Below are 110910 nucleotides of genomic sequence, written 5' to 3'. Positions count from 1 at the left end.
CCCCCGCCCCCCCCCCCCCCCCCCCCCCCCCCCCCCTGCAGCAGCGAGCAACGGGCGAACAGCAGCTCGATGCCTTCCGGCGAGCGTTCGGTGCGCAGGTTGCGTACATAGTCTTCCGCCCCCAGCGCGATGCCGATAAGACGCGGCGAAGCGTGCGCGATCGCCACCGCGTTGGTGATGCCCTGCGCCGATTCGATCGCCGCCAGCAGCCCGGTGCTGCCGACCGGCCGGCCGCAGGCCGCTTCGATGGCGGCAATCTCGCGCTCCATGTCGATAACGTCCTGCGCGCTGTCGGTCTTAGGCAGGCGCACGATATCCGCGCCGCCGCGCACCACCGCCTGCAAATCCGCCAGGCCGTAGGCGGAGTCGAGCGCATTGACGCGCACGATGGTTTCCACCTCCTGGTACAGCGGGTGCTGCAGCGCGTGGTACACCAGCCGGCGTGCCGCGTCTTTTTCACGCAGGATCACCGAGTCTTCCAGATCGAACATCAGCGCATCGGCCTGATAGATAAAGGCGTTGCTGACCATCGCCGCGTTGGCGCCGGGGACGAACAACATGCTGCGGCGCAGCCGGGTTTTATTCAGCATTTTCATCTTTCGCCTCCCACGGCAGTTGGCCACCCTCGCAGGCGCGCATCAGCGCGGTTTCCAGCCGGGCGCGCAGCACGCAGTCCAGCGCCCCTTTGTCGTCGACGATCACCTGCACCGGTTCCACCTCATAACGCTGCAGCACCTCCAGCAGGGTGCGACGGATCGCCGCGCCGAACTGTTTTTCCACGCTGCTGGCGATCAGCAGATCGTGCTGCGGCCCCTCGGCGGGCGCGATGCGCACCATGACATCGCTGGATTCCAGCGTGCCGGCCATTGCTTCTCGGATAATTTTCATCATTCACCTGATTGTGCGGACTCAAAAGGATGCGGGGCCGCCTTGGCCCGGCGCTGCGTTTGCAGATCCTGCAGGTAGTACAGGGTGTCCGGCGGCACCAGCGGCGCGGCGGCGTGGAAGTCCCCCGCCGCCAGCAGCTTGCGCACCCAGGAGGCGGAGATCGCCGTGCCCTGATATTGCAAACGCTCGATTTCCACCAGCGCGATCGGCGGGCTGGGCAGCGCCGGCGTTTCCAGCCAGTAGCGCATGTCGCGGTTGTATTTCGCGGTCACCGCGCAGAACGGCTCGTTGCCGACGAAGCGGTGCGTAATGCCCAGCGCGGGCGCCAGATACTGGCGGAAGATCTTCAGATCGATTTCGGTGTAACAGTCGTCGGCCACGCCCTGGTCCTTGATGAAGTAACAGGGGAAGGTGGCGCGCGAGATCACGTACTGCGAGCCTTCGTGTACCGTGAGGTTGGGGATGTCGGCGGTGCCGGCCAGCACCAGCCGGCGCCGGTCTTCATAGCTGAAGCGCGAGGTGTTTTCCTTCACCAGAAACAGGTGCAGCCAGTCGCAGCGTTTGGCCGCCTGACGCACCAGATACTGATGCCCGCGAGTGAAGGGGTTGGCGTTCATCACGATGCTGCCGATGGTGTCGCCCGGCCGGCGCTGGCTCGCCAGCTGTGCGGCGTAGCGCTTCAGGCGGCACGGGCTGTTTTCCATCAACACCACGATGCCCGGCACGGTGGCGATCGGGTAGAAACCGCACTGGCGGAACAGCGGCTCGTTCTGCACCTTGGTGTAGATAAACAGCTGGGTGTGATGGCGCTCATAGGCCAGGTTCACCAGCTCGGTCGCCAGCGCCAGCGCCAAGCCTTCGCCGCGCATCAGCGGGCTGATGGCGACGCATTTGATAATATTGTCGGCGATGCCGCCGCAGGCGACCAATTTGTCGTGTTGGGTAACGGTAATAAATATTTCAACCGTGGTGTCGATATTCAGATCGTTACTGCGCAAGAAGGCGCTTATTTCTGAAATCGCTTTATGATCCGATCGCTTTACCCGGTTAAATACGGCATCGCCTAACATAACACGCTCTCTGGGTTAACTGGCAAACAACAAATGAAATACAAAAAGGCATTTTAATTAACATCGAAAATGGCAATTAAAACCTTAAAAACCATGAAGATAAAATCACCCTCTCGTTCAATAAACCCATGGTAAGCAGAAAAAAAACGCCGATTATTGACCTATTTCACAAACCGATCCCGGTTAATAAGTTATTTAATGTTCTTTATTTACTTAATTAATCTTATGGTGTTTATTATTGAGATAATCTTTATTTGGCGCCGCAATTCACTTACATTCACTTAGCATTTTTATTGCAATTACGGGTCGCACTATGGAATGGCTGAACATCCTGATCGTTGAAGACGAAACGCCGCTGGCGGAGATGCATGCGGAGTTTATCCGCCAGAACGGCGGCTGCCGCCAGATTTGGCTGGCCGGCACGCTGGCGCAGGCGCGCGCCATGACCGAACGCTTCAAGCCGGATCTGATCCTGCTGGACAACTTTCTGCCCGACGGCCAGGGCATCACCCTGCTGCGCGAACTGACGCTGAGCGGCTATCGCGGCGGTATCGTGTTCATCACCGCCGCCAGCGACATGGCTACCGTGGCCGAGGCGTTGCGCTACGGCGTGTTCGACTACCTGATCAAACCGCTGGCCTATGACCGGCTGAGCCAGACGCTGCAGCGCTTCAGCCAGCGCCGCGAAGCGCTGAAGGACAAAGCGCGCCTCAACCAGCGCCGCATCGACGAGATGTTCAACACCTACGCCCGCGGCGAACAGCAGGCGGCGCTGCCCGCCGGCATCGACGAGCTGACGCTCGGCAAGGTCCGCGCGCTGTTCGCCGAGCCCGCCGCGCGCCACACCGCTGAAAGCGTTGCGCAAAAAATGGGGCTCAGCCGCACCACCGCGCGCCGTTATCTGGAGTTTTGCACCGCCGCGCAGCAGCTGCGCGCCGAGATCATTTACGGCAAGGTGGGCCGCCCACAGCGGATCTACCGCGCCGGCGAGCCGCATTAGCGGTTATTTGATCGCCCTTGCAAGGTTGCGTGTAACCGCTTTACTTTTTATGCGCCGGTCAGCATCTTGGTGAGCATCACCTAGCCGACTGGACGATCGCCGATGCCCGCTGAACCCCTAGCTTCCCTGTCCGAGATCCTCGCCCGCCGTGACTGGCAAAACCCCGCCTGCACCCACTACCGCCGGCTGGACGCCCACCCGCCTTTCGCCAGCTGGCGCACGGTGGAAGACGCGCGCGACGATGCCCCCAGCGCCAGCCGCAAGTCGCTGAACGGCGAATGGCGTTTCAGCTACTTCCCGCGCCCAGAGGCGGCGCCGGAAGGCTGGCTGCAGCAGGATCTGCCGGACGCCGCCCCGCTGGCGGTGCCGGGCAACTGGCAGCTCGCCGGCTACGACGCGCCGATCTACACCAACGTGCGCTACCCGTTCCCGGTCGATCCGCCACGCGTGCCGGAAGACAACCCCACCGGCTGCTACTCGCGTACCTTCAGCGTCGATCCGGCCTGGCTGGCCGCCGGCCAGACGCGCGTCATCTTCGACGGCGTCAACTCGGCGTTCTATTTATGGTGCAACGGCCACTGGGTCGGCTACTCGCAGGACAGCCGCCTGCCGGCGGAGTTCGATCTCGGCCCGTGGCTGCGGCCGGGGGAAAACCGGCTGGCGGTAATGGTGCTGCGCTGGTGCGACGGCAGCTATCTGGAAGATCAGGACATGTGGCGCATGAGCGGCATCTTTCGCGACGTCAGCCTGTTGCACAAACCCGCCGCCCACCTGAGCGATGTGCGCATCAGCACCCCGCTGCATGACGGCTTTACCCGCGGCGAACTGGTGGTGACGGCGCGCGCCAGCCGGCCCGGCCCGCTGCAGGTGCAGGTGCAGGTTCAGCTGTGGCGCGATGGTGCACGGGTGGCCGAGCGCACCCAGCCCCTCGGCAGCGATATCGTGGACGAGCGCGGCGCCTATGACGATCGCGTCACGCTGCGCCTGCCGGTGGAACGCCCGGCGCTGTGGAGCGCCGAAACGCCCGCGCTGTATCGCGCCACCATCGCCCTGCTCTCCCCCGAGGGGGAGATTATCGAAGTGGAGGCCTATGACGTCGGCTTCCGCCAGGTGGAAATCAGCGGCGGGCTGTTGAAGCTCAACGGGCAGCCGCTGCTGATCCGCGGCGTTAACCGCCACGAGCATCACCCGCGCCACGGCCAGGTGATGGACGAGGCGACGATGCGCCACGACATCCTGCTGATGAAACAGCACAACTTCAACGCGGTGCGCTGCTCGCATTACCCCAACCACCCGCTGTGGTACCGGCTGTGCGATCGCTACGGGCTGTACGTGGTGGACGAAGCCAATATCGAGACCCACGGCATGCAGCCGATGAACCGCCTGGCTGACGATCCGCTGTGGTTGCCGGCGATGAGCGAGCGCGTCACCCGCATGGTGCAACGCGATCGCAACCACCCTTGCATCATTATCTGGTCGCTGGGCAACGAGTCCGGCCACGGCGTGAACCACGACGCGCTGTACCGCTGGGTGAAAAGCCAGGATCCGACCCGCCCGGTACAATATGAAGGCGGCGGCGCCGACACCGCCGCCACCGACATCATCTGCCCGATGTACGCGCGAGTGGATCAGGATCAGCCGTTCCCGGCGGTGCCCAAATGGGCGATCGGCAAGTGGATCGGTCTGCCGGAAGAACAGCGGCCGCTGATCCTGTGCGAATACGCCCACGCGATGGGCAACAGTTTCGGCGGCTTTGAGCGCTACTGGCGCGCGTTCCACGCACATCCGCGCCTGCAGGGCGGCTTTGTCTGGGACTGGGTCGATCAGGCGCTGATCAAGCGCGACGAGCGCGGCGAGGAATTTTGGGCCTACGGCGGCGACTTCGGCGACACCCCCAACGATCGCCAGTTCTGCCTGAACGGGCTGGTGTTCGCGGATCGCACCCCGCACCCGGCGCTGTTCGAAGCGCAGCGGGCGCAGCAGCTGTTCCGCTTCGCCTTCGACGCCGCCTCGCTGACGCTGACCGTCACCAGCGATTACCTGTTCCGCCACACCGACAACGAACAGCTCAACTGGCGGCTGGAGCTGGACGGCGTGGAGCGCGCCAGCGGCAGCTTCGATCTGGCGCTGCCGCCGCAGGGCAGCGCTAGCTTCATCTTGCTCGATCGGCTGCCGATGCTGCATCAGCCCGGCGAGCTGTGGCTGAACGTGGAGGTGGTGCAACCGCAGGCCACCGACTGGTCCGAAGCGCACCACCGCTGCGCCTGGGATCAGTGGCGGGTGCCACGCGCGCTGCATCCCGCGCCGCCGCCGGCGCAGGGCGTGCCGCCCACGCTGATTGAAGACGATCAGGGTCTGACGCTCACCCACGGCGACCAGCGCTGGCGCTTCGAGCGCAGCAGCGGCCACCTGACGCAGTGGTGGCAGAATGAGCAGCCGCAGCTGCTGACGCCGCTGCGCGACGGCTTTGCGCGCGCGCCGATCGACAACGACATCGGCGTCAGCGAGGCGGACCATATCGATCCCAACGCCTGGGTCGAACGCTGGAAGCTGGCGGGCCTGTACCGGCTGGATGAGCGCTGCACGCGGCTGCAGGCCGATGCGCTGCAAAACGGCGTGCGGGTGGTGAGCGAACACCAGTTCGGCGTGGACGGGCAGATTCTGCTGATTAGCCGCAAGCAGTGGCTGTTCGACGCGCTGGGCGCGGTGAGCGTGAACGTGGAGGTCGAGGTGGCCGACGCCCTGACGCCGCCGGCGCGCATCGGCCTGAACTGCCAACTGGCGACGGTGCAGCCGCAGGCGGAATGGCTGGGTCTGGGCCCGCACGAGAACTACCCTGATCGCCGCCTGGCCGCGCAGCATGGGCGCTGGCGCCTGCCGCTGGCGGATCTGCACACGCCGTATATTTTCCCCGGCGAGAACGGCATGCGCTGCGACACCCGCAGCCTGCGCTACGGCGGCTGGCGCATCGACGGCCGCTTCCATTTCTCGCTCAGCCGCTACGGCCTGCAACAGCTGATGGCCTGCAGCCACCAGCATCTGCTGCAGCCGGAAGCAGGCACCTGGCTGCATCTGGACGGCTTCCACATGGGGGTGGGCGGCGACGACTCCTGGAGCCCGAGCGTGCACCGGGATTACCTGCTCACCGCCGGCGTTTACCGCTATCAGCTGCGCCTGCAGCGGGCGCCAGAGGGCTAAATCTGCCAAAAAACTCAACGGGTTGCGCATTCTGTAAGCAAACAGTCACAGAATGTGTAATCCGCCTTTGACATGCCTGCGGCGCCTCGCTATTATTCGCCCCGTTCACACGATTCCTCTGTAGTTCAGTCGGTAGAACGGCGGACTGTTAATCCGTATGTCACTGGTTCGAGTCCAGTCAGAGGAGCCATATTTAGAGAAGCCCGCTTAAGGAAACTTAAGCGGGCTTTTTGCTGTTGGGGTTTTGCATGGGTTCTGTCGGCTATGAGCGAGGGGTAGAAGTTGGTAGGGTTCTGCTCCTTGCTGAACGCGCTGCGTCATATTTCCCGAAAGCCAACTTAGTGTTCTAAGTCACAGATATTCAACGCATCTCTCACTGATGCAACCTTTTGAGCATAAAAATGTATACTCTTATGAGTAGATTTTCGCTGGAAGAATTGAACGGATAAGGTCACCCGTTGCAGCCCCAAAAGGATACATGACATGCCCAGAACCAAAGCCCCCTCCCGCTGGCAGCATTCCGATCCCCGCTATCTCTATTCCTTGGTAGCCCGGCGTTACTTTGCGGAAATGAAAACCAAGATTGAAATCGCTGAAGAGCTGGGCGTTTCCCGTTTTAAAGTTGCCCGTCTGATCGATGAGGCCATTGAGCAAGAATACGTCAAATTCGTGTTCCCTAAACAGCAAGCGCTCGATGAAGAAATTGCCGGAAACCTCTGCGAAAAATACCGCCTTAAAGAAGCGGTCGTCCTTCCTGCTTCAGAAACCTGGTCCACCCAAGAGCAGCTGAACGTCAAACTCGGGGGGATCACGGCGAATTATCTCAGTGAAACCCTCCAGGAGGGAATGAAATTTGGCATGGCTTGGGGGCGGGTTTTGTCCAGCACCGTCAGTCAGTTGGTTTCTTTACCCTCTCTGGATGTTGTCCAGCTCTCTGGTGTACATCCAGGCATAGAATTCAGCCAAGGCCCCGTGGATCTCATTCATAAAATTGCAGCCATTTCGCACGGAAAGGCCCACCCGATGTACGTTCCGATGTGGGTCGATGACGAGAGTCTGGCGGAAAAACTAGCAGGCGATCAGGCCGTGCTGGACGCCCAGAAATTTTACCCGCAAATGGACGTGGTGATCACCGGCATTGGTGCCTGGAAAACGGGTTCATCTAGTCTGTGCGATATTTTCCCAAAATCCTGGCGTGATTCGCTGCTCGCTCAAGATATCGCTGCCGATGTCTGCGTGACACTGGTCAACAGCGAGGGAGAGATCCTGGACAGTCCCATGAGCCGGCTGGGCTTTGGCATTACAACCGAACAGCTGAGAACCACGAAGAAATTGATCGGTGTGGCGGGCGGTGAAGAGAAGTACGAAGGGATTGTTGCTTCGTTAAAATCCGGCCTTTTGAAAGTGTTAATCACAGACTTTGATACGGCCATCAAACTTCTGGAGTGATGGCCGCACAACGAACTCCGCGCCGGCATTACTCAATGTCGGCGTGACGTGCTTTCATCGTCTGGTTTGTTTCGTTAAGTTTTTCCATTAGCCCTAACACAATGCTGTCGTACATCAGCAGGCAGGCCTGCTCAAAAAGCGATCCCATTGGCTGCACACTGTCACCGGCCGGAATGGTCAACACATGATCAGCCAGCCCCGCCAGCGTTGAGCCCGGTGCCGCGGTGATCAGCGCGATCTGCACCCCGTTTTTCTTCGCAATGTTCACTTGATTAATCAGACGCGGAGTCTCCCCAGAACCGGATCCCACAATCAACAAATCGCCTGCATGTGAATGAGGAGAACTGATTTCACCCACCACGCTGACCGACATCCCCAGGTGCATCAGTCTGTTCGTCAATGCATTAATCATTTGCCCCGAACGACCGGCCCCGGCAAGGAAAATGTGGTTCGCGGTAACGATGGAATCAATCACGGCATTAAATTCCCGCTCATCGATTTTTCCAGCGAGCGATGCGAGTTCGTTTAAAACGAGAGAGTAGTTTTTCATCGTGCAATTCTTCTATGAAAAAGGCAGATACCTGCGTATCTGCCTCTTGTTTATCAGGATGCCGAAAGCATCTCTTCAACGTATTTTCCGACTTCGTGCGTTTTCAGGTTGCGGCAGGACTCAATGAACGACAGCTCCTGGAAAAGCGTGAAAAGGCGACGCAGTACCGCCATGTGCTGATCGCTTGTGGCGAACGCAAGGTTGAACATAATGCCGCATTCAACGGTCAGATCGGCATCTTCCATCTGGCCGAAAAGCACCCCCTTGTCAAAACGAACGATACTGATGCTGTTGGTCTTTACCAGCGTGTAGTCCGCATGGGGAATGGCAATCCCCTGCCCATTTGCCATCATCAAACCCGTCGGGTAGGTTTTTTCACGTACCAGACAGGCCTGGATGTACTCCGGTGTGATGTAGCCCTTCTCCAGCAGCTTCTGGCCGGCAAACTCAATAGCGGCGCGCCAGTCAGCGATGGTTCCCTCAACGTCGTTTACCAGAATTTCGAGTTTCATCATTCACCTACTTCAGCATTTCTTCTTTAACGGCATCGAAGATTTCATCTTCACCCAAACCGGTTAACAGGCCTGCGCCCACAATAACGCGCGTCGTGATCCCCGGGTTATCCAGTTTGGTGGAGGAGACGATCAGGTCATATCCGTTAAAAGTGTCCGTGGTGCACGCCATCAGAGAGGATTTATCAACCTGCGCTTCCATTTTCTGCTCTTTCAGAAAGTCTTGCAGGACAGAAACCATGATGGAGGAAGAAGCAATACCGTTACCGCACACGACTAAGATCTTTTTCATTTTCATTACCTTTTTAAATGGTTAAATCGTTTTTTCTGCTTCTGCTTTTAACTGGCGGCGTGACCTCTGTTTAAGCAAGTACCCCACAGACACCAGCAGCACGGCAGCAAGCGCGTAACCGACGATGCCCACATGGCTGAGTGCGGCAAAAAGACCGGTGAACGGGTTGGCCGACGGGTTCAGAGATGAATACATCACGCTCGCATCCGGGTTGGTGCCGAACTGCTGGAACACTTCGTTGGTGGCTGGCGCCATCCATGACGCAATGTACAGACCACCACCAAACAGGATGATGGAAGTCACCCAGGTGCGAATAATATTGCCGTTGAAAACAGGCACCATGCAGGCAATAAAGAACACGAACTGCGACAGGTCACCCAGCGGCATCACGCGATTGCCAGGCAGGATCACGGCAAGGATCACAATCACCGGGATCAACAACAGTGCGGGGGCGATAACCGACGGGTGGCCAACGATCAGCGCCGTATCCATGCCGACGGTGATCTCGCGATCGGGGAAACGTTTGACCAGTTTCTTACGCGCCACGTTGGACAGCGGTACCAGTCCTTCCATCATGATGGAGGTCATGCGCGGGAGAAGAAGCATGACGGCCGCGAGGTACATCCCCAGTTGAAGGCTCGCTATGATCGTATGATACGGAGACTCCCAGCCATAACCGCAGAAACCCAGCAGGATGCCGATGATGAAACCCACCATGGTCGGATCGCCGAGAATGCCAAAACGTTTCTGAATACTTTCTGCGGTCACGTTCAGATTACGGAAACCCGGGATGCGATCGTAAACCCAGTTAAATGGGTAGGCGAACAACAGGTAGGTATTCGCAACCGGATGCGATATAGCGACACCTTTCGGCAGATTGAAGAATTTTTCGTTCTTTTTCGCGCCCAGATCCGCCGCAATCAGCGCCCAGACGTGGAACAGCGCGGCAGTAAGAACACCGTACAGGAAGCTGCCGGAGTAGGCCCCCACGATCGCCCCCATGGAGGCATTCTGATGCAGGTTAAACACATCGACGTTCACGCAGTCAGTCAGGCGAGCGACCAGCATGGCAATGTTTACGGCCACGCACAGCGGGATGATAATCGCCCCCATACTTGAGCCAAAACCCATGACGGCCGTTGCCGCCCCTCCCACGTCAATGGCGCTGAGTGACGATCCTGTGGCTTTCGCGAGCCCAGTGACCGCCGGCTGCATTTTTTCCAGCATTAACATGATGGTCATGGTTAATGCGATGAAACCGATACCGACTTTGATCGCGGATGAAATGCATTCGGACAGCGGACGGCCCAGCAGCTTCATCAGGATAAGGAAGATGACGGGTATGAAAATAAAGTTACCCAGGTCATTGATAAACTGTGTGATCAGTTCCATTTTTTAGCCCTCGGAAATCTCATCATCGGGTCGGAACCCCATATTCCAGCGAACATCACCCGGTTTTGTCAGCAGCGAGTTATCGCTGCGTTCAGCTTCCAGCAGGTTCTTTTTGGAGTTTTCTCTTGCTGTGGCGAAGTCAAACGGATTGTCATACCACGCGTCCACGATCATTTTGGTGTATTCAAGATCATTAACCCGGCAGCCGAGTCCAATCACCTGCGCATTGTTGCTCAGCCGCGCGCGTTTCGCAGAATAAGGATTCGTTACGGCAACCGCGCGAATACCCCAGTGTTTATTCACCTGGCACGTAAACCCGATACCGGTGCCGCAGATATAAATGCCCATGCGGCATTCGTCACGCTGGATCACCCCCGCCATTTCGTCTGCCAGACGGGCAAAATTATTCACGCCGTCCTCCTTACGTTTGACGGGATCGTACACAATCTCCGCACCTTTCTCTTCTACAAGGTATTTTTTGATCTCCTCCTTGCGTTCAAACCCCACATCATCGCTTGCGATTGCAATTTTAGTTTTCATCTCAACCCACCTCATTAGTAACTTAAGCCAAGCATAGAGTTGGCAAATATTGGTTATCAACTGAGATCAAAATCACAAAACAAATAAACAATTGATATATAAAGGATTAAAAACCAACAAAAACAAATAAAAACTAATAAATAACAATATAGGTCAAATTTTAAACAAAAATTGACGTTACCATCATGGCAAGTCGACGCATGAGGAAATTACTAAAAATATGAATCAAATCAACAAATTAAATAAATTCAAGTTGAAGGGAAAGTTAGACGTTTCATTGAAAATGCACGACCTCGCATTCACCTGGGGTTTGCTTTTGTTTGCATCATTTGTGCTATGCTGTCCCCCAAACCACCCGCTAAACCGTTCAGGAGGAAGGATGTACCTGGTTGATGAAAGGAGAAAACTGATACTCGAAGAGATTATTTCGGCAGGTACCGTGTATGTCAGCGACCTTGCGAAAAAGTATGAGGTTACTTATGAGACGATACGCAAAGATCTGACTTACCTTGAACAAAAGGGGTTGTTGGTTAAAAGCCATGGCGGCGCAACCCTAAAACAAGGCGCCATCGAACATCCCTTCCAGGTCAGGGAAAAAGAGAACAGTTCCTTCAAGCAAGCCATTGCCAGGAAAGCCCTGGAATTCATCCCGCCAAACAGTTCCATGATAATCGGTACCGGCAGTTCCAACTTTGAGCTGGCCAATCTGTTGTGTCTGAAATCCGGCTTCAAAATCTTTACAGACTCTCTCCCCGTGGCAAGTGTTCTCATCGAATCTGATAATCAGGTCTTTCTTTTCGGTGGAGAACTAAGGAAAAAAAGCTCATCAGTGTTCGGCGGCTGGGCGGTCTCGATGATCAACGATATCAACGTTGACCTGTGTTTTATCGGTACGGATGGTTTCAGCAAGATGGGGGGACCTTCGACACCGTCGTCCTCTGATGCCTTTTTAGACAGAACCATCATCGCCCGATCCGAGAAAAAATACATCTTGGGTGACTACACAAAGTTTCAGCGCAGCAGCCTGTTCAAAATTTGCGATTGGTCAGAAATTACCGCCCTCATAACCAATGAGGTGGCGGATAAAGAAAGCATCGCGGAAGTATCAAGGTTCACGACTGTCATCACGTGTTGAACCGCTTATCACCGACGGTGTGGGTGTGGTTCTACACCGTCCGGCCTTTGTACACGCCTGGAAAGTGCTCATAAGAGCTCTATGGCGTTATTCAGTGAGTTCACCCCGCAAAAGCCAAAAATCAATAAATACCCATATAATTCAATTTATTGAGTCAAATCTCGCATATTCACACTCCAGCCAAATGCTCATTTGAGCAAAAATAAAAATGCACCAATGTGATTTATTGTGATCGACTTATAAATTTTGAAACCTCCTTAGATCCCTACAAAAACGATGTGCTATAAATGCTCATATGATAAACAAACAACTCATATGAGCATTCCATGTATCGTGAGGGGAGGATAAAGTGAGTGCGATTACCGTCAATGTTGCGGATGCCGCCGCGTTCAAGAATTACGATGAGGTGCTGCAGCATATCCATGCAACACAGACTGCTGCGGGCATAGTTAAAGAGACTTATCTAAGTGCCCTTCGTGAGCGTGAAGCGGATTACCCTACCGGTATCCAGTTGGATGGATATTCTGTCGCCATCCCACATTGCGACAGCCAGCACGCAATTAAGCCGGCTATTTATATTCTCCGTCTCGCGGAAGCTATTGAGGTTAATGCAGCTGATGGTGATGGGAAGTTATGGGTCAACTTGGTGATTAATTTAGTTGTGACTGACCCGGCCGATCAGTTGCAGTTGCTAAAAGCATTATTTAACCATCTTCAGATGGCTGATTTTTATCATCAAATGCTTGAGCTTCCTGCTGAGGAAGCAAAAGCAATGTTCGTTAACACAATAATTAAATAACAAACACCAGGAGCATTATTATGATTACTATCCTCGTAGCCTGCGGAAGCGGCGTAGCAACATCTACGTTAGCAGCTGATGAAGTTAAATCAGTTTGTGCGGAATACAACATTGCTAACGTTAAAATCAATAAATGCAGCATGTCAGAATTAGCTTCTGAGATGCAAAGCGCTGATATCGTTTTAACCACCAATAACTATAAAGGTGATATTGGGAAGCCCCATATGAGCGTTTCCGGCTTTATCACTGGTATCAATGAAGCAGCCCTGCGAAGAAAATTAGGCGAATTATTAATCGAGACAGCAAAAAAATAAATCCGCGTAAACCGGGGGATGGTAAAATGGAAACATTAAAAAGCATCATGTTTACAATCACAAGCATGGGCGCTACGGCAATATTACCGCTGGTTATTTTCCTTTTAGGTTTGGTTTTCCGTATGAAAATCGGTGCAGCCATTAAGTCGGGCATCACCGTCGGTATTGGCTTTATCGGCCTGGGCCTGGTTGTCGGCCTACTGAATACCGCCCTTCACCCGGCAATTGAATATTACTCCAAAATCGGCAGCGGTTTCACCGTTGCTGATATTGGATGGCCTGCGGTAGGCGCTGCGGCATGGGTAGCCCCGTTTGCGGCGATGGTCATTCCGATTGGTATTGTCCTGAATCTGATCCTGGTCCGCCTAAAGCTGACCAAAACCTTGAACGTCGATATCTGGAACTATATGCACTTCCTGGTACCGGGTGCACTGGCTTACTTCGTCTTCGATAGTTTCTTTCTGGGGCTGGGAGTGGCAGTTGTCCTCAGCGTGGTTGCGCTGTTTATCGGCGACCTGATTGCGCCAAGATGGCAAAAATACTATGGCCTCGAAGGAACAACCTGCACCACGATGATTCATATCGGCTGGACATTACCATTTGCCTGGCTTGTAAACAAAATTATCGATTTCATTCCAGGTTTGAACAAACTTGATGTGGACTTAGAGAGCGTTCAGAAACGGCTGGGTGTTTTTGGCGAACCGGCAATCATTGGCGTCATTGTCGGTGCCCTCCTGGGTCTTTTAACCAAGCAACCGATCACGACCATTGTGCCAATGGCAATGGGCATTGCCGGCGTCATGGTACTGCTGCCGAAAGTCGTTGGCGTTCTGATGGAAGGGCTTAACCCGATTGGTAAAAGTGCCAAAGAAATCATGCAGAAACAGATGGGTAAGGATGCGGAACTGAATATTGGGATGGACTGCGCCCTGGCTCTCGGCGATCCGGCAACGGTGACCGTTACCGTCATTACCATCCCTCTGACCATGCTTTGCGCGTTGGTTTTACCGGGCATCCAGATCTTTCCAATCGGCGTGCTGATGTCAATCATCTATATGACGACCATGACGGTTATGGTCAGCAACGGCAACGTTATTCGCTCAATTATCTCTACCCTACTGTTCTGTGTGGTGGTCATGTATTTGGGGGGCTATGTGGCGCCAGGTGCAACGCAATTCCTGAACGGTGCGGGCGTTGGCCTGCAGGGACAAGGAACAGATTTTGTTTTAACGGGTCCATGGGAAATCTTAACTTACTGGCTGAGTACAGTAACTCACTAATTAGCAGAGCAGGAGGCTAATTAAAATGGCAACGATTCTACCTTCTATTTTTGGCGCAGATATACTCCGCTTGCAGGAGGAGATTAAGTTTCTGGAAGCAGAGAACACAGAAATACTGCATGTGGATTTAATGGATGGCACCTATGTCAGCAATATTGCATTCGGGCCCAACCAAATCGCAGCGATGAAAAAAGCCAGTTCAATGATCTTTGATGTCCATATGATGCTGGCAAATCCGGAAAGACATATTGATGAAGTAATAAAAACTGGCGCAGAAATGATTTCGGTTCATTATGAATCAACGCCTCATGTGCACTATATTATTCAAAAAATCAAACAGGCTGGGCGCAAGGCCGGTGTGGTACTCAACCCGGGGACACCGGAAGGCGTGATTGAATATCTGCTGGATGACATTGATTACATTTTAATCATGACTATTAACCCCGGCCAACCAGGCCAGAAGTTTATTGAAAAGAGCCTGGAAAAAATAAAAAACACTAAGGAAATGATTGCAGGCCGTGCCATTCAAATTGAAGTCGATGGCGGTGTTAATGCTGAAGTTGCCAGAAAGGTAAAGGAAGTTGGCGCTGATTTAATTGTTGTCGGCGGCGCTCTGTTTAATGGTTCCCCGCAAGAAAACTATCAGGCACTAAGAATGGCGATCCAGTAATAGCTGAAAAACACCCCAGAGAAGTCACAGGTTATTATTTCCATCAATTAAACCACCAGTTACCAAAAAGGGGGCTCATCCCCCTTTGTCATGAGACTTAAGGAGTAAACTGAAATGAGCAATTTTGAAGGAAAGGTCGCGTTAGTCACGGGTGGGGCTCACGGGATTGGCAAAGGTATTGCAAAACAATTCGCTGAGCGCGGAGCACACACGGTTATCGTTGATTATAACGAAGAGAACGGCAAAAAAACGGCAGAGGAACTGACCTTTGGTGGCGTGAAGTCTTTATTTGTTAAGACTGATGTATCCGACCCTAAGGCGCTGGAAAACGTTCGTGACAAAGTATTTGAGGCCTTTGGCCGCATCGATATATTGGTCTTAAATGCCGGTGTGGCATTTGCCAATAAAGTCAACGACATCTCTTTTGAAGAGTGGAATAAAACCATTGCCATTAACCTTACCGGTTTATTCAACACCGTTAAGGCGTTCTATGCCGATTTCACCAAGAACCATGGCTCCATCGTATATATCTCTTCCGGATCTGCACTTTCCGGCACGGGGGGCGGTGTGAGCTATCCGGCCAGTAAAGCCGGCGGAGAAGGCCTGATTCGCGGTCTGGCTAAAGAACTGGGTCCCAAAGGCGTCAACGTTAATGCTATTGCTCCGCGCCTGATTGATACCGGAGAAATGATGCGTGTCAATTACCCCACACAGGCGGATCTTGATGCCGTTCTGGAGAAGATTCCAGTGCGCCGGCTCGGCACGATCGACGACGTGGCAAACCTGGCCATCTTTTTGGCTGACAAGGAGAACTCCTACATTCAGGGACAAACCATTCTGATGGATGGCGGGCGTACTATCGCTTAAGCGGGAGAGCATGATATGAGCGTTCAAAAAAACACATACGATATTTTGAGTGAGCTGCAAAAAAACGCCCGCAACATCGACGATGCGCAGGCAGAACAGTTTATTAATCAGATAAGGAAAGCCAATCACATCTTCCTGCAGGGTGCGGGGAGAAGTGGAATCGCAATCCGCGCTTTCGCCAATCGTCTGCTGCATCTTGGATTTTCAGTGAGCATCGTGGGTGAAATTTCATCGCCTCATACGCAGCCCGGCGATCTTGTCATTATTGGTTCCGGCAGCGGTGAAACAGGTAGCCTGGTAAGCCTGGCGCAAAAGGCCATCGCCTGCGGGGTTGACGTGGCGCTTGTCACGATGAAAGCCGAGTCTACCATCGGCAAACTGGCCAAAAGTATCCTTGTGCTGCCTGGTACCGTGAAAGAAGATAATGCACGAGAAGACGGGGCTTTTTCCCAACCTATGGGATCAGCTTTTGAACAGCTGTGCTTTATTACTTATGACGCTATCGTGCTTGAGCTGATGGCTCAACTCAGCGAAACCAGCGACACGATGTTTAAGAGACACGCGAACCTTGAGTAAACGCGAAGAAACGCTCCGAAAGGAGCGTTTTCTTACAATGCCAGACAACAAGGCCGGCCCCTCACCCCACCGTACCATCTCACCGGCAAGGTCCCTGCAATCTCCATCATAGATAACGCCAACGCTCGCCCCCCACCAGCGAAACCCACTCTTTTATCTAAGAAGATTCCTAACCCAGCTGACGGATATTCCTTCCTGACGCCAATACGCGGGTTAACCCGCCGATTTACAGCAATAATCCTGTAAAAACAATCGATAAGCGAATTGTTCGCGCTCGGCAAGTTGCGTCTATCCTTTCGCTATGGGTGCCTGCTGCCCATCGTTCGCTGCGGCTCGCGGCATGCGCGTTTCTGGCTGTTCGGGTTTCGGTTTATTCCATCGCGCGCTTCCATTCATCATGTTGAATTTCACAGCAATCTCTCAGCAACAAGGAGTGTTTATATGGCTTACGTCATTACCGACCGAGAAAAACTGCAAGCGATTTGGGAGGCCGCCAAAGCCGGCGACTGGCCGGCCGTGTATGCCGCATCCGTCGATGCGCTCACCGATCCCAACCATGCCAACCAACCCATTGAGGGCGTGGATATCGCGGTGTATACCTGGATCAAAGGCGCCTATGGCGTGAACTCGAATCAGGGGGCGTTTGCCCATTACATTCGCGACCAAACCAAGTTGCAGTATGAGCTGCGCACCGGGCATGTGCCCGATGACTGGGAGGCGCGCATTCAGAATGCCTCCGACAACATCGCCAAAAACTTCGCCAAAACGCTGTTTGGCGTCGATCTGAGCAGCGATCCTAACGCGCCGCTGCCGGATGCCCCGCCCACCAGCGCCAAAGTGCCGGATATTCACGAGGTTGGCCTGATCGACGCCGGTGCGGCGGCGTCCGAAGTGTTCACCGACGCCTCCTCGACCGGTGCTCCCAACTATTCCCCCTGGGCCGGCACCACGCTGTTCTCTTATTTAGGCGACACCTCGTTCTTTACCGAATGGGTGGCGACCAACGACACCTCGGCCTTTAAGGTGGAAGGCGGGACTTACGATCTGATTGCCGCGGCGCAGGTCTCCATGCAGATGAAAAACCTCAGTTACGTGGTTGAAACGCTGCTGGCGGGCGAAGTGCCCACCTATTTGACCACCCTCGGCATTGGCCACGAGACCATCCGCCTGGCCGCCGAGGCGGCGCGTGATTTCTACACTGAGTCCTACGGCAGCAGCGTGACCGGCGGCGGCAGCATTATCCCCGGCAAGCTGGATATCGGCTCGGCGATTTTCAACGACATTGCCGACGTGCTGTCCACGCCGAATCTGTACCGCGTCGGTACGCTGCATGACGACGATTTCACGCTGGCGTTCGGCAATATCGCCGTTAACACCGGCAGCGGCGACGACACCATCAGCGTGCCGCGCCGCTGGCAAAACAACGCCGGCAACTACGGCTGGACGGTGATCGACGGCGGCAGCGGCCACGATACGGTCGATTATTCCAGCCTGTCGCACGGGGTAAACCTGAAGTTTGACGCCCAGGGCAGCTACGGCGGACGCGGGGTGATCGAGAAAAACGGCATCGGGCTGTATGGCTTTAAGGACGGGCTGTACAACATCGAAGCGGTGAAACTGACCGACTTTAAGGATAACGTCACCTTTAACGATCGGGTGCTAACGCCGGCCAACGGCCTGGAGGTCAACCTGGGCAAAGGCTCCAGCGAGATTCGCTTCGAGCACGGCTATACCACCGCGCCGGGTGGAAGTGCGCCGCAGGATTATCTCGGCGTAAACCTGAGCATGCTGTCCAACGATGTGCCCTTCCCCAACAGCCTGCTGAACATTCCCGTGAAGCAGACCCACAATATCTACATCGACGACAGCTTCGAGCTGGGCTTTTTACAGGCCTCCTCCCTGTCTATCGATAGCCACCTGCTGGCCTTCGGCGCCGAAGGATCAAACAGCAGCTTCTCACTGAATTACAACGCGCAAACCCATACGCAGGATCTGTCGATATTCATGCAGGGCGAAAGCGCGCTCAATCAGCACGTCGTCAATATCTACAATTGGGATCAAGGATACTTTGGCATCAATCTGGAGCAGCCGGCCATTCAGCTTGTCGGTTTGCAAACCATTGCCCCGCAAGAGCTGGCGGCCGCCTAAGCGAAGCCCGCCGGGTTTACCGGCGGGCTGTTTTTACCTGCGGCGCGGCGGCTCACTCCCTGTCACGCTCCGCAATCCGCGCCATCAACGCCCCCAGCAAGGCCAGATCGACCAGCAGCGCCAGCGCGAAACAGACTCCCTTTATCCCCGGCGCGGCATAGGTTTGCACCAGCGAAGCGGCAACCACTACGGCCACGAGAGTCACCACCGTCGTCAGCCTGCACGCCACGGCGAAGGCTCCTTTCTCCCCCACTGCCGTGCGGTAGGCGACGCCCTGGCCCAGGCCGCCGAGGGCGAGGCCCGGCAGCAGGGCCGGCCAGCCGTGGCCGCCGAACAGCATCAGCAGCATCAATAGCCATCCCGCCGCCGCCAGTAAAAAGCCGTGGCGGAGAATAGCCAGCGCAGGCCGGTTCCGCAGCGTCCGCCAGCGGGCCAGCGCGGCGCCGCCGAGAAACGCCAGCGCCAATGCCGTCAGCAGCATCAGGGCCGCGCCGATGCCCAGCAGATTTTCGGTCTTCAGCAGCAAGGCGCCCGCCGCGACCGGCACGCTGAGCGCCAGGGCGCTCGCCGCCGTTCCCGTGTGTTCCATGGCGCCCAGGGCGCCGTTGTTGATATAGAGGCTCATCGTTCACTCCGACATGATGGAAATGATGAAATAAATTCATTTCCCTGTTCACATGTCAGTAGCCTATCTCTTGTATAATCGGTCAGACAAACTCATAGTTTTCAGCCTTGGATGAGAATAATTCAGCCATGAGAAAAACCCGTTTGCCGCCGCTGGGCGCGCTGCGCGCTTTCCACGCCGTGGCCGTCTGCCGCAGCTTCAAACTGGCTGCCGAGGAGCTGGGCGTCAGCGCAACGGCGATCAGCCATCAGATCAAGCTGCTGGAGTCGGTGCTGGCATGCCGGGTGTGCGAGCGCAGCGCGCAGGGCGTCAGCCTGACCGAAACCGGCGAGATCCTGTATGCCGGCACCCAGCGCGCCTTCGCCGCGCTGGAGCAGTCCGTCGCCCAAATCACCCGCGCCCGGCAGCCGCCGGCGCTGACCGTCACCACCACCTCCAACTTTCTCACCCACTGGCTGGTGCCGCGCCTGGCGGATTTCAAGGCGGAGTTTCCCGCCATCGATCTGCGCCTGCACACCAGCGTCGAGCGGGTGGATCTCAGCCAGCGCACCGTGGACGTCGCCATCCGCTACCGCGAAACGCCGGAAAGCGATCTGCACTGTACGCTGCTGCATGAGGATCGCTTTATCGTGGTGGCCAGCCCGGCGCTGGCGCTGGAGTGCATCGAAGATTTGCAGCGGGTGACGCTGTTTCACGTGGAGCATCGGCAGGTGCCCGCCGACTCGCCGACCTGGGAGAACTGGCGGCGGCGCTACGGGCCGGAAGGATTGAACGTGGAAGCCGGGCTGACCTTCAGTGACGAAACCCATGCGCTGCAGGCGGCGGTGGCGGGCCAGGGGGTGGTGATCGCCAGCCGGCTGCTGGCGCGCGATTTGTTGCAGCGCGGCGTGCTGGCCGCGCCGTTCGAGATGGCGTTGCCCGGCGCCAACTACTATCTGATGACCACCGAGGAGACCGCACAGCGTCCCGATATCATGGCGCTGCGCGCGTGGCTGCTGCGGCAAATGGCGGCGGGCTAACGGCTCTCGGGGGCGATTTCGCCCAGGCGGATCGCCACGCTGATAGCCTGCGCGGTGGTGGCGGCACCGAGACGCTGGCGAATGCGGCGCAGGTGGTTTTCCACCGTGCGTTCAGACAGGCCGAGCATCGCGGCGATATCCGCCTGCCGCCGGCCAATGGCGGTCCAGCTCAGCACCTCGCGCTCGCGCGCCGACAACCGGCCTTCTTCTTCGCCGGCTGCCGGTTCGAACAGCCGCCGCGCCGCCAGAAAAGCCGCCGCGCCCACCAGCGACAGCGCCAACCGCACCGGCGGCGAGGCGTCGATGCGCTCGCCTCCCAGGCTGACGGCGCCCTCCAGGCCGGCGGGGCCGAACACCGGGATCTGCACGCCGTGCAGGCCCGCGCCGCGCGGCGTGCGCACAATCCGGTAGCGCTCTCCCTGCTGCGCCCGGGTTTTGGTCCAGAAGAACGGTTCGGCGGCCCGCAGCATGTGCCGGGTCACCGGGCAGTGCCGCACGTAGGTCAGCGCATCGACCGCCTCCCCCTCGCCGAACCAGTCGCCCTCGACCCAGTAGATATGCTCGATCCCCGCCTCCGCCGCGGCGGAAGCGGAATACAGCACAAAGCGATCGAAACCGAACGGCGCGGCGAAGGCGCGAATCCGCCCCTGAATGGCGGACAGGGTTCGCTCGTGGTCCATCGCCAACGCCGTCTGGAAAGCGCGCTGTGCGATCTCGTCGCTCATCGCGCGGCGACGTCGGCCAGCAGCGTTTCTGCCGCCAGTTTGCCGAGGTTGTTGGAAGCCAGCGGGCTGTCGCCGGTCAGCAGGCGCCGATCTTTATGCACCTTGCCGGTGATGTCGGCATTGACGATCTTAACGCCCAGCTCGCGCAGGCGTTCGCCCACCAGCCAGGGCATCGGGCCGGGGATATAGCCGATATCGATATTGGCGCCGGTATCGAGCGAGTCCGGGAACACGCACATCTCATAGCCGCGATAGAGGAAATCGTCTTTGCCCTCGCCGATGCCCGCCGCCAGCAAACCGGCCGGCCCGTGACACAGCGAGATCACGTAGCGATCGTGGTCATGCGCCCAGTGCAGCGTCTTTTTCACCTCTTCGCTGAACGGGATATCGTTGAGCACGCCGTGGCCGCCGGGAATGAAAACGCCGAGGTAGTTGCCGCCATCCAGATCCTTCACCACTTCCGTCAGCTTTTTCGGCTGCTTGAGTTGGCTGCGGTACTTCTCGTAGGTGGCCTTGACCGCTTCATCTTCATGCGGGAACGCCCACATCTCCAGCTTCACCGGATCGCCGGACGGCGTAGCGACGTCGATCTCGAAACCGGCCAGATCCAGGTGATACATCGGCAGCAGCATCTCGACCGGGTGATTGCCGGTGGAGAAGAACTTGCCGTTTTGCATCAGCAGGTAGCGCTCCTGCGAGGCGATCATCAGCACCTTCCACTTGCCGCCGCGATAGGCGTTCGGGTAGCTGGCGCCCGTGAAGTCGGTTTTGGACGAGGTGTACTGGCTGAGGGAGTAAGGGGATGGGAAGAACGCGTTGTCTTCCGCCACATCCGGGGTGGGATTACGATCGTTGGACACTGAATCAGTCATGATTATCTCCATATTCATCGTTGCATTGCCCATTCAGCTTAAATAACCGCCGGCAGGGCCGCAATGAGGGATATCCCTCAAGCAGCGCCCAGGCGGCGGAGCGTCCCCCTGGGCGCTGTTCTTAGCTATTCACGAACGCCAGCAGATCGGCGTTGACCTGATCGGCGTGGGTGGTCGGGATGCCGTGCGGCGCGCCCTTGTAGGTATGCAGCGTGCCGTTTTGCACCAGTTTGGCCGACAGCACGCCGGCATCCTGATAAGGCACTACCTGATCGTCGTCGCCGTGGATCACCAGCACCGGAATGGCAATCTTCTTGAGATCTTCGGTGAAATCGGTCTGCGAGAAGGCGACGATGCCGTCATAGTGCGCCTTGGCGCCGCCCATCATGCCCTGCCGCCACCAGTTCCAGATAATGGCCTCCGACGGTTTGGCGCCCGGACGGTTATAGCCGTAGAACGGGCCGGCGGGCACGTCGTAATAGAATTGCGCCCGGTTGGCGGCCAGCTGCGCCTGGAAATCATCGAACACCGATTTTGGGGTACCCTGCGGGTTACTGTCCGTTTTCACCATCAGCGGCGGCACCGCGCTGATCAGCACCGCTTTGGACACCTTGTCCTCGCCGTGGCGCACGATATAGCGCACCACCTCGCCGCCGCCGGTCGAGTGGCCCACGTGCATGGCACCCTGTACGCCGAGGTGATTTACCACCGCGGCGACATCATCGGCGTAGTGATCCATGTCGTGCCCTTCCCACACCTGGCTGGAGCGGCCGTGGCCGCGGCGATCGTGCGCAACCACGCGGAACCCTTTGTTCACGAAGAACAGCATCTGGGCATCCCAGTCATCGCTGGACAGCGGCCAGCCGTGGTGGAAGTAGATAACCTTGCCGTTTTTGGGGCCCCAATCCTTGTAGAAAATCTCGACGCCATCGCTGGTCGTTACATAACCCATGTCGTTTCTCCCATTTACACTATGGTTAAAAAAGAAGGTTTATACTGCGCACGGCGCCGGGATCTCTGGCTCCCTCATCCCGGTTGGCCGACGATCTTGCGTTGATCGTTTAACGAGTATAGGTTTAAAGTTCACTTTAAGGTCAAACACAATTCGGCAAACCGCATTCCCGCTTTCACTCGGCATCAGGAGAATTCAAGTGCAGGGAGATGACATCCTCATGACGATGGAGCCGCGGCTTGCCGCCCAGCGCCACGCCTTCCTGCGCGACGGCGCGCCGACGATGCAACAGCGCAAGGCCGCCCTGCACCGCTTGCGGAGCGCCATTCTGGCCCAGCGCGCCGCGCTGGCGGCGGCCGTCAGCGCGGACTTCGGCCACCGTTCGCCTTACGAAACCGACATTCTGGAGATTCTGGTCACCGTTCAGGCGATCGATTACCTGCTGCGCAACCTGAAACGCTTCATGAAGCCGGAGCGCCGCCACGTCGCCCTGCCGTATCAGGCCGCACGCGCCTATGTGCAATATCAGCCCAAGGGGGTGATTGGCATCATGGCGCCGTGGAACTATCCCTTCTCGTTGACCTTCATCCCGCTGGCCACCGCCCTGGCCGCCGGCAACCGCGTGATGCTGAAACCTTCGGAGCTCACGCCGCATACCAGCCGCCTGATCGAAACGATGCTGGCGGCGCTGTTTCCCGCCGATGAGGTCGCCGTCGTGACCGGCGGGCCGGAGATCGGGGCCAGATTCAGCGAGCTGGCGTTCGACCACCTGGTGTTCACCGGCAGTACAGCGATCGGCCGTCAGGTCATGCAGGCGGCCGCTAAAAATCTGGTGCCGCTGACGCTCGAGTTGGGCGGCAAAAGCCCTGCCGTCGTGGCGCCCGGCGCGCTCACCGCCAGAGACGTCAAGAGCGTGGCGTTCGGCAAGCTGTCGAACGCGGGCCAAACCTGTATCGCGCCAGATTACCTGCTGGTTCATCAGGACGATCTGGCAAGCTTCATGGCGCTCTATGACGCGGCAGTTAAAAGCTTTTATCCCGACGGGCCAACCGACGACGACTACGGCGCCATCATCAGCGACAGGCACTATCGCCGTTTGCAAGACCTGCTGGCCGATGCCCAGGCGCGGGGCGCGCAAATCATTCCGGTCGGCCATCGCCCGGACTCGGCGTCTGAACGGCCGAAAACCCTGGCCCCCACGCTGGTCGTCGGCGCCCCCGACGACAGCCGGATCATGCAAGAAGAGATCTTCGGGCCGCTGCTGCCGGTGCGCACCTACGCCGCCTTTGATGAAACGATCGACGTTATCAACGCCGGGCCGCGCCCGCTGGCGCTGTATTACTTTGGCCCGGCAGGCGCGCAGCAGGATCGGCTGCTGACGCACACCACCTCAGGCAACGTCAGCGTCAACGCCACCCTGCTGCATTTCGCCCAGGACGATCTGCCGTTCGGCGGCATCGGCCCCAGCGGCATGGGGGCCTGTCACGGCATCGAGGGATTTCGGGCGCTGAGCCACGCCAAGGGCGTTTTCATCCAGAGCCGCTGGCACTTTACCGGCCTGCTGCGCGCGCCGTTCGGCAAACTGGCGGACGGGGTGCTCACGTTCATGTTGCGGCGCCGATAAAGCGGTGTGCTGACAATCAATAGCACAACCATGAATCGCCGCAAGCTATCACAATATTCACTCATTCCTATTTTATCTCTCCGCCGCCGCTGACTAAGCTTAGCCATGAGTTACCCTTTGTCCGTTGGCGACGGGGGTGACGTAAATCGATTGAGTTCAGTTATTTAGCGCAACACCCGACGCAAGCCTTACCCGCATGCCTTGTTAACCGCTCCACGCCCGGCGGCTGGAGCATCTTTACGGAAGCAGAGAGCGCATTATGACAACTGAAAGCAAATGCCCGTTTTCGGGCGGCAAGCAGCCCGCACCGCAGAACGGCCCCACCAATCAGGATTGGTGGCCTAATCAGCTCAGCCTGAAACCGCTGCATCAGCACTCCCCCCTGTCCGATCCGATGGATAAAGACTTCAACTACGCCGATGCCTTCAACAGCCTCGATCTGGCGGCGCTCAAACAGGATCTGCACGCCCTGATGACCGATTCGCAGGAATGGTGGCCGGCGGACTTCGGCCACTACGGCGGCCTGTTCATCCGCATGGCCTGGCACAGCGCCGGCACCTACCGCATCGGCGACGGCCGCGGCGGCGCGGGCGAAGGCCAGCAGCGCTTCGCCCCGCTCAACAGCTGGCCGGACAACGTCAGTCTCGACAAGGCGCGCCGCCTGCTGTGGCCAATCAAGCAGAAATACGGCCGCAACCTCTCCTGGGCCGATCTGATTATCCTGACCGGCAACGTGGCGCTGGAATCGATGGGCTTCAAAACCTTCGGCTACGCCGGCGGCCGCGCCGACACCTGGGAGCCGGACGACGTCTACTGGGGGTCTGAGAAGATCTGGCTGGAACTGAGCGGCGGGCCGAACAGCCGCTACTCGGGCGACCGCGATCTGGAAAACCCGCTGGCGGCGGTGCAGATGGGCCTGATCTACGTCAACCCGGAAGGCCCGGACGGCAACCCTGATCCGGTGGCCGCCGCGCGCGACATCCGTGAAACCTTCGCCCGCATGGCGATGAACGACGAAGAAACCGTGGCGCTGATCGCCGGCGGCCACACCTTCGGCAAGACCCACGGCGCCGGCCCGGCGTCTCACGTCGGCGCCGATCCGGAAGCGGCCGGACTGGAGTCGCAGGGCCTCGGCTGGCACAGCACCTTCGGCACCGGCGTCGGCAAAGACGCCATCACCAGCGGCCTGGAAGTGACCTGGACCACCACCCCGACCCGGTGGAACCACGACTTCTTCCGCCACCTGTTCGAATACGAATGGGAGCTGAGCCAAAGCCCGGCCGGCGCGCACCAGTGGGTGGCGAAAGACATCGGCGAAACCATCCCCGACGCCTTCGATCCCAACAAAAAACGCCGCCCAACCATGCTGACCACCGACCTGTCGCTGCGCTTCGATCCGGCCTACGAGAAGATTTCGCGCCGCTTCTATGAGCACCCGGAAGAGCTGGCCGACGCCTTCGCCCGCGCCTGGTTCAAGCTGACCCACCGCGACATGGGGCCGCGCGCGCGCTACCTCGGCCCGGAAGTGCCGCAGGAAGAGCTGATTTGGCAGGATCCGATCCCGGCGGTCGATCATCCGCTGATCGACGAGCAGGACATCGCCGCGCTGAAAAGCAAGGTGCTGGCTTCCGGCCTGTCGGTGTCGGCGCTGGTCTCCACCGCCTGGGCTTCTGCTTCCAGCTTCCGCGGCTCAGACAAGCGCGGCGGCGCCAACGGCGCGCGCATTCGCCTGGCGCCGCAGAAGGACTGGGCGGTCAACCAACCTGCGCAGCTCGCCTCGACGTTGGCCAAGCTGGAGAGCATCCAACGCGCCTTCAACGACGCTCAGACCGGCGGCAAGCGCGTCTCGCTGGCGGATCTGATCGTGCTGGCCGGCGCGGCGGGCGTGGAACAGGCGGCGAAGAACGCCGGTTTCGCCCTGACGGTGCCGTTCGCCCCGGGCCGCATGGACGCCTCGCAGGAACAGACCGACGTGGACTCCTTCGAGGCGATGGAGCCGCTCGCCGACGGTTTCCGCAACTTCCTGAAGGGCAAATACCGCGTGCCGGCCGAAACGCTGCTGGTCGACAAGGCGCAGCTGTTGACCCTGACCGCGCCGGAAATGACGGTGCTGGTCGGCGGGCTGCGCGTGCTCGGCGCCAACGTCGGCGGCACGCAGCACGGCGTGTTCACCCAGCGGCCGCAGGCGCTGACCAACGACTTCTTCGTCAACCTGCTCGACATGGGCACCACCTGGCACCCGGTGGGTGAGGATGGCCTGTTCGAAGGCCGCGATCGCCGCAGCGGCGCGGTCAAATGGACAGGCACCCGCGTCGATCTGGTGTTCGGTTCGCACGCGCAGCTGCGCGCGCTGGCCGAAGTCTACGGCAGCGCCGACGGGCAAGAGAAGTTCGCCCATGACTTCGTCGCCGCCTGGAACAAAGTGATGAACCTCGATCGCTTCGATCTGGCGTAAACTCCCCGCAACGGTCTGCTTCGGCAGGCCGTTTTTCCTCCCGAGATCCACACCGCCGCCCCTCAACGCCGGCCACGGCGTGCGCCGTTATACTTTATTTCCCCGCTTATTCGTATTTACTCAACAAGTCATATAAAAATTTGATGGGCGGCAATTCTTTTAATGCTGTATTTATATTTAGAGGGCAATGAAGAACGTAAATTCAGCGCGCTAATACGATATATCCCATCAAGGAGAACACCGTTATGGATTATCCTCAATTCACTTCAACACGCGGCGAGGCGGGCCGCATTATCAGCGCCGTCCCTTAGCGATAGCGGGCCTGCTGGCCCGGCGCCTCACCGTTTACGCCAATAAGAATAAATGTTCTGCCCCTGCGCCATATTCGCCGGGGCGTCAGAACTTCGCCCCTATTTAGCGTTTCATCACGCGCGTTGCGTTTTTAGCTTTTATTTTTCAGCCGACGGGAAAGCTCATAGAAAATTACGCTGCACTCAGGAAAATAACCGCTACCTGGAGGTCATCATGCAACACATTATCGGTATTTCTTCTCGTCGGCTGAGGATATCGGCCCTTGCGCTGCTGCTCCCTGCCGTATCATGGGCGGCCGATACGGCATCTCTCGCCGTGGGGCCGCAATATGACACCACCCATGTCTACGTCGAACGCGGCAAGATGGATGCCTTTGTCGACAGCATCCTGAAAACTTTCGGCGGCACCCGCACCGAACGCGTGCTGGTCAACGTCACGCCGACGCCGAGCGAAACCTACTCCCAGCTGATACTGACGCCGGCCGGCAGCTTCTCGGTGTTCGATTTCAAAACGCCGATCCCGTACCCGTTCGGCGTCGAACGCAACGGTTTTCTGGTCAGGGATATGGACGCCGCTATCCGGCAGGCCAGGGCCGCCGGCGCCGATGTGCTGGTCGCCCCCTTCGACGATCCGATTGGGCGCGACGCGGTGATCCAATGGCCCGGCGGCGTCAACATGCAGCTTTATTGGCACACCAAGGCGCCCAACTACAAGCCGCTGCTGAGCGTGCCGGAAAACCGCCTGTATCTCTCCGCCTATCGCGTCGACGACTTCCTGAAAAGCTATCAGACGTTCTCGCACGGCAAAGTCGTGCGCGACGAGCAGGTCAGCGATGCGGCGATCGGCCGCAACGATAACGGCAAGATCCGCCAGATCGAACTGGACTCGCTTTTTGGCAAAACGCGCATTTTCGTCACCGATGGGCATCTGCCTTATCCGTTCGGCCATGAGCGCACCGGCTATGGCGTCGAGGATCTGCAGGCCACGCTGGCCAAAGCGACGGCCAGCGGCGCGCAGGTGCTGTGGCGTTCGACGGCGGCGGAACGCCGCGCCTCGGCGCTGGTGCGTTTCCCCGGCGGCTACATCGCCGAAATTCACCAGACAGCCAAATAAACCCAAGGCGCGCTGCGGCGCGCTTTTTTCTTCGGATATTCATGATGAAACGCACGCTACCCGCACTGTTGCTGTTCTCCACGCTCCCCGCAATGGCGGCGGAGCCCGCCGCTTCCCCCTGGAAAAACATCCCGTTGGGCGATGCGGCCACCTTATCTTTCGACGGTTCACTGCGCGAGCGCTATGAATGGACGGATCAACGGGATCTGAGCGGCGGACGCGACGACACTTTCATGCAGCGCTTGCTGGTTGGCGCGCGCCTCGACTACGGCGACTATTTCGGCGCCTATGTGCAAGTGGGATCGTCGCTGGCCACGCCGCGCGATCGCGGGCGCAAGCCGACCGACGAAGATCATGCCTACCTCGGGCAGGGCTATGTGGATATGAAACTGCCCACTGCCTACGGCCTCGGCACCCTGCGGATCGGCCGCCAGGAGATTGCGCTGGGCTCGCTGCACCTGCTGGGCACCCGCGACGGCCCCAACGTGCGCCGTTCCTTCGATGCTATCCGCGCCAGCTGGGTCAAGGATAAAAACCGCCTCGACGCCTTTATCGGCCATCCCGTCACCCTTAAAACCGGCAGTTTCGACGACGATACCGACAACAGCCAAAAGGTGTGGGGACTGTACGGCACCACGCCGCTGACGCCGCTGGCTTCTTCGCTCGATCTCTACACCTTTGGCTTTGAGGATAACGACGCCCACTACGCGCAGCTTAGCGGGCAAGAGCGGCGCTATACCGTCGGCGCACGCATCTTCGGCGCAGCGCGGGGGTTCGACTGGGATAATGAAGCTGCCTGGCAGTTCGGCAGCGCAGAACAGCGCGATATCCGCGCCTGGTCGGCGTCGGCGCACGCCGGCTATACGGTGAGCGACTGGCGCTGGCAGCCGCGCTTTGGCGGCAAGATTGGCATCGCCAGCGGCGACAAAAACGGTCACGATGGGCAGCTCAACACCTTCAACGCCATGTACCCCAAGCTGCCCTACCTGACCGAAAACGGGCTGGTGGCGCCGGCTAACCTGATCGCCATCCATCCTTCGGTCACCATTACGCCGTGGCAAACCCTGGCCATCGATTTCAGCTGGGACGCATTATGGCGGCAACGCCGTGAGGACGCCTTCTATCTCGGGCCAATGCGCCCGGTGAAAGGCAGCGAACAGGGCTCGCGCTTTATCGGCAACCAGTACCAGGTCGAAACCACCTGGACGCCGAGAAGCGATCTCCAGTTCAAGGTAGCCTATGTCTACTTCGACGTCGGCCACAGCCTGCAGCACCATGCCGGGCTGAAAAACATGAACTTCGTCCTGGCGCAGGGCACCTACAGCTTCTGACGTCAATAAAAAGGGCGCCGAACCAGGCGCCCCGTCTGTCTTACACCGCTTCCAGCTCCGCCGCCAGGGTGGCGACCAGCTCCGCCGCCGGCATCGGCCGCGCCAGGCCCACGCCCTGCCCGGCCCACAGCGACATAAACTCCCCGCGCCCGGCCTTGGCCGCCGCCTGGCGAATATCGCCGGTGAGCGCGTTCTGCACCGGATAAGGCAGGATCTGCGCTTCTTCCGCGCGCATCTGCCGCATGAAATCATTGACGATGCCGCGCGCCGGGCGGCCGCTGAAGGCGCGCGTCAGGCGCGTGCTGTCATCGCCGGCGTTGCTCAGCGCCGCCCGCCAGGCTTCGGCGATGCCCGACTCCGGGCTGCACAGAAACGCGGTGCCGAGCTGCGCCGCCTGCGCGCCCAGCAATTGCGCCGCCGCGATGCCGCGCCCGTTCATGATGCCGCCTGCAGCGATCACCGGGATTTTCACCGCCGCCGCCACCTGCGGCAGCAGGGCCATCAGCCCGACGCAGGATTGTTCGATATCGCCGAGGAAGGTCGGGCGGTGGCCGCCCGCCTCCGAGCCCGAGACGCAAACGAAGTCGGCGCCCGCCTCTTCCCAGGCGCGGGCTTCCGCCACCGTGGTGGCGGTGCCGATCACCCGTGAACCGGCCTTCTTGAACTGCGTGACCGTGGCGCGCGGCAGCACACCGAAGGTGAAGCTGACCACCGGCGGCGCAGCCTCCAGCAAGGCTGCGATCTGGTCGCGGTTGTTTTCGGCGAATTGAGTGGGGAGCGGCGGCTCGCTCAGCCCCAGCGCTTCGCGGAACGGCCGCAGCAGGTGCTGGGCGCGCTTCAGTTCGGCGAGATCCGGGTGCTGCTCATTGAGCAGAAACAGATTGATGTTGAACGGCGCGGCGGTCTGCGCGCGGATCTGCTGCACACGTTCGAGGATCAGCGCCGGTGAAAACAGCGCCGCCGCGCACGATCCCAGCGCCCCGGCGTTGCTCACCGCCACCGCCAACGCCGGCGGTGACGCGCCGTTCATCGGCCCCTGAACGATCGGATAGCGCAGCCCAAGCTCGCGGGCAAAAGCAGAAGGTGCCGTCATCAATGTGTCTCCCTGTACTGACTACATTCGTCTTACGGCGGCCGCGCCGCCGAACCGACCAAAAGCATAGCACCTTCTCACCGCCTGGCCGTGCAGTTAATGCTTCACCTGCCGCCTGTCCAACGACAGGAAGTGATGCACCACCGGTTTCTCCGGGCCGATATGGAAGCGCAGCGCCTCCTGCTGCAGATCGGCGTCGGCGTGCGACACCCGCTGGTGCTGCCGCAGATGCTCCGCCCAGGACTCCACCAGGAACCACTCCATGATGCATTCCGGATCGCCGGTATGCTCGGTGATACCCCAGGCGTAAGCGCCATCGCGGCGGCGCGCCCGCTCCAGCATCAGCAGCGTGCGCAAGAACTGCGGCCGATCCTGTTCGCGGATGCGGTACTCCACCTGAATCATGACCGGGCCGCGATCGTTTTCGACCGGCGTGTTGACCAACGGTTCCGGCCAATGGTTCGACGGCTGCAGATCGGCCTCACCGGTCGGCAGACGCAGGCGGTGGAACAGCAGGCCCGCCGCCAACAGGCCGACGCCGCCGACCAGCAGCGTGGCAGCCACGCCCAGCTCCTGCGCCACCAGCCCCCACAGCAGGCTGCCCGCCGCCATCGCGCCGTTGAACACCATCAGGTAGATGGCCAGGCCGCGGCCGCGCACCCAGTTGGGCAGCACGCCCTGCGCCGCACCGTTGAGCGTGGTCAGCGCGATAATCCAGCCTGCGCCCAGCACCAACAGCAGCACCACCGCCAGCCACTGCGGCGGCGCCAGCGACAGGGCCGCCATCACCGCCGCCGTCAACACCGCCGCCAGCAACACCAGCCCGTCGGCATTCAGCCGCTGGCGCAGTCGCGGCAGCACAATAGCCCCGAGGATCGCCCCGGCGCCCACCGCCCCCAGCAGAACGCCGTAAAAGCCGGCGCTGCCGCCCAGCATGCGGCGCGCCACCAGCGGCAGCAGCGCCCAGACCGAGCTGGAGAAGGCGAAAAATACCGCCGCCCGCAGCAGCACCACGTGCAGCTCGCGGCTGGAGCGGGCATAGCGCAGGCCGGCGCGGAAGGCGCCGAAAAAGTGCTCAGACAGGCCGCTGTCTTCGACCTTGGGTCGCTTCCACCACAGCAGCGCCGCAATCACCAGCACATAGCTCATCACGTCCGCGCCGTAGGCCGCGCCGGCGCCGAAGCTGGCCAGCAGCAGCCCCCCGGCCGCCGGGCCGATGGAGCGAGCGATGTTGATGCCCAGCGAGTTCAGCGCCACGGCGTTTTTCAGCTCGGCGCGCGGCACCAGCTCCGGCACGATCGCTTGCCAGGTCGGCCCCATCAACGCCGCGCCGATGCCGCCGACGAACGTCAGCGCCAGCAAATACTCCACCGTCAGCGAGCCGGTCTGCGACAGCACCAGCAGGCTGCCACTCACGCAGGCCAGCAAGATTTGCACGAAGATCAGAAAGCGCCGCCGATCGAGAATGTCCGACAGCACCCCGGCCGGGATCGCCAGCAGGAACACCGGCAGCGTAGCGGCGGTTTGCATCAGCGCCACCGCCGAAGGGTTGCTCGACAGGTCAGTGATCAACCACGAGCTGGCGACGTCGCGCATAAAGCTGCCGACGTTGCCGAGCACCGTGGCGCCCCACAGCACCGCAAATAATGGGATTTTCAGCGGCGCGAAGCCGCCCGCCGCCGCCTTGTTTTCCGTCTGCTCAGCCATCCGTTCGCTCCTTCAAATCGTTAAATGCCACCAGCAACAGCGCGCCGGCCAGCCCAAGGTGTTCAAAAAATCCGTTCATCATCTGGCCGCGCTCCGCCCCGTCGAACTGCCAGAACGGATTGGCCATCAGCGTCGCCATCAGGGTAAAACCGGCCAGCGCCAACGCGCCGAGCCAGCGATAAAAGCCGCTCAGGATCAGCGCCGACGCCGTCAGTTCGAGCAGCGTCACCAGCACGGCGAACAGCGCCGCCGGCTGCAGGCCGAAGTGGCTCATCTCGGCGACCGCGCCTTCGACGTTCAGCGCTTTGACCAACCCGCCCTGAATATAGGCGGCGCAAATGGCGAGCAGCAGCAGCCAGCGCACCACAGGCGCATGCAGCCGCTGTGCGCAGCGGGCGGCGATAGCAGTCAGATTCATCGTGCCCCCTTAAAACGGCGAATTTTGGATGAAGGCCAGCAGATCGGCGTTGAAGCGATCGGGATCGACCTGCGCCAAACCGTGCGAACCGCCGGCGTAAACATTCAGCTCCGCCTGTTGCATAAGCTTAGCGGCTTTCAGCGCCGAGGCGCCGATCGGCACGATCTGATCGGCGTCGCCGTGCACCAGCAGCGTCGGCTTGTCGATCGCCAGCAGGTCGGCGGTGTAATCCACTTCGGAGAACGCGCGTACACACTCGTACTGCCCTTTCACGCCGCCCTGCATGCCCATCAGCCAGAAGTGGTCGATCAGCCCCGCATTGCTCTCCACCTCGTCGCAGTGAAGGCCATAGAACGGCACCGCCAAATCTTTGAAGAACTGCGAGCGGTTGCCCGCCACGCCGCTGCGAATGCCGTCGAAGGCCGCCATCGGCGTACCCTCAGGGTTGACCGGCGTTTGCAGCATCAGCGGCGGTACGGCGCCGACCAACACTACCTTCGCCACCCGATCGCTGCCGTGACGGCCGATGTAGCGCGCCACTTCGCCGCCGCCGGTGGAATGGCCGACCAGGATCAGATCGCGCAGATCCAGCGTTTCGATCAGCAGGGCCAGATCGTCAGCGTATTGGTTGATGTCGTTGCCGTGCCAGGTTTGCTCCGAACGGCCGTGGCCGCGGCGATCGTGGGCGATCACGCGGAATCCGCTCTGGCCGAAAAACAGCATCTGATTGTCCCAGGCGTCGGCGGACAGCGGCCAACCGTGGGAGAACAGGATCGGCTGGCCGCGGCCCCAATCCTTATAGAAAATGCGTGCGCCATCGGGCGCGGTAAGGGTGCTCATGACGTGTTCCCCGCTCGGTATCGAATTGGATTTTGTACGGGTTAACAGTACGGCAGGCGTAAAGGCAGTGATAACGGAATAATTTTCGCATGATCGCGAGTTTTTTTGCTGAAGAAGCCGGCGTCGCCGCCGGCGCAAAACGTCAGATGTTTTCCAGATCGATACCGCGCGTTTTTGGGCCGAACAGCCCGATCACCAGCATCACGATCAGCATGCTGGCGACGATAAACGCGATCACCCCCAGCGAACCGCCGTACTGCAAGATAATGCCGATGATGATGCTGCTGAACACCGTCGACAGCCGGCTGAAGGAGTAGCAGAAGCCGACGGCGCGGGCGCGGATATGGGTCGGGAAGATCTCGGACTGGTAAGAGTGGTAGCTGTAGGTCAGCCAGGCGTTGGACCAGGTGATGAAGAAACCGCACAGGATCAGCCACAGCGGGTTGTTCTGCAGTGCGAACAGCGAGCCGAAGATCACCGTCACCAGGCAGGACAACACGATCTGCCACTTGTTCTCCATCTTGTCGGCGTAGAAGCTGCACAGCAGCGAGCCCAGCGGGTAGGCCAGCGTGATAAAGAAAGCGTACAGCAGGCTGTGGGTGACCGACGCGCCCTTGCCCGACAGCAGCGCCGGCAGCCAGTTGCCGAAGCCGAAGAAGCCGATGGCCTGAAAGAAATTCATCACTACCAGCATCAGCGTGCGATCGCGATATTGCGGCGCCCAGATGTCGCGAAAGCGGCCGCGCAGCGGCGCTCCCTCGGCATCGTCAACCGGGCGCGACGGGAAGTCCGCGGCCGCCACGCCGCAGCGCCGTTCCATGTCCCGCATCACCTGCCGGGCCTGCGCATAACGCCGCTGTTGCACCAGCCAGCGCGGCGACTCCGGCAGCCCCTTGCGCACCAGCCAGATCACCAGCGAAGCCAGCGCGCCGGCAATCACCACATAGCGCCAGCCGCTCAGCCCCCAAATCGTCTGCGGCACCAGCCACCAGGACATCAGCGCCACCGCCGGCACCGACAGAAACTGCACGAAGAACGCGAAGGCGAAAGCCCGGGTGCGCAAATGCGCGGGCACCCACTCCGTCAGGTAGGTATCGATGGTCACCAACTCGATGCCGAGCCCGACGCCCACCAGAAAACGCAGAAAGATCACCCATTCCGCCTGCTGTTGAAACGCCAACAGCAGCGAGAAGGCGCCATACCAGATCAGGGCGAACATAAAGGTGGTGCGCCGGCCGAAGCGATCGGCGTACGGGCTCAGCAGGCTGGCACCGACGAACAGGCCGAGAAAGGTGGCGGAGGCAAAGGCCGCCTGATCCGACACGCCGAAAACGCCCTGCGCACCGGTGTGGAAGATGCCGTCGGCGATAAGGCCAGTGCTGATATAGCCGGTCTGGAACAGATCGTAGAGTTCGAAAAAGCCGCCCAGCGACAGCAGAATGATAAAGCGCCACAGGCCGGCCGACGCGGGCAAGGCGTCGATTCTGGCCGCCAAATCCCGCGCATGGATCGGCGACGCCGCTACAGATTCACTCACCATTAACCTCGCATTAACATTTTTGATGACTTTCTATGCTAGCGAAGCGGCGTCGGAGTTAAATTTTTAATTAGCAGACTATGAAAAAAAGTTAAGCATAAAACGCTGCAGCAGCCTGTTTTATAGCAGGAAAATGTAGCGCGGGATGCCGCAGCGGCATCCCGAATCGGCAGGTTAACGGCTGTGGTGCTGCTGCAGCCGTTCGCTGCGGTAGACGCTCAACAGGCACCAGCCGAGGGCGATCAGCGCCAGCGGCGCTGCGACGAAGCCGATGTTGCCCATGCCCAGATGCAGGCTCACCTGGTTGCCCAGCAACGCGCCGCTGCCGATGCCGAAGTTGTACAGGCCGGAGAAAATCGCCATCGCCACGTCGGTAGCGTCCGGCGCCAGGCTCAGCACTTTGGCCTGCATCGACAGGCCGATCGCCATGATCGCCATCCCCCAGAAGATGCACAGCACCGTCAGGTGGCTTTCACTGCCGGCCGCCGGCAACAGCAGCAGCAGGCTCAAGGCCAGCAACGTGATGGCACCGATGAAGAAGCCGGAAGGAAACCGCTCGCTGTAGCGGCTGAACAGCAGGCTGCCGACGATGCCGGCGGCGCCGAACAGCAGCAGCATCAGCGTGGTGAAGTTCTCCGACAGCCCGGCCACGGTCTGGATAAACGGCTCAATGTAGCTGTAGGCGGTGAAGTGCGCCGTCACCACAATGATGGTCAGCATGTAAAGCGCCACCAGCGCCGGGCGCTTGAACAGCAGCGGCACGCTGGCCAGCGAACCGGAATGCTCGCTTTTCAGCACCGGCAGCAGGCGCCACAGCAGCACCAGCGCCAGGGTGGCGCACACCGCGATGCCGATAAAGGTCATGCGCCAGCCGAGCAGCTGCCCGACCACCCGCCCGAGCGGCAGCCCGAGCACCATCGCCAGCGCGGTGCCGCCCGCCAGCAGGCTCAGCGCCTGGGCTTTCTTGCCCGGCGGCGCCACGCGGATCGCCAGCGAGGCGGTGATCGACCAAAACACCGAGTGCGCCAGCGCCACGCCGGCGCGCGAAATGACCAGCGTGGTGAAGTTCCAGGCCACGGCGGTCAACACGTGGCTGGCGATAAACAGCATGAATACGCCGATCAGCAACTTGCGGCGCTCAATCTTGCTGGTCAGCAGCATGCACGCCAACGAGGCGGCGGCGACGATCCAGGCGTAAATGGTAATGATCAAGCCGACCTGTTCGGTTTGCATCGAGAAGCTGGCGGCGATATCGCTCAGCAGACCGACCGGAATAAACTCGGTGGTGTTGAAGATAAAGGCCGAGACGGCGAGGATAACCACGCGCAACCAGGCGGTTGAGCGCGAAACGGGAGCGTGTTCCATGGTAAACAAAATCCGGACAGGTGCGGGCAAGTCGCGATATTTTAACCAACCGGCCCGCTAAATGCGATATACGTCACACTTTAATTGTGTGGTTTTTTTCACCGCCCATCGACACGCTCACCGACGCACGGTTGCCAAAATGCTGTGCTAATCTATTGAAGCGTACCAATTTTTCCTGCCGTTCTTCCCAGGCCGTCCACGCGCCGCGCCGAAGAAGCGCGCAGTGTCCCTTTGGCGTTTCCTGAGGCGAGGTCATTATGATGTCCGCGATTTATGATTGGTCCGTGCTCGCATTGCGCAATGTTTACGATCGCCGTATTCAGGGCAAGCCGGTGCTCGACAGCGCCGCGCTGTTCCCCGACGCCGAACGTTTCACCGCCCAATGGCGGCAGATCCGCGAAGAGGCGCTGACCGTCGCCCACGATCTGCACAATATTCCCCGTTTTCACGAGATCATGAGCCAGCAGGCGTCGATCTCCGCCAACGACGCGCGCGACTGGCGCATGTTCATCATGAAGGCCTACGGCCAGCCCATCCCCCACAACCTGGCGCGCTGCCCGACGCTGGCGGCGCTGATCGCTTCGTCGCCTGACGTGCTGTCCGCCTCGCTCTCCTTCCTGGCGCCCGGCAAACAGGTGCCGCCCCATCGCGGGCCGTTTCGCGGCATTCTGCGCGGCTATCTGGTGCTGGACATGCCCAAACGCGCCGACGGCGCGCCGGCGGCGGTGCTGAAAGTGGACGGCCGCGAATACCGGCTGCACGAGGGGGAGTTCATGCTGTGGGACGATACCTTCGAACACGAGGTGTGGAACGACAGCCCGCAGGTGCGCACCGTGCTGCTGCTGGATATCCGCCGCCGCGACATGCCCGCCGGGCTGCGGCTGCTCTCCGGCGCCATCATCGCGCTGGTGCGGCTGAACGTGCGCTGGATGCAGCGCCAGTTCTGACTGCGGCGCTCAGGCGATTAACCGCCCTGAGAAGCCAGCCACTGCGCGGCGGTGGTGGTGACTATGCCCTGGCGCGCATTGAAGGTTTTCGCCTTATCCCAGGCCACGCCGTCGGGCCGGGCGAAAGCCAGCCGGTATTTCGCGCCGACGTCATGCGGATGATTCCGCACCTCCGCCTGCAGCCGCTCTTTGTCCAACAGGACTCTGTTGACCTCCACGCCCCAGTGCGCCTGCATAAGATCGGCAAGCTCACGGTAGGTCAGCGTGTCCCCGGCGATATAGACCACCTGGTTGCGAAACGCGGGCCGATGGAAAAAAATCGCGGCCGTCAGCCGGCCAATGTCCTCGGGAGTGGTCAGCGTCACCGCATACTGCCAATCGCCCAGCGCGCGCACGGTTTTGCGTTCCGCATCCACCACGCCAAAACCCGAGTCAAACAGGTAGCTGGTGAAAATGCCCGTGGAAACAATCACCCACTCCGTTGCGCTCTGCGCGCGCAGCAGGTGACGCACCTCGAGCTGTTCATCCCACACCGGCTGCCCGCTGCCTTTACCGACGACATCGTAGTCCACGCCGAACTGCCACGGGAAGTAGCGCGCCACGCCGGCCTGCAAAACGGCCTGGGTGATCTTTATCTGCGTGCCCGCCCCGCCAACGAAGCCGCTGCAGTTGATTACCGCATCAAAGCCACGCAGCAGCACGCTCAGCGCATCCACCCCGCTTTGCTGCAGATCGCCTTCCACCACGGCGATCCCGAGCCGCGCCAGCTCATCCCGCCGCGCCCGGAGCGGGCCGCTCACGGCGCGGGCGGCCTCCGGCCGGAGCAGTACGCTGATTTTTAAAGATGGAGATAACCGAGCCTGCCGGCTCATCGCTCGCAGTACCGGCAGCCCCAGTTCGCCGGCGCCGAGTATGAGCACGGTATTGATGGATGGATTTGTGGATTTCATGCTTGCCTCCTGTCTTGACACTGCGTCATCCTGACAGCTGACAAAAACGGGTTCAATTAGGTACACGCGTGATACCGGGGAGGAATATGACGAGCGATCGGGAAGCGCTGCTGCAATTTTCGCAAGCGTTCTGTGAAGCATTGAGCAACGACGATGAAGGATTGAAGCGCGAGATCCTCGCGCATGCGGGCAACCGTTGGTCGCTGGGCGTATTGCATCTCCTGGGCACCCACGGGCCGCTGCGCCACGGCGAACTAGGCCGCCAATTAGCGGGCGTGACGCAGAGAATGCTGACGCGGACGCTGCGCCATCTCGAGCGGGATGGGTTGATATCGCGCTGCGATTATCAGGAGAAACTGCCCCGCGTGGTTTACACCATCACCGACGCGGGGGAAGAGATGCTGCTCAACATGCTGCCGCTCTGGTCGTGGATTATCGCCTCCGCCGACGCCTTCAGAGCGGCCCGTTCGCACTACGATGGCCAAGAGCGCAACGCCGCTGAAAAATGAACGCGGGCATCCCTGCCCGTGGGGCGGCGCTCAGCCGCCGCCCAGATAGGCCTTTCTCACCTCCGGATCGTTCAACAGCTCCTGGCCGCTGCCGGTGAGGCGGATCTGGCCGTTGACCATCACATAGCCGCGATCGGACAGTTTCAGCGCGTGGTTGGCGTTCTGCTCCACCAGAAACAGCGTCATGCCGCTACGGGTCAGCTCGCGCAGTACGCCGAAGATCTGCCGCACCACGATCGGCGCCAGCCCCAGGCTCGGCTCGTCCAACAGCAACAGCTTCGGCCGGCTCATCAGCGCGCGGGCGATCGCCAGCATCTGCTGCTCGCCGCCGGACATGGTCATCGCCCGCTGATTGCGCCGCTCCTTGAGGCGCGGAAACAGCTCGAACATGCGCGGCAAATCCTCCTCCAGGTAGCGATTGCCGACGGTGATGGTGCCCATCAGCAGGTTCTCCTCCACGCTCATGTCCGGAAAGATGCGCCGCCCCTCCGGCGCCTGCGCGATGCCGCTGCTGGCAACAAAGTGCGTGGAGCGACGGCTGATGTCCTCGCCGCCAAACAGGATCTGCCCGCCGGCGATGCGCGGCTGGCCGAAGATCGACATCAACAGCGTGGACTTGCCCGCGCCGTTGGCGCCGATAAGCGCCACCGTCTCCCCGGCGTTCACCTGCAGCGACACCTGGCGCAGCGCCTGGATCGGCCCGTAAAACACATCCACTTCGCGAAATTCCAACATCGCTTCGCTCATCCCGCCAGCTCCTCTTCGTCCGCGCCCAGGTAGGCGGCGATCACCGCCTCGTTGTGCTGGATCTCCTGCGGCGTGCCGCGGGCGATCACATCGCCGTGATCGAGCACGATCACCCGATCGGAGATCTCCATTACCATGCCCATGTCATGCTCGATCAACAGCACCGTGATGCCGTGATGCTGCCGCAGGAAGCGAATGATGCGGCTCAGCGTGGCCGTTTCCACCGGGTTCAGCCCGGCGGCCGGCTCATCGAGGCAGATCATCTCCGGCGCGGTGCACATGGCGCGCGCGATCTCCAGCCGCCGCTGCTGGCCATAAGACATCTCTCCCGCCAGCCGGTTGGCGCAGCTCACCAGATCCACCACCTCCAGCCAGTAGAAGGCATGATCGAGCGCGGCGCTCTCCGCCCGGCGGTAGCCCGGCGTATTCAGCACTCCGGCGATCAGGTTACGGTTGCTCTGCATGTGCTGCGCCACCAGCAGGTTCTCCACCACCGACATTTCGCGGAACAGACGGATATTTTGGAAGGTGCGCGCCAGCCCGGCGCGGTTCACCAGGTGGGTGCCGCCGAACATCTTGTAGTAGAGGCGCGAACCGAGCCGCTTTGGGCGTATCCAGTCGCCGGCGCGGAACTTCTGCCCCAGTACCTGGATCACGTCGGTCGGCCGCTTGTGGGTATTGAGCAGGATCGCGCCGCCGCTGGCGCGGTAAAAGCCGGTCAGGCAGTTGAATACCGTGGTCTTGCCGGCGCCGTTGGGGCCAATCAGCGCGGTGATGGAGCCGCGTTCCACCTCCAGATTGACGTCGTTCAGCGCTTTGATGCCGCCAAAGTGCATCATCAGGTGTTCCACCCGCAAAATGGCGTCGCTCATGGTGCCACCCCCTTGCGTTCGGCGAAGCTGGATCGGCTGATGCGCACCAGCCCGCGCGGCCGCCAGATCATCATCGCCACCATCAGCACGCCGAACAGCAGCACCCGGTATTCGGCGAAGCTGCGCAGCAGCTCCGGCGCCACCGTCAGCACGAAGGCCGCCAGCACCACGCCGAGGGTGGAGCCCATGCCGCCCAGCACCACGATCGCCAGGATCAGCGCCGACTCGAAGAAGGTGAACGAAGTCGGGTTGACGAAGCCCTGGTAGGTGGCGAAAAACACCCCCGCCAGCCCGGCGGTGGAAGCGCCGAGCATAAACGCAGACAGCTTCACCAGCACGTGATTCAGCCCCAGAGAACGGCAGGCAATCTCATCTTCGCGCAGTGCCTCCCAGGCGCGGCCGATCGGCATGCGCGTCAGCCGGTGCTTGATATACAGCACCAGCAGCACCACCAAAAACAGCACCGCGTAGATGAAAATGAACTTGAGATTCGGGTTGTAATCGATGCCGAAAAACTCGTGGATCGGCACCCCGCCGTCTTTGGCGCGCCGGCCGAACTCCAGGCCGAACACCGTCGGCGCCGGCACCGAGACGCCGTTCGGTCCGCCGGTGAGCGACATCCAGTTGTTCAGCACCAGCCGAATGATCTCGCCGAAACCCAGCGTAACGATCGCCAGGTAGTCGCCGTGCATGCGCAGCACCGGAAAACCCAGCAGTGCGCCGGCCAGCGCCGCCATCAGCGCCCCCAGCGGCAGCATCGCCCAAAACCCCAGCCCGAGATATTGGTAGCCCAGCGCCAGCCCGTAGGCGCCAATGGCGTAAAACGCCACGTACCCCAGATCGAGCAGCCCCGCCAGCCCGACCACAATGTTCAGCCCCAGGCCGAGCAGCACGTAGATCAGGCCGAGGATCGCCACCGTCAGCAGGTATTTGGTGGCGACAAACGGGAACAGCAGCGCGATCGCCGCCATCAGCGGCAGGATCCAGCGCAGGTTGGATTTATAGCCCAGCGGCCGCACGTAAACGCCGTCGTTGCCGCCGTCGAAACGCGCCAACACCCTGCGCCCCGGCGCGGTTTGCAGGAACAGGCTCAACAACAGCCGCCCGGCCATCACCGCGACGATGATCCATACCAGCCGATGCGGCTCGAAGTTGAAGCTATAGCCGTTCAGCACGATGCCGACGATCGGCCCGAACACGATCAGGGCGATCAGCCCGGCCAAGACAGCGTCCAGCAGGCTGCGTTTGACGTTCAGCCCGCCGTTGATCACGGATTGCGACATGGCGTTCTCCTTAAACCTTGGCGATCAGGGGCCGGCCGAGCAGGCCCTGCGGACGGAAGATCAGGATCGCCACCAGCAACCCGAAGGAGAACACGTCCTTGTAATCCGAATTCACCATGCCGGCAAACTGCGCCTCCGCCACACCGAGCAGCAGCCCGCCCAGCATCGCGCCCGGCAGCGATCCGATGCCGCCCAGCACCGCGGCGGTGAAGGCCTTGATGCCAATGATAAAGCCGACGTAAAAATCGAAGGTGCCGTAGTTCATGGTGATCAGCACCCCGGCCAACCCGGCCATGGCGGCGCCGATCACGAACACCAGCGAGATCACCCGATCGGTATTGATGCCGAGAATCGAAGCCATTTTGCGATCCTGCTGGGTGGCGCGGCAGATGCGCCCCAGCCGGGTGCGCTGAATGATGTAGGTGAGGATCGCCATGCCGAGCAGCGACGCCACCAAAATGAACACTTTGGTGTAGGTGATCTGTACCACGCCGCCGTCGAACTCCAGGCGGAACACGCCGCTCAGCAGCGTCGGGATACCCTGCTGGCGCGGCCCTTGGCTTATCTGCGCGTAGTTTTGCAGGATTAACGACATGCCGATGGCGGAGATCAGCGGCGCCAGGCGGGTGGAGTTGCGCAGCGGCTTGTAGGCGATGCGCTCGATTACCCAGCCGTACACCCCGGTGATGACGATGGTGAACACCAGCGTGCCGAGGATCAGCAGCGGAAACGAGTGCAGCCCGAAGAACGACAGCAGCGCCAAACCGATGGCGCACAGGTAGGCGGAGATCATATATACCTCGCCGTGGGCGAAGTTAATCATGCCGATGATGCCGTAAACCATGGTGTAGCCGATGGCGATCAGGCCATACACCGCGCCGAGGGTCAGGCCGTTGATCAGCTGTTGCAGAAAGAATACATCCATAATGAGCAGTCTCGCCTGGTAAGGCCGCCAACGCAGTCCGACGCGGCCCAAAGGTCATCGCGGAACGGGCGCGCCAGGGCGGCGGCCCGTCGGTCATAGGGTCATAACTTCACGGTTAGGCCGTTTACAGTTGGTGATATTTGCCCTTGTCATCCCATTGATAGACCACGTAGTCCGAGACCTTCAGGTCGCCCTTCTGGTCCCAGGCTTTCTTGCCCATCACGGTGTCCACGTCGTGTGACTTCAGCCATTCGGCGGCCTTGGCGCTGTCTTTGCCACCGGTGGCGTTGAAGGCGGCGGCGATCGCCTGGATCGAGGCGTAGGAATAGAGGGTGTAGCCTTCCGGCTCAAAGCCGCTGGCGCGGAACTTGGCGATCACCGCCTTGCCCTCCGGGATCAGGCGCGGATCGTTGCCGAAGGTCATCAGCACGCCGTTGGTGTACTGCGGCCCGCCGGCGGCGGTCACCAGCTCTTCGGTCACCACGCAGTCGCCGGAGAAGAACTTGGCGGTCACGCCCTGCTCGCGCATCTGGCGCACCAGCGGCCCGGCTTCGGGATGGCAGCCGCCGAAGTAGACCACGTCCGGCTTGACCGAGGCGATCTTGGTCACCAGGGCGTTGAAGTCTTTCTCGCCGCGCGACAGCCCCTCGTACAGTACTTCCTTGACCCCGCGCTTGTTCATCGCCGCCTTGGCGGCGTCCGCCAACCCCTGGCCGTAGGTGTCTTTATCGTGGATCACCGCGATGCGTTTGGCCTTCAGGGTATCCAGCATGTAGTTGGTGGCGATAACGCCCTGCTGATCGTCGCGCCCGCACATGCGGAACATGGTCTTCATGCCGCGCTCGGTGATCTGCGGGTTGGTGGATCCGGGGGTAATGGCGATGATGCCGGCCTCGTCATACACCTCGGAGGCGGGCATGGTGGATGAGGAACAGAAGTGGCCAACCACCGCCGACACCTTGTCCTGATCCACCAGCCGGTTGGCGACCGCGACCGCCTGCTTCGGTTCGCAGGCGTCATCCCCCTGCACCAGCTTGATTTTTTCCCCTTTGATCCCGCCGGCGGCGTTGATGTCCGCCGCCGCCTGCGAAGCCCCGCGCCAATACTGATCGCCATAGGTGGCGTTCGGCCCGGAGAACGGCCCGGCGACGCCGATGACGATATCGGCCTGCGCGGAAAAAGCCGTACCTAAACAACCGATGAGCAAAGCAGCGAGCGGACTTTTTATCAATTTCGATGACATTGTTATCTTCCTCAGCACTGTTGTAGCGAAACGCCCTGGGGCGCGGATCAGTCACTTTATGTGTAGACGGGGAAAATAATTTTCTTGAGAGCGCAGTCGCATTCCCCAAAAATGGGTAAGCAAAAATCCAGCCATTGTGACGACGAATACATATTGTTTGCTTATTCATCCTACATATCAGTTGCGGCGCGGCGTGTGGCGGCGTTAACCAGGGTCTGGCCAATACGGTTAGCGCGAGTGGAAGTGTGGGAGGGAGAACGGCCCTGCACCATCGCCGTGCAAAGGCGTGTGCAATCGTTGTGGGCCGCAAAATCACCGCACAGCGATGGAAAATGCCGAAAAACAGCGCAAGATGTTCATTCCGCCAGCAAACGCGCTTTTTTTGCAGTTTAGCGCTTTGACAAACCCCAGGCACCCCGCTATTATTCGCCCCGTTCACACGATTCCTCTGTAGTTCAGTCGGTAGAACGGCGGACTGTTAATCCGTATGTCACTGGTTCGAGTCCAGTCAGAGGAGCCATATTTAGAAAAGCCCGCTTAAGGCAACTTAAGCGGGCTTTTTGCTTTAACGCTGAATGCATCGACAGGCAGCGTTACTCCTTGGCTATCGGCGCGTCATTCTCTTCAATTTTTACCTTGCCCTGAATATCCGCGATCTTCTTCTCCAGATCCGCCACCTGCGCTTTGCTGTGCAGCAAGGTATAGGTCAGATCAAACTGCGCACTGGCGCCAGGCTGCAGCTGCTTAACGCGTTTTTGTTCGCGCTCAATAGTGACCGGGTAAGCATAGCTGGTGCCCGGCTCAATCCCCGTCACATACCCCTGTTTTAACGTATCGGTATTCTTCCACAGCGTCAGGACGGGCAGCTGGCGGGTATCGAACTGAATCGCCACCCCTTTGTCGCCTGCGTTATTGACCAGCGCCGCCAGCGTTTGATGATTCGGATCCGATAATGGCTTAATGTTAAAGACCATTTCATCGAACCCTTTGGTTGGCCCGGCATAGGTTCCCCAGGTCTTCAGCCCGGCTTTGGCATAGTCGTTAAACGGGCTGATGCCGGCCATCGGCGCCAGGAAGCGGGCGCCATTTTCCAGAATCGGCGCGCCGAAATTGCTGTGATAAATAATCTGGTAGTCATGGGGATAATCCGCCCGATTGGTTAACACATCATGCAGGCTGAAACTGTTGCTGCCGGGCACATAGCGCAATTCGGTCAGGGTTTGCAGATCGGCTTTTTTGAATGTGCTCTCTTTGATCAGGCCGCGAATACGAATTTCATACGGCGCCGTATCCGCAACCTCAACCTCAACCCGCGAGGCCGGCGTATTGCCCGCTTTGCCGTGCAACGTGTAAATTTGCCCTCCTTCGGTCACCGGATGACCGGTCCACTCATAGCCACAACGCACCATCATCTCATTGAAACCTTCCAGCCAGCCGAGCCCATTGCGGCTTTCCAGATTGATAAAAGCGGGGTTAACCACCTCTTTGACCGGTGAATCCCATCCCATTTTCGCGCCAAAGCCTTCTGCCCGCAGGAGGTTCATGCCGCGGGTGGGACTCAGCGTGATGGTCAGGCCATCCTGGCTGCGGATAATCAGGACTTTGCTGCCTTCTTGCTTGCCGCCGTGCAACACTTTCTGCTCAATGCTGAACGTTTTATCCTTCACCTTCAGCGCCTCGCTCGAAATCTTCCAGTTTCCTTTCTCCACGCCATCTTCAGCGCTGGTCAGCACCCAACTCTGCGCCGCCGCCTGCCCTGAAATCAGGGCCGAAAACACCGCCATAACCCATGCCTTTTTCATTTCCCTTCCCCTTTAGCTGAATCGATTTTTTTCAAAGCAAGCAAAATCTACTGTCAAGCAGGTTAAAGAAATGTGATGAGCTTCACCGGGTGAGTATTTGACTAAATAGCGCGATAAAAATACGAATTTCATCGCAGTTTTAATGAAATACGTTGAGTTTTTGCACATGAAACGAGCTATTTATCAACATAATTTGTATCGTTTCAGCTAAAGAGCAAGGAGACAGTTACGGGCAAGCAAGACATCGCGAAGGGAGTGCGGGTGGCTTGTTTAACGCTATCCGGCCCAAACGAAAGTGCTCAGACAGCCTGCCCGTCTTGAGCCTCTTTGCTTTCACGGCCGCCTGCTTGTGTCAACGGCTCCCTGGTGCACAAAGCCCGCTCCGGGGAACCTGAGCGGGCTTTGTGCCTTTCTGCCGTTAGCGCTTACAGCACAAACTCATAGTGAGAGCCGTCCGGCAGTTCGACATCCAGGCGCAGTTTGCCGCCGGCCGCCTCAACATAGCGTTTAAGCGAAGACAGTTTCAGATCGCGGCCCGGTTTTTCCATCACGGCGACGGTCGGTTGCCTGATCCCCAGCGCCTGCGCCATTTCAACCTGGGTTTTCTGCACCTTCTCGCGCAGCTCGGCAAGATGGATGTTCAGCATAATGTCCGTCGCCATTGCCTGCGCTTCGGCCACGACCTCGGGCTTTTCATCCGCAATAAGCTGTTCCAGCGTTCTGCCCATCGCGTCACTCCTTCTCTTTTAGTGTGTTCAGCCAATTCGTGAATTCCCGATCAGCAATCTGCAGCATTCGATCGTAAAAACGTTTTTCATCGCCCGCTTTATTGCCCGCGCAAAGCACCATGCCGACGCGGTACGGATCGAAGGCGAAAAATGCCCGCAACGGTTCGCCACGGCTCTGAATACGCAGCTCTTTCATGTTGCTGTAACGCGAGCCTTTAACCGTATCGGCATAGAGCCTGGGCAAGCCGGGCCCTTTTTCCCGCAGAACCATCAATGCAGCAAGCACGCAGGACCGGTCGGCATCGCTGAGTGATCTGAACCAATGATCAAATGCATCCGTTGTTTTAATTTCCCACACGGAACCTCCCTGAAATATAGATCAATAGCTATATAGATGCAAAGCTATAGCAGAGAGGCGCTGGGATAGCATGCAAAGGCATGCGTGGATACTGCAAGGCTGAACGTACATCCACGCATTTTGCAAACGCAGTGCGCGGCATTCACCTTTTTACGAGCGGTATCGAATAATCGTTCAGAGGCACGGGCGCTTCCCCGCCGCCCCTTTATGAACCCTGTCACAAAAAGCGCATAACGTTTTCGGCGTTCTGCGCAGCGGGCGGTGAGCGGCAAACTTGTTAACGCCACGTTACATCGGGTTAGGCAACATTGTTAACGCCGATTGATGCGCCAAACGCATCGCGCCATGCGTTTATTGCGCTTATTTACTTTATTTTCCTGAGCGAGTCTTCAGCAACAGGCGCGGCGTCAGGCGCCAATAACAAACTGGAGATAACGATGCATTCCTCTACCTCACCCATGACCACCCGGGCCAGATCCGGCGCGATACTGCGCGTCACCTCCGGCAACTTTTTAGAGCAGTTCGATTTTTTCCTGTTCGGCTTTTACGCTACCTACATCGCACACACCTTTTTCCCGGCCAGCAGCGAGTTCGCCTCGCTGATGATGACCTTCGCGGTATTCGGCGCGGGCTTTTTGATGCGCCCTATCGGCGCCATCGTGCTGGGCGCTTACATCGATAAAGTCGGCCGCCGCAAAGGGCTGATCGTCACCCTGTCGATCATGGCCGCGGGCACCTTCCTGATCGTGCTGATCCCCTCTTACCAAAGCATCGGGCTTTGGGCGCCGCTGCTGGTGCTGTGCGGGCGTCTGTTGCAAGGCTTCTCGGCGGGCGCGGAGCTGGGCGGCGTGTCCGTCTATCTGGCCGAAATCGCCACGCCGGGCCGTAAAGGCTTCTACACCAGCTGGCAGTCCGGCAGCCAGCAGGTGGCGATCATGGTGGCGGCGGCCATGGGCTTCGCGCTCAATGCGGCGCTGGAAGAAAGCGCCATTCGCGAATGGGGCTGGCGCCTGCCTTTCCTGTTCGGCTGCCTGATCGTTCCCTTCATCTTTTTCCTGCGCCGCAAGCTGGAAGAGACGCAGGAATTTACCGCTCGCCGTCACCACCTGGCGATGCGCGACGTGTTTAAAACCCTGCTGAAAAACTGGCCGGTGGTGATCGCCGGCATGCTGATGGTCGCCATGACCACCACCGCGTTTTACCTGATCACCGTCTATGCGCCGACCTTCGGCAAAAAGGTGCTGCTGCTCAGCGCCTCCGACAGCTTGCTGGTCACCCTGCTGGTGGCGATCTCCAACTTCATCTGGCTGCCCATCGGCGGCGCGCTGTCGGACCGTTTCGGCCGCAAACCGGTGCTGGTCGCCATGACGTTGCTGACGTTGGCCACCGCCTACCCGGCGCTGAGCCTGCTCGCCGCCGCCCCCAGCTTCGGCATGATGCTGGCCGTGCTGCTGTGGCTGTCCTTCATTTACGGCCTCTACAACGGCGCCATGATCCCGGCGTTGACGGAGATCATGCCAACGGAAGTGCGGGTGGCCGGGTTCTCGCTGGCCTACAGCCTGGCGACGGCGGTGTTCGGCGGCTTTACGCCGGTGGTCTCCACCGCGTTGATCGAATACACCGGCGACAAGGCTTCACCGGGCTACTGGATGAGCTTCGCCGCGCTGTGCGCCCTGCTGGCGACGCTGTATATGTATCGCCGCATCGCCATGCCGCTGCAAACCGCGCGCTAAGCCGCCATCTCAAAAGGAATGATGCCATGCAAAAACTCACTCGTTCGATCCTCGCCGCGCTGGTGTGCGCCTCCTGCAGTACGGCGGCGCTGGCCAAAGACGTGACCGTCATGATCTCCGGCGGCTTCAAAGCCGCACTGGAGAAGCTGGCTCCGGAATATGAAGCTCAAAGCGGCGACAAAATCATTCTGGTGTCCGGCCCCTCGATGGGCAAAACGCCGCAGGCGATCCCCGCGCGGCTGGCGCGCGGAGAGCAAGCCGATGTGCTGATCATGGTGGGCGACGCGCTCACCCAACTGGAAAAAGAGCGCTGGACCCAGCCGGGTTCGCGCGTGGAGCTGGCCGATTCGCCGATCGGCATGGTGGTGAAACAGGGTGCGCCCAAGCCGGTGATAAAAACGGATGCCGAGCTGCGCAATGTCTTGCTGCAGGCTGACTCTTTCGCCTATTCCGACAGCGCCAGCGGCCGCTATGTCAGCGGCCAACTGTTCAAAAAACTGGGCATCGAGGAACAGGTGAAAGGGAAAGCACATAAGGTTGAGCGCATTCCGGTGGCCTCTGAAGTGGCGCAGGGGAAATATGCGCTGGGCTTCCAGCAGGTGAGCGAATTGCTGCCCGTGGCGGGCGTCACCTTTATCGGCGAGCTGCCGGAAAACGTGCAGTACATCACCCGCTTCGCCGGCGCGGTGACCGCCAAGGCCGAGCACCGCCGCGAAGGCAAAGCGTTGCTGGACTTCCTCGCCTCCTCTCAGGCACAGCCGACCATTCGCGCGACCGGCATGCGAACCGTGCCGGCGCAGCAGCCGGTCAGGCAGAGTGATACTGTTCAGTAATCAGCTTTTCCAGCTCGGCGGCGACGAAAGACTGCATGCGGCCGCGGCGCCGGATCAAACCGACGGTGCGTTTCACCACCGGATCAACCAGCGATACCGACGTCAACACCGAATGTTCTGAAGTGGGCATCGACATGGCGGGCACGGCGGCAATGCCGATGCCCGCCTCAACCATGCCCAGCATGGTCGTCACATGGCGAGTTTCACACACGCTGGGGCGTTCCGGCACGAGGTGTTCCAGGCGCTGATCGAGCAGATTGCGATTGCCGGAGGTTTTATCCAGCGAGACGTAATCCTGCTGATAGAACTCTTGCCAGGTGAGGCTCTTTTTAGCGGCGAGCGGATGGTCGCGCCGGCAGGCGGCCACGTAGACGTCCCCCACCAACGGCACAAATTCAAGATTAGGCTGCAGCCGCCCGGCGAAGCAGATGCCGAAGTCGGCCTGGCCGCCGGTGACCGCCTCGATGACATTACCTGCGCTGCCGTCGATCAGCTTGACGCGCACGCGCGGATAGCGCAGCCGGAAACGGCGTATCACGTCGGGCATGAAATAGTAGGCCGCCGAGGGCACCGTGGCGACGGTAACCAGCCCCACCCGCTCCTGGCTGACCTTGTCGATATCGGCCAACACCGCTTCGACGTTCATCAGCAACTGTTCCGAACGTTCGGCAAAAGCCTGCCCGTACAGCGTCAAGGTCACGCGCCGGGTGGTGCGATCGAACAGCTTGATGCCCAGCGCGTTTTCCAGCTTCTCAATCCTGCGGCTCAATGCCGACTGGGACAGGCAGATGGACTCTGCGGCCAGCCGAAAATTGCCATACTCCACCAGCGCGCGAAACGCATAGAGATCGTTGAGATCAAAATTCACGGGCATAACGGCCAACTCTCCTTGCTGAAATGGCAGAAGACGCAAAACAGCGATGATAACCGCTTATATCGCCACGTTCACCAACTGGGTGGTTGAACCACCCAAGCCCCTATCGCCCCAGCAGCACCATTCCCCAAATAATGATAGTCATCACCACGGCTACCAGCTGCGCTGCGCCGCCCAAATCTTTGGCGCGTTTGGATAACGGATGCAATTCCAGCGAAATGCGATCGACTACGGTTTCAATCGCCGTATTAAGCAGCTCAACCACCAATAGCAGAAAACTGCAGGTGATTAATAACAGCCTTTCTATATTTGTAATATCCAAACCAAATGTAACAACCAGTAAAATAGCGTTAATAACCAATAATTGGCGGAACGCATCTTCGGTAAGCACAGCATCAATAAACCCGGCCCAGGAATTCCTAATGCTGTAGGTTAATCGGCTTATTCCTTTTTTCTTTTCCACAGGCATACAATCAGCTCTCGTCAAAACTGCGACAGTCACTCGCAAATAAATCACGCAGCGTGAATTTATCTCAAGTTTATTAATTAAAAACCTTAACCATTCTCTTTCAGGAAACGATGCATTCACTCACTCGCCGTCACCCCGCTCCTGAAACGGCACCGCCCGAAAATGCCCTGGCGCGGTTATTATTCTGGGAGCGTAAAAAGAGGACGCGATATCAGCCGCTTAAAGCGTTTTCTCGTACAAGCGGTAGCGCTTGTACGGCACCGCGCCGATGCGTTCTAAAATCGTCCGCATGCCGGTATTGGTTTCCAGGATCCACGACATTTCCAGCGCGTCGATATTGCGCTTCGCGAAAGGCTCGCGCAGCGCCTCAATCAGCAGCAGCGCAATAATGGGCCCGATGCGGCTGAATTGATATTCCTGGCGTACGCCCATCAACGGCACGCGCGCGGTGCGCACGCCGCTGACTTTCAGGCGCCACAATAGCTTCGCCCAGCCGAACGGCAATAAACGCCCCTGCAGATCGGCAATCGCTTCGTTAATGTTCGGCAGACCGACGATAAAGGCGCAGGGGGCGCCATCCACCTCGGCGATATGGATCATATCGTCGGGCACCAAGAACTTCAGCTGATCCCCCATGGTGGCGAACTCGTGCTCGGTGAACGGGACAAACCCCCAGTTATGTTGCCACCCGGAGTTGAACACCTCGCGCAGCACCTGCATCTCCTCGCGAAAGCGCTTGCGATTGAGACGGCGGACGGTCACCTTTTTACGCACCTGATCCATCATCCGAGTTAACGACGGCGAAAAATGCAGGTCGGTTCTTTTCATCCAATAGGCAAGTAAATCAATCCCTTCGCTGTAGCCCTGCTGCGCTATCTGGGCCGCGTAGTAAGGTTTCGCGTGCGTCATCAGGGCGGAAGGCGGGGTATCGAACCCTTCGACCAACAGGCCGCTTTCCTGATTGATATTTAGGCTGAATGGCCCGGTGATTTTACGCGCGCCTTTCGACCTCAGCCACTCCTCCGCTACCGTGAATAAGGTGCTGAACACGGCGGGATCGTCAACGGCGTCAATCATGCCGAAGTGGCCGGTATCCTCACCATGCAGCTCCCGGTGCAGAGAATCGATTTGCGCAGTGATGCGCCCAACCACTTTGCCCTGTTTTTTGGCCACCCATGCCTGCCATTCAATATGGTCGGTCCCGGGATTCTTCTTTGACAGGTGCTCTTCGCGCTCTACATGCAGCGGCTCAATCCAGTTCGGATCATCGCGAAACAGTTGCGAGGGGAAAGCAATAAATTCTTTAAGTTCGCGTTTATCCAGAACTTTCTCAATACGGATCATAAATAGCCTTACGTTTTAATAAAATAATTAAATAAGCACGCGACAACGCCTTTAGCATTTTTTATGCTGTTGCCTTTTATTGAATTGTGTATTGCCTCCGGCTCACTGATAAGAAAAACCGAATATTCCCCCCCGGCGAATCAGCAACGTGTTGCCTGACATTCACCCTGTGATGTCCATAATTGATAAAAAAAGGAAACAGAAAGCGGCGCAGCCAGGCTACGCTAATAGTGCTCTTTTATTATTTCGTGCTGTTATGGTAAAAGAAACTCGCCGCTTTTAGTGTACCGACTTTAATCAGGAGGTGCGCCGCCATTTTTACCACTTAATGCTATTTTTAAGATTAGCCTTAAATGAATCGTTCACTTTTGAATTTCTTGCGGCATACTGTTTAGGAAGTGTTTAAGTTCCAAGATAGCCATGCATGAGGTCATAACCTATGAGCCGACAGTTATTTCCTGCCCGACAGATGCAGACTAAAGAACGGCGAAGTCCGGATATTACAATAGTCTCTCATATCTCGCCAGGGTGCCGCTCAAGGCTGATGACTCGGGCTACTTACGCTCTGCCCGGTTAATAACCGGCATGCCGCTCGAGCACGGCAATATACGCTGTTCGCGGAATGAAGATGGTTGAATAACAAACTTATTCAAAACCTATTCATAGTAAAACATCAATTACCTCGCCAAGAGTGATTTTTCTCTTTTGGTGATTTTTAATCTATGGCTAAGTTTGTCTATGTCTGAAACAAGTTCCGTTCATTCTCTTCCCATGCGCTATGCGGACTTCCCCACGTTAGTGGACGCGTTGGATTACGCGGCACTCGGTAATACGGGAATGAATTTTTACGACCGTCGCAATCAACTCGTGACCGTTCTCGACTATCGCACGCTGCAGCAAAAAGCGATCGCGGGCGCGCGGCGTTTATTGTCCCTGAAGCTCAAGAAAGGCGATCGCGTGGCGCTTATCGCCGAAACCAGCCCGGGCTTCGTCGAAGCCTTTTTCGCTTGCCAATATGCCGGCCTGGTGGCGGTGCCGTTGGCGATCCCGATGGGCGTTGGCCAGCGCGACTCCTACACCGCCAAACTGAAAGGGCTGATCGCCAGCTGCAACCCCGCGGCGATCATCAGCAGCGAAGAGTGGACACCGCTCATCGCGTCGGCCACGGAAAACACGTCGGCGATGCACATCCTCAGCGACGCGGACTTTAACGCCTTGCCAGAGCCGGAGATCGCGTTGCCGGCGCCTTCGCCCGACGATATCGCCTATCTCCAATACACCTCGGGCAGCACCCGCTTTCCGCGCGGCGTGATCATTACCCAGCGGGCGGCGATGGCGAACCTGAACGCGATCAGTCGCGACGGGATCAAGTTGCGCGCCGGCGACCGCTGCGTTTCGTGGCTGCCCTTCTATCACGATATGGGCCTGGTCGGTTTCCTGCTGACGCCGGTGGCGACCCAGCTGTCCGTCGACTACCTGCGCACGCAAGATTTCGCCATGCGCCCGATGCAGTGGCTGAAACTGATCGCCAAGAATCGCGGCACGGTGTCCGTCGCCCCGCCGTTCGGCTACGATCTGTGTCTGCGCCGCAGCAACGCCAAAGAGCTGGCCGATCTGGATCTTTCCAGCTGGCGGGTTGCGGGCGTGGGCGCCGAGCCGATCCCGGCCGAGCTGCTCGCCCAGTTTGGCGAACACTTCAGCAGCATCAACTTCGACAGCAAAGCCTTCATGCCGTGCTATGGCCTGGCCGAGAACACCCTGGCGGTGAGTTTTTCCGACCCTTGTTCCGGCCCGCAGACCAACGAGGTCGACCGCGATATTTTGGAATACGAGGGTAAAGCGGTCGCGCCGGGCAAGAAGACCCGCGCCGTCTCGACCTTCGTCAACTGCGGCCGTGCGCTGCCCGGCCATCGTATTGAGATCCGCAGCGAAACCGGGCAACCGCTGCCGGAACGTCAGGTCGGCCATATCACGATTTCCGGCCCCAGCCTGATGAACGGCTATTTCTGCGACGATGAGTCCCAGCAGCAGATCCAGGTGACCGGCTGGATGGACACCGGCGATCTCGGCTATCTGCTGGACGGCTATCTGTACGTCACCGGCCGCAAGAAGGATTTGATCATCATTCGCGGCCGCAATATCTGGCCGCAGGATATTGAGTACGTCGCGGAATCCGAACCGGAAATCCGTTCCGGCGATGCGATTGCCTTCGTGACCGAAGAACACGACGAAGCGGCCAGGATCATTTTGCAGATCCAGTGTCGAGTCAGTTCGGAAGAACGCCGTGAACAAATCGTGCATTCGCTGAGCGCGCGCATTCAAAGCGAGTTCGGCATCGCGGTGGACATCGAGCTGCTGCCGCCGCACAGCATTCCCCGCACGTCGTCGGGCAAACCCGCGCGCGCGGAGGCCAAGAAACGCTGGCTGAGCGCTTCGCTCTACCCGCAAATGCCGCAGCTGGCCGGTTTCGCGCAATGAGCGGCACCGTGGCAGTGACGGGCGCGACCGGCTTTATCGGCCGGCATATCGTCCAGGATCTGCTGGCGCAAGGGTTTAGCGTGCGCGCCCTGACTCGGCAAGCCGGAAAAGCCGCCGCAGACAACCTGCAGTGGATCCCCGGCGCGCTGGAAGATCGGCCCTCGCTCACCGAACTGGTGCGCGGTGCGGAGTGCGTCGTGCATTGTGCGGGCCAGGTGCGCGGGCATGCGGAAGCGGTGTTCACCCGCTGCAACGTCACCGGCAGCCTGAATTTGATGCAGGCGGCCAAACAGAACGGCCGCTGCAATCGCTTCTTGTTCATGTCGTCGCTGGCGGCCCGCCATCCGGCGCTGTCCTGGTACGCCCATTCAAAACAGGCCGCCGAGCAGCAACTCATCGCCGCCACGGGCGATATCGCGCTGGGGATTTTCCGCCCGACGGCGGTTTACGGGCCCGGCGATAAAGAGCTGAAACCGCTGTTCAACGGCCTGCTGCGCGGCGTGCTGCCCCGGCTGGGCGCACCTGACGCCAGGCTCTCTTTTCTGCACGTGAGCGATTTGGCAAAGGCGGTCAGCCAATGGGTGCAAACCGAACCCGCGCAGCCGAATATTTACGAACTGTGCGACGGCGTGGCCGAAGGCTATAACTGGCTGCGCCTGCGGGACATCGGCGCCGCCGTGCGTCACGGGCCGGTACGTCTGGTGGGCATTCCGCTGCCGCTGCTGAAAGCCCTGGCGGATATCAGCGTGGTGTGGAACCGCCTGGTAAAAAAAGAGCCGATGCTGACGCGCAGCAAAATACGCGAATTAACGCATCGCGACTGGTCCGCCAGTAATCAGGCGCTGTCGCAACAGATTAATTGGTTTCCACAGGTGAGTTTGGAACGCGCGCTGCGTGAAGGGCTGTTTTAATTATTCCAAGTAGAGGTGTGTCAACGTTCTTATGCTAAATCGCGATGCTGTAATGGATTATATCCTGACGTGTTTGCAAGGTATCGTCGAAGGCGGAGTGGAAATAAAACCTGATAGCGATCTCGTCAATGATCTTGGCCTGGAATCCATCAGAGTCTTGGATCTGCTGATGATGCTGGAAGATGAATTAGATATCTCCATTCCTATCAATATATTGCTTGATGTCAGAACGCCTGAGCAACTGCTTGACGCGCTGCGCCCTTATCTGGAGAAAAACCATGGGACTGTATGATAAGTTTGCGCGGCTCGCCAATGACCGTGAACAATTTCAAACGTCCGGTCTGAATCCGTTCGGCACCTGTATCGACGAAGTGTATTCCGCCACCCAGGGGCGCATCGGCGATCAAAAGATTGTCCTCGCCGGCACCAATAATTACCTTGGCCTGACGTTCGATGCGCAGGCGATCGCCGCCGGCCAGGCGGCTCTGGCCGCGCTCGGCACCGGCACCACCGGCTCGCGCATGGCGAACGGCAGTTACGGATCGCACCTGACGCTGGAACGGGAGCTGGCGGAATTCTTCGATCGCCCGAGCGCCATCGTGTTCTCCACCGGCTATACCGCCAACCTGGGCGTCATCAGCACGCTGGCGGGGCCGGGTGCCGTGGTGCTGATCGACGCGGACAGCCACGCGAGCATTTACGACGCCTGCGCCCTCGGCGGCGCGGAAATTATTCGCTTCCGCCACAATGACGCCGCCGATCTGGAGCGCCGCATGGTGCGCCTGGGCGAACGCGCCCGCGAGGCGATCATTATCGTGGAAGGCATCTACAGCATGCTGGGCGACGTCGCCCCGCTGGTGGAAATCGTCGACATCAAGCGGCGATTGGGCGGGTATCTGCTGGTCGACGAAGCGCACTCCTTCGGCGTAATGGGCGAGCACGGCCGCGGCCTGGCCGAAGCGCTGGGCGTCGAGCAAGACGTGGATATCATCCTGGGCACCTTCAGCAAAAGCCTGGCTTCGATCGGCGGCTTCGCCGTCGGCGGCAAGGGGATGGACGTGCTGCGCTACAGCAGCCGGCCGTATATCTTTACCGCTTCGCCGTCGCCGTCCAGCATCGCTTCGGTGCGCACGGCGCTGCAAAAAATCGCCCGCCATCCCGAGCTGCGGGAAAAACTGTGGAGCAATGCGCACCGCCTGTACCACGGCCTCGCCGAGCTGGGCTATACCCTGGGGCCGCGCATCAGCCCGGTGGTGCCGGTCATGATCGGTTCAAAGGAAGAAGGGTTGCGTTTCTGGCGCGATCTGATCGCCCACGGCGTCTATGTAAACCTGGTGCTGCCACCGGCCGCGCCGGCGGGCGTGACCCTGCTGCGTTGCAGCGTCAATGCCGCGCACAGCGATGAAGAAATCGACACCATCGTGCGCGCCTTTGCGGCGCTGAAAAAATAAAGTCTTTCCTTTTCGGCCGCGGCGGCGGTGCCGAAAATGGCCACGCCGCCCTGCCGAACCGATGCGCACCTCAGTGCGCAGCCGTTGATACCCCATCAGCCGAATAGCGATACCCCTGCGCCGCCATAAATTCCGCGATGGCTTTTTCCGCCGCCGAAAGCACCTCCTCGATCGGCCGATCGGCATCGAGATCCACGATGTCGGCGCCTTCGAACGTCAATAGCGGCGTGACGGCGATCTTCTTCTCCAGCGCCGCTTTGCGGTGATCGGGTTTGCGCGCGCAGGCCACGTCCAGACTGACATTCAGCTTGAGCACCAGATCCGGTTTTTGCCCCGCCATCCATTGAAACGCCGCCCGTTCACGCGCCGCCAGCCAACGGACGAAACGGCTGCCTTCAACGTCGACGGGAAAAACCGTGCCGTCGTAAGCGCCAGGGATCTGCGCCTGCGGAAAACGGTCGGTCAACACGATGAACCCTTGCCGGCGATACGCCAGCATGCGGCGAAAACGCAGCAGCCGCCGCCCCACGAAAGCGATGATCACCGCCGACGGCAACAGGCCAATCCGGGATTTTTTCGTTTTGACTTTTTTGGTATTGCTCTCGATAGCCTTGCCCACCGAGCGCCCGAGCAGCGGCAATTTCGCCGCCGCGCGCCCGACGTTACCCGCCTGTTTGCCCAGATGCACCTGCACCGCCGGGCCATAATGTTTCACATACTCGATCAGATGTTCACAAACGGTGGACTTACCCGATCCGTCGCTGCCGATAACCGCAATCAGCGGCGGAAATTTTGCACTCATAATAAGACTCTCTTTCAATACACCAGAAACGGCGTGCCATATTTGAAGCGAACGATCGCTTATCATTGCCGCGGTGGCTGCGTGAAAAAAATTTGCCATACGCAGCGCCAAAAAGCACAAAAGATTAAGCGAAAATTGAAAACCTCTGCTCTTTTTTCGCCGTGAGCCATGCCGAGAATTAACATAAAAAGCGAAACCGGCCCACGCACGAACAATTAGCACAAAATAACAAGAACAAATGCCATTAATATCAATTCAAATAACGAAAAAGAATACCGATCTCATTATTTTATCGCAGCAAAGCACAATAAATATCTTGAACCCAAGGCGTATTGGAATACAATAGTTTTTTTCGCATTGGATCAATTATTGTGAGTCAGCAGATAAGACCTTCATCTGATCGCTCGCCCGTGCGCGTAATAGCGATAACCGGCTGTGACGGCTCGGGAAAATCCACGTTAGCCGCCAGCCTGGTCAACGCTTTATCGGCACAAGAACCTGCCGAACTGCTGTATCTCGGCCAGTCTTCCGGGCGCATCGGCGAATGGATCAGTTCGCTGCCGATTATTGGCGCGCCCTTCGGGCGTTATTTGCTGAAGAAATCGGAACGCGTGCATGAGCGCCCTTCCACACCGCCGGATAATGCCACGGCGCTGGTGATATTTTTACTCTCCTATTGGCGCGTTTATAAATTCCGTCGCATGCTGAAGAAAAGCCGCAACGGCGCATTACTGATCACCGATCGTTATCCGCAAGCCGAAGTGGCGGGGTTTCGTTTCGATGGCCCGCAGCTGGCGAAAACCGCCGGCGGCAATCGCTGGATCCGCTGGCTGAGAAAGCGCGAACAAAACCTGTACCAATGGATGGCGTCTTATCAGCCCTTATTATTAATTCGGCTGGATATTGACGAACAAACGGCCTATTCACGCAAACCCGATCACTCGCTGGCGGCGTTGCGTGAAAAGATCGCCGTCATCCCGCACCTGACGTTTAACGGCGCTAACATATTGGATTTAGACGGCCGCGAACCGGCCGACCGTATTTTCGACGCATCGCTGCACGCCGTTAAAATATCGCTGAGGGCCGCCAATGCCTAGCCGACAAATAACCTTTCCGTACCGAAACAGATGAAAAAAAATAAACTCACCGCCGAACAGGATACCTCTCCCACCTGCATCACCGGGCTGATTGCCGTGGTGGGCAGCGACGGTACGGGCAAGTCCACGCTGACCGCCGACCTGGTGAAAAACCTGCAGCAACATCGCCCCACGGAGCGGCGCTATTTGGGGCTGATCTCCGGCGAAGACGGCGACAAAATCAAGCGTTTGCCGTTCATCGGCGTGTGGCTGGAACGGCGCCTGGCGGCCAAATCCGACAAAACCCAACGCATGAGCAACAGGCCGCCGGCGCTGTGGGCGGCGCTGATCATGTACGGCTTTTCGCTGTGGCGCGCATCCAACCTGCGCAAGGTGCGGCGGCTGGCGCAGAGCGGTGTTCTGGTGATCAGCGATCGCTACCCGCAGGCGGAAATCTCAGGTTTTTACTACGATGGGCCCGGCATCGGCGTGGAACGCGCAAAAGGGTGGCTATTAAGCCGCCTGGCGGCGCGCGAACGCCGTTTATATCAACGCATGGCCGTTTATCGGCCGGAGCTGATCATTCGCCTTGATATCGACGTCGATACGGCCTTTTCCCGCAAGCCCGATCACAGTTACGAAGAGCTGAAAGACAAGATCGCCGCCATGGTGCGCCTGCAATACAACGGCTCGCGCATCATCGAGCTGGACGCCAGAGCCCCTTACGACGAGGTGCTGAGCAATGCGCTCAACGCCATTTCCGCCGTGGTGAACCCCGCGAAGCGCCCGCAGAGCGATCTCGGGCAACCCGGCGAGAACGCCGGTAAAGAAACTCAGGTTTATTAAACGAATACAGGGCAAACGCATGACTGCGGAATACAAAATGCAGCAAAACAACGATAACGGCTGGTTTGGGCTATGAAACGGTGGTTTTCCGACGGCGCGTTTCGTTCCATTTTACGTAATGCCGCCTACCTGGGTTCCGGCAGCGTCGCCAGCGCACTGCTCGGCCTGCTGGCGCTCTCCTGCGCCGGTAAAGGCATGTCGCCTGAAATGTTCGGCGTGCTGGTGGTGATTCAGGCCTATACCAAAGCGGTCAGCGATTTCATCAAATTCCAGACCTGGCAGTTTGTGGTGCAATTCGGCACTCCGGCGCTGGAGCATCAAAATACCGGGCGCTTCCGCGACGTCGTCGCCTTCTCCTTTGGCCTGGATATCGCCAGCGGCGTCATCGCCGTGCTGGGCGGCATGATCATGCTGCCGTTCTTGTCTCACGCTCTGGGGCTGGACAGCGAAAGCTTCTGGCTCGCCATGCTGTACTGCACCCTGATCCCATCGATGACCTCGTCCACGCCGACCGGCGTGCTGCGCGCCTTCAACCGCTTCGATTTAATCGCCATCCAGCAGGCGATCAAACCGTTCCTGCAGGCGGTGGGCAGCGTCATCTCCTATTATTTCGATCTGGGGTTCCCCGGCTTTATCGTCACCTGGTACGCCTCTAACCTGATCGGCGGCACGCTGTTTTGGTGGTTCACCGCGCGCGAGCTGCGCCGCCGCGATATCCATGGCGCGCTGAGGCCGCGCCTGTTCAACGTCGCGCGCCGCATCGAGGGCGCCTGGAACTTCGTCTGGACCACCAACATCGCCCATACCATCTGGGCCGCGCGCAACTCCTGCACCACCGTGCTGGTGGGCGTGGTACTCGGCCCGGCCGCCGCCGGGCTGTTCAAGATCGCCATGACCTTCTTCGATGCGACGGGCACCCCGGCCAAGCTGCTGGAGAAAAGCTTCTATCCCGAGATCATGCGCCTGGATCCGCGCACCAAGACCCCGTGGCTGCTCGGCCTGCGCTCTTCGCTGCTGGCCGGCGGCATCGGCCTGGCCGTTGCGGTGTTGATGTTGCTGGTGGGCAAGCCGCTTATTTCCGCGGTATTCGGGCAGCAATACCTGGAAGCCTATGACCTGATTCAAATCATGCTGGGCGCGATCATCGTCTCCATGATGGGCTTCCCGCAGGAATCCTTACTGTTTATGGCGGGCAAACAGCGCGCCTTCCTGATCGCGCAGGCGACGGCCTCGGCGGCCTACATTGCGCTGCTGGTGTCGATGGCGTATGCCTTCGGCGTGCAGGGCGCCGCCTTCGCTTATTTACTTGGGCAATGTTTAGACGTTCTGTTATCCCTGATACCGACGATCGGCGCCTACCGCAATCGCTTTATGTTGGGGCTGAATGTGCCCAAAGAGAGTAATCAATGACCGCTAGCAATAATTGGAAAAAGTTCTCAGCCGAAACCACCCAGGCGCTGTTTGTCGCGGTGGAAGAGGACGACCTGGTTGAGGCGAATATCAGCCTGCCGCAGCAGATTGATCTGGAATGCTCCCCCGAGAGCATTCGGGACAACTACGCGCTGTGCCTGCAGTTTTGGGAAGACGGCTTTTCCCGCCGCGAGCTGCTGCAATTGGTGAACGGTTTCCTGCAAGACCCGCAGTTGGCGGCGGCTACCCGCATGCGCTACAAATATATCCGCGCCCGCTATAAGCACCTGCGCTTCGCCCAGCAGCTGTACGGCGCCCCGCACCGCGCCAACCGCCTGTTCCACACCACCACCGTGGTGCTCGGCCATTTTCAGGACGCGTTTCGCAACGGCAACCAGAAGAACCTGACGCTGTACGGCAACCTGCTGCGGCTGCTGCTCAGCAAGCCGGTGTGGTCTTACGTGCGCTATGCGCTGCGCCACACCCGGCTGGAAAGCGCACAGGGCTTTATCACCTACCGCCAGGAGCAAATGCGCCAGCTGCAAACGCTGATCGCCGGCCCGGCGCTGACCGGGCATCAGTTCCATGACGTGCGCAAAATCGTCAGCCGCCAGGTCTCGTTCTACGACACGCTGAGATCGATCGATCCCGACAACCGCGAGGCCCGGCAGATCTCGCGCTTCCTGGCGGCGATTAACGGCCTGATGGGCGACCGGCATGACGTGATGGTGGCGGACAAGCTGGCCGGCGGCGATATCTATGATCGGCCGGCGATCCTGGATATCGACATCCGCCAGCGCCTGGAGCTGCTGCTGGCGCGTTTTCCGCTGTCGTTTTCCCAGCCGGCCATCGCGGCGGGCAGATAAGCGGGTTGCACGGAGCCATGATGACGTTACGTCGCTTGCTGACCCTCACCCTGCTGCTGGCGCCTCTGGCGGCATCTGCGCATAACTTCGTGCATGGCCGGCCGGTGGCGCCGATCGCCATCGCCGATCGCGGTGAGCTGCTGCTGCGCAACGGCGATTTCAGCTACCGGCCGTGGAACAGCGCAAAACTGGCGGGCAAGGTGCGGGTGATCCAGTACATCGCCGGGCGCACCTCCGCCAAAAAGAAGAACTCGCTGCTGATCAACGCCGTTAAGGACGCGAACCTGCCGGGCGATCGCTTCCAGCCGACCACCATCGTCAACACCGACGACGCGATACCGGGCTCCGGCTTCTTCGTGCGCGGCAAGATCGAGAAAAACAAGCGGCATTACCCCTGGGCACAATTCATCGTCGACAGCGACGGGCTGGGGCGCATGGCCTGGCGGCTGCCGGAGGAGAGCTCCACCATCGTAGTGCTGGACAAGGCCGGGCGCGTGCAGTGGGCGAAGGACGGCGCACTCACCCCGCAGGAAGTTGACCAGGTGATCGCCCTGCTGCGCGCGCTGATCGCGCAGGAGACGCCATGAAGCGCACGCCGCCGGGAACCGATAACGCATGTCTTTGATTGAACGCTATATCACGGTTGAGATCCGCCGCCTGGTGATGATGATCGCCGGGTTTCTGATCTTCATGTTCGCCAGCTACTCCGCTCAGCGCTACCTGACCGACGCCGCCAACGGCACGCTGGCGCTGCGGGTGGTGGCCGACGTGGTTTTCTATAAATCGCTGATCGCGCTGGAGATGATATTGCCCGTCGCGCTGTATGTCTCGGTGGCGGTCGCGCTGAGCCAGATGTACAGCGATGCGGAGATCACCGCCATGCTGGCCGCCGGCGCCAGCCCGCTGCGGCTGTACAAGGCGGTGCTGATACTCGCCGTGCCGCTGGCGATAGCGGTCACGCTGCTGTCGCTGTATGGCAGGCCCTGGGCGTACGCCAATATTTATCAGCTGCAGCAGCAGTCGCAATCGGTGCTGGACGTGAGCCACCTGCAGGCCGACAAATTCAACGTCAGCGGCAACGGCCGCATGATCCTCGCCAGTCACGTCGACAAAACGGCCAACCACCTGACGGACGCCCTGATTTATGTGCGCGGCGGCCATCACACCAACCTATACCGCGCGCAGTCGGTGGAGGTGCTCGACGCCTCCCCCGCCAGCCCCGCCGTGCGGCTGAAAACCGGCACCGCCTATGTGCTGGATCGTGAGGGCACCGACGACAACGGGCAGAACTACGACAACTTTGACATCGCGCTCAAACCGTTCGTGCCCAGCGCCGAGAGCCGGCACAAGTCGGCCTCGCCGGCGGAACTGGCGCGCTCCGCCGATCCGGGCGACGCCGCCGAACTGCAATGGCGCGAGAGCCGCGGGCTGACCACCGTGCTGATGGTGCTGCTGGCGATCCCCTTTAGCCGCATCAAGCCGCGGCAGGGGCGCTACGCCGCGCTGCTGCCCCTCACGGTTCTGTTTACCGTGATTTTCTATGGCGGCAACATTTGCCGCACGCTGGTGGCCAACGGCTCTCTGCCAACGATCCCCGGCGTTTGGCTGGTGCCGATAGCGATGGCTGTCGGTATCGCCCTGCTGCTGGCGCGCGACCTATCCCTGCTGCGGAAACCCTCCCGATGACCCTTTTTAGCCGCTATCTGATCCGCAACGTGTTCATCGGCTTCGCCGCCGCGGCCGGGCTGCTCATCCCGCTGTTCACCACCTTTACGCTGATCAACGAGCTGGAGGACGTGACCCCGGGCGGCTACCGCTGGCAGCAGGCGCTGCTGGTGACCGTGATGACCCTGCCGCGCAGCCTGGTCGATCTGGGGCCGTTTATCGCGCTGCTCGGCGGCATCGTCGGGCTGGGGCAGCTCTCCAAAAGCCTGGAGCTGACGGCGATCCGTTCCGCCGGGATGTCGATATTCCGCATCGCGCTGGTGATGCTCGCCGCCGGGCTGCTGATGAACCTCTCGCTCGGCGCCCTCGATGAATGGGCCGCCTCGCCGCTGCAGCAACGCGCGCTGCAAATGAAGAATAACGCCCTGGCGCAGTCGAATAATAACGACGTTACCGTTAACCCGCTGTGGGCGCGGCGCGGCAACGAGTTTGTGACAGTGAAGACCGTCGATGAGAACGACCAGCCCCACGGCATTGAGATATTCCGTTATCAAGCCAACCGCGCGCTGGAGTCTTACATTTACGCCGACAGCGCCAGCACCGCCGCCGACGGCAGCTGGCTGCTGCACAACGTGATGCAGAAAAGCTGGCAAGGCAGAAAGGAGACGATTGCGCGACAAGACAGCCTGATCTGGCACTCACTGTTCGCCGTGCCGAGCCTGAAAGAGCTGACCCTGCCGGCGGGCAGTTTCTCGCTCCAACAGCTGGATCGCTATATCGATTACCTGCAAGGCTCGGGGCAACCCAGCACCGAATACCGCCTGGCGCTGTGGAAAAAACTCGGCCAGCCCCTGCTGGTGCTGGCGATGATTTTGCTGGCCATCCCGTTTACCTTCACCGCCCCGCGCACCCCCGGCATGGGCAGCCGATTAGCGCTCGGCGTCATCATCGGGCTGCTGACCTACATCGCTTACCAGATCGTTCTCAACCTGGGGTTGCTGTTCGCCCTCAACGCGCCCTTCACCGCCCTCGCCCCGCCGCTTTTGCTCCTGGCGTTGGCGCTGGCGCTGGTTTATCGGTTTGACCGGCGGGGTTAAGCATTTTCTGAGGTTGATAAGGGATAAGAAGAGAATCGCAATTTCCATTCCAGAGAAAACATCACGCACTCACCTGCTCGCGATTTTTAAGGATGTTAGTTAATGGCAAAGATAGCTGTTTGTATACTGACTTTTAACTCCTCTCGTTTATTACACGAGGTGCTTTCTCCACTCATGGGCATTGCGGATGAGTGGATTGTGGTGGACTCCGGCAGTACGGATAAAACGCTGTCTATTTGCCAAGGCTTTGGAATAAGCCCTATTTATCATCGTTTCGAGACTCACGGACGGCAAATGAACTTTGCGATTTCTCAAGCTCATCATGACTGGGTGTTGTGCCTGGACAGCGACGAAATCCTTGATGCCGAAACCATAGCGTCCATTTTAAAATTCAAAGCGCAGGAAAACCCACCGCCACAGCAAGCCTTTAGAATCAAAAGGAATTGGTTTGTGCTCGGACAGCCAGTCAGAACGATTTATCCCATCTCCTCACCGGACTACCCCGTTCGGCTGTTCAATAGAACGCAGGTCAGGTTCAATGATGCTCCGGTAGATGATGCCGCTGAAGGCTATATTCACACGTCGGTCATTCCCGGCAATGTTAAGCACGATACCTTTTACTCTCTCCATGAAATATTCAACAAGCTCAATAGCTATACGACAAGGGTAGTAAAATACAGAAACATTAGACCCTCGTTATTTCGTGGCGTCGTTAGCGCGATCGGCGCATTTTTTAAATGGTACATACTGAGCGGGGCATGGAAGGAAGGCAAAGTCGGCGCCGTCACTGGCTTTTATGCCGTGGCCTACAGTTTCCTGAAGTATTTTAAATCCTGGTATGGCAAAGATTGATAATGTTAAGGACAGAAACAGGGGCTGAATGGCAACCACCATCCAGCCCCTGCTTACCCAGCCGACGTTAACGCAATTCCTTCGCTATCGCGCTAAACATCAGCGAGGCCTCCAGCGGTTGCGCGCTGAAAGAAGGCTCCGCCTGCGGCCAGGTAGACCACTGGACGATCACCAGATTCTCCGCCTGATTGACCATGATCATCTGGCCGAAGATCCCCAGCGCCCACAGGGAATGCTTGAGGGAGGTCTGCGGAGCAGGCTCAACGTTAGTCGCATTCACCGGCACTTCGTTGTTCCACCACTGGAAGCCGTAGATGCCGTTTGGATGCGCCGCCGACACCGACCCTGCCGCCCGCGTCCAGTTGGACGACTGGGCTACCCAATCTTCCGGCAGGATCTGTTTGCCGTTCGGCAACGTCCCGTTATGCAGAATGAACTCACCGAAACGCCCCCAGTCTTCCAGCGTAGCGTTAAAGCCGTGCGCACCCACGTCGTGCCGGCCTTTGGCGTAGGCATGCCACACGCCGTCGCTCGCCATGCCGTACGGCTGCCAGATGCTTTGTTCCAGATAGGCCGCCAGCGGCATGCCGGTGGCGCGCTCCAGCACATCGCCCAGCAGCCACGCGCCGCCGGAGGAGTAAGACCAGTTCTGCCCAGCCGGATGAGCACGCTGCAGACCGGCCACCAGCTTGCGCACGCAGGCGTAAGTGCCGGGTTTGGCTTCACACTCGGTCAGCTGCGCGAAGTCCGATTTCGGGTTGGTGTAATCCTCATTCCACGCCACGCCGGAGGTGTGGGTGATCAGCTGCCTGAGGGTCACGCCGTCCCACGCGGTGCCTTTCAGATCGGGTTCGTATTGCGTGATGAGATCGTCGAGCGAGCGGATCTTGCCCTGTTTAATCGCCACGCCCACCAGCGTGGCGACCACCGATTTGCCCACCGAGCGCGACGTCCACAGCGTGGCGTCGGTATTGCCCTGCCCCAGATATTTCCAGGCGATTTTGCCGTCTTTCAATACCAGCATGCCGCTGACGTTCTGGCGCTGCAGGTAATCCTGCAGGTGGTAGGTTTTGCCATTCACCCGATAGCTGGCGTCCGTTAACGGTTTAGCGGCAGCCGGCAGCGGCGCGGCATTGCCGTGGTGAAACACATCCCCGGCATAGTTGCGGTAGTCATTACGAAAACCGATCACCCGGTCGCTCTGGCTCCAGGTGAGCATCTTGTGCGTGTCCGGCAATTGCGCATCGAAAGGTGCGGGACAGGCGCTGAGTTCGGTGCCCGCACAGGCGGCCAGCGCGGCGGGCGCCAACAGGCCGCTGCAGAGACTGATGACAACGCCCGCCAGCAGGCTGCGGTTAAACACTTTGCTTTTCATATTTTTTCTCGCTTAGCTCAGGAAGGCGTTCAGCTTAAAAAAACGCGGCCTATAATAAAAAACGCCTGATGGGGGAAAATCCCCCGCAAAATCGACGGGAGAACCGCGTGCCGAGCCTGATTTATTCCTTTGCCCAACTGGAAGCCTTCACCGCCGTGGCCGAGTACGGCAGCCTGGCGAAAGCCGCGCTCAAGCTCGGCAAAGACCGCACGACGCTGCGCGATTTGATTGATTTTCTCGAGGATGGCTTGGGCTATGCGCTGTTCCTGCGCGAGGGGCGTAGCCTGCACCTGACGCCGGAAGGCGAACAGCTGCAGCGCCAGGCGCACCTGCTGATGCGCCAGGTGAAAGCGTTTGAGGCGTTTGCCAAAGACGTGCCGAAGAGCGCGGCGCAGGAAATCTCGCTGGTCTACGATCCCTTTACGCCCCGCGCGCTGCTGCAGGCGCTGATTGCCGCTATGGCCCAGCGCAACACGCGCCTGAGCCTGATTAACGCCTCGCGCGACGAAGCGGAAAGCCTGCTGGCAAGCGGCCAGGCCGATCTGGGCATCTGCCAGGCGCGCCATCGCAGCGTGGGCGACGCCATGGAGTGGCGCGCCTTAGGGGCAATAGAGATGGATTTTTACGCCGCCAAAACGCTTTTCCCCGGCGCCGAACAACCGCTTTCGCTGCTGGAGCTCTCGCTCACGCCGCAGGTGATCATGCACCCGGATTCTGACGAACCGGTGGCGCGCCGCCTGCAAATTTCCGGGCATACCATTTTCACCAACGAACTGGAGATGCTGCGCGCCCTGCTTGAACAAGGCTGTGGCTGGGGATTCCTGCCGACGCACATGCATGCCGAACGGTGGAAAAACGTCAACACGCTGCGCACCGAAGTGGGCAGCCAGGGGATCAGCCAAACTATGGTGACTATCTGGAAGCCGGGCAATGACCGACGGGCGCTGATTGATGAGACGTTGGGGTTGTTGCCGGGGTTGTGGGTAGGGGTTGGGGGTGAAAAGTTGCTGCTAGATTAGCGGTGTTTTTACCGGAAGACGGTCGTAGAACTCATCGTCCGCGTTGTTTTTTCGATCATTCTTTGGCGTGGATTGCTGTTTTCACCCAATGAGCCCCTCACCGCCGTCGCTCCTGCGCTGCTGGCGCTGGTTTGTTGCTTTGATAGGCGGCATTTGAGGGGCGGCTTTGAGCGAGGAGCGGAAGTTCGCAACTCTAACAACTACTTGACTAACATTGAGGTATCTTAACCAACGGAGATCAGGTAATAGTCACTTTAGTTGCTTCAATGGATAAGAATTAGTGGTACTGGAACCGTCGCTGTAGAGCTCGGTAATAATAATTTTTTTACCATCAATAGAATATTTGACCGTACTGTCTGCAGGATCATCCCGCCAGCGACCAGTACTGTCAGGATTGTCAGATGCCCACATAACTTGATCACCTATAAGTTTGCATTTGATTGCCCAACGGGTACCATCGTTCTGTCGGATATAATGTACATAGGCAATACCTGATTCAACTTTATCAAGCTGCATGATCTTATGGTCACGGCCAAACATCGCAGCAGAAGCAGCCCTGCAAACCTGACCTACCGTGACTTCAGAAGCCTGTACCGGCGCAGTAAACACCAGCGGAACAAGAAGTAAGAGTTTCTTCATTCGGATCAATCCATTTTGTTTATTTTCAGGAATAACGCTGAATGTATATTTCGGCAACTTAAAGCATTTCTTGACAAGAATTTAGCGTTACTGTGACAGGACTGATTAATTTAGTCCCTAGCGTAATCCCAAACTCTACCTAACTGTCAGCTTTGTTCCTGCTATACATTCTCAGCATGGTAAGCAAACAAAACATCGGGCATGAGGCCAGTTTTCTCTATGGTTTTCAGCACGGACTGAGTAGATAATTCAGCGATAACCTTCATTGCCTCATCACGGATCTCAACATATGCAGGGTTATCTCGGGGTACAAATGGCTCAAGGAGGTGACCAATCGCTTTACCGTTAACAGAGAGGCTGAATGTGCCAACGGCACGATCCACATTCCAGATATAAATGAGAGGACCTAGCCCAATACCCTCGCAATCATCTTCGTTACGGATCCCCGGAAGATAGACGGGCATAGACAACTTTTCATCATTCAGCGTCAGCGCAATAAACTGTTTTGCCGTGATTGAGGAACCTTGCCCAGGCTCAGTTTCAGGTCTTTTCTTTCTAAAGAATCCGAACATGCCTTTTCCTTGTTAGTGGTGAGTCAGAAAGATAATTAGCAGTCCTATAGTGCTAAATCATCAGGTCAATGGAATGACCTGTTCTCGCTTGATTAACATATTATGATGTCAGTAATGTCCACTTCTGGCATAAAGCAATCATTGTTACCTAACTTTGACCATGAAACACACCTTACCAAACTCTCCACCAATAAAATATAGACACATAAAATGATTTGATTCACAACTAATAATGAAGTTATTAACTTCGCTTTCATTTATTTATTTTCTCTCCCCCACTCCAACTCCAACTCCAACTCCCCCCTAGCACCGCCCCCGCCCTTTCCCTACAATAAGGGATCTGTTGAGGCATAACGCAAGGAAAGACGGTGTCGAAAGCCAATCCCAATGCCACTATCGTGGATATCGCCCGCCGCGCCAGGGTGACCAATATCACCGTTTCCCGCGCCTTCAATAAGCCCGAGCTGGTCAAGCCGGAAACCCGCGAGCGTATTCACGCCATCGCCAAAGAGCTGAACTATGTGCCCAACGCGTTCGCGCAGGGGCTGAAAAGCAGCAGCAGCCAGATTATCGGCATCGTCACCAGCAGCATGTACAACCCGTTCTATTCCGGCCTGATCAAGACCGTGTCGCGCATTGCGCGCCAGCAGGGCTACCAGATCATGCTGTTCGACACCGACGGCAGCGAGGAGGCGGAAATGCGTGCCATTCAGGCGCTGTTCGGCTACAAGGCACGCGGCATCCTGCTGTCGGCGGTGCGCGACGACAAGCGCTACCGCCCCGCCTATCTCGAGCTGGCCGAGGTGTACGGCGTGCCACTGATCCTGATCGACCGCGATCTTTACGATCAGCAACTGAGCGGCGTGTTCCTCGATAACCGCGAGATCGGCGTGCTGGCCGGGCGCTATCTGGCGGAGCAGCCGGAGAAGAAGCTTTTGATTATCGGCGGCCCGGCGGATTCGGAAATTACCTTAACGCGCACCGCCGGCATCGTCGCGGCCTTGCAGGGCAGCGGCCGTGAGATTCACATCATCAACGGCGACTATGATTTCACCTCGCAAGAGAGCGAGGTGCGCGCCTATCTGGCGCAGCCGGAGAACCGCCCGGATTACATCATCGGCCTGAACGGCATCATCACACTGGGCGCCATCGCCATCTGCCACGAGATGGGGCTTTATCAGCAGGTGAAGTTCTTCTCGATAGACGAACCGCCGCGCGCCGGCGCTTACGGCCTGCATATTCCGGGGGTGTATCACGATACGCAGAAACTGGGGGAGATCGCCGCGGAGCTGCTGTTCAGCGCCATTCACAGCCCGCGCGGCGAGCTGCCGGTGCGCAGAGAGTTCTTCACCGGCTCGCTGTTGAATCGCTGACGGGCGCTATTGCCCGTAGTAGGCGTGTTTGCCATGCTTGCGCAGGAAATGTTTGTCCAATAGTTCCGGCTGCATCGGGGCGATGGCCGGCGCCAGCTGGCGCGTCGCCATCGCCATGATCGCCACCTCTTCCAGCACCACCGCATTGTGCACCGCATCCGCCGCGTCCTTGCCCCAGGCGAACGGGCCGTGGGAGTAGACCAGCACCCCCGGCACCTGCTGCGGATCGCGCCCCGCCTGATTGAAGGTCTCGATAATCACCTTGCCGGTTTCCCCCTCGTAGTCACCGGCGATCTCCGCCTCGCTCATCGGCCGGGTGCAGGGAATGTCGCCGTAAAAGTAGTCGGCGTGGGTGGTGCCCAGCGCCGGAATCGGCTGCCCGGCCTGCGCCCAGATGGTGGCGTTGCGGCTGTGGGTGTGCACCACGCCGCCAATATCGGCGAAGGCGCGGTACAGCGCCAGGTGGGTGGCGGTGTCGGATGAGGGTTTGCGGTGCCCTTCGCGCACCTTGCCCTCCAGATCCACCACCACCAGATCCTCCAGCGTCATCGCCTCGTAGGCGATGCCCGAAGGCTTGATCACCACCAGCCCGCTCTGGCGGTCGATCGCCGAGACGTTGCCCCAGGTAAAGGTCACCAGCCCGTATGCCGGCAGGCTGAGGTTGGCGGCCAGCACCTGCCGCTTGAGTTCGTTCAGCATGCGATGCCTCCATCAATCATCTGTTGTTCGATCCAGGCCTTGGCCTGGGCGATGCGTTGCTTATCCTGACCGTCTTCGCGCGCCCACATCTCCAGCAGGTAGGGGCCGCGATAGCCGAGCGCGTTGAGCACGGAAAAGGCGTGGGCGAAATCCACGCAGCCTTCGCCGAACGGCACGTCGCGAAACTGCCCGGCGCTGCCCGGCCCCACCGCGACGGTGTCTTTGAGGTGTATGGCGGTGATGCTGCCGATGCCCAGCGCCAGCTCGGCGGCGACGTCGTTGTCCCAGGCGCTGAGGTTGCCGAGATCGGGATACACCGTGAACCACGGGCTGTTGACGTGGCGGGCGATGTCGCGCCATTTACTGATGCTGTTGATGAACGGCGTGTCCATCACCTCCACCGACAGCATCACCTGCGCCCTGGCGGCCTGCGCCGCCGCCCACTGCATGCCCTCGATAAAGCGTGCGCGGCTGTGGCGATCGGCGGGTTCGTAATAGACGTCGTAGCCCGCCAGCTGGATATTGCGGATGCCAAGATCCGTCGCCAGTTCCAGCGCCTTGCTCATCAGCACCCGCGCCCGCTCGCGAGTGGCGGCGTCATGGCTGCCGAACGGATCGCGCCGGTGCGCCGACAGGCACAGGCTCGGCACCGTCACCCCGCTGTCGAGCCGCGCCTGGATAAACGCCAGCCGCTGGCGGCGATCCCAGTCCAGCCGCTGCTGGCGCGCCGGCTGTTCGTCGATCGACATCTCCACAAATTCAAAGCCCAGCTCGGCGGCGGTGGCCAGCCGCTGCGGCCAGCTCAGATCGGCGGGCAGCGCCTTTTCATACAGCCCCAGACAGGCGGCGTTAGTCGTTTGCATCAGTCACCTCACTCAAAGCCTGGGCGACCGCCAGATAGCGTGCCTGCTGGGCGCGCAGGCGCCGGTGGGCGGCGGTCGCGGGATAATAACAGCGCAGTTTGGGCGGCGCGGCGGCGATCGCTTCGGCGAATCCGGCGTACTCCCCGGCGCCGACGGCGGCGCACAGGGCGGCGGCGCGACAGCCGCTCTGGCGCGTTTCCACCACCTCGAGCGGCAGGTTGCCGGCGTCGGCGTACATCTGCATCCACACCTCGGACTGCGTCGGCCCGCCGGTCATGCGCACCCGCTCGATGCGCGGGTTCAGCTGCACCATGCGCTCCTGATGGATCAGGTGCGAGAACACGATGCCCTGGTAGATCGCCTGCACCACGTCCGCCATCTCGTGGTGGGCGCTCAGACCGATCAGCCCGCCCGGCGTGTTGCCGCCGAGGTTGGAGCCGTACAGATACGGCAGGAACAGCAGCCCGCTGGGCTGCTCGCGGCGCTCGGCCACCCAGGCGTTGAACTGGGCGTAGCGCTGCCGGTCGTCGGCGCAGAACTGGCGCAGGAACCAGGCCAGGTTGCCGGCCGAGGTCGGGCTGCCTTCGTGCACGAAATAGCGGCCGTCGATACAGTAGCGCCCCCAGGCGTAGGGGTAATCGGCGGGAATGATGCGCTCGGCCACGCAGGTGGCGATCGACCAGGTGCCCGCCACCGCGCTGAGCGTGCGATCGTCGGCCACGCCGGAGCTGAGCGCCGCGCCCACAACGTCGAACAGGCCACCGTACACCGCGGTGCCCGCTCGCAGGCCGCACTGCGCCGCCGCAGCGGCCGTCACCCGCCCGGCCAACTGCGCCGAGCCGATCGTTGGCGCGGTCTTCTCCTGCGCCTCTTCGATGCCGAAGGCCGCCATCAGCGCCGGATCGTAAGCGCCGCTGTGCTGGTTAAACAGGTTGCTGCCGGAGATATTGGTCACCTCGGCCGCCGCCTCGCCGGTGAGGCGAAAGCGCAGGTAGTCGTGCGCCATCAGGATGCGATCGACGGCGGCGTACTGCGCCGGTTGCCGCTGCTTCAGCCAGCGCAGCAGCAGCGCCGGATGGCTGGGCCACAGCGGCTGCAGGCTGCGCGGGTAGGTCTGCGCGTCCACCCCGGCGCGGCGCAGCTCAGCCGCCGTGGCCGCCGCGCGGTTGTCCGAAGAGAGGATGCCGTTGCCGACCGGCTTGCCGTGGCGATCGATGGCGTACAGCCCTTTGCCGTGCGCCGAAAAGCTGACGCCGCGCACCTGCCCGGCCTCCAGCCCCGCCGCGTGCAGCGTCTGGCGGATCGCCGCGCAGACGTCATCCCACAGCGCGTCCATATTGCGTTCGCTAAAGCCCGGCTGGGCGGCGATCGCCGCGCCGTCGCGCTCGGCGATCGCCAGCTCTTCGCCGCTTGCCCGGTACAGCCCGGCCTTGATCACCGTGCCGCCGACGTCTATGCCAAGAAAGACTGACATCGCGCCTCCTATTTGCGCCGCACGGAGCTGAGGTAGATGGCGGCCAGGATGATGCCGCCCTTCACCACATTCTGGATATACGGCGATACGTTCATCAGGTTGAGGCCGTTGTTGAGCACCCCGAGCATCATCGCCCCCACCAGCGTACCGACGATGGCGCCGCGCCCGCCGGAGATCGCCGCCCCGCCCAGCACAACGGCGGCGATGGCGTCCAGCTCGAAGCCTTCACCGGCGTTGGGCTGCCCGCTCATCAGGCGCGAGGTCAGCACCAGCCCGGCCAGCGCGGCGGTCAGGCCGCTGATCACGTACACCAGCATCTTGTAGCGCGGCACGCGGATGCCGCTCAGGCGCGCCGCCTCTTCGTTGCCGCCCATCGCGTAGACGTAGCGGCCGAACGGCAGCTGGTTGAGCATCAGCCAGGCCAGCAGGTACACGCCGAGCATGATCAGGATCGGCACCTGGATGCCCAGCACCGTGCCGCGGCCGAAGAAGGAGAAGACGTCGGGCAGGCCGGAGATCGGGTAGCCGCCGGTATAGAGCAGCGCCAGGCCGCGGGCGATGCCCATCGAGGCCAGGGTGACGATGATCGGCGGCATGCGCAGGTAGGCGATGCAGGCGCCGTTGGCCAGGCCGAACAGCGCGCCGAGCGCCAGCGCGGCCACCATCGCCAGCGGGATCGGCACCGCCGCCAGCATCAGCCCGGCGGCGACCGAACCGGCCAGCGCCATCACCGGCCCCACCGAGAGATCGATGCCGCCGGTCAGGATGGCGCAGGTCATGCCCACCGCGATGATGGCGTTGATCGACACCTGGCGCGCTACGTTGGTCAGGTTGTTGACGCTGAGGAAGCTGTCGTTCAGCAGGCTCATCAGCACGAACAGGACAGCGAAGCCGATAAACGGCAGGACCGCCGGGTGATGCAGCAGTTTTTCCCAGCGCTTGCCGAGGCTGGGGCCGGCGGCGCGGCGCGCCACGGCGGGTTGTTCAATTCCGATCATAAGGCACTCCCGGTCGCGTGAAGCATGATGTGGTTGGATTCGATGTCGTCGCCGGTCAGCTCGGCGACGATGTGGCCGCCGCGAAACACCAGCACGCGGTCGCACACGCCGATGATCTCCGGCAGTTCAGAGGAAATCATGATGATGGAGATGCCCTGCTGGGTCAGTTGCTGCATCAGCTGGTAGATCTCGGCCTTGGCGCCCACGTCGATGCCGCGCGTCGGCTCGTCGAAGATCAGGATGTTGCAGTCGTTGTTGAGCCAGCGGGCGATCACCACCTTCTGCTGGTTGCCGCCGCTCAGGGTGCTGACGGCGGTCTCGGCGTCCGGGGTTTTCACCCCCACGGCGCGGATCAGCCGCTGCACCACGTCGCGATCCTTGCGGGCGCTGACGAAGATCTTGCCGCGCCGGTGGTGCCGGTTGAGGGTGATGTTCTGCGCCACCGAAAACGGCAGCACCAGGCCCTCGGTTTTGCGGCTCTCCGGCAGCAGGCCGATGCCCTGCGCCAGCGCCTGCGCCGGGGAGCGCAGCGCCGCCGGTTGGCCGCCGAGGCTGACGCGTTTGCGGTGGCAGCGGCTGGCGCCGATCAGCGCCGAGACGGTCTCGGTGCGCCCGGAGCCCACCAGCCCGGCGAAGCCGAGGATCTCACCCTTGTGCAGGTGGAAGCGGTCGGTCACGCCGTGCTTCTCGCGCTGGATCTCCGCCTCCAGCAGCACCGTCGCGGTATCGACCGGATGCTGTTTCACCGGGAAGGCGTTCTCGATTTTGCGCCCGACCATCAGCCGCACCAGCTCTTCCACGTTGGTGTCGCCGGTGGCCAGCGTTTCGATGTAGGCGCCGTCGCGCAGCACGGTGATGCGATCGCAGATGGTGAAGATCTCGTCCAGATGGTGCGAGATAAACACCATGCCAACGCCCAGCAGCCGCAGATCGTTCATCACGCTGAACAGGTGTTCGGCCTCGCCCGGCGTCAGCGTGGCGGTCGGTTCGTCCAGCACCAGCACCCGCGCCTCCAGCGACAGCGCCTTGGCGATCTCAACGAACTGCTGCTGCGCCACGCTCAGCTGCTCCACCGGGCAATCGAGATCGATAGCCACCGTCAGCCGCTTGAAGATCGCCTCGGCCTTGCGCCGCATCGCCCGCCGATCCAGCAGGCCCCAACGGTTCCTGATCTCCCGGTTGAGGAAGATGTTGTCGATGGCGCTCATGTAGGGAATCAACGAGAATTCCTGAAAAATAATGCCGACCCCAGCCTCGATCGCCTGGCGATAGTTGTTAAAGCGGCGCTGCTCGCCGTCGATAAAAATGTCGCCCTCGTCCGGCTGATGGATGCCGCACATGATTTTCACCAGCGTCGATTTGCCGGCGCCGTTTTCGCCCAGCAGGGCGTGCACCTCGCCCCGTTGAATGGCCAGATCGATGCCGTCCAGCGCCTTCACGCCGGGAAAGCTCTTTTTTATTCGCTTCAGTTCCAGTAAAGGTGTCACCGCATTGCCCTCCGCGCCGAACGCCCCGCCGCAGCGGGGCGAACCTGCCGCTGTTACCAGCTAAAGCCGGCCGCATTGCTGCGGTCGATCAGCTTCACTTTGACCGGCACGGTTTTCGGCACCGTGGCGCCCCAGTAGCGGGCCAGCGCAATGCCGAGCGCGATGCGCAGCTGGTCACGCGGGAACTGCGCCGAGGTGGCGATAAACGGCGAATTCGGCTTGAGGATCTCTTTGATGGCTTCCGGCTGGCCGTCGACGCTCACCAGCTTGACCTTGGCGCCGTTGCTTTCGATCGCCGCCAGGGCACCGAGCGCGCCGACGTCGTTGACGCTGAAGATGCCCGCCAGATCCGGCGCCGACTGCAGCATGTTTTCGGTGACGGTCAGCGCGGTGTCGCGCTCCTGCTTGCCGTTTTGCTTGGTGACGATCTTGATGTCGGGGTATTTCTTCATCGCCGCTTCAAAGCCGCGCACGCGCTCCAGGATCGGCACCACCGGGATGCCGTCGAGGATCGCCACCTTGCCTTTGCCGCCCAGCGCTTTCGCCAGGTACTCGCCCGCCTGGAAGCCAGCGTCGTAATTTTCCGAGCCGACGAACGAGTCCAGCGGCCCTTCCGCCTGCGCGTCGATCGCCACCACCACCGCGCCGGCCTTATGGGCGGAGATCACCGCTGACTGCACCCCCACCGAGTCGGTCGGGTTGATCAGCAGGATATCCACCTTCTTCTGCAGCATGTCCTCCACGTCGCCGATCTGTTTGGCGACGTCATGGCGCGCATCGGCCACGTACACCTTGGCGCCGATATCCGCCGCCGCCTGATCCAGCGCCTGCTTCATGGTGACGAAGTAGTCGTTGTTCATTTCCTGGAACGACATACCGATAGTGATTTGCTTGGCCAGCGCCCCATGGCTGGCCGCCAACATTCCACCGGCGACGATAAAAGGCAGGGTCTTTTTGAATAATGAAAACATAGCCAATTCTCCTGTAGGGAAGCTTCTTGTTGTGGTTATCAGAGCAACAGCATGTCTTTACGTTTGGCCGACCGGCCGGCCCCTCCATTGCGGAGCGAGCCGGCGATCGTGACTGCAACAGCGGTACAGCGGGAGGGTCAGGGAACCAGGATCACCTTGATGGAGTCGGTCGAGTCCGCCAGGGCGAAGGCTTCGTCCCAGTCATTCAATGAATAGCTGTGGGTAACCACGCCGCTTGAGGTCACCAGCCCGCGCTCGAACAGATCGATGGCGATCTCATAGCTGTAGGGCGCCAGGTGCGCGCCGCGAATGTCCAGCTCCTTGCGATCGCCGATGATGGACCAGTCGACGGTGGTTTCCTTGCCGAACACGCTGAACTCCACGAAGCGGCCCAGCTTGCGGATCATCTGCAGCCCCTGGGTGACGCCGATCGGCGCGCCGGTGGCCTCGATGTACACGTCGCAGCCGTAGCCGCCGGTCAGCGATTTGACGATCTGGTCGGCGTCTTCCTTCAGCGGGTTGATCACCACGTCGGCGCCAAACTCCTTCGCCAGCGCCAGCCGCTCGTCGATGGCGTCGATCACGATCAGTTTCTTCGGCGTTTTCAGCCGCGCCACCTGCACCATGCACAGCCCCAGCGGCCCGGCGCCGGCCAGCACCACCACGTCGTCCAGCTGGATGTCGCCGCGCGCCACGGTGTGAATGGCGCAGGCCATCGGCTCGATCAATACCGCGTCTTCATGGCTCAGGCTTTCCGGGATCTTGTGCACGATGGCGTTCTCGGAAAAGCGCATGTATTCCGCCATGCCGCCCTCCGCCACGTCTTTCTGGAAGCCGTAAATGTTATGCGTCTCACACATCCAGTAACTGCCGGATTTGCAGTAACGGCATTCCCAGCACGGCACGATCTGCTCGGCGATCACCCGCTCGCCGAGCCGGTATTTGCCTTCCGCGCCCTCGCCCAGCGCGGCGATGCGGCCGTAGAACTCGTGCCCCGGCACCACCGGCGGTTTAACCCACGGGTTCTCCCCCCAAAACATCTGCGCGCCGTTCTTGCATTTGCAGTCGCCGGCGCAGATGCCGCAGCCTTCCACCTTGATTACCAGCTCGCGCGCCTTCGGCAGCGGCGTGGGCACCTGTTCGAAACGGTAGTCCTGCGGGCCGTGGCAAACGACCGCGCGCATTTTTTCCGGCAACTGGCTCATCTCTTCCTCCAATACTCTCATTAAACGCTTGAAAATTATGAATGTTGACGTTGTCATTTTTATCAAACAAAAAACAAACCGAGTTATAAAGCTATAAATTTCAACAAATTAACCATTACACATCCCGATAACTAAAAATGACAACGTGAACATAGAGCGACATATAACCAAAGCTGCAAAAATAATTATTTGAGCAAAATCACAGTTCATTAACATTGCGGCTAAAAATGCTACAAATGCGGATCGCGATCCCATTTACGGGATCGCCGATCCGGGCAGATCCGCTAAATCAGCAGGCGCACGCGATCGTAGATCTGGCGATCCTCCGGCCGCGACGATCGCGCCTGCTGGCGCAGGGTGCGCACCAGCGTGTCGATAAACGCATGGGCGGTGGCGCTCAGAATGCTGTTGCGCCGGGTGACGATATTCAACTGCGCCGGTTGGCAGCTCTCGCGCAGCGCCAGCGGCTGCAGGCGAGAGGCGAACTGCGGCAGCGCGACGATCGGCCGCGGGCACCAGGTGCACATCTCGGCGGATTCCACCAGCGCCTGCAGCATGCCGAACGAATGCGCCTGGATAATGCGCTGGCGCGGCAGGCGCGCGCCGTGGCGGTGGAACACCTCATCGAGCAGCGCATCGAAACTTTCCTGGGTATAGCTCATCACCCAATCCTGCTCCAGCAGCTGATGCAGCGAGGTGCTGTGCGCCAGCGGATGGCCGCGCCGCACCATGTACGCCGTTTCATACTCCAGCAGCGGCTCGCAGTGGAACTCCTGCGGCGCCGACGACGCCGGCAGCGGCGTGATGGCGAAATCCATCGTGCCCTCGCGCAGCTGCGACTGGGCGTTGGCCATCAGGCTTTCCGACAGTTCCAGCCGCACCGCCGGCACCTTGCTGCGAAACGCCATCACCGCCGGCGGCAGCACCGTCAGCATCAGCCAGGGAGTGATCGCCGCCTTGACCAGATCCGCCGCACTCCCGCGCAGCGCCGCCATTTCGCCCTGCGCCTGCTCCAACTGGTTCAGCACCAGCCGGGCGTGCACCAGCAGGGTTTTGCCGTAGGGGGTAAAACCCAGCCCGGTCGGCGTGCGGATCAGCAGCGGCAGCGCCTGTTCTTGCTCCAGTTCGCGCAGTGCGCGGGTCACCGCCGCCTGCGACAGCCCCAGATGCCGCGCCGCCGCGCGAATGCTGCCGCTGTCGGCGCTGGCCACCAGCGCCTGCAGTTGGTGCAGTTTCATGCTCACCTCCTGACAATCATAGGTTGTCAGCATAACCGAACGGCGGCTACCCGGCAAAAACGGAGTTTGCTAGTCTCGATACCAACCTCTCTGCCCCGTTCCGTACCCGTTAGCCGGGGCCCTTTGCCGGAGATCGTGATGATGCATTCACTGGTACTGCCTGATATCGCCGCCGTTCATGATGAGATGGTCGCGCTTCGCCGCCACATTCACGCCCACCCGGAGCTGGGCTTCCAGGAGTTTGCGACGTCGGCTTTGGTGGCGCAGCGGCTGGAGGAATGGGGTTACCGCGTCACGCGTGGCGTAGGACAAACCGGCGTTGTCGCCACATTGCAGCGCGGGCCGGGAAAATCGCTCGGCATCCGCGCCGACATGGACGCCCTGCCGATTGCCGAAACCACCGAACTGCCTTACGCCAGCACCCATTCCGGGGTGATGCATGCCTGCGGCCACGACGGGCACACCGCCATGCTGCTGGCGGCGGCCCGCTATCTGGCGCGGCAGCCGAACTTTTTCGGCACGCTGCATCTGATCTTTCAGCCGGCGGAAGAAGGCGGCGGCGGCGCCAAAGTGATGATTGAAGACGGCCTGTTTGAGCGCTTCCCCTGCGACGCGGTGTTCGCCATGCACAACGTGCCCGGCTTACCCACCGGCCACCTGGGCTTCGCCTGCGGCCCCTTCATGTGTTCGGCCGATACGGTGCACATCACCCTGCACGGCCACGGCGGCCACGGCGCGGTGCCGCAGAGCACCGTCGATCCGGTGGTGGCCTGCGCGGCCATCGTCATGAGCCTGCAAACCATCGTGGCGCGCAATATCGATCCGCAGGAAACGGCGATCGTCACCGTGGGGGCGATGCAGGCCGGCCAGGCCGCCAACGTGATCCCGGCGACCGCCACCCTGACGCTCAGCGTGCGCGCGCTGACGGCGGCGGTGCGCGCGCGGCTGGAACAGCGCATCACCGAGCTGGTCACGGCGCAGGCCGCCAGCTTCGGCGCCCGCGCGGAGATCGACTATCAGCACGGCTACCCGGTGCTGGTGAACCACCCGGCAGAAACCGAGCTGGCGCGCGCGGTGGCGCTGGAATGGGCCGGAGAGAGCCGGGTGATCCCCACGCTGCGGCCATTCACCGCCAGCGAAGATTTCGCCTTTATGCTGGAGAAGTGCCCAGGCAGCTACATCTCGATCGGCAACGGCCCCGCCACGCCGGGCAATTCTCTGCACAACCCCGGTTATGACTTCAACGACGACAGTCTGTCGTTGGGCGCCACTTACTGGGTCAAATTGGTCGAGCGCTTTTTGGCTCGCCCCGCGGTTTAATCGCCAACACAGAGGAAATGACATGAAAATCATCAAAGGGCTGTTGTTGTTGTTGTTGCCGCTGGCCGCGAGCTTTCCCGCGCTGAGCGGTGAATTCAGCGGCAAAGTGATCAAGCTGGGCATCGATCCCACCTTTCCGCCGCTGGAGTATAAAAACCCGCAGGGCAAGCTGACCGGCTTCGGCGTCGATATCGCCCAGGCGCTGTGCGACCAGATGCAGGCCAAATGCGTGTGGGTGGAAAGCAGTTGGGACGGCATGATCCCCGGCCTGCAGGCGAAGAAGTTCGACGCCATCGCCTCGTCGATGACCATTACGCCACAGCGCCGGCAGCAGATCGCTTTCTCCAGCAAAGTCTCCAACGCCCCGGCGCGGCTGGTGGCGCATAAAGGCAGCAATCTGCAGCCTACCGCCGCCTCGCTGAAAGGCAAATCGGTCGGCGTGCAGCAAGGTTCCAGCCAGGAGGCCTACGCCAATGCGCTGTGGCGGCCGGCCGGCGTCAACGTGGTCGCCTACCAAAGCCAGCAGGAGGTGAACGAAGATCTGGCCAACGGCCGCCTGGATGCGTCACTGCTGGCCAGCGTCAGCGCCAGCGAATTCTTCAAAACGCCCGGCGGCAAAGACTTTGCCTTTATCGGCGCCGAATTGAGCGACAGCAAGTACTTCGGCGTCGGCGACGGCATCGGGGTCCGCAAAGAGGATACCGCGCTGCTTAACGCCTTCAACACCGCGCTGCAGGCGATCCGCGCCAACGGCACTTACAAGAAAATCAACGACAAGTATTTCGACTTCGACATGTACGGCGCGGAGCAGTAACACGCGTTCCCCGGCGGTCACCTGCAGGTCCTGCAGGATGGGGAGGCGCCTTCGGCCGCCGGGGAACGCCCCAACGGAAACGGCAATGTCGGCAAGAACGGAAAATCAGGCGGGATAAGGATGCGGGCCAGGCAGGACGCCCGGCCCGCTAAAGCGGGTTACTTCACTTCGCCCATCGCCTTCAGCTTTTTGGACAGCTCGCGGCGTTCTTTGGACAGATCGGCATTTTTGATGATGTAGTCATCAACGCGATCTTCGTAGTCGCTGCGCATGTTGGCGATGATGCCCTGAATGTCTTCAATGCTCATGCCGGGCTTGATGTACTCACTCAGGTTGTCGAGCAGCAGCACGCGCTTCTGGTTATCACGAATTTTCTTTTCGTTGTCGACGATCTCGCGTTGCAGTTTGTTTTTGCGGCGGAACATACGCACAAACTCCAGCACGTCCTGGAAACTCGGCTTATTTGCATTATCCATCTTTATACCCTTGCTTTAGTAATACACAGATTCATTTGCTTACGGCCACATGGCACCAAGATACAGGTTTGTGGCGGTCCGGCACAACAGTGATTGGCTTATCTTACCCACTTTGCCCCGGCGGCCAAAACCCAAAGCGCCGCCTTCATGATCTGACCCCTTATTCGCGCCCGGCGGCGGTGCAGACCTGGAGCAAATCCCCCAACTCTTCCAACTGCTGCGCCAGCTCCATGCTGAGCCAGACATAGCCGTAAATCGGCGCTTCGCCGTGCTGGCCAAGGCTGACCTCCTGCATCAGCGTTTTCAGCTCGCCGGCGATCTCCGCCAACTGCCCCGCCGCCGCCTGCCGCTGCGCCTGCGGCCCTTCGCGCATCAGCACCGCCAACGACTCCAGCGAGCTCAGCGTCAGCAGCTGGGTGCTGCGCAGCGTGCGGGCGTTCAACATAATGAAGTGCGTTTCGCGCGAGGCCCAGTAGGCGTCGGCCATCAGCTCCAGCGTGCACACCAGATTGCGGCTGAGGGTTTGCACCGCCTCGAACACCGCTTTGGGGATGCGGGTTTCCTTGCTGGCGGGCACGATCAGGCTGCGCAGCTTCACCACCTGATTCAACAGATCCTTGAGCTGCGGCTCCAGCCGCGGCCGCTCAATGACGTTCGGCGAAAAATACGCGCCGTAGATACGGGCGGCGGTTTGCAGGCAGTCCGCCATTTGCATGCGCCACAGAATGTAGGCGCGCTGTGGGTAGATGCTGGTGAACAGCAGCGCCAGCAGCGAGCCGAAGATCACGTCGCCGCTGCGCCACAGCGCGGTGTGCATGTCACCGGCGCCCGCGCCGCACACCACCGCCAGCGTGATCCCCACCAGCAGCGCCATATACGGCCGTTTGCCGAGCGTCAGATAACCGCAGACGAACATCACCACGCCGCACCATGCCAGCATCAGCGGCAGCGAATAGAGTTCCAGATACAGGGCGATCAGGCCGGAAGCCGCGCCAAACACCGTACCGGCAATGCGTTGCAGCGCCCGCTGCAGCACGTTGCCCCAAAACGAGATCGGCCCCATCACCACCACCAGGGTGATCAGCGGCCAGGTGCCTTCAGGCACCGCCAGCAGGCGGATCAGCAGAAAAGTCAGGATAAACGCCAGCCCGATGCGCACGCCGTGGACGACGCGATAATGGCGATAGGTCAGCAGTTCAAGTGAAGAGATTTTTCGATCGAGGCGCACAGTGCCTCCGATAAACACCAGCCAGGCCGCTATTTTAGCGGAGGAAGCCCGGCGAGGAAAAGGCGAATGAGGCGTCCCCCATTCGCCGTCAGGCTCAGGCGGCGTACTTGTCGACCAGCGCGCGCAGAACGGCGGCGGTTTCAACATCCATCACGCCGTCATACTTCTGCGGACGGAAGTGCAGCTGGAACGCGCGCACCAGCTGGCGGTAGCCTTCTGCGGTGTTCGCCGCCGAGGTGTCGTAGCCGTATTGGGCGAACAGTTTCAGCAGCTCAGCCTGCGCCGGCAGACCCTGGCTGCAGTATTCCTGCTGGCGCTGCTGCTTGGTCGCTTCGTCATACCAGGCGCCGACGCCGGCCTGATACAGCTGCTGCCACGGGAACTGCGGGCCCGGATCGCTCTTGCGGCCCGGCGCGATGTCGGAGTGCGCCACCACGTTCACCGGCGAGATGTCCGGATAACGCTGCAGGATGTTCTGCGCCAGCTGGGTGACCGCCTCGATCTGCTGCGGATTGAACGGCGGGAAGGTGATGTTTCCACCGTCGCCGCTCGCCAGGTTGACGATCTCGATGCCGATCGAGGTGTCGTTGATATTGCTGCGGGTGCCCCACTGGCTGGTGCCGGCATGCCAGGCGCGCTCGTTCTCGTCCACCAGGTTGAAAATGCGCACGCCGCTGAAGCCGGCGGCCTGATAGGTGGCATCGGTCGGATCCGGCACCAGATAGTGCGCGCTGACCGATTTTCCGGTCAACGACGTCACCGAGTCGGCGAAGTTTTGCGCCGTGTAGTGCAGCACCAGAAAGCGCACGCGGTGGCCGAAGCTGGCGACCGATCGGTAGCTATTGTAATCAATCTTGTACATCGTAAAGTCCCTCTCTCGTTTGATTTCACTGAGCGGCCTCTCATCATGACAGGCCGCTCCGCACAGGTGAACCTTTGGCTCACCCTTTCTGTTTTAGCTAATTGCTAAATAATGCGCAAGCGTTTTTTAGCAAAACCGTTATTTACCTTTTTGCTAAAGAGTGCGATCATCAAACGATGGAAACTAAAGAAATCAGGCGCAACAATCTGCGCGAATTGATGGCCCGCTACGCCCGGCAAGGCGTCAACCAGAATGAGTTCGCCACGCTGGTTGAGTCTTCCGCGCCGACGCTGAGCCAAATCATCGGGGAGAAATCCTCCCGCAATCTTGGCGACAATCTGGCCAGGCGGATCGAGGCCAGGCTGAATTTGCCCAAGGGCTGGTTCGACGTGTTTCATGAAAAGCAGCTGGTGCGCCCGTTTGACAACGTGGCGGCGGAGTCGGACTTCCAGCCCGCCCGTTTGAAACCGGTGGTATGGGAAGATACCGAACAAGACAAGGAAGAGTTTGTGGAGATCCCGCTGCTGGATATCGATTTTTCCGCCGGCGACGGCTGCTACGAAATCGTCGATCGCGAGGAGTTTTCGCTGATCTTCCGCCGTTACTATCTGCACAAGATGGGGGTGGCGGTCAACGCCGCGCGCATTATCCGCATCTCCGGCTCCAGCATGGAACCGCGTCTGCAGGACGGCGACGTGGTCGGCATCAATACCGACGACACGCGCATCCGCGAGGGCAAGACCTACGCCATCCGCCACGGCAATTTGCTGCGGGTGAAGGTGCTGATCGAACAGCCGGACGGCGGCGTCATCATCCGCTCCCTCAACCGGGAAGAGTACCAGGACGAGTATCTCAGCTATCAGCAGCGCAAGGAGCAACTGGTGGTGCTCGGCCGCGTCTTCTGGTCGTCTTCGTCCTGGTAACGGGCGATAACCTCGGGCGCCCGTTGCGCCCTGCGGTTATTTGAAGTCCACCACCATCTGCTGCTGGATAGACAGCCCGCGCGTCGACTGCACGCAGCCGGCGATGTAGTCGGTGAAACGCGGCGGTTTCGGCATGCCCAGCTTGAGGATCTTCTCGTTGCTGAAACGCACGTTGAGCATGGCGAACGATCCGTACAGGCGCATCGCCTTCAGCATCAGCCGCTCGTTGCACGGACCGAAAATGTCTTTCAGCTGGCGGCGCATTTTCACCAGCGCGTCATAGGTCACCTGCGCATACTCATCGCCCACCGGCGCTTTTTCCAGGGCCGCCGCCATGGCATTGTCAATTTCGGCAAAGCTGACGCTGCTCTCCTCACCGGCGGAGATGTGATAAACGTCGTTCTCCAGCGTTTCGCTGTTCATCAGCATCACCAGCGCATCCGCGCAATAGTCCGCCGGGATCACGTCGATATTGTCCTGCAGCGAGCACATGAACTTGCGCAGCATCAACGCCATGCCAAACACCCAGAAAATGCTGCTGGAAGGCTGGCAGCCCAGGCGGGTGTGCCCCACCACGATCGACGGACGAGCGATGGTCAACGGCATTTGCGGGCAGCGCTGGCGCATCAGCTGTTCGATGGTGGATTTGGAACGGGTATATTCCACCAGGTGTTCGGCGTCTTCCTCAAACTCGCCGCTCTCCGCCACCAGCGAACCCGGCTCCGGCGAACAGGACATGGCGGTGCCGACGTGCAGGAAACGTTTTAATCCCGGTACCTGCGCCATTCTTTCGGCAAAGGCCAGAGTGCCTTCTACGTTTACCTTCCAAATGAGCGGGTTATTACCAAATGAAGCAACGGCCGCGCAGTTAATAACGTGCGTAACATTGTTAATACGCGCGTCAGTTAAAAAGTCGGCCGGCTCGGAAAGGTCGCCCAATAATATATTTTCAATCGTAATTTTAGACAGCAGATTCGCATCGATATTAAACTTTTCCATATTCGCGCGAATACGGGCCAGCCCTTGCTGCGCATCGTCTGCACGCACCAGCAAAAGATAATTAACTGACTGATTTTCAATCAATAACTTTTCGAGAACCGCACCACCAAGAAAGCCGGTAGCGCCGGTCAACAGTAGCGTTTTCATCATTGTCACCCACATTGGCATTGAATGTGGTTGATTGTATCCGCGGATATTTAAACAAATATTAAATAGAATTACGGCGCCCTTAAACACTTTTCTTAATATTATCTTAAGGAATCTTTTGAAACATCCATCATGGGTTTAGTAACAAAAGAACCGCGTAGATTCTATGATTAATCTCCGCCGTTTAAATACCATTGATGTAGTGCCTGATTTAATTTAACGGTCAATGTTATTTCTCTTCTGGTCCGTGGAGGACTTATGACCTATAACCAAAAAATCTGGTTGGGGGTTTTGCTGCTGTGCACCCTGTTTTGGGGGGCAGTGATAAGCGGCGCCTGTTCGCTGTATAATCGGGCAGATCGCCTCAATGCGCACCAGGCGCAGAGCGAGTTCGCCGCCCGCCACAGTGTGCCCCCCTGCCCGCAGCAAAGCGTTCAGGCCTCCGCCGCCCCCCGGAATGGGTAGGGACAAGACCGGCTAACGATCCTATTATACCCTAAGATTAACAGGGAGATAACGATGGCTCGAAAGCTGGATAGCTTACCGCAGGCGCAACGCGAGAAAATAGAAACCGATTTGCTGGCCATCAGCGTGATCTACAACGAGCGCTACGGCATCGCCTCGACCCAGACGGAAACGGAACAACAGATCCCCGACCACCTGCTCCCCTACTTTCATCAGCGGCTGGATTACTATCGCCGTGCGTAATTGCGCGCATTTCGCTAACCGCCGCTTGGCATCGCTCCCCACGCCGTTACAATAGAGGCATATTGTATCCGCCACTGAAGAGACGCGATTTTGAGCAGCAAGGCAACGGCCACATTTTATATTCACGATTACGAGACCTTCGGCAAGAGCCCGTCGCTGGATCGCCCGGCGCAGTTCGCCGGCGTGCGCACCGATATGGATTTCAACATTATCGAAGAGTCGCTGGTCATCTACTGCGCCCCGGCCGACGATTACCTGCCGGAACCGGAGGCGGTGATGATCACCGGCATCACGCCGCAGGTGGCGCGCGCCAAAGGCGTTAACGAGGCCGAGTTCACCCGCCAAATCCATCAGGCCTTCAGCGTGGCCGGCACCTGCATTCTCGGTTACAACAACATCCGCTTCGATGACGAAGTGAGCCGCAATATCTTCTATCGCAACTTCTACGATCCCTACGCCTACAGCTGGCAAAACGGCAACTCGCGTTGGGATCTGCTGGATGTGATGCGCGCCTGCTACGCCCTGCGCCCGGACGGTATCGTCTGGCCGGAAAACGAAGACGGTTTCCCCAGCTTCCGCCTCGAACACCTCACGCGCGCCAACGGCGTCGAACACACGCAGGCTCACGACGCGATGTCAGACGTATACGCCACCATCGCGATGGCCAAGCTGGTTAAGCAGGCGCAGCCGCGGCTGTTCGATTTCCTGCTGCAACACCGCAACAAGCACAAACTGAACGCCCTGATCGACGTCGCCGACATGACGCCGCTGGTGCACGTCTCCGGCATGTTCGGCGCGGCGCGCGGCAACACCAGCTGGGTGTCGCCGCTGGCCTGGCACCCGGACAACAAGAACGCGGTGATCATGTGCGATCTCGCCGGCGACATGACGCCGCTGCTGACGCTGAGCGCCGAGCAGCTGCGTGAACGGCTGTACACCCGCCGCGACGATCTGGCGCCGGATCAGGCGCCGGTGCCGATCAAGCTGGTGCACATCAACAAATGCCCGGTGCTGGCGCCGGCCAAAACCCTGCTGCCGGAGAACGCCGAGCGGCTGGGCATCGATCGTCAGGCGTGTCTGCAAAATCTGCAGTTGCTGAAACAGCATCCGGAAGTGCGCGAGAAAGTGGTGGCACTGTTCGCCGAAGCCGAGCCGTTCAAAGGTTCCGAGGACGTCGACGCCCGCTTGTACGACGGTTTCTTCAGCGACGCCGACAAGGCGGCGATGAGGATTATCCAGCAGACCAAGCCGCAGAACCTGCCGGCGCTGGATCTGGCCTTCAGCGACGGCCGCATGAAAGAGCTGCTGTTCCGCTTCCGCGCGCGCAACTATCCGAATACGCTGGACGACGCCGAGCAGCGCCGCTGGCTGCAACACCGCCAGGAAGCGCTGAGCGCGGAGCGCGTGCAGAGTTACCTGCTGCAGCTCGAATCACTGTATAACCTGCACGAAGGCGACAAAGAGAAAACCGCCCTGCTGAAAGCGCTGTTCGATTACGGCAAAGAGTTGGTGGGATAAAACCCGCAGCAAGCAGAAAAGGAAAAGGCCGCGAAAGCGGCCTTTTTTGTGGCTGAGGAGACGGCTCGCGCTTAGGCAGCGTCTTCGCTCGCTTGCGGCACCGGCAGACGGAAGCTGCGGGTGACGAAGGCCAGGTAGATCAGACCGATGGCCGCCCAAACCAGGCCCAGCGTCATCGAGCTGGCTTCCAGGTTGATCCACAGCGCGCCGACGGTCAGTGCGCCCATCACCGGCAGGATCAGGTAGTTGAACGTGTCCTTCACGGTGCGGTTCATCTTGTCGCGAATATAGAACTGCGAGATCACCGACAGGTTGACGAAGGTGAAGGCCACCAGCGCACCGAAGTTGATCAGCGCGGTCGCGGTCACCAGGTCAAACGACACCGCAGACAGCGCGATGGCGCCAACCAGCAGCACGTTCAGCGCCGGGGTACGCCACTTCGGATGCACATAGCCGAAGAAGCGAGTCGGGAATACGCCGTCGCGGCCCATCACGTACATCAGACGCGAAACGCCCGCGTGCGCCGCCATGCCTGACGCCAATACCGTCACGCAGGAGAACACCAGGATCACCGACTGGAAGAACTTGCCCGCCACGTACAGCATGATTTCAGGCTGCGACGCGTCAGGATCCTTGAAGCGCGAGATGTCCGGGAAATACAGCTGCACGAAGTAAGACACCACGATAAAGATGATGCCGCCGATCAGCGCCGTCAGGAAGATGGCTTTCGGGATCACTTTCTCTGCGTCTTTGGTTTCTTCGGACAGCGAGCTGATGCCGTCGAAGCCCAGGAACGAGAAGCACAGGATGGTCGCGCCGGTAATCATCGGCACCACGTGAGCGTTATCGGACCAGAACGGGCGGCTGCTGACCAGCGTACCGGCGCCTTCGCCGTGGTAAACGCCGTTGATCACCAGACCCAGGAACACGATCATGATCGCCACCTGCACCACCACGATGATGGAGTTCAGGTTGGCCACCAGCTTGATGCCGCGCAGGTTGAAAATCGTCATCAACCCGACCAGCACCGCCACGAAGATCCAGGACGGGACGCCCGGGAAGATCGCTTCCAGGTAAATCTTGGCCAGCAAAATGTTGATCATCGGCATGAACAGGTAGTCCAGCAGCGATGACCAGCCCACCATAAAGCCGACGTGCGGGCTGATGGCTTTCTGGGCGTAAGTGTAGGCAGAACCGGCGGAAGGGAACTTCTTCACCAGCTTGCCGTAGCTCAGGGCGGTAAACAGGATCGCCAGCAGAGCGAAGGCGTACGCGGTCGCGACGTGACCATCGGTCAGGCCGGATACGATGCCGAAGGTATCGAAGATAGTCATTGGCTGCAGATAAGCCAGACCCATCATCACTACCGGAACTAATGTCAGGGTTTTACGCAGCTGAGTGCGCTGAGCCGGAGCGGCGTTAAGGGTGTTATCGGACATTGTTCAGCCCCCCCTTACCTTGAGCCTTGCGGATGGCGGACACGCCAAGACTTAAGGTTGCGGGGAAACTTCGCAACGAGCGACTTAATTCTAAAAGAAGGGGATTGTAAGCTGGATAACGGGTCGAGGTAACCTCGGCTGCTCCATAGTCGCTGCGGCCACAGCGGAAACCGGCGGGCACCGGCGCTAAAGTGAAAAATTGCCCCATCTTTCTAATCCTCATGAGTCACGACCATAAAGTTTTGTTTGATCGTGCACGAAACTATTTATCTATCCGGATCGGTGTCCGGCCTCGCTTGGTGTATGAAACGCTACGTTGGTAAAACTTAATGCAAAAAAAATAACCGACGCTTTCAAAACGTCGGCTATCTGCATTTGAGATATTTTGCACCAGAATGCCTCCGGATGACAAGATCCGGAAGCCCTCAAATACAAATTCTTTTTGTCGATCGCACGGAAAACCAGCCCGGCAGGCGAATTAATCCGCTACCGGCAGGCCGGTCGCCCGCACATACTTCTTACTTTATACGCCCATTCAGGCATTTTTCAACATCCAGTCGATCTCGGTTTCCGTCACCCGCCGTTCAAACTGCAGCAATTCGTCCGTCTTGCAGGCGTGATAAACTTGGGTGAAGCGCTCGCCCAGATAGTGGGTCAACGCATGCTGATGTTCAAACTCGTACAACGCATCGCTCTGGCGGATCGGCAGCGGCAGCCCCTCCTGCTCCAGCCCGTTGCCGGTCACAGGCTCAGGCAACGGCAACGCGTTGTCCAACCCGTACAACATGCCGGCCAGGATCGCCGCCATCACCAGATAGGGGTTGGCGTCGGCGCCGGCCACGCGGTACTCCACCCGATGATTCTCCGGTTCGCCGCAGGGAATGCGCAGCGCCACGGTGCGATTGTTGTGGCCCCAGGCGGCCTGGATCGGCACATACATCCCCGGCTGGAAACGCCGATAGGCATTGACGTTCGGCGCCAGCAGCGCCATCGACGCCGGCATCAGGGTGATCATCCCGGCCAGCGCCTGTTTCAGCAACGGTGAATCCTCGCCTTCGCCGTCGGCGAACAGGTTGTTGCCCGCCCCGTCCTGCATGCTGACATGCACATGCATGCCGCTGCCGGCGTAATCCTCATAGGGTTTGGCCATAAAGGTGGCGTGCATACCGTGGTTCTCGGCCACCAGCCGCACCAGCCGCTTGAGCGCCAGCGCGTGGTCGCAGGCCAGCAAGATGTCGTCGGAATGGCGCAGGTTGACCTCGAACTGCCCCGGCGACGCCTCCGCCACCGCGCCGTCCGCCGGCAGCCCCTGCAGCTTCGCCAACACGTCGATATCGTTCAGCACCTCGGCGAAATGGTTCAGGTTATCGACGGAGTACACCTGGCTTTGGGTGTTGCGCTCCTGAGTGCCGGGCGCACACGGCGGCTGCAAATCGCCTTCTGCGTCGCGCTGCCTGTCGATGAGATAAAACTCCAGCTCTACCGCTGCCACCGGGAACAAGCCGCGCTGTCGCAGCGCCTGCCACACGCGGTTCAGCACATTACGGGGTTCAACGTCAAAGGGAGTGCCATCTTCATCCAGCATGGTCAGCAACACCTGGCCGATATGCTCCGGATCGGCGGCCGACGGCGTCAGCGAGCCGGGCACCGGCAGGCAAATGCGATCCGGCTCGCCGAGCTCCTGCCCAAGACCGGTCTCCTCCACCACGTTGCCGAGGATGTCCATGGCGAACACCGACGCGGGGAAGTAGCTGCCTTTTTCCAGTTTTTTCAACCCTGAGACGGGTATGCGTTTGCCGCGGAAGGAACCATTGAGATCGGTGAGAAGGATATCGACATACTGCGTGGCGGGATGGCGTTCCAAATAATGAGCAACCTCATTTTGGAACGCGCTACTTCGCCTCTCTTCATGATGCTGTGCAAAATGTTCAACTGCTGCGCTATTGGTTTGCATACGTCACCCGCCATTATGCTCTTAAGGCGCGTTAGCGCCCGTCCGCCGTTCGATTCAACACATGATTGGATTTCTCGCCAGGTCGCGCCGCTGCCGGGCGCTCAAAATAACATCCACAATATGAAACATAGTATTAACAGAATGGGTTTGCAAATGTTACAATCCTGTTTGATTATTCACCACCGGCTGCTAAATTGATAAAATATTGACCGAAAAGGCCTTGCTGCCATTTTTACGTCAACTATTTCGTCCAACGCACCGAGAGTGAACATGGGCAATATATTTTCCAAACCTGCCCTAACTATCGATATCATGCAGCATCGTTATCGCCCAGACAGGCGCCCGATAACGATATTCATGTCTGCCTGTCGCCCCTACCAGAAGGAAGTACCGCTATGAGCGAAGCCAGCTTGGCACCGGGCAAACGCCTGTCACAGATCCGTCAGCAATTGGGTTTGTCGCAGCGCCGGGTCGCCGAACTGTCCGGGTTAACCCACAGTGCGATCAGCACCATCGAACAGGACAAGGTCAGCCCGGCCATCAGCACGCTGCAAAAGCTGCTGAAGGTGTATGGCCTGTCGCTGTCTGAATTCTTTGCCGAACCGGAGGCCGTCGACGAACCGCGCGTGGTGATCGACGCCGAGGATCTGATTGAGATCGGCAGCCAGGGGGTGTCGATGAAGCTGGTGCACAACGGCAGCCCGACGCGCAACCTGGCGATGATGCTGGAAACCTACCAGCCCGGCACCACCACCGGCGAAAAGATCAAGCATCAGGGCGAAGAGATCGGCACCCTGCTGGAAGGCGAGATCGTGCTGACCATCAACGGCCAGAGCTATTGCCTGAGTGCCGGTCAGAGTTACGCCATCAACACCGGCATTCCGCACAGCTTCAGCAATACGTCGGCGCGCATTTGCCGCATCGTCAGCGCACACACCCCTACCACCTTCTGACCGCTTCTCGCACCGGCGCAGCCTGACGCGGGTTGCGCCCCTGCCCACCCACGCTTTTTTCATCGCCGTTATGCCATTTTGTTGGTTGCCAACGGCGCAATCTGTGTTACAACAGAGCAAAACAGCCATCTAAACATCTAAACGGCCTTAACACCTTATGTCAACCGCAACGCCTTCACGCCTCGAGATGCGCAATATCTCGATCGCCTTCGCCGGCTTCAACGCGCTACAGGACGTGGACTTCACGCTGCAGGGCGGATCAATCCATGCGCTGGTCGGCGCCAACGGCGCGGGCAAGTCGACGCTGATGGCGATCCTCTCCGGCGCCCACGATCATTATCGCGGCGAGATCCTGATCGACGGCCAGCCGGTGGCGATCCACTCCCCATTGCAGGCGCGCCGTCACGGTATTCACGTGGTGCAGCAAGAGGTCGACGTCGCGCTGATCCCCACGCTGTCGGTAGCGGAAAACATCATGCTTGACTGGCTGAACGAGCCGGGCCACTGGCTGAACTGGGCGGAGCTGCACCGCCGCGCCGCGCAGCTGCTGCAGCAATGGGCGCTGCCGCTCAACCCGCGCAGACGCTTGGCGGACTGCACGCTGGCGGAAAAACAGCAGGTGCTGCTGGCGCGCGCGCTGTCGCACCGCTGCCGTTTTCTGGTGCTCGACGAGCCGACCGCGCCGCTCGATCGCGCCGAGAGCGAGCGCCTGTTTAACGTGGTGCGCCGCCTGCAATCCGAAGGCATCGGCATCGTGTTTATTTCCCACCGCATCCACGAACTGAGCGACATTTGCGATCGGCTGACGGTGCTGCGCGACGGCCGGCGCGTCAGCGAAGACGCCATGCGCGGGCTGAGCGGCGAACAGATCGTCGAGAAGATGCTCGGCCATCGGCTGGACGACATTTTCCCACCGCCGCGCCCGCCACACCCTGAGCGAACGCTGCTGCAGGTGCAGGGCTTGCACGATCGCCATAAGCTGCGCGACGTTTCGCTGCGGCTGCATGAGGGCGAGATCCTCGGCATCGCCGGGCTGGCCGGGGCGGGCAAAACCGAACTGTGCAAGGCATTGTTCGGCGCCAGCGCCATGCAGCTCGAGCGCGGCGAACTGCGCGGGCAGCCCTGGGTGCCACGCGCGCCGCACCTGTCGGTCGAACAAGGATTGGCGCTGGTGCCGGAAGAACGCCGCAAAGAAGGTATTTTCATCGACGAGGCGATCCCGATGAACCTGAGCGTCAGCGCCGATGACAGCTTCTCGCGCTGGAGTCTGTTCAGCCGGCGGCAAGAGCTGCGCTGGGCGCGCGAGATCATGCAGCGTCTGAATATTCGCGCCTCCGGCCCGCAACAGCGGCTGGCGCGCCTGTCCGGCGGCAATCAGCAAAAAGTGGCGATCGGCAAGTGGCTGCGTGGCGACGCCGAGGTGCTGATCTTCGATGAACCGACCAAGGGCGTGGACATCAAGGCCAAACAGGAGCTGTTCAGCCTGATCGACGGCCTGGCCCGCGCCGGCAAAGGCGTGATTTACGCCTCCGGCGAGTTCGCCGAGCTGATTGGCCTGTGCGATCGCATCTGCGTGCTGTGGGACGGCCGCATCGTGGCGGAATTGAACGCCGCCGACATCGACGAAGAAACCTTATTGCTCTATTCCACCGGAGGAACCCCTGCGTGAGTAAAGAATTTGCCTTGCGGCCTGCGCTGCCCTGGCGCCAACAGCTGTTTGATTTCCTCTACAAATGGGGCATGCTGCTGACCGTGGCGGCGCTGATCGCCCTGTTTGGCCTGGCGTCGGACAACTTTCTCGATGCCAACAACATCATCAATATCCTGCGTTCGATCGCCATCGTGACGGTGATCGCCATCGGCGTCTCCATCTCGCTGTCGGTCGGCGGTTTCGATCTGTCGGTCGGCTCGACCGCCTCGCTGGCCAACGCGCTGGTGATTTCGCTGTTCGTCTGGCACGGTTTCGGCACCACCGGCGCCATCGTGGTGACGCTGCTGCTGTGCACGCTGGTCGGCCTGTTCAACGCCCTGCTGATCGTGGTGTTCAGAATTCCCGATATGCTGGCGACGCTGGCCAGCCTGTTCGTGATCCAGGGCGTGGCGATGACCTACAGCTACGGAGGTTCCATCACCCAAAACATGGTGCTGCCGAATGGCGACATGGCGGAAGGCCCGATCCCGGAAGTGTTTGCCGCTCTCGGTCAGGTGCCGGTGATCGTGCTGATCATGCTGGCGGTCACCGTGGCGGTGCAGCTGTTCCTGTCGTTGACCAAGCACGGCCGCCGCATGTACGCCATCGGCGGCAACCCCGAGGCTGCGCGTCTGTCGGGCATCCGCACCGTGCGTTACAGGGTTGCCGCTTATGTCATTTCCTCCTGGCTGGCGGCGCTTGGCGGCATCCTGCTGGCGTCACGTATTGGCTCTTCGCAGGTCAATGCCGGCGGCGGTTATCTGATGGACGCGGTGGCGGCGGCCTATATCGGCTTCTCGCTGGCCGGCGCCGGTAAACCCAATGCGCTCGGCACCCTGATCGGCGCGGTGATCCTCGGCGTGCTGCAAAACGGCCTGGTGATGCTGTCGGTGCCCTACTACGCCATGGACATTATCAAAGGCCTGGTGCTGGCGCTGGCGCTGGCCATCACCTACATCCAGAAACGCTGATCCTTCCCGGCGCACGCCCGCTGCGCCGCTTTTCCCTTTAATTCATCCGGTTACCCTTTTCCGTCAGCAGAACAAGCATACAAATGATATGAATTATCATTAGCGTTTACATTAAGAAAAAAATCCTTACAATACCCTCACGCAACGCTGACGAAGCGAAGTATTTCTCAGCGAACGATGAATAATTTCATTAGAAATTCAATTGGTTAATTACTTTCACTTCAATCCAGGAAAGGTTTACCTCATGGAAACGCCACGTTACAGCAAGCTCGCCGCTCTGGTGATCGCCTCACTCAGCGCCACCGCCGCACTGGCCGCGCCGCAGGACGACACCCAGGACACCATGGTCGTCACCGCCTCCGGCTTTCAGCAAAAAATTCAGGACTCTGCCGCTTCCATCTCGGTGATCCCGCGCCAGCAAATTGAAGATAAAGCCTATCGCGACGTGACCGATGCACTGAAAGACGTACCGGGCGTGGTCGTCACCGGCGGCGCCAGCAGCAGCGACATCAGCATTCGCGGCATGTCTTCCAAGTACACGCTGATCCTGGTGGACGGCAAGCGCGTCGACACCCGCGGCACCCGGCCGAACAGCGATAACGCCGGCATCGAACAGGGCTGGCTGCCGCCGATGGAAGCCATCGAACGTATCGAAGTGGTGCGCGGGCCGATGTCTTCGCTGTACGGTTCCGACGCCATGGGCGGCGTGATCAACGTCATCACCCGCAAAACCTCGCGCACCGAGTGGAAAGGCTCGCTGCACGGCGACGCCACCCTTCAGGAAAACCGCGATTCCGGCGATCTGTTCCAGACCAACGCCTACGCCTCCGGCCCGCTGGTTGAAGGCCTGCTCGGCCTGCGGGTCAACGGCCTGCTGTCGCGCCGCGCGGAAGATAAAATCACCAACGGTTACAACGAGCAGCGCATGCGCAGCGGCACCGCAGTGTTCACCCTGACCCCGGACGAGAAAAACGAATTCGACTTCGAAATCGGCCGCTCGCTGCAGGATCGCAACAGCACGCCGGGCAAATCGGTGGTAGCGGAACGCTGCAGCAAAGGCAAATGCACGCCGACATCGCGCAGCGAAAGCCTGTATACGCGCACCAACTACGCGCTGACCCACAACGGCTATTACGACTTCGGCAATTCCACCAGCTACGTTCAGCGGGAAGAGACCAACAACCCGGGCCGCAAAATGAAGATGTACAACACCATCTTCAACACCCAGAACCAGTTCGAGCTGGGTTCACACATGCTGAACCTCGGCGGTCAGTATCGCTATGAAAAACTGAGCGACAGCGGCAACCAGCTTGAATCGGCGCAAGGTCTCAGCAAGCTGACGCGCTGGAGCTGGGCGCTGTTCGCCGAAGATGAGTGGGCATTGACCAACGACTTCAGTCTGACGACCGGCATCCGCATGGATCAGGACGAAAACTTCGGCAGCCACTGGACGCCGCGCATGTACGGGGTCTGGCACCTGACCGAACAGTGGACGCTGAAAGGCGGCGTCTCCGCCGGCTACAAATCGCCGGATCTGCGCCAATCCTCCGCCAACTGGGGCCAGGTCACCGGCGGCGGCGTGCGTAAAGGCATCATCGTCGGCAACCCGGATCTGCAGCCGGAGAAGAGCCTGAGCGAAGAGATCGGCCTGATGTGGGATAGCCTGAAAGGCGTCAACGCCGGGGTCACCGTCTTCAACACCGACTTCAAGAACAAGATCACCGAAGTGCGCCGCTGCGAAGACACGCCGGACTGTAAGATCGGCAATGACGTCTACGACTTTATCAGCGATCGCGTCAACGTCGACAAAGCCAATATGCGCGGCGTAGAAGCCACCTTCGGCTGGCAGATCAACAAAGACTGGAAGTGGAACACCAACTACACCTACACCGCTTCCGAGCAGAAGAGCGGCGAGTTCCAGGGCAAGGCGCTGAACCAGATGCCGAAGCACATGGTTAACACCGTGCTGGATTGGCGCGCCACGCAGGACCTCAGCCTGTGGTCGCGCGTTAATTTCCGCAGCAAAACGTCTGAGTATCTGAGCCGTACCTCGATGGCCAAGAGCACGCCGTCCTACACCTTCGTCGATGCGGGCCTGAGCTACCAGGCGGCGAAAAACCTGCAGCTGACCGGCGGGGTCTACAACATCCTCGACAAGACCGTGGATTACGATCACTACAACACCACGCTGGACGGCCGCCGTTACACCGTCGGCATGACCTACAACTTCTGATGCCCCCGGGCGCGCGCTGCGCGCCCTTTTCATTCCATCACCGTGAGGAAGCCCCATGAAATTACGCCGCTCCCCCCTGATGATCGCCCTGCTGACCGCGATGGCGCTGGCGGGTTGCCACAGCAAAACCGACGCACCGGCGGCCCCGGCCACCGTCAACGTCCAGCACCTGAACGGCAGCACCGAGGTGAAGAAACACCCGCAGCGCATCGTGGTGCTGGATTACGCCTCGCTGGAAACGCTGCAGCTGCTGGGCGTCGAACCGCTGGCGCTGCCCGGCAACCGTAAGAATTTGCCGGATAGCCTGAAGCGCTATCAGGACGACAAATACCTCAATGCCGGCACCCTGTTCGAGCCGGATATGGCCGTGCTGCGCGCCGCCAAACCGGATCTGATCCTGATCGCCGGCCGGGCGTCCAAAGCCTATGACGAGCTGAACACGCTGGCGCCGACGCTGAATATGTCCGTCGATCAGCAGGATCAGTTGGGCAGCCTGAAACAGCGCACGCTACAGCTGGGTGAGCTGTTCGATAAGCAGCAACAGGCGCAGGCGGCAGTCGATAAGCTGGATGCGCAGATCGCGGCGGTCAAACCACAGGCCGCCCAGGCCGGACGCGGGCTGGTGGTGCTGTTCTCCGGCGGCAAGATCAGCGCTTACGCCCCCAAGAGCCGTTTCAGCTTCGTCTATGACGCCCTCGGCTTCTCGTCCGCGTTGCAGTCCGATGAAAAAGACGTGCGCGGCAATAAGCTGACGCCTGAGCAGGTGGCCAAACTGAATCCGGACTGGCTGTTCATCATCGACAGGGACGCCGCGACCGGGCGGCCGAACGCGGTGGCGCCGCAGAAAATCCTTACCGGCACCGCGCTGAAGAAAACCGCGGCGGTGAAGAAAGGCCAGGTGGTTTACCTGCCGGCGGCCGAGGTCTATCTGTCCGGCGGCATCGTCACCGCCCAGCACGTCGTCGAACGCGTGAGCGAGGCGCTAACCCACGCTGCGCGATAAAAAAAGCCCGGCGATGCCGGGCTTTTTCCTGGATTAAATCGTCGGCTGGTTTACCAGGCCGTCTATCAGCACCTGCGGCGTGCCCTGCGAACAACGCTCGATGCGCCCGCGCACGCCGTAGACCCGCGCCAGGCTCTGCGGCGTTATCACCTGATCCGGCGCACCGTCGGCGATCAGATCGCCATCCTGCAGCATCAGCACGTGGTCGCCGTGACGCAGCGCGATGTTGATGTCATGCACTACCACCACCGTCACGATATTGCGCTTGCGGGTTTCACGGCGCACCAAATCCATCACGTGGAACTGATAGTTAAGATCGAGCGCGCTCAGCGGCTCATCCAGCAGCAGCAGCGACGGCTGACGGATCAGCGACTGCGCCAACCCCACCAGCTGTTTCTGGCCGCCGGACAGCTGATCGAGGTAGCTCAACGCCAGGTGGGCGATGCCCAGCTGTTCCAGCAAAGCCATCACTTCCGCTTCGCTGCCGGCGTTGCTGCGGCCGCCCGAGGCGCGCTGCGCCACGATGATCGACTCCAGCACGTGCAGATGCACCCCGGCGGGCAGCGACTGCGGCAGGTACACCACTTTCTCCGCCCGACGGGCGAACGGCATCTGCATCAGATCGCCGTCGTCCAGCCACAGCTTGCCCTGCGCCGGGTTCAACCCGGCCAGCGAGCGCAGCAGCGTCGATTTGCCGCTGCCGTTCGGCCCCAGCAGCACGGTGATTTGCCCGCGCGGCAGCATCGGCACCGAGAGATCGCCGATCACCTGACGCTTTGGGTAGCCCGCCGAGAAGTGTTCTATGCGCAAGCCCTGATTCATACGTTCCCCCGATGGCGCAGAATAATGCTCAGGAAGAACGGCACCCCGACCAGCGAGGTGACGATGCCCACCGGAATGATCACGCCGGGCACCAGATTTTTCGACGCCACCGAGGCCATCGACAGCACCAGCGCGCCAATCAGCGCGCTGGCCGGCAGGTAGAAACGGTGATCTTCGCCGAAGATCATGCGGGCGATGTGCGGCGCCACCAGGCCGATAAAGCCGATAGGCCCGACGAAAGCCACCGCCAGCGCCGAGAGCATGCTGATGCGCAGCAGCGTGGTCAGCCGCAGACGACGCACGTCGATGCCGAAGCTCACCGCCCGGTCTTCTCCCAGACGCAGCGCGGTCAGTTTCCACGAGCTCATCATCGACAGCGGCAGCAGCACGGCGAACACGCCGAACAGAATGCCCAGCTTGTCCCACGAGGCGCGCGCCAGGCTGCCCATGGTCCAGAACACCAGCCCCTGCAGCGTGTCCTCACTGGCGATGAATTGCATCATCGAGACCAGCGCGTTAAAGGTAAACACCAGCGCGATGCCGAACAGCACCACGCCGGAGGTGGCGACCCGCGTCCAGCGCGTGATGCCGTCGAGCATCAGCGCGGCGAACAGCGCGAAGATAAAGGCGTTGGCGGAGATGAACCACTGATCGGGAATACCCGGAATGCCGATGCCGAGCACGATCGCCAGCGCGGCGCCAAAGGCCGCGGCGGAAGACACGCCGAGAGTAAAGGGACTGGCCAGCGGGTTATTCAAGATGGTCTGCATTTCCGCCCCGGCCAGACCGAGCGCAAAACCCACCACCACCGCCATCAGCGCATAGGGCAAGCGGATGTCCCAGACGATCACCCGCGTGCCGGCATCGGCCGCGGCGGGATCAAGCAGCGTTTGCCACAAAGACGACAGCGACAGGCCGGATGGCCCCATGGTGAAATCCAGCAGCAGCGAGCCCAGGATCGCCAGTGCCAACACGCCCATCATCAACAGGCGATGGCGAAGAATATGCTGATAACGCCCCATCACGCCGGCGTTGGGTTGCCCCTTGGCGTCAGTCATGGGATCGGTGGATACGCTCATTCGTTAAGATACCTGTTACAACCATCATGACAGCGGCGCGAAGGCGTCCGCCGTAAACCGGAAAGCGCGCGGCGACCGCCTGTGCGCAGCCGCCCACAATAAAGCAAACGATAATACTTATCAATCATATCAATGGGTGAAAACAGCGTTGTTGAAATGTAATAATTTGTTTTTTATCGCCATTTTTCAAACCACCACGCTTTCCCCCGCCAACGGCCAGTAGGTTAATTATTCTGAAAATTATTCCTGATCCGACCAGACTCTGACAAATAACGGCAAAACCACATAGAATCCAAAACCACAGCACCGCGCGTGCAAAAAACTTTCAGGCCGCCGCAAGAGCGGCCTTATTGACGAGGCTGTAATGAGAAGTCCATCTCCGGCGGTAACGCCCAAACGCCCGGCGCTGCTGAACTGGCTGTTGCACAGCCCGCTGCACGCCGATGACGAGCCGTTCCAACGCCAGCTGCGTCTCACGCTGACGCCCTCTCCTCTCACCCCCTGGCTGAATGCCGTGGGGCCGGCCGCGCTGTTGGTGGGGTACGCTTGGCTGAACCAACCGCTGGTCGGTATCGGCCTGCTGCTGCTGTTGCTGCTGTTGACCGCCGGGCGTGCCAGGTTGGCGCAGAGGCGCCAACCCGCCTGGCCGAACGCCATGCTGGTGACGGTGTTGTTGTGGGCGCTGCTGGTTGGCGCCAGCGCCGCGCTGGCGATGCTGTCGGGCCGCTTCGTGCTGATCCTGTTCGCCGGCCTGACCATCACCGCCCTGGCCTGCTGGTTGATGCAGCGCCATGCCGCTGCGCCGCGCTTCGCGCTGCTTGAGGTGATCGCGCTGACGCTGCCCTACCTGCTGGCGGCGCCGCTGTCGCGCGTGCAAAATCTGTTTGTCATGGCGGATCTCGCGCCGCTGTGGCTGGTGCTGGCCCATGGCATGATCGCGCGCTACCACCGCCAGTTGGTGCAGCACGTCACGCTGGCCTGGGAGAAGCAGCAGGCATCGCACCGCGATCGCCTGACCGGCTTCCTCAACCGAGCGGGCGGCGAGGTGGTGATGCGCAGCATCTGCCGCCCCGCAACGGCGCAGACGATCTCCCACCTGTTCATTCTCGAATTCGGTCCGCTGGCGGCGCTCTACCAAAGTCACGGCGTCCAGATCGGCGACGACGTACTGCGCACCGTCGGCGAGCGCCTCAAGACGCTGATCCGCCCGAGCGACTACGTCTGCCGTTATACCGGCGGCCTGTTTTTGATTCTGGTGCACGATCTGCCCTACGGCGCGGAAAGCGAGTTTCTGGCGCGCATTGTGCCGCCGCTGGAGGCGCCCTACGATTTTGGCGCGTTCGGCGAGGTGAACATGCGGCTTAACGCCGGCATTTTGGCGCTGACGCAGCATTACGCGACGGTAGAGAGTTTGATGAGCTCGGCGCAGCAGGCGCTGGCGGAAGCCAAAGGCGGGAAAAAGTAAACCCAAACGCGGCGGGAGCCCCCGCCGCGCGTCACTCACCGAAGATTACTTCACGTCCATCTTCGGGAATTCCATTTCGCTGTACTTCACGACACGGGTGCCTTGCGACAGCTTGTAACCAAACCAAATCAGCAGGAACAGCGGAATGCCGATGTAGGTCGCGGTCACGCCGTACCAGTCAATCTTGTCTTGCAGGAAGGCCTGGTAATTCTGCCCCAGAGTAATGATCAGACACAGCACGAAGGCGAAGATCGGCCCCAGCGGGAAGAAACCGGAACGGTACGGCAAGTCGTTGAGATCGCGCCCCTGCAGCATGTAACCGCGACGGAAACGGTAGTGGCTGATGGCGATGCCCAACCAGGCGATGAAGCCGGTCATGCCCGAGGTATTCAGCAGCCACAGGTAAACCGACTGGTTGCCGAACATCGAGGTCAGGAAGCACAGCCCGGCCACCACGCAGGTCGCGTACAGCGCGTTGCGCGGCACGCCGCCTTTCGACAGCTTGGCGAAGATGCGCGGCGCTTTGCCTTCCGATGCCAGGGTGTACAGCATGCGGGTCGACGCATACATGCCCGAGTTACCGGCCGACAGCACCGCCGTCAGGATCACCGCGTTCATCACCGCCGCCGCCGACAGCAGGCCGGCATGTTGGAACACCAGGGTGAACGGGCTGACGCTGATGTCTTTCACGTCATTGCGCAGCAGGCTCGGATCGGTATACGGAATGATCAGGCTGATGATCAGGATGGCGAAGATATAGAACAGCAGGATACGCCAGAACACCTGACGCACCGCGCGCGGAATATTTTTACCCGGGTTTTCCGATTCGCCGGCCGCGATGCCGATAAGTTCAGTGCCCTGGAACGAGAAGCCGACGATCATGGCCACGCCGATCATCGCCGAGAAGCCGCCGGCAAACGGCGCATCTCCAATGGTCCAGTTCTGCCAGCCGGCATGCTCGCCGCCTTTCAGAATGCCGACAATCATCAGCACGCCGACGGCGATGAAAATAATCACGGTGCTGACCTTGATCAGCGCGAACCAGTATTCCGCCTCGCCGAACCCTTTCACCGAAATGTAGTTCAGCAGGAACATCAGGCCGAGGAACAGCGCGCTCCAGATCCAGCCGGGCGTGTCCGGGAACCAGTAGCTCATCACCAATTGCGAAGCCACCAGGTCAACGGCGATGGTCACCGCCCAGTTGTACCAGTAGTTCCAGCCCAGTGCGAAGCCGAAGCCTTCTTCCACGTATTTGGCGCCGTAGGTGGAGAATGAACCGGAGACCGGCATAAAGGCCGCCAGTTCGCCCAGACTGGTCATCAGGAAGTACACCATCAAACCGATCAGAGCGTAAGACAGCAGCGCCCCGCCGGGGCCTGCCTGAGAAACCGTAGCGCCCGAGGCGACGAACAGGCCGGTGCCGATGGAGCCGCCGATGGCGATCATGGTCAAATGCCGGGCTTTCAGCTCGCGGCGCAATCCGGGAGCTTGCTGCCCCGATGTTTTTATATCCTGCTGAGCCATTCGTTCCCTATCTATCTGCTCTTCGAAAAATGAGGGCGGATTGTAACAAATACCCGCCGGTGAACTAGCAACATTGCACCGATATAAGATAGCTTCATAATTCAGAGGCAATTATTAGCCGCGCCCCTTATGGCCTTACTTACTCTCATTAATGTGAGCGCGCGCAGGTTTTTATGCTTTCTTTGGCCTGCGCGGCGATAGAAGACGTGACGCGCTGTCGATTACAGCACGCAATAGCTGAGAAAACGCTGCAACGCGTTGGAAATGTGCTTTTGCCGATGGCGGATCAGGTACAGCGTGCGCCGCAGCGGTGGCAGCGGCACCGGCAGTTCCACCAACGCGCCGCTGGCCAGCTGCTCCGCCACCACCCGCCGGGACAGGCAACTGATGCCGATACCGTGCCGCACCGCATGCTTGATCGCCTCCGAGTTGCCGAGCTCCATCACCAGCTGGAAGTGCGGCAGGTGCGCCAACAGCAGATGATCCAGCACCTCGCGAGTGCCCGAACCGCGCTCGCGCAGGATCCAAGGCGCATTCGCCAGCGCCTCCAGCGTCGGCGGTTGACGGGTCAGCGGGTTATCCGGCGCAGCGAACACCACCAGCTCGTCCTCCAGCCACGGCTGCGTCACCAGCTCCGGCATATGGCAAGGCCCTTCGATCAGCCCCAGATCGACGCGAAAATCCGCTACCGCCACGATCACGTCCTGGCTGTTGCCGACGTTCAGCTCCAGCGGCGTGGCCGGAAAGTCCCGGCGGTAACGGGCGATCATCTCCGGCAGCATATAGTTGCCGATGGTGCTGCTGGCGGCGATGCGCAGCGCCCCGCCATCATGGCGAAACAGCTGCTCGATCTCCCCCGCCTGCTCCAGCAGCGCCAGCGCCTTGGGGTACAGCAAGCGGCCGTGTTCGTTGATCACCAGCCGTTTGCCGACGCGATCGAACAGCTGCACGCCCAGCTGCCCCTCCAGATCCGCCAGCGCCGCGCTGACCGCCGACTGCGACAGCGCCAGCACCACCGAGGCCTGAGTGGTCGAACCGCTTTTCAGCACTTCGGTGAAAACTTCCAGTTGACGCAACGTGATATGCATAGCCGTCCCGGTATTGAAAGAAGGTTCTGCCAGAGAACCCCAACATGGTGATGTGGGCAGCCCGGCCAGGCTACCCTGTTTGCGGCCAGATCGGCGCGCTATTTGCCCAAGGCGACCAGCTGCGCCGCCGCGGCCAGCGCCGCCTCGCGCGGCGTGCCGGCTTCGTCCCGCAGTATCAATTGCAGCATCGCCACGAGATGATCGCGGTCGATCGTCTTGTTTTCTTCAATCAACCGCCGCACCGCGCGCCCCACTTCCTGATCTACCTGCTCTCTGCGTTGATCGTCGGTATCCATCGCCTGCTCCTGTTCGTTGGAAAGTTGACGGCGGCTCGCCGCTCCTCCACACCCTAGCCGCAATGCGGCGTTATGCCAATGCCTGATCCCATACCACTTATTCAGATAGGTTATAATTATAATAATTAACAACCCTTTGATTTTATTTAATAAATATAATGGTATTAAACTTATTAATGAGGACAATGGACACACTGATGGGCGAATAGCTCAGTGTGACTATATTTTAACCACCATACAAAACTGTAGCTTGCTGTTGAAATTCACTCACGAACCCCGCCCTATCAGCTCTACTAATAAGAATTCCCCTACTTCTCCCGCACCAACGCGGCCGCATCCCTCGGCACACCTTTATAACGCGTATTGCCTACTGTCTTTCGCTTCAACCAATGGCCTTAAGTTCGACGTCATGCAAGAAGTCCAGCAAAAAATCGTCAAAATGCTTGTTGAGGAAATGTTTGAAGAATCTGATCAGTGGCTGGTTACCGATATTTGATAAGTGTGGAAGTGTGCTGCGCGGTGCGGACTGATGGATATATTCATGATATAGGCCAACCTGAATTTAGGTCATGCGATGCAGGCGCAGCACAAAAATTAGCCACCACGCCGCGCCCGCCGTCAATTACTACTTTTTACTGTGATGCTTTTTACTGTGATGTTTTTTCTTGCTGTGGTGTTTAACCGGCTTACCCTGCTTGGTGTGCTGTGGTATTTGTTTTTCCATCGCCGCTTTTTTATCTTCCATGTATTTCGAGCCTTCCGGGTTAATGACTGGGCCAGGACCGCGCGCAACAAGTGGCGCGATCGCGGGGGATGTATCAGCACTAACCGTCGGCATTGGAGCTGCCACAGTAGCAGTCACCCCAAATCCCAGCAGTGACGCCACCAGCACACCGATTGATAATTGACGCATATCTTAACTCCCTTGTTAGATGAGGTTATAGCGTGTTGCTGGGAGGTCATGGTCGTCAATATGTCTTCTGCGCACCAGCCCCACTAACCGTTCGGATGACAGGTATGGACAGGTCGTCAGTGTGCAACATTACGCCAGCGGGCTGATAAGCTATCGAGGAAAATACTTCAGGGCACGTCGAGAAGCGAGGAGGTTAGCTGGAGAGTTAAAGCCGGGGTTACCCCGGCGCAGTAACTACTGAGGCTCACGTTGCAACATCAAAATAATCAGCGTCAATACACAAGGAAGCGTGTACATCATAGCCCCCATTTGCGTTGCCAGCGGATTTTCTTTAGCTTGCCACGCCAAAAACCAATCACCAGCAACCACCATAAAACCAATCCCCCACACCAAGATGGCGAATGAAGCGCCCATCATGGACCAAGCCTTGCCTTTCGCAAAGTCATGGTAAGGATTACGAAAGTTTTTCAACATCACTACTATCCCGATAGTGGCAAATATTCCCGCGAGTGTCTCCATTGTTGTAATTGCAGCCATACCAATAAACGGGGCCCAGCTAACGTTTATGGCTCGCCACATTTGCCCAGGAACGTTATAAGTATCTTGCATTGATAGCAAAGGTGCCACCGCGTGTTGCGCAGTATCGGAAAAATCAGTGATATTATTCATGAAGCTAAAAATCCCCCAAAGAGCTGGGAATAGAGACATAACCAAACAAACAAAGCGAGAGATTTTTATTTCGTTCATGAAATACCTCGATTAGCAAATGGAGATAGGATGTCAACCTAACAACTTAAAAACACTATGCAATTGCAGGGAGGTATCTCCTGTCAACGTGCAACGTGCGCTGACTGCGGGTGATTGAGCAACCAGTGTTTAACATGAATCCTCGGCTACAATCCGCTCATTCCTTTCACCTTGACAGTCACCCTCTATCGTTAACAAGTTATAACTGCGTGTTCTTCGACAGGCACGGCGCGGCTTGGTTTTCTCAGCAACTTCCAGGTCGCGCCACTCAATGGCAGCCAAGGCCAAAATTATTGTCCGCTCCGCAGGCGTTCACTTTAGGGGCTTTGGTTGCCACCCAATGGCGGCACACGCATGATGAACCCTTTGGCAGTCCGAAGATTCAGTGAAAACATGCAGTGTGCCGCAACCCTTCCGTTGACAATCAAATACTCCCTTTTTTAACGTTCAGTTGCTCGCGCGTTCCGAGCACGGCGCGCCGTCACCTACCTCCCTGTAGCAAGTGGCGCGCCACCCAATGGCTGCTCATTTCAGTCAGAGGATGCGGGGGTTATCTTCCATCATCTTTACCGACGTGCGGATACCCACGCATTGAAATGAACGGCCACCCAAATAATGGTGACCTTCAACTTAACCAGCTAACGGGCGTTGGCATTGAACATGGGTTGAAGGTCGCCACCCAACAATGGCGGCACTTGGGTTAACGTAAATCTTCTCGGGGTTCGGATATAAAGGCGACCAGGTGCTGCCACCCAATCGATGGTGACGTCTGGATAATCTGCAGGGTTCTTATTCGTCGTGCCCGACCCGGTCCTGCAGCCCAGACGTTGCCGCCCCTATTGACACCGCTCAACTCCCTTTTTTACTTTTCGGCTGCTTGCACAAGCGTGGCGCAGTGTTATTCACGGGATTGGTAACGCTGCGCCACCCAATGGTAGGGCTTGTCAGTAACGACCTCAGTGCTCAAAAACATACTGACGGTAGTATTTGGACGGATGAATTAATTAACCGTAACGCGATACACATCACAACAAACTCTATAAGTGGTGATTCTAATATTATAAAATCTCTTTGTAATTTCTTGTCTATTAGACAAAACCTGCTAAAATCGATGATAAATATACGGGTAGGTTCCGCACAATCGGATTTCATAAATGCTTGATTATAACAAACTTCTCAAGTCAGCACCTCGCCCACCAAGCTTCAGAGCGACTTGGGCGCCAGTGTATCTTGAACCCGTGATGGGTTCAGGAGAAAAATTCACTGTGATTATTGCTGCATACTCAGAGGATGGTGTGGTAAGAGTATGTAATGCGATACGTCCTGACGTAGTAAAAGCAATGTATGGTAATAAGCACTCACAGTTTCACTCAATAATTGAAATTATCATACAAAACTTAGAAAACCACCTGAAGATGCATAAAAGCTTTTCTGGCTGGAAGTCCCCAATAGTTGGAGCCGTCTTAGGCGGAATTACATCAGCCCAATCAAGTGATATGACTGGTATTTTAAGACAGGCAGTTCAATTAACTGCCAGCCTATCTTCTCTAGATTTTTTCTCTTCAGAAGATGAGAATGATGAGAAATATTCATCAGAAAACACCTGGGCAAATCAGCTAAGAGCAACAATAATTAATAAATCACCTTATTATGAGCAATATTTCAACAGAGAATTCAAAGTAGACGGGCACGCAAGAGCTGCAAAAATATTTTATTTGAGCACTAAAGTAGCTGTTAACACAGATCGTCTGATACCAACTAATCTCGCTGCACACCTTGACAGGAATAAAGCAAGAATACTTGACCTTTTGTCTGTTAAAGATCACGATATCTTTGATCGGGATTGTTTCGAACTTATTGTGTATCGCCCACCAGATAATGACGCAACTTACGGGAAGTCTCAATTTGCGAAATTGCATGAAGCCCTCCACGCCATACAAGAGGTTGGAGATAAGCACTCAATTAGAGTAGTTCCGGTAACTACTGTTCAACAAGCGGCATTACGTTTGATTAAAGCAGAACAAAAGGCGGTATAGAACCGCCCAACCACTACGCTAGGTTTTCTCTCTCCGCACCACACGAAATCATTTACTCAGTTGACACCCCAAATCTCCCATCCATATATTCAAATCGCTCTTCAAGGGAGCAACGGTGCAGCGCCAGTACCTTGTTGTCAGTCTGATGCTGCACCACCCAATCAATGGTAATGCCCTGCAATTTTATCGCTATGTGCCACTGCCTTTTTAGTGCCGGGCATTACCGCCAAACAATGGCAGTGACGAAAGTTAGTTAGTGTTGCGCTTCCTGTGTCGGGGCTTTCGTCATCGCCACCCAAAAAGGCAGCTCCAGAAGCAGGGATGTGTTCGGAAATGGGGCTGCAGTCCCATATGCAAGGACATGATTATGGTTTGGGATTTTCTTTTAGACATGTGGATGACATCTTGCCTTTTTCTTAATTAGCAGATTTTGATGCGTAGTTTACTGATTACATAAGGTTAAACCTTGTCGATATCCTGTCATAATCGAAGCCTCTGCACTCTGCAGCATAGCCTCTTGGTTGACAATTCCAATCTAACATGACTATAAAAGCTTAGGATTAAATTATTAATTTAATAATTAATCCAGAACAATACCTTACTCACCAATCAATAGAATTAGAGAGAAATGATAAATGAGCAAAATTAGCGACCCAATATATCTACCAAGTGATAATTTCCCTGGCGGCCAAGTTAAGATAATTGCATATTGCATAGAGCAAGATTGCGTATATATACAAGGCATAGAAAACAATATATCAACTATCAGTGTGGGCTATAGTGGTAACAAGCTTGAAAAAAACATTAAAACAACTGGAAGCATCGCTGCAATGTGTATTAAGCACGGTTATACCAATGAAGCATACTCTAGCTACTTCCATGTAGACAGGCCGAGCACCTTATCGTTATTAGAATATGACAAGCTTAGCATATCAGAAATCTCACCATTAAAGCAGATGCTCGTCCCAGACGAGCTGGTCAACAGGAATATCATTAATGCTATTCATTTTGATATTGATAATAATGAACTTTATTGCTGTGCAGATAACTCACCCATTTTTTGTGGGTTTTACATATTTGATGGAAATACAAACGAATACAAGAGAAAACTAGATTTAACTCCATATAACTTTAACACACTGGGGTTGTCTAACAAAGACATAGCCATTAGTAAAAGGCGTAGAGTATTCATATCAAATGGGCTTCAGGAGAAAATGGAGGCCATATTTTACATTGACGACACAGATGATATGCTTGTTGATGGGTTTTACATGCCTGACATAAATACCACGCCAGTCACAAGCATAACATCCATTTTCGCGGATAATATTACAGACACCCTATACGTAGTCTGTGTTGCTGATAGTGAAACAGATTTTAGCTCAACATCAAAAGTTTATGCCTTTGATATAAACAACAACAATAAACTAGTTGCGGAGTCACCTGCATACCCTCGTAGATTTACCGCATCTGCATTTGATTTTGAAGGTAAGTTATTGTATTTAATAGCCTCACCTAATCCAACACATTCTCAAGACTCTGACGAGCTGATATCATTGACTTTAGAAGATATGACTTTTATTAACTCAATAAAATTGCCAGAAAAGAGAATTGAATCCATAGTTCATCTTGCAGGCAGTCAGCGAGTAGGAGTAACAACAGCGAATATGTCGCTCGCCAACCCTATTGCGGCATTTTTTACAGTGAGTCACCCCGGAGAACCATAATAAATATATTATTATACAATAGTCACTATTGTTGTATTTTAATTGGTTACCACATCTACCGCTGATTTATAATCAAGCCCCAATACTCGGGGCTTTCGCTTTTTGGACGTAAAAAAACCAGCTCAGGGCTGGCGGTCATTTCTATGTGGGTTACTCTGGCTTATCCGGCCACGCCGGATTATCGACATCAACCCGGCTCAGTTTCACGCTGTAGCGCTCCCAGGCGTCCAGCTTGGCCTTTTCTGCGTCCGTGGCCATGTCGAGTTTCACGGCGCGTTCAAGTGGCCTTATCACGTCTTCCGCTTCGCTCAGTAACCGCGATT

General features: G+C 59.1%; 104 protein-coding genes and 2 tRNA genes. 50 read left to right on the top strand and 56 right to left on the bottom strand.

Translation table 11 applies throughout. The features are described 5' to 3' along the window. From ACJ8PN_RS08400 to citC, 3 genes are all read right to left on the bottom strand, one after another. A partial coding sequence (locus ACJ8PN_RS08400) for an aldolase/citrate lyase family protein (RefSeq protein ID WP_442534813.1) occupies positions 1 to 596 on the bottom strand: 596 nt, incomplete at its 3' end. Then, on the bottom strand, positions 580 to 888 hold the full coding sequence (gene citD / locus ACJ8PN_RS08395) for a citrate lyase acyl carrier protein (protein ID WP_004940811.1): 309 nt from the start codon (positions 886 to 888) through the stop codon (positions 580 to 582). The genes citD and ACJ8PN_RS08400, both read right to left, overlap by 17 nt. Further along, complete coding sequence (citC, locus tag ACJ8PN_RS08390; RefSeq protein ID WP_004940809.1) at positions 888 to 1958, bottom strand: [citrate (pro-3S)-lyase] ligase; 1071 nt, start codon at positions 1956 to 1958, stop codon at positions 888 to 890. The genes citD and citC overlap by 1 nt, the downstream gene beginning before the upstream one ends. Positions 1959 to 2271: 313 nt before the next feature. Here citC and dpiA point away from each other — a divergent pair, with 313 nt between their 5' ends. The 4 genes from dpiA to ACJ8PN_RS08370 all read left to right on the top strand — a co-directional run bounded on the left by dpiA (position 2272) and on the right by ACJ8PN_RS08370 (position 7605). Next, on the top strand, positions 2272 to 2958 hold the full coding sequence (gene dpiA, locus ACJ8PN_RS08385) for a two-component response regulator DpiA (RefSeq protein ID WP_021505854.1): 687 nt from the start codon (positions 2272 to 2274) through the stop codon (positions 2956 to 2958). 102 nt (positions 2959 to 3060) lie between these two features. Next, positions 3061 to 6156, top strand: a complete 3096-nt coding sequence (locus ACJ8PN_RS08380; protein ID WP_442534812.1) for a beta-galactosidase — start codon at positions 3061 to 3063, stop codon at positions 6154 to 6156. 114 nt (positions 6157 to 6270) lie between these two features. Continuing rightward, positions 6271 to 6346: transfer RNA gene (locus ACJ8PN_RS08375), tRNA-Asn, on the top strand. Positions 6347 to 6639: 293 nt separating this feature from the next. Next, positions 6640 to 7605, top strand: coding sequence for a sugar-binding transcriptional regulator (locus ACJ8PN_RS08370; RefSeq protein ID WP_154871084.1), 966 nt, complete (start codon positions 6640 to 6642; stop codon positions 7603 to 7605). 28 nt (positions 7606 to 7633) lie between these two features. Here ACJ8PN_RS08370 and hxlB (ACJ8PN_RS08365) read toward each other — a convergent pair whose 3' ends face one another. From hxlB (ACJ8PN_RS08365) to ACJ8PN_RS08345, 5 genes are read right to left on the bottom strand one after another with little or no spacing between them, the layout of a single operon-like run. Continuing rightward, positions 7634 to 8155 (bottom strand): 6-phospho-3-hexuloisomerase, encoded by a 522-nt coding sequence (gene hxlB / locus ACJ8PN_RS08365; protein ID WP_154871083.1) that lies wholly within the window; start codon positions 8153 to 8155, stop codon positions 7634 to 7636. A 53-nt stretch (positions 8156 to 8208) separates the two neighbouring features. Next, a complete protein-coding gene (locus ACJ8PN_RS08360) occupies positions 8209 to 8667 on the bottom strand; it encodes a PTS sugar transporter subunit IIA (RefSeq protein ID WP_154871208.1) in 459 nt (152 codons plus the stop codon). Between the two features lie 7 nt (positions 8668 to 8674). Next, positions 8675 to 8959, bottom strand: a complete 285-nt coding sequence (locus ACJ8PN_RS08355) for a PTS sugar transporter subunit IIB (RefSeq protein ID WP_074054856.1) — start codon at positions 8957 to 8959, stop codon at positions 8675 to 8677. Positions 8960 to 8980: 21 nt separating this feature from the next. Then, positions 8981 to 10351: a PTS galactitol transporter subunit IIC gene (locus ACJ8PN_RS08350; protein WP_437188645.1), complete on the bottom strand. Its 1371-nt coding sequence runs from the start codon at positions 10349 to 10351 to the stop codon at positions 8981 to 8983. Positions 10352 to 10354: 3 nt separating this feature from the next. Continuing rightward, the gene (locus tag ACJ8PN_RS08345) at positions 10355 to 10891 is read right to left on the bottom strand and encodes an RpiB/LacA/LacB family sugar-phosphate isomerase (RefSeq protein ID WP_074053722.1); all 537 of its coding nucleotides are present in this window, start codon (positions 10889 to 10891) and stop codon (positions 10355 to 10357) included. A 379-nt stretch (positions 10892 to 11270) separates the two neighbouring features. On the opposite strand from ACJ8PN_RS08345, the gene ACJ8PN_RS08340 reads away from it, so the two are divergent. The 8 genes from ACJ8PN_RS08340 to ACJ8PN_RS08305 all read left to right on the top strand — a co-directional run bounded on the left by ACJ8PN_RS08340 (position 11271) and on the right by ACJ8PN_RS08305 (position 18680). After that, positions 11271 to 12026 carry a DeoR/GlpR family DNA-binding transcription regulator gene (locus ACJ8PN_RS08340; protein WP_089181092.1) on the top strand — a complete coding sequence of 252 codons (756 nt, stop codon included), beginning with the start codon at positions 11271 to 11273 and terminating at the stop codon, positions 12024 to 12026. A 349-nt stretch (positions 12027 to 12375) separates the two neighbouring features. After that, on the top strand, positions 12376 to 12825 hold the full coding sequence (gene gatA, locus ACJ8PN_RS08335) for a PTS galactitol transporter subunit IIA (RefSeq protein WP_154871081.1): 450 nt from the start codon (positions 12376 to 12378) through the stop codon (positions 12823 to 12825). A gap of 20 nt (positions 12826 to 12845) precedes the next feature. Next, complete coding sequence (locus ACJ8PN_RS08330; protein ID WP_074053719.1) at positions 12846 to 13139, top strand: PTS sugar transporter subunit IIB; 294 nt, start codon at positions 12846 to 12848, stop codon at positions 13137 to 13139. Between the two features lie 26 nt (positions 13140 to 13165). Next, entirely contained in the window at positions 13166 to 14419 is a 1254-nt protein-coding gene (locus tag ACJ8PN_RS08325; protein ID WP_154871079.1) for a PTS transporter subunit IIC, read from the top strand. Between the two features lie 25 nt (positions 14420 to 14444). Then, a complete protein-coding gene (rpe, locus tag ACJ8PN_RS08320) occupies positions 14445 to 15089 on the top strand; it encodes a ribulose-phosphate 3-epimerase (protein WP_154871078.1) in 645 nt (214 codons plus the stop codon). A gap of 114 nt (positions 15090 to 15203) precedes the next feature. Continuing rightward, a complete protein-coding gene (locus tag ACJ8PN_RS08315; protein ID WP_197753336.1) occupies positions 15204 to 15956 on the top strand; it encodes an SDR family NAD(P)-dependent oxidoreductase in 753 nt (250 codons plus the stop codon). Positions 15957 to 15971: 15 nt separating this feature from the next. Beyond that, positions 15972 to 16532 carry a 6-phospho-3-hexuloisomerase gene (gene hxlB / locus ACJ8PN_RS08310; protein ID WP_171454368.1) on the top strand — a complete coding sequence of 187 codons (561 nt, stop codon included), beginning with the start codon at positions 15972 to 15974 and terminating at the stop codon, positions 16530 to 16532. A 441-nt stretch (positions 16533 to 16973) separates the two neighbouring features. Further along, a complete protein-coding gene (locus tag ACJ8PN_RS08305) occupies positions 16974 to 18680 on the top strand; it encodes a hemolysin (RefSeq protein ID WP_442534811.1) in 1707 nt (568 codons plus the stop codon). Positions 18681 to 18732: 52 nt separating this feature from the next. Here ACJ8PN_RS08305 and ACJ8PN_RS08300 read toward each other — a convergent pair whose 3' ends face one another. Then, positions 18733 to 19269 carry a hypothetical protein gene (locus tag ACJ8PN_RS08300; protein ID WP_442534810.1) on the bottom strand — a complete coding sequence of 179 codons (537 nt, stop codon included), beginning with the start codon at positions 19267 to 19269 and terminating at the stop codon, positions 18733 to 18735. 164 nt (positions 19270 to 19433) lie between these two features. On the opposite strand from ACJ8PN_RS08300, the gene ACJ8PN_RS08295 reads away from it, so the two are divergent. Then, the gene (locus tag ACJ8PN_RS08295; RefSeq protein WP_082996611.1) at positions 19434 to 20324 is read left to right on the top strand and encodes a LysR substrate-binding domain-containing protein; all 891 of its coding nucleotides are present in this window, start codon (positions 19434 to 19436) and stop codon (positions 20322 to 20324) included. Here the strand turns inward: ACJ8PN_RS08295 and ACJ8PN_RS08290 are convergent. The 3 genes from ACJ8PN_RS08290 to ACJ8PN_RS08280 all read right to left on the bottom strand — a co-directional run bounded on the left by ACJ8PN_RS08290 (position 20321) and on the right by ACJ8PN_RS08280 (position 22873). Further along, a complete protein-coding gene (locus ACJ8PN_RS08290; RefSeq protein WP_442534809.1) occupies positions 20321 to 21049 on the bottom strand; it encodes a PA1136 family autoinducer-binding transcriptional regulator in 729 nt (242 codons plus the stop codon). The genes ACJ8PN_RS08295 and ACJ8PN_RS08290 overlap by 4 nt on opposite strands. Then, positions 21046 to 21921: a glyoxalase III HchA gene (gene hchA, locus ACJ8PN_RS08285; RefSeq protein WP_171454373.1), complete on the bottom strand. Its 876-nt coding sequence runs from the start codon at positions 21919 to 21921 to the stop codon at positions 21046 to 21048. Before hchA ends, ACJ8PN_RS08290 begins: the two co-directional genes overlap by 4 nt. A gap of 121 nt (positions 21922 to 22042) precedes the next feature. Continuing rightward, positions 22043 to 22873, bottom strand: coding sequence for an alpha/beta fold hydrolase (locus ACJ8PN_RS08280; protein WP_442534808.1), 831 nt, complete (start codon positions 22871 to 22873; stop codon positions 22043 to 22045). Positions 22874 to 23093: 220 nt separating this feature from the next. Between ACJ8PN_RS08280 and ACJ8PN_RS08275 the strand changes: the two genes are divergently transcribed. The 4 genes from ACJ8PN_RS08275 to ACJ8PN_RS08260 all read left to right on the top strand — a co-directional run bounded on the left by ACJ8PN_RS08275 (position 23094) and on the right by ACJ8PN_RS08260 (position 29708). Next, positions 23094 to 24497, top strand: coding sequence for a coniferyl aldehyde dehydrogenase (locus ACJ8PN_RS08275; protein WP_442534807.1), 1404 nt, complete (start codon positions 23094 to 23096; stop codon positions 24495 to 24497). 259 nt (positions 24498 to 24756) lie between these two features. Then, positions 24757 to 26952, top strand: coding sequence for a catalase/peroxidase HPI (gene katG, locus ACJ8PN_RS08270; RefSeq protein ID WP_442534806.1), 2196 nt, complete (start codon positions 24757 to 24759; stop codon positions 26950 to 26952). Positions 26953 to 27477: 525 nt separating this feature from the next. Further along, positions 27478 to 28377, top strand: a complete 900-nt coding sequence (locus ACJ8PN_RS08265) for a VOC family protein (protein ID WP_351109806.1) — start codon at positions 27478 to 27480, stop codon at positions 28375 to 28377. Positions 28378 to 28418: 41 nt separating this feature from the next. Then, on the top strand, positions 28419 to 29708 hold the full coding sequence (locus tag ACJ8PN_RS08260; protein ID WP_442534805.1) for an alginate export family protein: 1290 nt from the start codon (positions 28419 to 28421) through the stop codon (positions 29706 to 29708). Positions 29709 to 29748: 40 nt separating this feature from the next. Here ACJ8PN_RS08260 and ACJ8PN_RS08255 read toward each other — a convergent pair whose 3' ends face one another. From ACJ8PN_RS08255 to ACJ8PN_RS08230, 6 genes are all read right to left on the bottom strand, one after another. Beyond that, positions 29749 to 30801 carry an NAD(P)H-dependent flavin oxidoreductase gene (locus ACJ8PN_RS08255; protein WP_442534804.1) on the bottom strand — a complete coding sequence of 351 codons (1053 nt, stop codon included), beginning with the start codon at positions 30799 to 30801 and terminating at the stop codon, positions 29749 to 29751. A gap of 96 nt (positions 30802 to 30897) precedes the next feature. Continuing rightward, on the bottom strand, positions 30898 to 32508 hold the full coding sequence (locus ACJ8PN_RS08250; RefSeq protein ID WP_033632608.1) for an MFS transporter: 1611 nt from the start codon (positions 32506 to 32508) through the stop codon (positions 30898 to 30900). Continuing rightward, positions 32501 to 32926 (bottom strand): DoxX family protein, encoded by a 426-nt coding sequence (locus ACJ8PN_RS08245; RefSeq protein ID WP_171454382.1) that lies wholly within the window; start codon positions 32924 to 32926, stop codon positions 32501 to 32503. The genes ACJ8PN_RS08250 and ACJ8PN_RS08245 overlap by 8 nt, the downstream gene beginning before the upstream one ends. 9 nt (positions 32927 to 32935) lie before the next feature. Beyond that, positions 32936 to 33766, bottom strand: coding sequence for an alpha/beta fold hydrolase (locus tag ACJ8PN_RS08240; protein ID WP_004928620.1), 831 nt, complete (start codon positions 33764 to 33766; stop codon positions 32936 to 32938). A 142-nt stretch (positions 33767 to 33908) separates the two neighbouring features. Continuing rightward, positions 33909 to 35306, bottom strand: a complete 1398-nt coding sequence (locus tag ACJ8PN_RS08235; protein ID WP_442534803.1) for an MFS transporter — start codon at positions 35304 to 35306, stop codon at positions 33909 to 33911. 171 nt (positions 35307 to 35477) lie between these two features. After that, a complete protein-coding gene (locus ACJ8PN_RS08230) occupies positions 35478 to 36668 on the bottom strand; it encodes a sugar transporter (RefSeq protein ID WP_033632605.1) in 1191 nt (396 codons plus the stop codon). Between the two features lie 260 nt (positions 36669 to 36928). Here ACJ8PN_RS08230 and ACJ8PN_RS08225 point away from each other — a divergent pair, with 260 nt between their 5' ends. Next, positions 36929 to 37615: an aspartyl/asparaginyl beta-hydroxylase domain-containing protein gene (locus ACJ8PN_RS08225; RefSeq protein WP_031300704.1), complete on the top strand. Its 687-nt coding sequence runs from the start codon at positions 36929 to 36931 to the stop codon at positions 37613 to 37615. 17 nt (positions 37616 to 37632) lie between these two features. Here the strand turns inward: ACJ8PN_RS08225 and ACJ8PN_RS08220 are convergent, their stop codons facing one another. Further along, positions 37633 to 38565, bottom strand: a complete 933-nt coding sequence (locus ACJ8PN_RS08220) for an aromatic alcohol reductase (RefSeq protein ID WP_442534802.1) — start codon at positions 38563 to 38565, stop codon at positions 37633 to 37635. An 86-nt stretch (positions 38566 to 38651) separates the two neighbouring features. Here ACJ8PN_RS08220 and ACJ8PN_RS08215 point away from each other — a divergent pair, with 86 nt between their 5' ends. Next, complete coding sequence (locus ACJ8PN_RS08215; RefSeq protein WP_442534801.1) at positions 38652 to 39074, top strand: winged helix-turn-helix transcriptional regulator; 423 nt, start codon at positions 38652 to 38654, stop codon at positions 39072 to 39074. Positions 39075 to 39104: 30 nt separating this feature from the next. Here ACJ8PN_RS08215 and ACJ8PN_RS08210 read toward each other — a convergent pair whose 3' ends face one another. From ACJ8PN_RS08210 to ACJ8PN_RS08190, 5 genes are all read right to left on the bottom strand, one after another. Continuing rightward, positions 39105 to 39821, bottom strand: coding sequence for an ABC transporter ATP-binding protein (locus tag ACJ8PN_RS08210; RefSeq protein ID WP_004928599.1), 717 nt, complete (start codon positions 39819 to 39821; stop codon positions 39105 to 39107). Next, positions 39818 to 40693: an ABC transporter ATP-binding protein gene (locus ACJ8PN_RS08205; RefSeq protein WP_004928596.1), complete on the bottom strand. Its 876-nt coding sequence runs from the start codon at positions 40691 to 40693 to the stop codon at positions 39818 to 39820. The genes ACJ8PN_RS08210 and ACJ8PN_RS08205 overlap by 4 nt, the downstream gene beginning before the upstream one ends. Further along, positions 40690 to 41976 carry a high-affinity branched-chain amino acid ABC transporter permease LivM gene (gene livM, locus ACJ8PN_RS08200; protein WP_015378468.1) on the bottom strand — a complete coding sequence of 429 codons (1287 nt, stop codon included), beginning with the start codon at positions 41974 to 41976 and terminating at the stop codon, positions 40690 to 40692. Before livM ends, ACJ8PN_RS08205 begins: the two co-directional genes overlap by 4 nt. Before the next feature lie 10 nt (positions 41977 to 41986). After that, positions 41987 to 42901: an ABC transporter permease subunit gene (locus tag ACJ8PN_RS08195; protein WP_004928592.1), complete on the bottom strand. Its 915-nt coding sequence runs from the start codon at positions 42899 to 42901 to the stop codon at positions 41987 to 41989. A gap of 124 nt (positions 42902 to 43025) precedes the next feature. Next, the gene (locus ACJ8PN_RS08190) at positions 43026 to 44144 is read right to left on the bottom strand and encodes a branched-chain amino acid ABC transporter substrate-binding protein (protein WP_015378469.1); all 1119 of its coding nucleotides are present in this window, start codon (positions 44142 to 44144) and stop codon (positions 43026 to 43028) included. A gap of 444 nt (positions 44145 to 44588) precedes the next feature. Here ACJ8PN_RS08190 and ACJ8PN_RS08185 point away from each other — a divergent pair. Then, positions 44589 to 44664: transfer RNA gene (locus ACJ8PN_RS08185), tRNA-Asn, on the top strand. A 73-nt stretch (positions 44665 to 44737) separates the two neighbouring features. Here ACJ8PN_RS08185 and ACJ8PN_RS08180 read toward each other — a convergent pair. From ACJ8PN_RS08180 to ACJ8PN_RS08170, 3 genes are all read right to left on the bottom strand, one after another. Then, positions 44738 to 45946 (bottom strand): aldose 1-epimerase family protein, encoded by a 1209-nt coding sequence (locus ACJ8PN_RS08180; RefSeq protein WP_351109790.1) that lies wholly within the window; start codon positions 45944 to 45946, stop codon positions 44738 to 44740. A 425-nt stretch (positions 45947 to 46371) separates the two neighbouring features. Beyond that, positions 46372 to 46674: an XRE family transcriptional regulator gene (locus ACJ8PN_RS08175; RefSeq protein WP_171454388.1), complete on the bottom strand. Its 303-nt coding sequence runs from the start codon at positions 46672 to 46674 to the stop codon at positions 46372 to 46374. A 4-nt stretch (positions 46675 to 46678) separates the two neighbouring features. Beyond that, the gene (locus tag ACJ8PN_RS08170; protein WP_351109787.1) at positions 46679 to 47032 is read right to left on the bottom strand and encodes a type II toxin-antitoxin system RelE/ParE family toxin; all 354 of its coding nucleotides are present in this window, start codon (positions 47030 to 47032) and stop codon (positions 46679 to 46681) included. A 437-nt stretch (positions 47033 to 47469) separates the two neighbouring features. On the opposite strand from ACJ8PN_RS08170, the gene ACJ8PN_RS08165 reads away from it, so the two are divergent. Continuing rightward, positions 47470 to 48765, top strand: coding sequence for an MFS transporter (locus tag ACJ8PN_RS08165; protein ID WP_171454390.1), 1296 nt, complete (start codon positions 47470 to 47472; stop codon positions 48763 to 48765). A gap of 26 nt (positions 48766 to 48791) precedes the next feature. Further along, positions 48792 to 49598, top strand: coding sequence for a substrate-binding domain-containing protein (locus ACJ8PN_RS08160; protein ID WP_033632598.1), 807 nt, complete (start codon positions 48792 to 48794; stop codon positions 49596 to 49598). Here ACJ8PN_RS08160 and ACJ8PN_RS08155 read toward each other — a convergent pair. From ACJ8PN_RS08155 to ACJ8PN_RS08145, 3 genes are all read right to left on the bottom strand, one after another. Then, positions 49573 to 50472: a LysR family transcriptional regulator gene (locus ACJ8PN_RS08155; protein WP_171454391.1), complete on the bottom strand. Its 900-nt coding sequence runs from the start codon at positions 50470 to 50472 to the stop codon at positions 49573 to 49575. The genes ACJ8PN_RS08160 and ACJ8PN_RS08155 overlap by 26 nt on opposite strands. Before the next feature lie 103 nt (positions 50473 to 50575). Next, positions 50576 to 51061, bottom strand: coding sequence for a diacylglycerol kinase (locus tag ACJ8PN_RS08150; RefSeq protein ID WP_351109784.1), 486 nt, complete (start codon positions 51059 to 51061; stop codon positions 50576 to 50578). A 99-nt stretch (positions 51062 to 51160) separates the two neighbouring features. Continuing rightward, positions 51161 to 52285 carry a hypothetical protein gene (locus tag ACJ8PN_RS08145; protein WP_016927031.1) on the bottom strand — a complete coding sequence of 375 codons (1125 nt, stop codon included), beginning with the start codon at positions 52283 to 52285 and terminating at the stop codon, positions 51161 to 51163. A 738-nt stretch (positions 52286 to 53023) separates the two neighbouring features. On the opposite strand from ACJ8PN_RS08145, the gene ACJ8PN_RS08140 reads away from it, so the two are divergent. The 4 genes from ACJ8PN_RS08140 to spt are packed head-to-tail and all read left to right on the top strand — an operon-like array spanning position 53024 to position 57125. Further along, complete coding sequence (locus ACJ8PN_RS08140) at positions 53024 to 54763, top strand: fatty acyl-AMP ligase (protein WP_033645743.1); 1740 nt, start codon at positions 53024 to 53026, stop codon at positions 54761 to 54763. Further along, on the top strand, positions 54760 to 55674 hold the full coding sequence (locus tag ACJ8PN_RS08135; protein ID WP_442534800.1) for an NAD-dependent epimerase/dehydratase family protein: 915 nt from the start codon (positions 54760 to 54762) through the stop codon (positions 55672 to 55674). Before ACJ8PN_RS08140 ends, ACJ8PN_RS08135 begins: the two co-directional genes overlap by 4 nt. A 31-nt stretch (positions 55675 to 55705) precedes the next feature. Further along, positions 55706 to 55966, top strand: coding sequence for an acyl carrier protein (locus ACJ8PN_RS08130; protein WP_015378483.1), 261 nt, complete (start codon positions 55706 to 55708; stop codon positions 55964 to 55966). Beyond that, positions 55953 to 57125, top strand: a complete 1173-nt coding sequence (gene spt, locus ACJ8PN_RS08125; RefSeq protein ID WP_171454394.1) for a serine palmitoyltransferase — start codon at positions 55953 to 55955, stop codon at positions 57123 to 57125. Before ACJ8PN_RS08130 ends, spt begins: the two co-directional genes overlap by 14 nt. Positions 57126 to 57195: 70 nt before the next feature. Here the strand turns inward: spt and ACJ8PN_RS08120 are convergent, their stop codons facing one another. Further along, positions 57196 to 57927 carry an ATP-binding protein gene (locus tag ACJ8PN_RS08120; RefSeq protein ID WP_015378484.1) on the bottom strand — a complete coding sequence of 244 codons (732 nt, stop codon included), beginning with the start codon at positions 57925 to 57927 and terminating at the stop codon, positions 57196 to 57198. A 371-nt stretch (positions 57928 to 58298) separates the two neighbouring features. Here ACJ8PN_RS08120 and ACJ8PN_RS08115 point away from each other — a divergent pair, with 371 nt between their 5' ends. The 8 genes from ACJ8PN_RS08115 (at position 58299) to ACJ8PN_RS08080 (ending at position 65739) form a co-directional block, all read left to right on the top strand. Continuing rightward, positions 58299 to 59024, top strand: coding sequence for a hypothetical protein (locus ACJ8PN_RS08115; RefSeq protein ID WP_351109857.1), 726 nt, complete (start codon positions 58299 to 58301; stop codon positions 59022 to 59024). Positions 59025 to 59054: 30 nt separating this feature from the next. Then, positions 59055 to 59849, top strand: coding sequence for a hypothetical protein (locus ACJ8PN_RS08110; protein WP_049242475.1), 795 nt, complete (start codon positions 59055 to 59057; stop codon positions 59847 to 59849). A 72-nt stretch (positions 59850 to 59921) separates the two neighbouring features. Further along, positions 59922 to 61259, top strand: a complete 1338-nt coding sequence (locus ACJ8PN_RS08105; RefSeq protein WP_004935553.1) for a lipopolysaccharide biosynthesis protein — start codon at positions 59922 to 59924, stop codon at positions 61257 to 61259. Further along, complete coding sequence (locus ACJ8PN_RS08100; protein ID WP_016927024.1) at positions 61256 to 62125, top strand: hypothetical protein; 870 nt, start codon at positions 61256 to 61258, stop codon at positions 62123 to 62125. The genes ACJ8PN_RS08105 and ACJ8PN_RS08100 overlap by 4 nt, the downstream gene beginning before the upstream one ends. Before the next feature lie 20 nt (positions 62126 to 62145). Next, positions 62146 to 62712, top strand: a complete 567-nt coding sequence (locus tag ACJ8PN_RS08095; RefSeq protein ID WP_442534815.1) for a YtfJ family protein — start codon at positions 62146 to 62148, stop codon at positions 62710 to 62712. 28 nt (positions 62713 to 62740) lie between these two features. Continuing rightward, positions 62741 to 63811 (top strand): LPS export ABC transporter permease LptF, encoded by a 1071-nt coding sequence (lptF, locus tag ACJ8PN_RS08090; RefSeq protein ID WP_004935565.1) that lies wholly within the window; start codon positions 62741 to 62743, stop codon positions 63809 to 63811. Beyond that, a complete protein-coding gene (gene lptG, locus ACJ8PN_RS08085; protein ID WP_171454395.1) occupies positions 63808 to 64887 on the top strand; it encodes an LPS export ABC transporter permease LptG in 1080 nt (359 codons plus the stop codon). Before lptF ends, lptG begins: the two co-directional genes overlap by 4 nt. 102 nt (positions 64888 to 64989) lie before the next feature. Then, positions 64990 to 65739 carry a glycosyltransferase family 2 protein gene (locus tag ACJ8PN_RS08080; RefSeq protein ID WP_171454396.1) on the top strand — a complete coding sequence of 250 codons (750 nt, stop codon included), beginning with the start codon at positions 64990 to 64992 and terminating at the stop codon, positions 65737 to 65739. Positions 65740 to 65806: 67 nt separating this feature from the next. On the opposite strand, the gene ACJ8PN_RS08075 is transcribed toward ACJ8PN_RS08080, so the two are convergent. Next, complete coding sequence (locus tag ACJ8PN_RS08075) at positions 65807 to 67114, bottom strand: serine hydrolase domain-containing protein (RefSeq protein ID WP_442534799.1); 1308 nt, start codon at positions 67112 to 67114, stop codon at positions 65807 to 65809. Positions 67115 to 67221: 107 nt separating this feature from the next. Here ACJ8PN_RS08075 and ACJ8PN_RS08070 point away from each other — a divergent pair, with 107 nt between their 5' ends. After that, positions 67222 to 68133 (top strand): LysR family transcriptional regulator, encoded by a 912-nt coding sequence (locus tag ACJ8PN_RS08070; RefSeq protein ID WP_442534798.1) that lies wholly within the window; start codon positions 67222 to 67224, stop codon positions 68131 to 68133. A gap of 249 nt (positions 68134 to 68382) precedes the next feature. Here the strand turns inward: ACJ8PN_RS08070 and ACJ8PN_RS08065 are convergent, their stop codons facing one another. After that, the gene (locus ACJ8PN_RS08065; protein WP_351110285.1) at positions 68383 to 68772 is read right to left on the bottom strand and encodes a hypothetical protein; all 390 of its coding nucleotides are present in this window, start codon (positions 68770 to 68772) and stop codon (positions 68383 to 68385) included. A gap of 161 nt (positions 68773 to 68933) precedes the next feature. Next, complete coding sequence (locus ACJ8PN_RS08060) at positions 68934 to 69344, bottom strand: hypothetical protein (protein ID WP_351110283.1); 411 nt, start codon at positions 69342 to 69344, stop codon at positions 68934 to 68936. 368 nt (positions 69345 to 69712) lie between these two features. Between ACJ8PN_RS08060 and ACJ8PN_RS08055 the strand changes: the two genes are divergently transcribed. Then, positions 69713 to 70717, top strand: a complete 1005-nt coding sequence (locus ACJ8PN_RS08055) for a LacI family DNA-binding transcriptional regulator (protein ID WP_103829675.1) — start codon at positions 69713 to 69715, stop codon at positions 70715 to 70717. Between the two features lie 6 nt (positions 70718 to 70723). Here the strand turns inward: ACJ8PN_RS08055 and araD are convergent, their stop codons facing one another. The 8 genes from araD to ACJ8PN_RS08015 form a co-directional block, all read right to left on the bottom strand. Then, positions 70724 to 71416: an L-ribulose-5-phosphate 4-epimerase gene (araD, locus tag ACJ8PN_RS08050; protein WP_033632583.1), complete on the bottom strand. Its 693-nt coding sequence runs from the start codon at positions 71414 to 71416 to the stop codon at positions 70724 to 70726. Continuing rightward, positions 71410 to 72279: an L-ribulose-5-phosphate 3-epimerase gene (locus tag ACJ8PN_RS08045; protein WP_442534797.1), complete on the bottom strand. Its 870-nt coding sequence runs from the start codon at positions 72277 to 72279 to the stop codon at positions 71410 to 71412. Before ACJ8PN_RS08045 ends, araD begins: the two co-directional genes overlap by 7 nt. Then, a complete protein-coding gene (locus ACJ8PN_RS08040) occupies positions 72266 to 73753 on the bottom strand; it encodes an FGGY-family carbohydrate kinase (RefSeq protein ID WP_351109386.1) in 1488 nt (495 codons plus the stop codon). Before ACJ8PN_RS08040 ends, ACJ8PN_RS08045 begins: the two co-directional genes overlap by 14 nt. An 8-nt stretch (positions 73754 to 73761) precedes the next feature. Then, positions 73762 to 74751 (bottom strand): ABC transporter permease, encoded by a 990-nt coding sequence (locus ACJ8PN_RS08035; protein ID WP_015378500.1) that lies wholly within the window; start codon positions 74749 to 74751, stop codon positions 73762 to 73764. Beyond that, positions 74748 to 76238, bottom strand: coding sequence for a sugar ABC transporter ATP-binding protein (locus tag ACJ8PN_RS08030; protein ID WP_442534796.1), 1491 nt, complete (start codon positions 76236 to 76238; stop codon positions 74748 to 74750). Before ACJ8PN_RS08030 ends, ACJ8PN_RS08035 begins: the two co-directional genes overlap by 4 nt. 53 nt (positions 76239 to 76291) lie before the next feature. Continuing rightward, complete coding sequence (locus ACJ8PN_RS08025; protein ID WP_015378502.1) at positions 76292 to 77209, bottom strand: ABC transporter substrate-binding protein; 918 nt, start codon at positions 77207 to 77209, stop codon at positions 76292 to 76294. A 137-nt stretch (positions 77210 to 77346) separates the two neighbouring features. Continuing rightward, complete coding sequence (locus ACJ8PN_RS08020; RefSeq protein WP_171454403.1) at positions 77347 to 78414, bottom strand: zinc-binding dehydrogenase; 1068 nt, start codon at positions 78412 to 78414, stop codon at positions 77347 to 77349. Positions 78415 to 78698: 284 nt separating this feature from the next. After that, positions 78699 to 79652: a LysR substrate-binding domain-containing protein gene (locus tag ACJ8PN_RS08015; RefSeq protein WP_171454404.1), complete on the bottom strand. Its 954-nt coding sequence runs from the start codon at positions 79650 to 79652 to the stop codon at positions 78699 to 78701. Positions 79653 to 79790: 138 nt separating this feature from the next. Between ACJ8PN_RS08015 and ACJ8PN_RS08010 the strand changes: the two genes are divergently transcribed. Together ACJ8PN_RS08010 and ACJ8PN_RS08005 are read left to right on the top strand one after the other, a co-directional pair. Further along, complete coding sequence (locus ACJ8PN_RS08010) at positions 79791 to 80972, top strand: M20 aminoacylase family protein (RefSeq protein WP_171454405.1); 1182 nt, start codon at positions 79791 to 79793, stop codon at positions 80970 to 80972. Positions 80973 to 80994: 22 nt separating this feature from the next. Then, a complete protein-coding gene (locus ACJ8PN_RS08005) occupies positions 80995 to 81786 on the top strand; it encodes an ABC transporter substrate-binding protein (RefSeq protein WP_442534795.1) in 792 nt (263 codons plus the stop codon). A 158-nt stretch (positions 81787 to 81944) separates the two neighbouring features. Here the strand turns inward: ACJ8PN_RS08005 and tmaR are convergent, their stop codons facing one another. The 3 genes from tmaR to ACJ8PN_RS07990 all read right to left on the bottom strand — a co-directional run bounded on the left by tmaR (position 81945) and on the right by ACJ8PN_RS07990 (position 84352). Continuing rightward, the gene (gene tmaR / locus ACJ8PN_RS08000) at positions 81945 to 82262 is read right to left on the bottom strand and encodes a PTS system regulator TmaR (RefSeq protein WP_004935612.1); all 318 of its coding nucleotides are present in this window, start codon (positions 82260 to 82262) and stop codon (positions 81945 to 81947) included. Between the two features lie 160 nt (positions 82263 to 82422). Continuing rightward, the gene (locus ACJ8PN_RS07995; protein ID WP_103085493.1) at positions 82423 to 83490 is read right to left on the bottom strand and encodes an FUSC family protein; all 1068 of its coding nucleotides are present in this window, start codon (positions 83488 to 83490) and stop codon (positions 82423 to 82425) included. 94 nt (positions 83491 to 83584) lie between these two features. Beyond that, positions 83585 to 84352 carry an N-acetylmuramoyl-L-alanine amidase gene (locus tag ACJ8PN_RS07990; protein ID WP_021505907.1) on the bottom strand — a complete coding sequence of 256 codons (768 nt, stop codon included), beginning with the start codon at positions 84350 to 84352 and terminating at the stop codon, positions 83585 to 83587. Between the two features lie 176 nt (positions 84353 to 84528). Here ACJ8PN_RS07990 and ACJ8PN_RS07985 point away from each other — a divergent pair, with 176 nt between their 5' ends. Beyond that, positions 84529 to 85275 (top strand): S24 family peptidase, encoded by a 747-nt coding sequence (locus ACJ8PN_RS07985; protein WP_442534794.1) that lies wholly within the window; start codon positions 84529 to 84531, stop codon positions 85273 to 85275. Positions 85276 to 85311: 36 nt separating this feature from the next. Here the strand turns inward: ACJ8PN_RS07985 and ACJ8PN_RS07980 are convergent, their stop codons facing one another. Continuing rightward, positions 85312 to 86421, bottom strand: a complete 1110-nt coding sequence (locus tag ACJ8PN_RS07980) for an SDR family oxidoreductase (protein WP_004935629.1) — start codon at positions 86419 to 86421, stop codon at positions 85312 to 85314. A 258-nt stretch (positions 86422 to 86679) separates the two neighbouring features. Here ACJ8PN_RS07980 and ACJ8PN_RS07975 point away from each other — a divergent pair, with 258 nt between their 5' ends. The 3 genes from ACJ8PN_RS07975 to sbcB all read left to right on the top strand — a co-directional run bounded on the left by ACJ8PN_RS07975 (position 86680) and on the right by sbcB (position 88647). Further along, positions 86680 to 86886: a hypothetical protein gene (locus ACJ8PN_RS07975; RefSeq protein WP_442534793.1), complete on the top strand. Its 207-nt coding sequence runs from the start codon at positions 86680 to 86682 to the stop codon at positions 86884 to 86886. A gap of 54 nt (positions 86887 to 86940) precedes the next feature. Then, positions 86941 to 87129 carry a DNA polymerase III subunit theta gene (locus ACJ8PN_RS07970; RefSeq protein WP_004935635.1) on the top strand — a complete coding sequence of 63 codons (189 nt, stop codon included), beginning with the start codon at positions 86941 to 86943 and terminating at the stop codon, positions 87127 to 87129. Positions 87130 to 87219: 90 nt separating this feature from the next. Continuing rightward, positions 87220 to 88647: an exodeoxyribonuclease I gene (gene sbcB / locus ACJ8PN_RS07965; RefSeq protein ID WP_442534792.1), complete on the top strand. Its 1428-nt coding sequence runs from the start codon at positions 87220 to 87222 to the stop codon at positions 88645 to 88647. Positions 88648 to 88718: 71 nt separating this feature from the next. On the opposite strand, the gene ACJ8PN_RS07960 is transcribed toward sbcB, so the two are convergent. Together ACJ8PN_RS07960 and ACJ8PN_RS07955 are read right to left on the bottom strand one after the other, a co-directional pair. Continuing rightward, positions 88719 to 90086: an APC family permease gene (locus ACJ8PN_RS07960; RefSeq protein ID WP_004935642.1), complete on the bottom strand. Its 1368-nt coding sequence runs from the start codon at positions 90084 to 90086 to the stop codon at positions 88719 to 88721. Positions 90087 to 90621: 535 nt separating this feature from the next. Continuing rightward, positions 90622 to 92040 (bottom strand): glutamine synthetase family protein, encoded by a 1419-nt coding sequence (locus ACJ8PN_RS07955; protein ID WP_171454408.1) that lies wholly within the window; start codon positions 92038 to 92040, stop codon positions 90622 to 90624. A gap of 395 nt (positions 92041 to 92435) precedes the next feature. Here ACJ8PN_RS07955 and puuR point away from each other — a divergent pair, with 395 nt between their 5' ends. The 5 genes from puuR to ACJ8PN_RS07930 all read left to right on the top strand — a co-directional run bounded on the left by puuR (position 92436) and on the right by ACJ8PN_RS07930 (position 98890). After that, the gene (gene puuR, locus ACJ8PN_RS07950) at positions 92436 to 92993 is read left to right on the top strand and encodes an HTH-type transcriptional regulator PuuR (RefSeq protein WP_171454409.1); all 558 of its coding nucleotides are present in this window, start codon (positions 92436 to 92438) and stop codon (positions 92991 to 92993) included. Between the two features lie 157 nt (positions 92994 to 93150). Further along, a complete protein-coding gene (locus ACJ8PN_RS07945) occupies positions 93151 to 94662 on the top strand; it encodes a sugar ABC transporter ATP-binding protein (RefSeq protein ID WP_171454410.1) in 1512 nt (503 codons plus the stop codon). After that, positions 94659 to 95654, top strand: a complete 996-nt coding sequence (locus tag ACJ8PN_RS07940) for an ABC transporter permease (RefSeq protein ID WP_004935654.1) — start codon at positions 94659 to 94661, stop codon at positions 95652 to 95654. Before ACJ8PN_RS07945 ends, ACJ8PN_RS07940 begins: the two co-directional genes overlap by 4 nt. Before the next feature lie 244 nt (positions 95655 to 95898). Beyond that, complete coding sequence (locus ACJ8PN_RS07935; RefSeq protein WP_143778322.1) at positions 95899 to 97887, top strand: ligand-gated channel protein; 1989 nt, start codon at positions 95899 to 95901, stop codon at positions 97885 to 97887. Positions 97888 to 97942: 55 nt separating this feature from the next. Beyond that, positions 97943 to 98890 (top strand): siderophore ABC transporter substrate-binding protein, encoded by a 948-nt coding sequence (locus tag ACJ8PN_RS07930; RefSeq protein ID WP_171454411.1) that lies wholly within the window; start codon positions 97943 to 97945, stop codon positions 98888 to 98890. A 33-nt stretch (positions 98891 to 98923) separates the two neighbouring features. Here ACJ8PN_RS07930 and ACJ8PN_RS07925 read toward each other — a convergent pair whose 3' ends face one another. Both ACJ8PN_RS07925 and ACJ8PN_RS07920 read right to left on the bottom strand, forming a co-directional pair. Then, positions 98924 to 99712, bottom strand: a complete 789-nt coding sequence (locus ACJ8PN_RS07925) for an ABC transporter ATP-binding protein (RefSeq protein ID WP_171454412.1) — start codon at positions 99710 to 99712, stop codon at positions 98924 to 98926. Then, positions 99709 to 100791 carry a FecCD family ABC transporter permease gene (locus ACJ8PN_RS07920; RefSeq protein ID WP_004935667.1) on the bottom strand — a complete coding sequence of 361 codons (1083 nt, stop codon included), beginning with the start codon at positions 100789 to 100791 and terminating at the stop codon, positions 99709 to 99711. The genes ACJ8PN_RS07925 and ACJ8PN_RS07920 overlap by 4 nt, the downstream gene beginning before the upstream one ends. A 364-nt stretch (positions 100792 to 101155) precedes the next feature. Between ACJ8PN_RS07920 and ACJ8PN_RS07915 the strand changes: the two genes are divergently transcribed. Then, positions 101156 to 102256 (top strand): GGDEF domain-containing protein, encoded by a 1101-nt coding sequence (locus tag ACJ8PN_RS07915; RefSeq protein WP_171454413.1) that lies wholly within the window; start codon positions 101156 to 101158, stop codon positions 102254 to 102256. A 45-nt stretch (positions 102257 to 102301) separates the two neighbouring features. Here ACJ8PN_RS07915 and ACJ8PN_RS07910 read toward each other — a convergent pair whose 3' ends face one another. From ACJ8PN_RS07910 to ACJ8PN_RS07890, 5 genes are all read right to left on the bottom strand, one after another. Continuing rightward, positions 102302 to 103780 (bottom strand): amino acid permease, encoded by a 1479-nt coding sequence (locus tag ACJ8PN_RS07910; RefSeq protein ID WP_033632569.1) that lies wholly within the window; start codon positions 103778 to 103780, stop codon positions 102302 to 102304. Positions 103781 to 104001: 221 nt separating this feature from the next. Then, the gene (gene yieE / locus ACJ8PN_RS07905) at positions 104002 to 104868 is read right to left on the bottom strand and encodes a DNA-binding transcriptional regulator YeiE (RefSeq protein ID WP_015378518.1); all 867 of its coding nucleotides are present in this window, start codon (positions 104866 to 104868) and stop codon (positions 104002 to 104004) included. Between the two features lie 98 nt (positions 104869 to 104966). Next, on the bottom strand, positions 104967 to 105164 hold the full coding sequence (locus ACJ8PN_RS07900; protein ID WP_351109398.1) for a hypothetical protein: 198 nt from the start codon (positions 105162 to 105164) through the stop codon (positions 104967 to 104969). Between the two features lie 625 nt (positions 105165 to 105789). After that, on the bottom strand, positions 105790 to 106077 hold the full coding sequence (locus ACJ8PN_RS07895; protein ID WP_442534791.1) for a hypothetical protein: 288 nt from the start codon (positions 106075 to 106077) through the stop codon (positions 105790 to 105792). A 234-nt stretch (positions 106078 to 106311) separates the two neighbouring features. Beyond that, positions 106312 to 106824 (bottom strand): DUF2165 family protein, encoded by a 513-nt coding sequence (locus ACJ8PN_RS07890; protein ID WP_420276792.1) that lies wholly within the window; start codon positions 106822 to 106824, stop codon positions 106312 to 106314. A gap of 1154 nt (positions 106825 to 107978) precedes the next feature. Between ACJ8PN_RS07890 and ACJ8PN_RS07885 the strand changes: the two genes are divergently transcribed. Together ACJ8PN_RS07885 and ACJ8PN_RS07880 are read left to right on the top strand one after the other, a co-directional pair. Further along, positions 107979 to 108860, top strand: a complete 882-nt coding sequence (locus tag ACJ8PN_RS07885) for a hypothetical protein (RefSeq protein WP_442534790.1) — start codon at positions 107979 to 107981, stop codon at positions 108858 to 108860. Positions 108861 to 109495: 635 nt separating this feature from the next. After that, positions 109496 to 110587 carry a hypothetical protein gene (locus ACJ8PN_RS07880; RefSeq protein WP_442534789.1) on the top strand — a complete coding sequence of 364 codons (1092 nt, stop codon included), beginning with the start codon at positions 109496 to 109498 and terminating at the stop codon, positions 110585 to 110587. Positions 110588 to 110737: 150 nt separating this feature from the next. Here ACJ8PN_RS07880 and ACJ8PN_RS07875 read toward each other — a convergent pair. After that, positions 110738 to 110910: tail fiber assembly protein (locus ACJ8PN_RS07875; RefSeq protein WP_442534814.1), on the bottom strand; the 173-nt coding region annotated here is incomplete at its 5' end.

The organism is Serratia sp. CY76391, assembly GCF_052166695.1.
Classification (GTDB): domain Bacteria; phylum Pseudomonadota; class Gammaproteobacteria; order Enterobacterales; family Enterobacteriaceae; genus Serratia; species Serratia nematodiphila.
This window is presented reverse-complemented; position numbering and strand designations above follow the sequence as displayed.

Bases quoted from the DNA above. Each gene is read 5' to 3' on its own strand.
- citD (WP_004940811.1), bottom strand. From the start codon at position 888: ATGAAAATTATCCGAGAAGCAATGGCCGGCACGCTGGAATCCAGCGAT.
- citC (WP_004940809.1), bottom strand. From the start codon at position 1,958: ATGTTAGGCGATGCCGTATTTAACCGGGTAAAGCGATCGGATCATAAA.
- dpiA (WP_021505854.1), top strand. From the start codon at position 2,272: ATGGAATGGCTGAACATCCTGATCGTTGAAGACGAAACGCCGCTGGCG.
- ACJ8PN_RS08380 (WP_442534812.1), top strand. From the start codon at position 3,061: ATGCCCGCTGAACCCCTAGCTTCCCTGTCCGAGATCCTCGCCCGCCGT.
- ACJ8PN_RS08370 (WP_154871084.1), top strand. From the start codon at position 6,640: ATGCCCAGAACCAAAGCCCCCTCCCGCTGGCAGCATTCCGATCCCCGC.
- hxlB (WP_154871083.1), bottom strand. From the start codon at position 8,155: ATGAAAAACTACTCTCTCGTTTTAAACGAACTCGCATCGCTCGCTGGA.
- ACJ8PN_RS08360 (WP_154871208.1), bottom strand. From the start codon at position 8,667: ATGAAACTCGAAATTCTGGTAAACGACGTTGAGGGAACCATCGCTGAC.
- ACJ8PN_RS08355 (WP_074054856.1), bottom strand. From the start codon at position 8,959: ATGAAAAAGATCTTAGTCGTGTGCGGTAACGGTATTGCTTCTTCCTCC.
- ACJ8PN_RS08350 (WP_437188645.1), bottom strand. From the start codon at position 10,351: ATGGAACTGATCACACAGTTTATCAATGACCTGGGTAACTTTATTTTC.
- ACJ8PN_RS08345 (WP_074053722.1), bottom strand. From the start codon at position 10,891: ATGAAAACTAAAATTGCAATCGCAAGCGATGATGTGGGGTTTGAACGC.
- ACJ8PN_RS08340 (WP_089181092.1), top strand. From the start codon at position 11,271: ATGTACCTGGTTGATGAAAGGAGAAAACTGATACTCGAAGAGATTATT.
- ACJ8PN_RS08330 (WP_074053719.1), top strand. From the start codon at position 12,846: ATGATTACTATCCTCGTAGCCTGCGGAAGCGGCGTAGCAACATCTACG.
- ACJ8PN_RS08325 (WP_154871079.1), top strand. From the start codon at position 13,166: ATGGAAACATTAAAAAGCATCATGTTTACAATCACAAGCATGGGCGCT.
- rpe (WP_154871078.1), top strand. From the start codon at position 14,445: ATGGCAACGATTCTACCTTCTATTTTTGGCGCAGATATACTCCGCTTG.
- ACJ8PN_RS08315 (WP_197753336.1), top strand. From the start codon at position 15,204: ATGAGCAATTTTGAAGGAAAGGTCGCGTTAGTCACGGGTGGGGCTCAC.
- hxlB (WP_171454368.1), top strand. From the start codon at position 15,972: ATGAGCGTTCAAAAAAACACATACGATATTTTGAGTGAGCTGCAAAAA.
- ACJ8PN_RS08305 (WP_442534811.1), top strand. From the start codon at position 16,974: ATGGCTTACGTCATTACCGACCGAGAAAAACTGCAAGCGATTTGGGAG.
- ACJ8PN_RS08300 (WP_442534810.1), bottom strand. From the start codon at position 19,269: ATGGAACACACGGGAACGGCGGCGAGCGCCCTGGCGCTCAGCGTGCCG.
- ACJ8PN_RS08295 (WP_082996611.1), top strand. From the start codon at position 19,434: ATGAGAAAAACCCGTTTGCCGCCGCTGGGCGCGCTGCGCGCTTTCCAC.
- ACJ8PN_RS08290 (WP_442534809.1), bottom strand. From the start codon at position 21,049: ATGAGCGACGAGATCGCACAGCGCGCTTTCCAGACGGCGTTGGCGATG.
- hchA (WP_171454373.1), bottom strand. From the start codon at position 21,921: ATGACTGATTCAGTGTCCAACGATCGTAATCCCACCCCGGATGTGGCG.
- ACJ8PN_RS08280 (WP_442534808.1), bottom strand. From the start codon at position 22,873: ATGGGTTATGTAACGACCAGCGATGGCGTCGAGATTTTCTACAAGGAT.
- ACJ8PN_RS08275 (WP_442534807.1), top strand. From the start codon at position 23,094: ATGACGATGGAGCCGCGGCTTGCCGCCCAGCGCCACGCCTTCCTGCGC.
- katG (WP_442534806.1), top strand. From the start codon at position 24,757: ATGACAACTGAAAGCAAATGCCCGTTTTCGGGCGGCAAGCAGCCCGCA.
- ACJ8PN_RS08265 (WP_351109806.1), top strand. From the start codon at position 27,478: ATGCAACACATTATCGGTATTTCTTCTCGTCGGCTGAGGATATCGGCC.
- ACJ8PN_RS08260 (WP_442534805.1), top strand. From the start codon at position 28,419: ATGATGAAACGCACGCTACCCGCACTGTTGCTGTTCTCCACGCTCCCC.
- ACJ8PN_RS08255 (WP_442534804.1), bottom strand. From the start codon at position 30,801: ATGACGGCACCTTCTGCTTTTGCCCGCGAGCTTGGGCTGCGCTATCCG.
- ACJ8PN_RS08250 (WP_033632608.1), bottom strand. From the start codon at position 32,508: ATGGCTGAGCAGACGGAAAACAAGGCGGCGGCGGGCGGCTTCGCGCCG.
- ACJ8PN_RS08245 (WP_171454382.1), bottom strand. From the start codon at position 32,926: ATGAATCTGACTGCTATCGCCGCCCGCTGCGCACAGCGGCTGCATGCG.
- ACJ8PN_RS08240 (WP_004928620.1), bottom strand. From the start codon at position 33,766: ATGAGCACCCTTACCGCGCCCGATGGCGCACGCATTTTCTATAAGGAT.
- ACJ8PN_RS08235 (WP_442534803.1), bottom strand. From the start codon at position 35,306: ATGGTGAGTGAATCTGTAGCGGCGTCGCCGATCCATGCGCGGGATTTG.
- ACJ8PN_RS08230 (WP_033632605.1), bottom strand. From the start codon at position 36,668: ATGGAACACGCTCCCGTTTCGCGCTCAACCGCCTGGTTGCGCGTGGTT.
- ACJ8PN_RS08225 (WP_031300704.1), top strand. From the start codon at position 36,929: ATGTCCGCGATTTATGATTGGTCCGTGCTCGCATTGCGCAATGTTTAC.
- ACJ8PN_RS08220 (WP_442534802.1), bottom strand. From the start codon at position 38,565: ATGAAATCCACAAATCCATCCATCAATACCGTGCTCATACTCGGCGCC.
- ACJ8PN_RS08215 (WP_442534801.1), top strand. From the start codon at position 38,652: ATGACGAGCGATCGGGAAGCGCTGCTGCAATTTTCGCAAGCGTTCTGT.
- ACJ8PN_RS08210 (WP_004928599.1), bottom strand. From the start codon at position 39,821: ATGAGCGAAGCGATGTTGGAATTTCGCGAAGTGGATGTGTTTTACGGG.
- ACJ8PN_RS08205 (WP_004928596.1), bottom strand. From the start codon at position 40,693: ATGAGCGACGCCATTTTGCGGGTGGAACACCTGATGATGCACTTTGGC.
- livM (WP_015378468.1), bottom strand. From the start codon at position 41,976: ATGTCGCAATCCGTGATCAACGGCGGGCTGAACGTCAAACGCAGCCTG.
- ACJ8PN_RS08195 (WP_004928592.1), bottom strand. From the start codon at position 42,901: ATGGATGTATTCTTTCTGCAACAGCTGATCAACGGCCTGACCCTCGGC.
- ACJ8PN_RS08190 (WP_015378469.1), bottom strand. From the start codon at position 44,144: ATGTCATCGAAATTGATAAAAAGTCCGCTCGCTGCTTTGCTCATCGGT.
- ACJ8PN_RS08180 (WP_351109790.1), bottom strand. From the start codon at position 45,946: ATGAAAAAGGCATGGGTTATGGCGGTGTTTTCGGCCCTGATTTCAGGG.
- ACJ8PN_RS08175 (WP_171454388.1), bottom strand. From the start codon at position 46,674: ATGGGCAGAACGCTGGAACAGCTTATTGCGGATGAAAAGCCCGAGGTC.
- ACJ8PN_RS08165 (WP_171454390.1), top strand. From the start codon at position 47,470: ATGCATTCCTCTACCTCACCCATGACCACCCGGGCCAGATCCGGCGCG.
- ACJ8PN_RS08160 (WP_033632598.1), top strand. From the start codon at position 48,792: ATGCAAAAACTCACTCGTTCGATCCTCGCCGCGCTGGTGTGCGCCTCC.
- ACJ8PN_RS08155 (WP_171454391.1), bottom strand. From the start codon at position 50,472: ATGCCCGTGAATTTTGATCTCAACGATCTCTATGCGTTTCGCGCGCTG.
- ACJ8PN_RS08145 (WP_016927031.1), bottom strand. From the start codon at position 52,285: ATGATCCGTATTGAGAAAGTTCTGGATAAACGCGAACTTAAAGAATTT.
- ACJ8PN_RS08140 (WP_033645743.1), top strand. From the start codon at position 53,024: ATGTCTGAAACAAGTTCCGTTCATTCTCTTCCCATGCGCTATGCGGAC.
- ACJ8PN_RS08135 (WP_442534800.1), top strand. From the start codon at position 54,760: ATGAGCGGCACCGTGGCAGTGACGGGCGCGACCGGCTTTATCGGCCGG.
- ACJ8PN_RS08130 (WP_015378483.1), top strand. From the start codon at position 55,706: ATGCTAAATCGCGATGCTGTAATGGATTATATCCTGACGTGTTTGCAA.
- spt (WP_171454394.1), top strand. From the start codon at position 55,953: ATGGGACTGTATGATAAGTTTGCGCGGCTCGCCAATGACCGTGAACAA.
- ACJ8PN_RS08120 (WP_015378484.1), bottom strand. From the start codon at position 57,927: ATGAGTGCAAAATTTCCGCCGCTGATTGCGGTTATCGGCAGCGACGGA.
- ACJ8PN_RS08110 (WP_049242475.1), top strand. From the start codon at position 59,055: ATGAAAAAAAATAAACTCACCGCCGAACAGGATACCTCTCCCACCTGC.
- ACJ8PN_RS08105 (WP_004935553.1), top strand. From the start codon at position 59,922: ATGAAACGGTGGTTTTCCGACGGCGCGTTTCGTTCCATTTTACGTAAT.
- ACJ8PN_RS08100 (WP_016927024.1), top strand. From the start codon at position 61,256: ATGACCGCTAGCAATAATTGGAAAAAGTTCTCAGCCGAAACCACCCAG.
- ACJ8PN_RS08095 (WP_442534815.1), top strand. From the start codon at position 62,146: ATGACGTTACGTCGCTTGCTGACCCTCACCCTGCTGCTGGCGCCTCTG.
- lptF (WP_004935565.1), top strand. From the start codon at position 62,741: ATGTCTTTGATTGAACGCTATATCACGGTTGAGATCCGCCGCCTGGTG.
- lptG (WP_171454395.1), top strand. From the start codon at position 63,808: ATGACCCTTTTTAGCCGCTATCTGATCCGCAACGTGTTCATCGGCTTC.
- ACJ8PN_RS08080 (WP_171454396.1), top strand. From the start codon at position 64,990: ATGGCAAAGATAGCTGTTTGTATACTGACTTTTAACTCCTCTCGTTTA.
- ACJ8PN_RS08075 (WP_442534799.1), bottom strand. From the start codon at position 67,114: ATGAAAAGCAAAGTGTTTAACCGCAGCCTGCTGGCGGGCGTTGTCATC.
- ACJ8PN_RS08065 (WP_351110285.1), bottom strand. From the start codon at position 68,772: ATGAAGAAACTCTTACTTCTTGTTCCGCTGGTGTTTACTGCGCCGGTA.
- ACJ8PN_RS08060 (WP_351110283.1), bottom strand. From the start codon at position 69,344: ATGTTCGGATTCTTTAGAAAGAAAAGACCTGAAACTGAGCCTGGGCAA.
- araD (WP_033632583.1), bottom strand. From the start codon at position 71,416: ATGCTGAACGAACTCAAGCGGCAGGTGCTGGCCGCCAACCTCAGCCTG.
- ACJ8PN_RS08045 (WP_442534797.1), bottom strand. From the start codon at position 72,279: ATGCAAACGACTAACGCCGCCTGTCTGGGGCTGTATGAAAAGGCGCTG.
- ACJ8PN_RS08040 (WP_351109386.1), bottom strand. From the start codon at position 73,753: ATGTCAGTCTTTCTTGGCATAGACGTCGGCGGCACGGTGATCAAGGCC.
- ACJ8PN_RS08035 (WP_015378500.1), bottom strand. From the start codon at position 74,751: ATGATCGGAATTGAACAACCCGCCGTGGCGCGCCGCGCCGCCGGCCCC.
- ACJ8PN_RS08025 (WP_015378502.1), bottom strand. From the start codon at position 77,209: ATGTTTTCATTATTCAAAAAGACCCTGCCTTTTATCGTCGCCGGTGGA.
- ACJ8PN_RS08020 (WP_171454403.1), bottom strand. From the start codon at position 78,414: ATGAGCCAGTTGCCGGAAAAAATGCGCGCGGTCGTTTGCCACGGCCCG.
- ACJ8PN_RS08015 (WP_171454404.1), bottom strand. From the start codon at position 79,652: ATGAAACTGCACCAACTGCAGGCGCTGGTGGCCAGCGCCGACAGCGGC.
- ACJ8PN_RS08010 (WP_171454405.1), top strand. From the start codon at position 79,791: ATGATGCATTCACTGGTACTGCCTGATATCGCCGCCGTTCATGATGAG.
- ACJ8PN_RS08005 (WP_442534795.1), top strand. From the start codon at position 80,995: ATGAAAATCATCAAAGGGCTGTTGTTGTTGTTGTTGCCGCTGGCCGCG.
- tmaR (WP_004935612.1), bottom strand. From the start codon at position 82,262: ATGGATAATGCAAATAAGCCGAGTTTCCAGGACGTGCTGGAGTTTGTG.
- ACJ8PN_RS07990 (WP_021505907.1), bottom strand. From the start codon at position 84,352: ATGTACAAGATTGATTACAATAGCTACCGATCGGTCGCCAGCTTCGGC.
- ACJ8PN_RS07985 (WP_442534794.1), top strand. From the start codon at position 84,529: ATGGAAACTAAAGAAATCAGGCGCAACAATCTGCGCGAATTGATGGCC.
- ACJ8PN_RS07980 (WP_004935629.1), bottom strand. From the start codon at position 86,421: ATGAAAACGCTACTGTTGACCGGCGCTACCGGCTTTCTTGGTGGTGCG.
- ACJ8PN_RS07975 (WP_442534793.1), top strand. From the start codon at position 86,680: ATGACCTATAACCAAAAAATCTGGTTGGGGGTTTTGCTGCTGTGCACC.
- ACJ8PN_RS07970 (WP_004935635.1), top strand. From the start codon at position 86,941: ATGGCTCGAAAGCTGGATAGCTTACCGCAGGCGCAACGCGAGAAAATA.
- ACJ8PN_RS07960 (WP_004935642.1), bottom strand. From the start codon at position 90,086: ATGTCCGATAACACCCTTAACGCCGCTCCGGCTCAGCGCACTCAGCTG.
- ACJ8PN_RS07955 (WP_171454408.1), bottom strand. From the start codon at position 92,040: ATGCAAACCAATAGCGCAGCAGTTGAACATTTTGCACAGCATCATGAA.
- puuR (WP_171454409.1), top strand. From the start codon at position 92,436: ATGAGCGAAGCCAGCTTGGCACCGGGCAAACGCCTGTCACAGATCCGT.
- ACJ8PN_RS07945 (WP_171454410.1), top strand. From the start codon at position 93,151: ATGTCAACCGCAACGCCTTCACGCCTCGAGATGCGCAATATCTCGATC.
- ACJ8PN_RS07935 (WP_143778322.1), top strand. From the start codon at position 95,899: ATGGAAACGCCACGTTACAGCAAGCTCGCCGCTCTGGTGATCGCCTCA.
- ACJ8PN_RS07930 (WP_171454411.1), top strand. From the start codon at position 97,943: ATGAAATTACGCCGCTCCCCCCTGATGATCGCCCTGCTGACCGCGATG.
- ACJ8PN_RS07925 (WP_171454412.1), bottom strand. From the start codon at position 99,712: ATGAATCAGGGCTTGCGCATAGAACACTTCTCGGCGGGCTACCCAAAG.
- ACJ8PN_RS07920 (WP_004935667.1), bottom strand. From the start codon at position 100,791: ATGAGCGTATCCACCGATCCCATGACTGACGCCAAGGGGCAACCCAAC.
- ACJ8PN_RS07915 (WP_171454413.1), top strand. From the start codon at position 101,156: ATGAGAAGTCCATCTCCGGCGGTAACGCCCAAACGCCCGGCGCTGCTG.
- ACJ8PN_RS07910 (WP_033632569.1), bottom strand. From the start codon at position 103,780: ATGGCTCAGCAGGATATAAAAACATCGGGGCAGCAAGCTCCCGGATTG.
- yieE (WP_015378518.1), bottom strand. From the start codon at position 104,868: ATGCATATCACGTTGCGTCAACTGGAAGTTTTCACCGAAGTGCTGAAA.
- ACJ8PN_RS07900 (WP_351109398.1), bottom strand. From the start codon at position 105,164: ATGGATACCGACGATCAACGCAGAGAGCAGGTAGATCAGGAAGTGGGG.
- ACJ8PN_RS07895 (WP_442534791.1), bottom strand. From the start codon at position 106,077: ATGCGTCAATTATCAATCGGTGTGCTGGTGGCGTCACTGCTGGGATTT.
- ACJ8PN_RS07890 (WP_420276792.1), bottom strand. From the start codon at position 106,824: ATGAACGAAATAAAAATCTCTCGCTTTGTTTGTTTGGTTATGTCTCTA.
- ACJ8PN_RS07885 (WP_442534790.1), top strand. From the start codon at position 107,979: ATGCTTGATTATAACAAACTTCTCAAGTCAGCACCTCGCCCACCAAGC.
- ACJ8PN_RS07880 (WP_442534789.1), top strand. From the start codon at position 109,496: ATGAGCAAAATTAGCGACCCAATATATCTACCAAGTGATAATTTCCCT.